At 59.2% G+C, this 111,548-nt stretch carries 115 protein-coding genes and 3 pseudogenes (1 of these 118 cut by a window edge); 89 read left to right on the top strand and 29 right to left on the bottom strand.

Translation table 11 applies throughout. From position 1 onward, the window contains the following. Positions 1 to 344: 344 nt before the first annotated feature. From NQ490_RS03745 to NQ490_RS03735, 3 genes are all read left to right on the top strand, one after another. On the top strand, positions 345 to 1,205 hold the full coding sequence (locus NQ490_RS03745) for a transporter substrate-binding domain-containing protein (RefSeq protein WP_007047511.1): 861 nt from the start codon (positions 345 to 347) through the stop codon (positions 1,203 to 1,205). Between the two features lie 79 nt (positions 1,206 to 1,284). Then, the gene (locus tag NQ490_RS03740; protein WP_007047510.1) at positions 1,285 to 2,052 is read left to right on the top strand and encodes an amino acid ABC transporter permease; all 768 of its coding nucleotides are present in this window, start codon (positions 1,285 to 1,287) and stop codon (positions 2,050 to 2,052) included. Beyond that, positions 2,039 to 2,755, top strand: a complete 717-nt coding sequence (locus NQ490_RS03735; protein WP_007047509.1) for an amino acid ABC transporter ATP-binding protein — start codon at positions 2,039 to 2,041, stop codon at positions 2,753 to 2,755. The genes NQ490_RS03740 and NQ490_RS03735 overlap by 14 nt, the downstream gene beginning before the upstream one ends. Positions 2,756 to 2,791: 36 nt before the next feature. Here NQ490_RS03735 and NQ490_RS03730 read toward each other — a convergent pair whose 3' ends face one another. After that, positions 2,792 to 3,304 (bottom strand): gamma carbonic anhydrase family protein, encoded by a 513-nt coding sequence (locus tag NQ490_RS03730; protein ID WP_007047508.1) that lies wholly within the window; start codon positions 3,302 to 3,304, stop codon positions 2,792 to 2,794. A 136-nt stretch (positions 3,305 to 3,440) separates the two neighbouring features. Between NQ490_RS03730 and NQ490_RS03725 the strand changes: the two genes are divergently transcribed. From NQ490_RS03725 to ptsP, 7 genes are all read left to right on the top strand, one after another. Then, the gene (locus tag NQ490_RS03725; protein ID WP_040917813.1) at positions 3,441 to 4,223 is read left to right on the top strand and encodes an HAD family hydrolase; all 783 of its coding nucleotides are present in this window, start codon (positions 3,441 to 3,443) and stop codon (positions 4,221 to 4,223) included. Between the two features lie 278 nt (positions 4,224 to 4,501). Further along, on the top strand, positions 4,502 to 5,221 hold the full coding sequence (locus NQ490_RS03720; RefSeq protein WP_007047505.1) for a PRD domain-containing protein: 720 nt from the start codon (positions 4,502 to 4,504) through the stop codon (positions 5,219 to 5,221). Positions 5,222 to 5,541: 320 nt separating this feature from the next. Beyond that, entirely contained in the window at positions 5,542 to 7,206 is a 1,665-nt protein-coding gene (locus tag NQ490_RS03715; RefSeq protein WP_242654991.1) for a PTS transporter subunit EIIC, read from the top strand. A gap of 88 nt (positions 7,207 to 7,294) precedes the next feature. After that, on the top strand, positions 7,295 to 8,734 hold the full coding sequence (locus NQ490_RS03710; protein ID WP_007047503.1) for a glycoside hydrolase family 1 protein: 1,440 nt from the start codon (positions 7,295 to 7,297) through the stop codon (positions 8,732 to 8,734). A gap of 83 nt (positions 8,735 to 8,817) precedes the next feature. Then, positions 8,818 to 9,648, top strand: a complete 831-nt coding sequence (locus NQ490_RS03705) for a Cof-type HAD-IIB family hydrolase (protein ID WP_007047502.1) — start codon at positions 8,818 to 8,820, stop codon at positions 9,646 to 9,648. A gap of 205 nt (positions 9,649 to 9,853) precedes the next feature. Beyond that, positions 9,854 to 10,111, top strand: a complete 258-nt coding sequence (locus NQ490_RS03700; protein ID WP_007047500.1) for an HPr family phosphocarrier protein — start codon at positions 9,854 to 9,856, stop codon at positions 10,109 to 10,111. A gap of 81 nt (positions 10,112 to 10,192) precedes the next feature. Then, the gene (ptsP, locus tag NQ490_RS03695) at positions 10,193 to 11,872 is read left to right on the top strand and encodes a phosphoenolpyruvate--protein phosphotransferase (protein WP_007047499.1); all 1,680 of its coding nucleotides are present in this window, start codon (positions 10,193 to 10,195) and stop codon (positions 11,870 to 11,872) included. A gap of 85 nt (positions 11,873 to 11,957) precedes the next feature. Here the strand turns inward: ptsP and NQ490_RS03690 are convergent, their stop codons facing one another. The 5 genes from NQ490_RS03690 to NQ490_RS03670 form a co-directional block, all read right to left on the bottom strand. Beyond that, the gene (locus tag NQ490_RS03690) at positions 11,958 to 14,012 is read right to left on the bottom strand and encodes an AAA family ATPase (RefSeq protein ID WP_147644690.1); all 2,055 of its coding nucleotides are present in this window, start codon (positions 14,010 to 14,012) and stop codon (positions 11,958 to 11,960) included. Next, positions 14,002 to 15,162: a hypothetical protein gene (locus NQ490_RS03685; protein ID WP_007047497.1), complete on the bottom strand. Its 1,161-nt coding sequence runs from the start codon at positions 15,160 to 15,162 to the stop codon at positions 14,002 to 14,004. The genes NQ490_RS03690 and NQ490_RS03685 overlap by 11 nt, the downstream gene beginning before the upstream one ends. Beyond that, entirely contained in the window at positions 15,159 to 16,547 is a 1,389-nt protein-coding gene (locus tag NQ490_RS03680; protein WP_007047496.1) for a radical SAM protein, read from the bottom strand. Before NQ490_RS03680 ends, NQ490_RS03685 begins: the two co-directional genes overlap by 4 nt. Positions 16,548 to 16,691: 144 nt before the next feature. After that, positions 16,692 to 17,576 (bottom strand): YitT family protein, encoded by an 885-nt coding sequence (locus NQ490_RS03675; protein ID WP_007047495.1) that lies wholly within the window; start codon positions 17,574 to 17,576, stop codon positions 16,692 to 16,694. 36 nt (positions 17,577 to 17,612) lie between these two features. After that, positions 17,613 to 19,226: a peptide chain release factor 3 gene (locus NQ490_RS03670; RefSeq protein WP_007047494.1), complete on the bottom strand. Its 1,614-nt coding sequence runs from the start codon at positions 19,224 to 19,226 to the stop codon at positions 17,613 to 17,615. 185 nt (positions 19,227 to 19,411) lie between these two features. Between NQ490_RS03670 and NQ490_RS03665 the strand changes: the two genes are divergently transcribed. Together NQ490_RS03665 and NQ490_RS03660 are read left to right on the top strand one after the other, a co-directional pair. Then, on the top strand, positions 19,412 to 20,404 hold the full coding sequence (locus NQ490_RS03665; RefSeq protein WP_007047493.1) for a Gfo/Idh/MocA family protein: 993 nt from the start codon (positions 19,412 to 19,414) through the stop codon (positions 20,402 to 20,404). A 69-nt stretch (positions 20,405 to 20,473) separates the two neighbouring features. Further along, entirely contained in the window at positions 20,474 to 21,202 is a 729-nt protein-coding gene (locus tag NQ490_RS03660; protein WP_007047492.1) for a M23 family metallopeptidase, read from the top strand. A 36-nt stretch (positions 21,203 to 21,238) separates the two neighbouring features. Here the strand turns inward: NQ490_RS03660 and NQ490_RS03655 are convergent, their stop codons facing one another. The 5 genes from NQ490_RS03655 to NQ490_RS03635 form a co-directional block, all read right to left on the bottom strand. Next, a complete protein-coding gene (locus NQ490_RS03655; protein ID WP_007047491.1) occupies positions 21,239 to 23,104 on the bottom strand; it encodes a heavy metal translocating P-type ATPase in 1,866 nt (621 codons plus the stop codon). Positions 23,105 to 23,131: 27 nt separating this feature from the next. After that, a complete protein-coding gene (locus NQ490_RS03650) occupies positions 23,132 to 23,347 on the bottom strand; it encodes a cation transporter (protein ID WP_007047490.1) in 216 nt (71 codons plus the stop codon). Positions 23,348 to 23,374: 27 nt separating this feature from the next. Continuing rightward, entirely contained in the window at positions 23,375 to 23,746 is a 372-nt protein-coding gene (locus NQ490_RS03645; RefSeq protein WP_007047489.1) for an ArsR/SmtB family transcription factor, read from the bottom strand. Positions 23,747 to 23,843: 97 nt separating this feature from the next. Continuing rightward, positions 23,844 to 24,200, bottom strand: coding sequence for a hypothetical protein (locus NQ490_RS03640; RefSeq protein WP_007047488.1), 357 nt, complete (start codon positions 24,198 to 24,200; stop codon positions 23,844 to 23,846). Between the two features lie 21 nt (positions 24,201 to 24,221). Next, positions 24,222 to 25,553: a uracil-xanthine permease family protein gene (locus NQ490_RS03635; RefSeq protein ID WP_007047487.1), complete on the bottom strand. Its 1,332-nt coding sequence runs from the start codon at positions 25,551 to 25,553 to the stop codon at positions 24,222 to 24,224. A gap of 193 nt (positions 25,554 to 25,746) precedes the next feature. Here NQ490_RS03635 and NQ490_RS03630 point away from each other — a divergent pair, with 193 nt between their 5' ends. Next, positions 25,747 to 26,139, top strand: coding sequence for a thioesterase family protein (locus NQ490_RS03630; RefSeq protein WP_007047485.1), 393 nt, complete (start codon positions 25,747 to 25,749; stop codon positions 26,137 to 26,139). Positions 26,140 to 26,174: 35 nt separating this feature from the next. Here the strand turns inward: NQ490_RS03630 and NQ490_RS03625 are convergent, their stop codons facing one another. After that, positions 26,175 to 26,384, bottom strand: a complete 210-nt coding sequence (locus NQ490_RS03625; protein ID WP_007047484.1) for a hypothetical protein — start codon at positions 26,382 to 26,384, stop codon at positions 26,175 to 26,177. A gap of 112 nt (positions 26,385 to 26,496) precedes the next feature. On the opposite strand from NQ490_RS03625, the gene NQ490_RS03620 reads away from it, so the two are divergent. From NQ490_RS03620 to NQ490_RS03600, 5 genes are all read left to right on the top strand, one after another. After that, positions 26,497 to 27,501: a nucleoid-associated protein gene (locus NQ490_RS03620; RefSeq protein WP_007047483.1), complete on the top strand. Its 1,005-nt coding sequence runs from the start codon at positions 26,497 to 26,499 to the stop codon at positions 27,499 to 27,501. Between the two features lie 60 nt (positions 27,502 to 27,561). Next, entirely contained in the window at positions 27,562 to 28,134 is a 573-nt protein-coding gene (locus NQ490_RS03615) for a DNA-3-methyladenine glycosylase I (RefSeq protein WP_007047482.1), read from the top strand. 120 nt (positions 28,135 to 28,254) lie between these two features. Further along, positions 28,255 to 29,757, top strand: a complete 1,503-nt coding sequence (locus tag NQ490_RS03610; RefSeq protein ID WP_147644689.1) for a glycosyl hydrolase family 28 protein — start codon at positions 28,255 to 28,257, stop codon at positions 29,755 to 29,757. A 36-nt stretch (positions 29,758 to 29,793) separates the two neighbouring features. Then, positions 29,794 to 30,351 (top strand): TIGR01440 family protein, encoded by a 558-nt coding sequence (locus NQ490_RS03605; protein ID WP_007047480.1) that lies wholly within the window; start codon positions 29,794 to 29,796, stop codon positions 30,349 to 30,351. Beyond that, complete coding sequence (locus NQ490_RS03600; RefSeq protein WP_007047479.1) at positions 30,348 to 31,070, top strand: YggS family pyridoxal phosphate-dependent enzyme; 723 nt, start codon at positions 30,348 to 30,350, stop codon at positions 31,068 to 31,070. Before NQ490_RS03605 ends, NQ490_RS03600 begins: the two co-directional genes overlap by 4 nt. A gap of 76 nt (positions 31,071 to 31,146) precedes the next feature. Here NQ490_RS03600 and NQ490_RS03595 read toward each other — a convergent pair whose 3' ends face one another. From NQ490_RS03595 to NQ490_RS03580, 4 genes are read right to left on the bottom strand one after another with little or no spacing between them, the layout of a single operon-like run. Beyond that, positions 31,147 to 31,809: a hypothetical protein gene (locus NQ490_RS03595; RefSeq protein ID WP_007047478.1), complete on the bottom strand. Its 663-nt coding sequence runs from the start codon at positions 31,807 to 31,809 to the stop codon at positions 31,147 to 31,149. 13 nt (positions 31,810 to 31,822) lie between these two features. Further along, a complete protein-coding gene (locus NQ490_RS03590; protein ID WP_040917812.1) occupies positions 31,823 to 32,461 on the bottom strand; it encodes a hypothetical protein in 639 nt (212 codons plus the stop codon). A 1-nt stretch (position 32,462) separates the two neighbouring features. Next, the gene (locus tag NQ490_RS03585; RefSeq protein WP_007047476.1) at positions 32,463 to 33,350 is read right to left on the bottom strand and encodes an ABC transporter ATP-binding protein; all 888 of its coding nucleotides are present in this window, start codon (positions 33,348 to 33,350) and stop codon (positions 32,463 to 32,465) included. 2 nt (positions 33,351 to 33,352) lie between these two features. Further along, positions 33,353 to 33,676 (bottom strand): GntR family transcriptional regulator, encoded by a 324-nt coding sequence (locus NQ490_RS03580; RefSeq protein WP_407084121.1) that lies wholly within the window; start codon positions 33,674 to 33,676, stop codon positions 33,353 to 33,355. A 232-nt stretch (positions 33,677 to 33,908) separates the two neighbouring features. Between NQ490_RS03580 and pulA the strand changes: the two genes are divergently transcribed. Both pulA and NQ490_RS03570 read left to right on the top strand, forming a co-directional pair. Further along, positions 33,909 to 35,837 (top strand): type I pullulanase, encoded by a 1,929-nt coding sequence (gene pulA / locus NQ490_RS03575; protein ID WP_007047473.1) that lies wholly within the window; start codon positions 33,909 to 33,911, stop codon positions 35,835 to 35,837. Between the two features lie 30 nt (positions 35,838 to 35,867). Then, on the top strand, positions 35,868 to 37,073 hold the full coding sequence (locus NQ490_RS03570; RefSeq protein ID WP_007047472.1) for a winged helix DNA-binding domain-containing protein: 1,206 nt from the start codon (positions 35,868 to 35,870) through the stop codon (positions 37,071 to 37,073). A gap of 53 nt (positions 37,074 to 37,126) precedes the next feature. Here NQ490_RS03570 and NQ490_RS03565 read toward each other — a convergent pair whose 3' ends face one another. After that, positions 37,127 to 38,134, bottom strand: coding sequence for an acyltransferase family protein (locus tag NQ490_RS03565; RefSeq protein WP_007047471.1), 1,008 nt, complete (start codon positions 38,132 to 38,134; stop codon positions 37,127 to 37,129). 15 nt (positions 38,135 to 38,149) lie between these two features. Next, entirely contained in the window at positions 38,150 to 38,995 is an 846-nt protein-coding gene (locus NQ490_RS03560) for a YihY/virulence factor BrkB family protein (RefSeq protein ID WP_007047470.1), read from the bottom strand. A 304-nt stretch (positions 38,996 to 39,299) separates the two neighbouring features. Between NQ490_RS03560 and NQ490_RS03555 the strand changes: the two genes are divergently transcribed. From NQ490_RS03555 to NQ490_RS03540, 4 genes are all read left to right on the top strand, one after another. Then, positions 39,300 to 40,508, top strand: a complete 1,209-nt coding sequence (locus NQ490_RS03555) for a phosphoglycerate kinase (protein WP_007047468.1) — start codon at positions 39,300 to 39,302, stop codon at positions 40,506 to 40,508. An 84-nt stretch (positions 40,509 to 40,592) separates the two neighbouring features. After that, a complete protein-coding gene (gene tpiA / locus NQ490_RS03550) occupies positions 40,593 to 41,363 on the top strand; it encodes a triose-phosphate isomerase (protein ID WP_007047467.1) in 771 nt (256 codons plus the stop codon). 102 nt (positions 41,364 to 41,465) lie between these two features. Then, positions 41,466 to 42,992 carry a 2,3-bisphosphoglycerate-independent phosphoglycerate mutase gene (gene gpmI, locus NQ490_RS03545; protein ID WP_007047466.1) on the top strand — a complete coding sequence of 509 codons (1,527 nt, stop codon included), beginning with the start codon at positions 41,466 to 41,468 and terminating at the stop codon, positions 42,990 to 42,992. Between the two features lie 139 nt (positions 42,993 to 43,131). Then, positions 43,132 to 45,435: a hypothetical protein gene (locus NQ490_RS03540; protein ID WP_007047465.1), complete on the top strand. Its 2,304-nt coding sequence runs from the start codon at positions 43,132 to 43,134 to the stop codon at positions 45,433 to 45,435. 46 nt (positions 45,436 to 45,481) lie between these two features. Here the strand turns inward: NQ490_RS03540 and NQ490_RS03535 are convergent, their stop codons facing one another. The 3 genes from NQ490_RS03535 to acpP are packed head-to-tail and all read right to left on the bottom strand — an operon-like array spanning position 45,482 to position 48,325. Then, a complete protein-coding gene (locus NQ490_RS03535; RefSeq protein WP_187118514.1) occupies positions 45,482 to 46,564 on the bottom strand; it encodes a hypothetical protein in 1,083 nt (360 codons plus the stop codon). A gap of 53 nt (positions 46,565 to 46,617) precedes the next feature. Next, the gene (proS, locus tag NQ490_RS03530) at positions 46,618 to 48,057 is read right to left on the bottom strand and encodes a proline--tRNA ligase (protein WP_007047463.1); all 1,440 of its coding nucleotides are present in this window, start codon (positions 48,055 to 48,057) and stop codon (positions 46,618 to 46,620) included. Positions 48,058 to 48,088: 31 nt separating this feature from the next. Then, positions 48,089 to 48,325, bottom strand: a complete 237-nt coding sequence (gene acpP / locus NQ490_RS03525) for an acyl carrier protein (protein WP_007047462.1) — start codon at positions 48,323 to 48,325, stop codon at positions 48,089 to 48,091. Positions 48,326 to 48,473: 148 nt separating this feature from the next. On the opposite strand from acpP, the gene dapF reads away from it, so the two are divergent. From dapF to NQ490_RS03495, 6 genes are all read left to right on the top strand, one after another. Further along, complete coding sequence (dapF, locus tag NQ490_RS03520) at positions 48,474 to 49,322, top strand: diaminopimelate epimerase (RefSeq protein ID WP_040917810.1); 849 nt, start codon at positions 48,474 to 48,476, stop codon at positions 49,320 to 49,322. Positions 49,323 to 49,394: 72 nt separating this feature from the next. Next, positions 49,395 to 51,074 carry a hypothetical protein gene (locus NQ490_RS03515; RefSeq protein WP_007047460.1) on the top strand — a complete coding sequence of 560 codons (1,680 nt, stop codon included), beginning with the start codon at positions 49,395 to 49,397 and terminating at the stop codon, positions 51,072 to 51,074. Between the two features lie 85 nt (positions 51,075 to 51,159). Continuing rightward, positions 51,160 to 52,347: an LL-diaminopimelate aminotransferase gene (locus NQ490_RS03510; protein ID WP_007047459.1), complete on the top strand. Its 1,188-nt coding sequence runs from the start codon at positions 51,160 to 51,162 to the stop codon at positions 52,345 to 52,347. Positions 52,348 to 52,368: 21 nt separating this feature from the next. Next, on the top strand, positions 52,369 to 52,779 hold the full coding sequence (locus NQ490_RS03505) for a pyridoxamine 5'-phosphate oxidase family protein (protein WP_007047458.1): 411 nt from the start codon (positions 52,369 to 52,371) through the stop codon (positions 52,777 to 52,779). A 122-nt stretch (positions 52,780 to 52,901) separates the two neighbouring features. Beyond that, positions 52,902 to 53,390 carry an RNA polymerase sigma factor gene (locus NQ490_RS03500; RefSeq protein WP_007047457.1) on the top strand — a complete coding sequence of 163 codons (489 nt, stop codon included), beginning with the start codon at positions 52,902 to 52,904 and terminating at the stop codon, positions 53,388 to 53,390. Continuing rightward, positions 53,387 to 54,115, top strand: a complete 729-nt coding sequence (locus NQ490_RS03495; protein WP_007047456.1) for a zf-HC2 domain-containing protein — start codon at positions 53,387 to 53,389, stop codon at positions 54,113 to 54,115. The genes NQ490_RS03500 and NQ490_RS03495 overlap by 4 nt, the downstream gene beginning before the upstream one ends. Positions 54,116 to 54,170: 55 nt before the next feature. Here the strand turns inward: NQ490_RS03495 and mgsA are convergent, their stop codons facing one another. From mgsA to NQ490_RS03475, 4 genes are all read right to left on the bottom strand, one after another. Then, on the bottom strand, positions 54,171 to 54,575 hold the full coding sequence (mgsA, locus tag NQ490_RS03490) for a methylglyoxal synthase (RefSeq protein WP_007047455.1): 405 nt from the start codon (positions 54,573 to 54,575) through the stop codon (positions 54,171 to 54,173). 23 nt (positions 54,576 to 54,598) lie between these two features. After that, a complete protein-coding gene (locus tag NQ490_RS03485; RefSeq protein WP_147644687.1) occupies positions 54,599 to 55,339 on the bottom strand; it encodes an AAA family ATPase in 741 nt (246 codons plus the stop codon). Positions 55,340 to 55,527: 188 nt separating this feature from the next. Beyond that, positions 55,528 to 57,318 (bottom strand): peptidoglycan D,D-transpeptidase FtsI family protein, encoded by a 1,791-nt coding sequence (locus NQ490_RS03480; RefSeq protein WP_007047453.1) that lies wholly within the window; start codon positions 57,316 to 57,318, stop codon positions 55,528 to 55,530. A 62-nt stretch (positions 57,319 to 57,380) separates the two neighbouring features. Beyond that, positions 57,381 to 58,097 carry a hypothetical protein gene (locus NQ490_RS03475; protein ID WP_007047452.1) on the bottom strand — a complete coding sequence of 239 codons (717 nt, stop codon included), beginning with the start codon at positions 58,095 to 58,097 and terminating at the stop codon, positions 57,381 to 57,383. A gap of 78 nt (positions 58,098 to 58,175) precedes the next feature. Here NQ490_RS03475 and NQ490_RS03470 point away from each other — a divergent pair, with 78 nt between their 5' ends. The 14 genes from NQ490_RS03470 (at position 58,176) to NQ490_RS03405 (ending at position 72,880) form a co-directional block, all read left to right on the top strand. After that, positions 58,176 to 58,982, top strand: coding sequence for an HAD family hydrolase (locus NQ490_RS03470; protein WP_007047451.1), 807 nt, complete (start codon positions 58,176 to 58,178; stop codon positions 58,980 to 58,982). Between the two features lies 1 nt (position 58,983). Beyond that, a complete protein-coding gene (locus tag NQ490_RS03465) occupies positions 58,984 to 59,514 on the top strand; it encodes a DNA-deoxyinosine glycosylase (protein ID WP_007047450.1) in 531 nt (176 codons plus the stop codon). A 55-nt stretch (positions 59,515 to 59,569) separates the two neighbouring features. After that, entirely contained in the window at positions 59,570 to 60,199 is a 630-nt protein-coding gene (locus NQ490_RS03460; protein WP_007047449.1) for a 5-bromo-4-chloroindolyl phosphate hydrolysis family protein, read from the top strand. 29 nt (positions 60,200 to 60,228) lie between these two features. After that, positions 60,229 to 61,410: a toxic anion resistance protein gene (locus NQ490_RS03455; protein WP_007047448.1), complete on the top strand. Its 1,182-nt coding sequence runs from the start codon at positions 60,229 to 60,231 to the stop codon at positions 61,408 to 61,410. 35 nt (positions 61,411 to 61,445) lie between these two features. Next, complete coding sequence (locus NQ490_RS03450; RefSeq protein ID WP_007047447.1) at positions 61,446 to 62,120, top strand: LemA family protein; 675 nt, start codon at positions 61,446 to 61,448, stop codon at positions 62,118 to 62,120. Between the two features lie 12 nt (positions 62,121 to 62,132). Then, the gene (locus NQ490_RS03445; RefSeq protein WP_259951575.1) at positions 62,133 to 63,071 is read left to right on the top strand and encodes a TPM domain-containing protein; all 939 of its coding nucleotides are present in this window, start codon (positions 62,133 to 62,135) and stop codon (positions 63,069 to 63,071) included. A gap of 69 nt (positions 63,072 to 63,140) precedes the next feature. Beyond that, the gene (locus NQ490_RS03440) at positions 63,141 to 63,905 is read left to right on the top strand and encodes an SDR family NAD(P)-dependent oxidoreductase (RefSeq protein ID WP_084759132.1); all 765 of its coding nucleotides are present in this window, start codon (positions 63,141 to 63,143) and stop codon (positions 63,903 to 63,905) included. A 118-nt stretch (positions 63,906 to 64,023) separates the two neighbouring features. After that, the gene (locus NQ490_RS03435; protein WP_050764702.1) at positions 64,024 to 65,187 is read left to right on the top strand and encodes a GDSL-type esterase/lipase family protein; all 1,164 of its coding nucleotides are present in this window, start codon (positions 64,024 to 64,026) and stop codon (positions 65,185 to 65,187) included. A gap of 17 nt (positions 65,188 to 65,204) precedes the next feature. Then, positions 65,205 to 66,446, top strand: a complete 1,242-nt coding sequence (locus tag NQ490_RS03430; protein WP_007047443.1) for a 5-bromo-4-chloroindolyl phosphate hydrolysis family protein — start codon at positions 65,205 to 65,207, stop codon at positions 66,444 to 66,446. Positions 66,447 to 66,468: 22 nt separating this feature from the next. Further along, positions 66,469 to 67,269, top strand: coding sequence for an ABC transporter permease (locus tag NQ490_RS03425; RefSeq protein ID WP_007047442.1), 801 nt, complete (start codon positions 66,469 to 66,471; stop codon positions 67,267 to 67,269). 13 nt (positions 67,270 to 67,282) lie between these two features. Next, the gene (locus NQ490_RS03420) at positions 67,283 to 68,023 is read left to right on the top strand and encodes an ABC transporter ATP-binding protein (RefSeq protein ID WP_007047441.1); all 741 of its coding nucleotides are present in this window, start codon (positions 67,283 to 67,285) and stop codon (positions 68,021 to 68,023) included. A gap of 8 nt (positions 68,024 to 68,031) precedes the next feature. After that, positions 68,032 to 69,813 carry a hypothetical protein gene (locus NQ490_RS03415; RefSeq protein WP_007047440.1) on the top strand — a complete coding sequence of 594 codons (1,782 nt, stop codon included), beginning with the start codon at positions 68,032 to 68,034 and terminating at the stop codon, positions 69,811 to 69,813. An 18-nt stretch (positions 69,814 to 69,831) separates the two neighbouring features. Continuing rightward, positions 69,832 to 71,628, top strand: coding sequence for a hypothetical protein (locus NQ490_RS03410; RefSeq protein ID WP_007047439.1), 1,797 nt, complete (start codon positions 69,832 to 69,834; stop codon positions 71,626 to 71,628). Between the two features lie 28 nt (positions 71,629 to 71,656). Beyond that, positions 71,657 to 72,880: a hypothetical protein gene (locus tag NQ490_RS03405; RefSeq protein WP_007047438.1), complete on the top strand. Its 1,224-nt coding sequence runs from the start codon at positions 71,657 to 71,659 to the stop codon at positions 72,878 to 72,880. Between the two features lie 42 nt (positions 72,881 to 72,922). Here NQ490_RS03405 and NQ490_RS03400 read toward each other — a convergent pair whose 3' ends face one another. Continuing rightward, complete coding sequence (locus NQ490_RS03400; RefSeq protein ID WP_040917809.1) at positions 72,923 to 74,212, bottom strand: hypothetical protein; 1,290 nt, start codon at positions 74,210 to 74,212, stop codon at positions 72,923 to 72,925. Positions 74,213 to 74,326: 114 nt separating this feature from the next. On the opposite strand from NQ490_RS03400, the gene NQ490_RS03395 reads away from it, so the two are divergent. Beyond that, on the top strand, positions 74,327 to 74,845 hold the full coding sequence (locus tag NQ490_RS03395; protein WP_007047436.1) for a phosphatase PAP2 family protein: 519 nt from the start codon (positions 74,327 to 74,329) through the stop codon (positions 74,843 to 74,845). Between the two features lie 42 nt (positions 74,846 to 74,887). On the opposite strand, the gene NQ490_RS03390 is transcribed toward NQ490_RS03395, so the two are convergent. After that, positions 74,888 to 75,508 carry a flavodoxin family protein gene (locus NQ490_RS03390; protein WP_007047435.1) on the bottom strand — a complete coding sequence of 207 codons (621 nt, stop codon included), beginning with the start codon at positions 75,506 to 75,508 and terminating at the stop codon, positions 74,888 to 74,890. A gap of 115 nt (positions 75,509 to 75,623) precedes the next feature. On the opposite strand from NQ490_RS03390, the gene rlmD reads away from it, so the two are divergent. From rlmD to NQ490_RS03335, 11 genes and pseudogenes are all read left to right on the top strand, one after another. Next, positions 75,624 to 76,769: a 23S rRNA (uracil(1939)-C(5))-methyltransferase RlmD gene (gene rlmD / locus NQ490_RS03385; RefSeq protein ID WP_007047434.1), complete on the top strand. Its 1,146-nt coding sequence runs from the start codon at positions 75,624 to 75,626 to the stop codon at positions 76,767 to 76,769. Between the two features lie 258 nt (positions 76,770 to 77,027). Further along, complete coding sequence (locus tag NQ490_RS03380) at positions 77,028 to 78,179, top strand: DUF6017 domain-containing protein (RefSeq protein ID WP_007047433.1); 1,152 nt, start codon at positions 77,028 to 77,030, stop codon at positions 78,177 to 78,179. A 15-nt stretch (positions 78,180 to 78,194) separates the two neighbouring features. Then, complete coding sequence (locus NQ490_RS03375; RefSeq protein ID WP_007047432.1) at positions 78,195 to 78,407, top strand: DUF5348 domain-containing protein; 213 nt, start codon at positions 78,195 to 78,197, stop codon at positions 78,405 to 78,407. A gap of 105 nt (positions 78,408 to 78,512) precedes the next feature. Then, positions 78,513 to 78,719, top strand: coding sequence for a hypothetical protein (locus tag NQ490_RS03370; protein ID WP_007047431.1), 207 nt, complete (start codon positions 78,513 to 78,515; stop codon positions 78,717 to 78,719). Next, positions 78,658 to 80,190 (top strand): annotated as a pseudogene (locus tag NQ490_RS03365) (VirD4-like conjugal transfer protein, CD1115 family); the annotation flags it as partial. The gene NQ490_RS03370 and the pseudogene NQ490_RS03365, both read left to right, overlap by 62 nt. Before the next feature lie 27 nt (positions 80,191 to 80,217). Beyond that, positions 80,218 to 80,445: a hypothetical protein gene (locus NQ490_RS03360; protein WP_007047429.1), complete on the top strand. Its 228-nt coding sequence runs from the start codon at positions 80,218 to 80,220 to the stop codon at positions 80,443 to 80,445. A gap of 93 nt (positions 80,446 to 80,538) precedes the next feature. Continuing rightward, on the top strand, positions 80,539 to 80,697 hold the full coding sequence (locus tag NQ490_RS03355; protein WP_007047428.1) for a Maff2 family mobile element protein: 159 nt from the start codon (positions 80,539 to 80,541) through the stop codon (positions 80,695 to 80,697). A gap of 67 nt (positions 80,698 to 80,764) precedes the next feature. Then, positions 80,765 to 81,127: a helix-turn-helix domain-containing protein gene (locus NQ490_RS03350; protein ID WP_320415302.1), complete on the top strand. Its 363-nt coding sequence runs from the start codon at positions 80,765 to 80,767 to the stop codon at positions 81,125 to 81,127. Continuing rightward, positions 81,087 to 81,464 (top strand): TnpV protein, encoded by a 378-nt coding sequence (locus NQ490_RS03345; RefSeq protein ID WP_007047426.1) that lies wholly within the window; start codon positions 81,087 to 81,089, stop codon positions 81,462 to 81,464. The genes NQ490_RS03350 and NQ490_RS03345 overlap by 41 nt, the downstream gene beginning before the upstream one ends. A 51-nt stretch (positions 81,465 to 81,515) precedes the next feature. Next, positions 81,516 to 82,118, top strand: coding sequence for a Type 1 glutamine amidotransferase-like domain-containing protein (locus tag NQ490_RS03340; protein WP_007047425.1), 603 nt, complete (start codon positions 81,516 to 81,518; stop codon positions 82,116 to 82,118). Between the two features lie 54 nt (positions 82,119 to 82,172). Further along, complete coding sequence (locus NQ490_RS03335) at positions 82,173 to 82,691, top strand: ClbS/DfsB family four-helix bundle protein (RefSeq protein ID WP_007047424.1); 519 nt, start codon at positions 82,173 to 82,175, stop codon at positions 82,689 to 82,691. A 98-nt stretch (positions 82,692 to 82,789) separates the two neighbouring features. On the opposite strand, the gene NQ490_RS03330 is transcribed toward NQ490_RS03335, so the two are convergent. Next, complete coding sequence (locus NQ490_RS03330) at positions 82,790 to 83,596, bottom strand: helix-turn-helix domain-containing protein (protein ID WP_007047423.1); 807 nt, start codon at positions 83,594 to 83,596, stop codon at positions 82,790 to 82,792. Between the two features lie 483 nt (positions 83,597 to 84,079). Between NQ490_RS03330 and NQ490_RS03325 the strand changes: the two genes are divergently transcribed. The 32 genes and pseudogenes from NQ490_RS03325 (at position 84,080) to NQ490_RS03170 (ending at position 111,074) form a co-directional block, all read left to right on the top strand. After that, a complete protein-coding gene (locus tag NQ490_RS03325; RefSeq protein WP_002304353.1) occupies positions 84,080 to 84,268 on the top strand; it encodes a hypothetical protein in 189 nt (62 codons plus the stop codon). After that, complete coding sequence (locus NQ490_RS03320; protein WP_005924748.1) at positions 84,265 to 84,606, top strand: DeoR family transcriptional regulator; 342 nt, start codon at positions 84,265 to 84,267, stop codon at positions 84,604 to 84,606. The genes NQ490_RS03325 and NQ490_RS03320 overlap by 4 nt, the downstream gene beginning before the upstream one ends. Then, positions 84,599 to 84,895, top strand: a complete 297-nt coding sequence (locus NQ490_RS03315) for a DUF3847 domain-containing protein (RefSeq protein WP_002594808.1) — start codon at positions 84,599 to 84,601, stop codon at positions 84,893 to 84,895. Before NQ490_RS03320 ends, NQ490_RS03315 begins: the two co-directional genes overlap by 8 nt. A 317-nt stretch (positions 84,896 to 85,212) precedes the next feature. After that, the gene (locus NQ490_RS03310) at positions 85,213 to 85,410 is read left to right on the top strand and encodes a helix-turn-helix transcriptional regulator (RefSeq protein WP_002595107.1); all 198 of its coding nucleotides are present in this window, start codon (positions 85,213 to 85,215) and stop codon (positions 85,408 to 85,410) included. Positions 85,411 to 85,412: 2 nt separating this feature from the next. Further along, positions 85,413 to 85,829, top strand: coding sequence for a hypothetical protein (locus NQ490_RS03305; protein WP_002595106.1), 417 nt, complete (start codon positions 85,413 to 85,415; stop codon positions 85,827 to 85,829). Positions 85,830 to 85,932: 103 nt separating this feature from the next. Further along, positions 85,933 to 87,507 carry a MobQ family relaxase gene (gene mobQ, locus NQ490_RS03300; RefSeq protein WP_002595105.1) on the top strand — a complete coding sequence of 525 codons (1,575 nt, stop codon included), beginning with the start codon at positions 85,933 to 85,935 and terminating at the stop codon, positions 87,505 to 87,507. Positions 87,508 to 87,573: 66 nt separating this feature from the next. Next, on the top strand, positions 87,574 to 88,218 hold the full coding sequence (locus tag NQ490_RS03295; protein ID WP_002595104.1) for a CHC2 zinc finger domain-containing protein: 645 nt from the start codon (positions 87,574 to 87,576) through the stop codon (positions 88,216 to 88,218). Then, positions 88,187 to 89,524, top strand: a complete 1,338-nt coding sequence (locus NQ490_RS03290; protein ID WP_007047420.1) for a virulence-associated E family protein — start codon at positions 88,187 to 88,189, stop codon at positions 89,522 to 89,524. Before NQ490_RS03295 ends, NQ490_RS03290 begins: the two co-directional genes overlap by 32 nt. A 241-nt stretch (positions 89,525 to 89,765) precedes the next feature. Beyond that, a complete protein-coding gene (locus NQ490_RS03285) occupies positions 89,766 to 89,963 on the top strand; it encodes a hypothetical protein (protein ID WP_007047419.1) in 198 nt (65 codons plus the stop codon). Continuing rightward, positions 89,964 to 91,634 carry a recombinase family protein gene (locus NQ490_RS03280; RefSeq protein WP_005335872.1) on the top strand — a complete coding sequence of 557 codons (1,671 nt, stop codon included), beginning with the start codon at positions 89,964 to 89,966 and terminating at the stop codon, positions 91,632 to 91,634. Positions 91,635 to 91,725: 91 nt separating this feature from the next. Further along, a pseudogene (locus NQ490_RS03275) lies at positions 91,726 to 91,809 on the top strand (Maff2 family mobile element protein); the annotation flags it as partial. Positions 91,810 to 91,893: 84 nt separating this feature from the next. Beyond that, positions 91,894 to 92,055 (top strand): annotated as a pseudogene (locus tag NQ490_RS15445) (zinc ribbon domain-containing protein); the annotation flags it as partial. A 681-nt stretch (positions 92,056 to 92,736) separates the two neighbouring features. Then, a complete protein-coding gene (locus tag NQ490_RS03265) occupies positions 92,737 to 93,429 on the top strand; it encodes a hypothetical protein (protein WP_187118528.1) in 693 nt (230 codons plus the stop codon). A 108-nt stretch (positions 93,430 to 93,537) separates the two neighbouring features. Beyond that, positions 93,538 to 94,032 (top strand): HD domain-containing protein, encoded by a 495-nt coding sequence (locus tag NQ490_RS03260; RefSeq protein ID WP_007047417.1) that lies wholly within the window; start codon positions 93,538 to 93,540, stop codon positions 94,030 to 94,032. 144 nt (positions 94,033 to 94,176) lie between these two features. After that, positions 94,177 to 94,647: a DUF2975 domain-containing protein gene (locus NQ490_RS03255; protein WP_007047416.1), complete on the top strand. Its 471-nt coding sequence runs from the start codon at positions 94,177 to 94,179 to the stop codon at positions 94,645 to 94,647. A 15-nt stretch (positions 94,648 to 94,662) separates the two neighbouring features. Next, positions 94,663 to 94,875, top strand: coding sequence for a helix-turn-helix domain-containing protein (locus NQ490_RS03250; protein WP_007047415.1), 213 nt, complete (start codon positions 94,663 to 94,665; stop codon positions 94,873 to 94,875). Positions 94,876 to 94,911: 36 nt separating this feature from the next. Beyond that, a complete protein-coding gene (locus NQ490_RS03245) occupies positions 94,912 to 96,534 on the top strand; it encodes a DUF4153 domain-containing protein (protein WP_007047414.1) in 1,623 nt (540 codons plus the stop codon). Between the two features lie 48 nt (positions 96,535 to 96,582). Continuing rightward, positions 96,583 to 97,332, top strand: coding sequence for a tRNA threonylcarbamoyladenosine dehydratase (locus NQ490_RS03240; RefSeq protein ID WP_007047413.1), 750 nt, complete (start codon positions 96,583 to 96,585; stop codon positions 97,330 to 97,332). A gap of 155 nt (positions 97,333 to 97,487) precedes the next feature. Then, the gene (locus tag NQ490_RS03235; RefSeq protein ID WP_050764701.1) at positions 97,488 to 100,292 is read left to right on the top strand and encodes a GH25 family lysozyme; all 2,805 of its coding nucleotides are present in this window, start codon (positions 97,488 to 97,490) and stop codon (positions 100,290 to 100,292) included. Positions 100,293 to 100,320: 28 nt separating this feature from the next. Then, positions 100,321 to 101,943 (top strand): MBL fold metallo-hydrolase RNA specificity domain-containing protein, encoded by a 1,623-nt coding sequence (locus tag NQ490_RS03230; RefSeq protein ID WP_007047411.1) that lies wholly within the window; start codon positions 100,321 to 100,323, stop codon positions 101,941 to 101,943. An 85-nt stretch (positions 101,944 to 102,028) separates the two neighbouring features. Further along, entirely contained in the window at positions 102,029 to 102,523 is a 495-nt protein-coding gene (locus tag NQ490_RS03225) for a DUF5662 family protein (RefSeq protein WP_007047410.1), read from the top strand. Between the two features lie 127 nt (positions 102,524 to 102,650). Continuing rightward, positions 102,651 to 103,205 carry an RNA polymerase sigma factor gene (locus NQ490_RS03220; protein WP_007047409.1) on the top strand — a complete coding sequence of 185 codons (555 nt, stop codon included), beginning with the start codon at positions 102,651 to 102,653 and terminating at the stop codon, positions 103,203 to 103,205. Further along, on the top strand, positions 103,198 to 104,367 hold the full coding sequence (locus NQ490_RS03215) for a DUF4179 domain-containing protein (RefSeq protein ID WP_007047408.1): 1,170 nt from the start codon (positions 103,198 to 103,200) through the stop codon (positions 104,365 to 104,367). The genes NQ490_RS03220 and NQ490_RS03215 overlap by 8 nt, the downstream gene beginning before the upstream one ends. Before the next feature lie 125 nt (positions 104,368 to 104,492). Then, a complete protein-coding gene (gene trpS / locus NQ490_RS03210; RefSeq protein ID WP_007047407.1) occupies positions 104,493 to 105,503 on the top strand; it encodes a tryptophan--tRNA ligase in 1,011 nt (336 codons plus the stop codon). A 120-nt stretch (positions 105,504 to 105,623) separates the two neighbouring features. Further along, positions 105,624 to 106,112, top strand: a complete 489-nt coding sequence (greA, locus tag NQ490_RS03205; RefSeq protein ID WP_007047406.1) for a transcription elongation factor GreA — start codon at positions 105,624 to 105,626, stop codon at positions 106,110 to 106,112. 63 nt (positions 106,113 to 106,175) lie between these two features. Continuing rightward, positions 106,176 to 107,681, top strand: a complete 1,506-nt coding sequence (gene lysS / locus NQ490_RS03200) for a lysine--tRNA ligase (RefSeq protein WP_007047405.1) — start codon at positions 106,176 to 106,178, stop codon at positions 107,679 to 107,681. Between the two features lie 264 nt (positions 107,682 to 107,945). After that, positions 107,946 to 108,209 carry a DUF6462 family protein gene (locus NQ490_RS03195; RefSeq protein WP_007047404.1) on the top strand — a complete coding sequence of 88 codons (264 nt, stop codon included), beginning with the start codon at positions 107,946 to 107,948 and terminating at the stop codon, positions 108,207 to 108,209. After that, positions 108,206 to 108,454, top strand: coding sequence for an excisionase (locus tag NQ490_RS03190; protein ID WP_007047403.1), 249 nt, complete (start codon positions 108,206 to 108,208; stop codon positions 108,452 to 108,454). Before NQ490_RS03195 ends, NQ490_RS03190 begins: the two co-directional genes overlap by 4 nt. A gap of 30 nt (positions 108,455 to 108,484) precedes the next feature. After that, positions 108,485 to 108,847 carry a TnpV protein gene (locus NQ490_RS03185; protein WP_007047402.1) on the top strand — a complete coding sequence of 121 codons (363 nt, stop codon included), beginning with the start codon at positions 108,485 to 108,487 and terminating at the stop codon, positions 108,845 to 108,847. Positions 108,848 to 109,046: 199 nt separating this feature from the next. After that, positions 109,047 to 109,328 carry a plasmid mobilization protein gene (locus NQ490_RS03180; protein WP_242654990.1) on the top strand — a complete coding sequence of 94 codons (282 nt, stop codon included), beginning with the start codon at positions 109,047 to 109,049 and terminating at the stop codon, positions 109,326 to 109,328. Positions 109,329 to 109,333: 5 nt separating this feature from the next. After that, positions 109,334 to 110,719 (top strand): relaxase/mobilization nuclease domain-containing protein, encoded by a 1,386-nt coding sequence (locus NQ490_RS03175; RefSeq protein ID WP_050764700.1) that lies wholly within the window; start codon positions 109,334 to 109,336, stop codon positions 110,717 to 110,719. Between the two features lie 28 nt (positions 110,720 to 110,747). Beyond that, the gene (locus NQ490_RS03170; RefSeq protein WP_007047399.1) at positions 110,748 to 111,074 is read left to right on the top strand and encodes a hypothetical protein; all 327 of its coding nucleotides are present in this window, start codon (positions 110,748 to 110,750) and stop codon (positions 111,072 to 111,074) included. A 75-nt stretch (positions 111,075 to 111,149) separates the two neighbouring features. Here the strand turns inward: NQ490_RS03170 and NQ490_RS03165 are convergent, their stop codons facing one another. Continuing rightward, positions 111,150 to 111,401 (bottom strand): helix-turn-helix domain-containing protein, encoded by a 252-nt coding sequence (locus NQ490_RS03165; RefSeq protein WP_320415301.1) that lies wholly within the window; start codon positions 111,399 to 111,401, stop codon positions 111,150 to 111,152. A gap of 88 nt (positions 111,402 to 111,489) precedes the next feature. On the opposite strand from NQ490_RS03165, the gene NQ490_RS03160 reads away from it, so the two are divergent. Next, a protein-coding gene (locus tag NQ490_RS03160; RefSeq protein ID WP_007047397.1) for a hypothetical protein crosses the window boundary here: on the top strand, positions 111,490 to 111,548 show its 5' portion. The gene runs 379 nt beyond the window's last position; only the first 59 of its 438 coding nucleotides appear in the window; it begins with the start codon at positions 111,490 to 111,492; the stop codon falls past the right edge of the window.

The raw sequence follows: 111,548 nt of genomic DNA, 5'->3' as shown, positions 1-111,548 counted from the left end.
GCGGTGGTAAAGGTGTGGTCTGCGTCCGGGCTGCTTGCACCACGCGGCAATATCCGCGGCAGCTTTCTCTGAAAACGCCTTGCCGCACCCCGTTTGTCCGCCTCACAGCTTTCAACAGGATGAAGTTAATTCTTTTATAGCACAACCCGGCGGGGAAGTCAAGCCCAAAAATTTTCCCGCTGTTTTGCACAAAAAAGGGCGCAGGCCCCGGTGTCCAGTCCGCAAAACGCCAAAATTTGATTTTATACATTGACTTTACATATTTATGCAATTATACTGGGTCACATAGCCGGGTGAGGGTCCGGCTGTTTCTGAAATCATATCAAGATAAGAAGGTATAACACATGAAAAAACTCACTGCTCTGCTGCTGGGCACCGCCATGGTGCTGAGCCTGGCCGCCTGCGGCGGTTCCGCTTCTCCCAGCGAGTCCGCCGCCTCCTCTTCCGAAGCTGCTTCCTCCGAGGCCGCTTCCACCGAGGAAGCTACTTCTGAGGCCGCTGCCGCCGAAGTGACCACCGTCACCCCCGGCAAGCTGACCATGTCCACCAACGCGGCCTTCCCCCCGTACGAGATGACCGCTGATGACGGCAGCTTCGAGGGCATCGACGTGGAGATCGCCCAGGCCATCGCCGACAAGCTGGACCTGGAGCTCCAGATCGACGACATGGATTTTGACGCCGCCCTGCTGGCCGCCCAGAACGGCAAGAGCGATATGGTCATGGCCGGTGTCACCGTCACCGACGAGCGCCAGACCGTCATGGACTTCAGCGATACCTACGCCAACGGCATCCAGGTGGTTATCGTTCCCGAGGATTCCGACATCACCTCCATCGACGACATGACCGGCAAGATGATCGGTGTGCAGCGCGGCACCACCGGTGACCTGTACTGCTCCGACACCGTGGAGAACGGCGGCTTCGGCGAAGAGAACGTCACCCCCTACGACAACGGTCTGACCGCTGTGCAGGCTCTGATGAACGGCCAGGTGGACTGCGTCGTCATCGACAATGCCCCCGCCCAGGAGTTCGTCAAGGCCAACCCCGGTCTGAAAATTCTGGACACCGAGTACGCCAATGAGGAGTACGCCATCGGCGTTGCCAAGGGCAACACCCAGCTGCTGGATGCCATCAACGGTGCCCTGGCTGAGCTGAAGGCCGACGGCACGGTGCAGAGCATCATCGACAAGTACATCACCGCCGAATAAGCGGTTCTCCCGAAAGGAGAAGGCACGCCGGGAACCCGGCGCGCCTTCTCTTTGTCCTACAGGAAAGGTTGTGGAACGGATGGAAGCACAGTTTGAGGCGCTTTCGGAACTGGCAAAAAGCGGCGGAAGCCTGACCTTCGGCCAGGAATTCTTCGTCAAATTCTATCAGGCGTTTTTGTACAATGACCGCTGGCTGCAGTACATCGAAGGCGTGGGCACCACCCTGCTGGTCACCGCCATCGCGCTGGTGCTGGGCGTGGTGCTGGGGTCCGTGGTGGCCCTGGTCCGTGTGGCCCATGATCAGCAGCGCCCCCATCACCGCAACCCGGTGCTGGGCTTCGTCAACGTGATCTGCCAGGTGTATGCCACGGTCATCCGCGGCACCCCTATGATGGTACAGCTGCTCATCATGAGCATGGTCATCTTTGCCAGCAGCCGCAACTTTACCATGGTTGGTGCGCTGGCGCTGGGCATCAACTCGGGGGCCTACGTGTCGGAGATCATCCGCGGCGGTCTGATGGCGGTGGATCCCGGCCAGATGGAGGCGGGCCGCAGTCTGGGCCTGAACTACATCACGACGATGGTGCTGATCATCATTCCCCAGGCCATCCGTTCCATCCTGCCGTCCCTGGGCAATGAGTTCATCATCCTGCTCAAGGATACCTCCCTCATCACGGTTATCGGCGGCAAGGAGCTGCTCTATGCGGCCCAGGGTGTCATGAACCGTACCTACGAGGCCATGTTCCCGCTGCTGGGCGTGGCGGCCATCTACCTGGTGCTGGTGCTGCTCTTCAGCGCCCTGCTGGGAAAACTGGAAAGGAGACTGGCGCAAAGTGATCGACGTTAAAAATCTGCAAAAGCATTTCGGCGGCCTGCAGGTGCTGCGCGGCGTGAACCTGACCATCAACAAGGGCGACTGCGTCGTGCTGGTCGGCCCTTCGGGCTGCGGCAAGTCCACCTTCCTGCGCTGCCTCAACCGGTTGGAGGAACCTGACGGCGGCCAGATCATCTTCAACGGCGAGGAAGTAACCGACAAGGACATCGACCGCGTGCGCCAGAAGATGGGCATGGTGTTCCAGCATTTCAACCTCTTCCCGCACCTGACGGTGAAAAGGAACATCACGCTGGCACCGGTGCGCCTGGGCCTGATGAAGCAGGAGGAAGCCGACGCCAAGGCGATGGAGCTGCTGCAGCGCATCGGCCTGGCCGAGAAAGCCAACGCCTACCCGAACATGCTGTCCGGCGGTCAGAAACAGCGCATTGCCATTGTGCGGGCGCTGGCCATGAACCCCGATGTGCTGCTCTTCGACGAGCCTACCTCCGCCCTGGACCCCGAGATGGTGGGCGAGGTGCTGGAACTGATGAAGGAGCTGGCCCGGGGCGGCATGACGATGGTCTGCGTCACCCACGAGATGGGCTTTGCCCGGGAAGTGGCCAACCGCATCATCTTCATTGATGAGGGTGTGGTCAAGGTGGACAAACCGCCCAAGGAATTCTTCGATAATCCGGAGAACGAGCGTCTCAAGGCGTTCCTCTCCAAAGTCCTGTAAACCAGAAGCGGTCCCGCTGTCAGCGGGACCGCTTCTTTATTGCCCTTCGGCGTGGAGCCGGGCCAGCTGCCGGTATTCCTCCTCGTTGGCGGCGATGAAAGCTGCCTGTTGGGAACTGACCGGGCGCACCACCCGACCCGGCACTCCCATGACCAGGCTGCCGGCGGGCACCTGCATCCGCTCGGGGATCAGTGCCCCGGCGGCGATCAGGCAGCCCGGCCCGACGACGGCCCCGTTGAGCACGGTGGCGTTCATGCCGATCATGCAGCCGTCGCCGATCATGCAGCCATGCACCACGGCGGCATGGCCGATGGAAACACCCCGTCCCAGCACCACATCCAGCCCCGGGCCGGTGTGCAGCACGGCGTTGTCCTGTACGTTGCTGCCGGCCCCCACCACGATGCGCCCGGTGTCGGCCCGCAGGACGGCGCCGTACCAGACGCTGGAACCTTCCTCCAGCCGGACGTCGCCGGCCAGCGTTGCGTTTTCTGCCACAAAGACCGCGCCCCCGTCCACGGGGGCCTTGCCCTTCACGGTATGGAATGCCATGGAAATCACCTCAGATTCTGTGTATGATTCTATGATACATCAACCGGCCCGAAATTGCAAAAGGCAGCCCGGGTATGGTACAATACCATTATGCGGGATGCACCGCGAAGATTGCAAAACAGGCAGGGAAGAAAGTATGTCCATCAAAATGATCTGCAGCGACCTGGACGGTACGCTGCTGCCCTATGGCCGCAAGACGTTGGAGCCGGAGGTTTTTGGGCTGATCGAGGCGCTGGCGGACCGCGGCATTCTCTTTTGTCCGGCGTCGGGGCGGCAGTATACCAGCCAGAAAGCACTGTTTGCTCCGGTGGCGGACCGGTGTGCCTTTCTGTGCGAGAACGGGGCCGTCCTCTATAAAAACGAAGCGTGCATCGGCAAGACGCCCATGCCCCGGGCGCTGGCCGAGGCCATTGCCCGTGATATGTGGGAGCGCAGCGACGGCCAGGGAGAAGTCATGCTCTCAGGCCAGAACTGCGCCTATCTGATGGAGCGCGGCCTGGGCATGCTGGACCGCGTGCGGTTCATCGGCAACCGGTATGAGATCATCCGGGATCCCGCCGATGTACCGGAGGAGATCGTCAAGGTATCGGTCTATCTCCACGAGGGCGTGGAATCCTATGCGGACCGCTTTGTGCCGCGCTGGCAGGAGGCCAACTGCGCGGTGGCGGGACCGTACTGGATCGACACCACTCTGGCCAACAAGGGTACCGGCGTGCGGAAACTCTGCGAAGTGCTGGGCGTGGACCCCGGGGAGGTGCTGGCCTTCGGGGACAATTACAACGATACCGCCATGCTGGACCTGGTGGGGATGCCCTATATCATGGACAGCGCTGCGGAACCGCTGCGCCAGCGATATGCCCGGCATACCCCGCGGCCCGAAGCGGTCATGCGGGTGCTGGCGGCGGGCGGCAGTGTCTGAGACATTTTACACCTGTGCAAATCGCACAGATAAAAAATGCGGACTTGCACAGGTTGCACAAAAAGTATGAATAAACTTTGTAATTTTGCGCATGGACAAATGCATCTTGCCGATGTAAAAAAATTACAACAAGATTGTTACTCCTGCGAGGCATTACTTGTACGCATACATCCCTAAGGTCAGCTTTGTATGTTTGTACGTATCTTTGCCACGGGGAGTTTATTTTTTGCTCAAAATTTCCGTTTGGACCAGAATAAACGCGCCAGGGCGGGCTGTAGATGAAAGTAATCAAAAATGTGGCGCTGGCCCAGGACGCCAAGGGGCGGGAGATGATCGTCTTCGGCAAGGGCATCGGATTTCCGGCTACGCCGTATGAACTGGCGGATCTCTCCGCGGTGCAGCGCACCTTCTATGATGTTGATGAAAAATACTTTGATCTGCTGCGGGATGTGCCCCAGGAGGTTTTTCTGGCGGCGGACGACATCGCCGAAAATGCCCGGGATGAACTGAACTGTCCGCTGAATCCCAATCTGACCTACGTACTGGCCGACCATCTGAATTTTGCCATCCAGCGCTGCCGGGAGGGCGTCGCCCTTCAGACACCGCTTGCCTACGATATCCGGCATCTCTATCCCCAGGAATATGAGCTGGCCCACACAGCCCTGAAGGCGCTGCGGGAACAGCTGCAGGTGGATCTGCCGGAGAACGAAGCCATCAGCATTGCGCTGCACATCATCACGGCGGAAGCCGAGGTGGGGGATATGCATGCGACGATGCTGACCACCAAAGTCATCTCCGAGATCTCGGACCTGGTGGAAGAGCATCTGCAGATCCGTCTGGATAAAGACAGCTTCAGCTATTCCCGTTTTGCCATGCATATGCGGTACCTGGTACAGCGTATGATGGAAGGAAAAGCTTTGAACGGTGACGACGGCATGCAGGCCATGCTGCGGACGATGCACCGGGAATATCCCGATGTGTACGCCTGCGTAGAGTAGATCACCGCCTTTTTGCAGAAAACTACCACTGGAACTGCACCCAGGAAGAACAGCTCTACCTGCTGATGCACATCCACCGCGTGCAGGCCGAACGGGCCGGCACAAACTGAATCATCCTTGGCACAAGTGGAAAGGATCGTTACCCGCACCTGGTTTGCGGGGCGTCACCCAGGACACCATGTGTACGCCCCGGCGGGGTGTATTCTGGTGGAATGGGTGTATTTTTTTGGTATATCCGCCGTCCGGCGCGCGAGGACGGTGCGTTATATAGAACTTATCTCGTCGGGGGCATCATCCCGTTCCGGAAGGAGGCGGCAGCCATGCAGACAGCGTCAGAGCAACAGCCTGACCTGCTGAGTACACTGGTCCCGTTGTTGGGCGGGACAGACAACATGGCCGCCGTCAATCGGCGGGGACACCGCTTTTCGATCACCCTCAAGGACCAGAGCCTGGCAGACACCGATGCCCTGGCCGCACTGCCGGCCGTGGCACAGGTAAGCCTGCACAACGGACACCTGCGCCTTGAACTGACCGAAGAGGCCTACCAGACAAATCAAAAGGAGAATCGACTTATGGCTAGTAAATACGACGGTCTTGCGCGCATTATTATCCAGAATGTGGGCGGCAAGAGCAATATCATCTCGCTGACGCACTGCATCACCCGGCTGCGTTTCAAGCTCAAGGATGAGAGCAAGGCGCAGACGGAAGTGCTGAAAGAAACCGACGGCATCGTGACCGTGATGCAGAGCGGCGGCCAGTATCAGATCGTGATCGGCAACCACGTTAACGATGTCTACGAGGCAGTATGCGAAGTCGGGCATCTGACGGGCGCTGGCTCTGTGGACGAAGGCGGCAATCCCGTACAGGAGGCGCCCGCCGATAACGCCCCCAAAAAGTTTGATCCCTTTGGTGCCTTCGTCGGCATCATCACCGGCGTATTCACTCCGGCCCTGGGCGTGCTGTGTGCCTGCGGTATCCTGAAAGGCCTGCTGTCCCTCTTTGTGGCCCTGGGCGTACTGGATGGCGCCGGTTCCACCTACAACATCCTCTACTCTCTGGGCGATGCTTTCTTCTACTTCATGCCCATCCTGCTGGCTTACAGTGCCGCCAAAAAGTTCGGCCTGCCCGAATTTGAAGGCATGATCATCGGTGCCGGCCTGCTCTATCCCTACATGGTTTCCTCCAGCACGATGGATCACAGCAGTCTGTTCATGATCCCCGTCACCATGCCTTCCTCCGGCGATTACTCCTCCAGCATCATCCCCATCATCTGTGCTGTGGCCTTCGCCGCCTGGTTTGAGAAACTGTACAAGAAATTCATCCCCGAAACCATCAAAATGTTCACCGTGCCGCTGATCACATGCACCGTCACCTTCGCGCTGACCCTGTGGATCATCGGACCCATTGCGTCGGCGGCGGCAGACCTGCTGGCCATGTTCTTCAGCTGGCTGGCCGGCATCAGCGGCGTGGTTTACGGCTTCGTGATCGGTGGTCTGTGGCAGATCCTCGTCATGTTCGGCCTGCACTGGGCACTGGTACCCATGATGCTCAACAACCTGCAGACCGTCGGTCAGGATACCATCCTCTCCGCCATGCTGGGCACCACCTTTGCCCAGACCGGTGCCGTCCTGGCCATCTGGGTCAAGACCAAGAACGCCAAGACCCGTTCTCTCTGCCCGCCGGCCTTCATTTCGGCCATCGCCGGTGTCACCGAGCCTGCTATCTACGGCCTGACCCTTCCCAAGAAAAAGCCCTTCGTGGTCACCTGCATTGTGGCGGCCATCGCCGGTGCGGCCATGGTAGCCACCAACACCATCGCCTACTCCATGGGCGGCCTGGGCGTTTTTGCTTATACCCAGTTCATTAACCTCAGCACCAATGAGGTTGGCGGCATGATCGTGGCCATCGTGATCTCTCTGATCGCCGTGGTGCTGGGCTTTGTGGGTACCTTCTTCACCTATTCCGAGGAACCCGCCAAAAAGTAAGGCGAACGATCGCATTTCCATCCGGTATCCGCGGGGCGCGGCAGCAGCGCCGCACCCCGTTCTTTTTTAACAACAGGAGGATCCCACCATGAGCGTTTTCCGTGACGATTTTCTTTGGGGCGGCGCCTGTGCCGCCAACCAGTTTGAGGGCGCCTGGGATGTGGACGGCAAAGGCCCCAGCATCCCCGATCTGTGCACCAACGGTACCCACACCACCCCCAAACTGCTGACCCCCACCATCGAGCCGGACAAGTTCTATCCCAGCCACGAGGCCATCGACTTCTACCATCACTACGAGGAGGACATCGCCCTCTTTGCCGAGATGGGCTTCAAGACCTTCCGCACCTCCATCAACTGGACGCGCATCTTCCCTACCGGGGAGGAGAGCGAGCCCAACGAGGCAGGCCTGGCCTTCTATGACCGCGTTTTCGACTGCTGCAAGAAGCATGGCATCGAACCGCTGGTGACCATCAGCCACTATGAGCTGCCCTACGCTCTGGTGGAGAAGTACAACGGCTGGGCAGACCGCAAGCTGGTGGACTTCTACATGAACTACTGCAAGGCGATCTTTGCCCGGTACCAGGGCAAGGTCAAGTACTGGCTGACCTTCAACGAGATCAACGCCGGCATGATGCCTTTCGGCGGGGTGCTTTCCCTGGGCACCTGCAAGGGCTACCGCGGTCCCGCCGTGGCCATGCCCGACGATCCCCAGACCCGCCTGCAGGCGCTGCATCACCAGTTCATCGCCAGCGCCCTGGCGGTGAAGTACGCCCACGACCACTATCCGGAGTACAAGATGGGTAACATGGATTGCTTCATCACGTCCTACCCCTACACCTGCGACCCGGCCGACATCCTGGCCAATCAGCAGGCCATGCGCAAGACCAACTGGTATTGCTCCGACGTACAGGTCCGCGGCGAGTACCCGGCCTACGCCAAGCGCCTGTGGGAAGAGATGGGCGTGACCATCCATATGGAACCCGGCGACGCTGAAATTCTGAAGAACGGCACTGTGGACTTCTACACCTTCAGCTACTACATGTCCAACTGCATCACCACCCATGATGATGCCACCAAGACGGAAGGCAACGTGGCCCAGGGCTTCAAGAACCCCTACCTGAAGGCCTCCGACTGGGGCTGGCAGATCGATCCCCAGGGCCTGCGCTACTCCCTGAACGAGATCTACGACCGTTACCGCATCCCGGTCATGGTGGTGGAAAACGGTCTGGGCGCCCGGGATACCCTGGAAGCCGACGGTACCGTGCACGACAGCTACCGCATTGACTATCTGCGTGCCCACATCGAGCAGATGGCCGAAGCCGTCAAGGACGGCGTGGACCTGATGGGGTACACGCCCTGGGGCTGCATCGACCTGGTTTCCGCCTCCACCGGTGAGATGGCCAAGCGCTACGGCTTTATCTACGTCAAGAAATACGACGACGGTACCGGCGATCTGAGCCGCCTGCGCAAGGATTCCTTCTACTGGTACAAGAAGGTCATCGCCTCCAACGGCGCGGACCTGACCTGATTCGCGATTCTCCACTTTCATCATAAAAGCACGGAAATGCGCCGGGCCCATCGGCCCGGCGCATTTCCAGTAAGGAGGACACCATGTCCAAAATCCTGTTTCTGGATGTGGACGGCACTCTGGTGGATTATGAAAACCGTCTGCCGGAGTCTGCAGCGGCGGCCGTCCGCATGGCGAGGGCCAACGGTCACCGGGTCTATCTCTGTACCGGACGCAGCAAAGCGGAGGTCTATCCCAACCTGTGGGAACTGGGGCTGGACGGCATGATCGGCGGCAACGGCAGCTATGTGGAGGACCACGGCCATGTGGTCATGCATCAGCATCTCACGGCAGACCAGTGCCGCCGCGTGGTGGATTGGCTCCACCAGCGCGGGCTGGAATTTTATCTGGAGAGCAACAACGGCCTGTTTGCCAGTGAGCGGTTTGAGACGGCTGCCCAGCCGGCGATCATGGAATACACCCGGCGCAAGGGCGGCTCCGCCGAGGGGGTCACGGTGCGCACCATGATGCCCGACATGATCTACGGGGGGACTCTCTACCGGGACGACGTCAATAAAATCAGTTTTCTGCTTCGCAGCTACCAGGACCATCTGGATTCGGCGGCGGCCTTTCCGGACCTGCAGCCCGGTACCTGGGGCGGAAAAGGGAAGACCGCACTCTTCGGCGACCTGGGCGTCAAGGGGATCACCAAAGCCCATGCCGTGCAGGTATTGCTGGCGTATCTGGGTGCTGATGCCGCCGACACCATCGGATTCGGCGATGCCAAGGTGGATGTGCCGCTGCTGGAAGCCTGCGCCTGCGGGGTGGCCATGGGCAACGGCGGGCCGGAGATCCGGGCTGCCGCCGACTATGTGACCGACGATGTGGAATGCGACGGATTGTACAAGGCGTTCGATCATCTGGGCCTTTTGTGAAAAAGGTACAATTGTACAAAAAACAGGCCGGGATATGGACGGACGATGCGCTTTTCGGGCCAAAATTTGACCGAAATACACAAAAAAGCCGTGCATTTTTGGGCTATTTTCCGTTGACGATGCACGCTGAGTATGTTATTATAATAACGACTTAATTATATGTCACGTGTGCCTGTGGGGCACGCGACTATGGGAGGAAAAAGCAATGAAAGAGTTCACGTATACGATCAAGGAGCCTGTGGGCATCCATGCTCGTCCGGCCGGTTTGCTGGTCAAGGAAGTCAAGGGCTATCAGAGCACTGTGACCATCATCAAGGGTGACAAGTCCGTCAACGCCGTCAAGCTGATGGCGCTCATGGGCATGGGCATCAAGTGCGGCGACACCGTGACCGTTCAGGTCGAGGGTGCCGACGAAGAGACGGCCGCTCCTGCGCTGGAGAAGTTCTTCAACGAGCATCTGTAATCACAAAAAAACTCCGAAGGCCGCGGCCGCTGTACTGGTATGGCGGCGCGGCCTTTGCTAGTATTGTAAGGAGGTTCCCACATGATCACCATCCAGGGCAAGGGTGTTTCTGCTGGTGTCGGCATCGGCCCGCTGTATTTTTATCGTCGTGCCACCGCCGAGATCAAGCGTTATACTGTGGAAGATACCGAGGCCGAGTGGCATCGTTTCAAAGGTGCTCAGACCGGCGCCATCGAGCAGCTGGGCAAGCTGGCCGAGCAGGCCCGCGCCGAGGCCGGCGACGAAGCCGCCATGCTGTTTGAGACCCATCAGATGATGGCGGAAGACCTCGATTATGAGGAGGCCATCGAAAACCTCATCAACGAAGAAAAGCTGAATGCCGAGGCCGCTGTCTCCGACGTGGCCGAGCAGTTCGCCGCCATGTTCGCTTCGATGGATGACGCCTATATGCAGGCCCGTGCGGCCGACGTGAAGGACGTCAGCCAGCGCATCCTGAGCATTCTGTGCGGTGTGGTGCAGGGCGGCATTGCGTCGGAGGTGCCGGTGCTGCTGGCAGCCGACGACCTGGCCCCGTCCGAGACCATCCAGCTGGACAAGACCAAGATCCTGGGCTTTGTCACGGCGGGCGGTTCCGGTTCCAGCCATACCGCCATTCTGGCCCGTACCATGGGCATCCCGGCCATCGTGGGCCTGGGCGACGCCCTGAAGCCGGAGTATGAGGGCCGCCAGGCCATCGCCGACGGCAGCACCGGTGCGCTGGTCATTGACCCCGACGACGATACCCGTGACCGCCTGATGAAGAAGCGGGAAGAGCAGCTGCGTCTGCAGCGGCTGCTGGAGACTCTCAAGGGCCAGGCCAACGTCACCAAGGACGGCAAGACCATCCGCATCTACTGCAACATTGGCTCTCCCGAGGACGTCCACGCCGTGCAGGTCAACGACGGCGGCGGCATCGGCCTGTTCCGCAGCGAGTTCCTCTATCTCAACAGCAAGGATTATCCCACCGAGGACGAGCAGTTTGAGGCCTACAAGACCGTTCTGTCCGACATGGACGGCAAGGAAGTCATCATCCGCACGCTGGACATCGGTGCCGACAAGCAGATCGGGTACTTCAACCTGCCCAAGGAGGACAACCCTGCCATGGGCATGCGCGCCCTGCGCATCTGCCTGACCCGGCCGGAGATCTTCCGCACCCAGCTGCGGGCCTTGTTCCGTGCCTCTGCTTTCGGCAAGCTGGGCATCATGTTCCCCATGGTCACCAGCGTCTGGGAAGTCCGGGAAGCCAAGCGGATGTGCGAGGAGGTCAAGCGTGACCTGAAGAAGGAAGGCATTCCCTACGGCGAGGACGTCCAGATCGGCATCATGATTGAGACGCCGGCGGCTGCGGTCTGCAGTGACCGTCTGGCGAAGGAAGTGGACTTCTTCAGCATCGGCACCAACGATCTGACTCAGTACACCTTGGCCTGCGACCGTCAGAACAACGATCTGGGCCGGTTCTATGATCCTCATCATCTGTCGGTGCTGCGCCTGATCCAGATGGTTACCGAGAATGCCCATAAGAACGGCATCTGGGTGGGCATCTGCGGCGAGCTGGGCGCTGACCTGACGCTGACCGAGACCTTCCTGGCCATCGGCGTGGACGAGCTGTCCGTCACGCCGCGCTCGGTGCTGCCGCTGCGCAACGCCGTCCGCATGACCGATACCCGGGAGACTGCGCCCCGTATCCTGGCCGATCTGGCCGAGGATTACACCGCGCGCTGAGCCGGGCGTCCCGCCACAACCTGAAAGATAAGAAAAAGGAGAGCCTCCCCGCCAAGGGAGGCTCTCCTTTGTGTTTTTGTTCAGGTCAGTCCAGGTCAAAATCCCCGGGCAGCAGCAGTTCCAGACTGGCCGCAGGATCGGCAATAAGCCGCCGGGATTGATTCAGGATAGCCTTTTCCAGCGCGTTGCGTGCCATTCTGCCGTTGCCGTTGGTGGCGGCGTCCTCGGCCTGCTTGCGGTCAAACCAGGTGGTCAGAGGTTCCCGGCAGCCTTCCTCCAGCGTGTAGCCCTTGCTCTTTGCCAGGGAAAGCAGGATGCGGTAGAGTTCTTCGCCGGTATAGTCGGGAAATTCGATCTGGTTGGGGAAACGGCTGGCCAGGCCCGAGTTGGCGCTGAGGAACAACGCCATCTCTTTGGTGTAGCCGGCCAGGATCACCACCAGATCATTCCGGTGATCCTCAATACCCTTGACCAGCGTGTCGATGGCTTCCAGACCGAAGCTGTCCTCTCCGCCGCGGTACAGGCTGTAGGCCTCGTCGATGAAGAGCACGCCGCCCAGGGCACTCTGGATCACGCTGTTGGTCAGCGGTGCCGTATGGCCCACGTAGCGGCCTACCAGGTCGGCCCGGGTGACTTCCACCAGCTGGCCGCCCCGCAGGGCACCGATGGCCTTGAGGTATTTGGCCAGAATGCGGGCAATGGTGGTTTTGCCGGTGCCGGGGTTACCGGTAAAGATCATGTGCATGTTCACATCAGCCACCTGCAGGCCCTGGGCCTTGCGCCGCTGCTGGGCCTGCACGTTTTTGGCAATATCCCGCACATAGTTCTTGACTTCCGTCAGGCCGATAATGGCGGAAAGCTCCGCCTCTACGGCGTCCACGTCGCCGCGGTACTGCTGGGGCAGCAGCGCCAGCAGATCCATGGGGGTGCCGCCGTCTACAGCCAGGAAAAGCCGGTTATCCTGCACGGTGAGCAGGGCCGGGGTACCGTCGGCAGGGATGGTGTCGGCGTCCAGCACATACTCGGCAAGGGCGCGGTAGATCGTATCGCCGAAATCCTGTATGGCCTGCATGCCCCGGGCCTTGCCGTACTGGCCGGCCAGCAGATCCCGCACATCGGCCCCCATGGTCAGGGCCAGGCCGCACTGACGGCGCACCCGCTGGGCCAAATCATTAAGAGCTCGGGCTGCCACTGCGGCCAGGGCTTCGGGGGTGAAAGGCTGGGTACGGCAGATATCCCCGGCCACGGCATCCACAAAGCGGGCGCCGAAGGCATCGGCCAGCGCTTCCTCCCCCTTGGCGGAGAAAAAGACAAAATACTTGCCCCCGGCCTGCAGCTCACCAATGGCACCGGGAGCCAGTGCGGTTCCCACATCCACCAGGATGCCCCGCTGCAGCACATACCGGCTGGAGAGGGCCAGCGTGCCGTCCATGGCAAGGGCGGCGACCATGTTCCGATAGGTGGCGGCGCAGGCTTCGTAGTGGTCGAATGCCAGCACTTCGGCGTCGGACTGCAGGGCTGCGTAGAGGTCCTGCAGAAAGAGTTTTTCCTGTGCGGGGCCGGGGTAGAGGGACAGGTCCAGCGTTTCCACCAAGGCACTGTGCAAAATGCCCCGGGCGGCCAGCTCCTCCACCACGCAGTGCAGCGTGTAGTGTCGGCCGGTGCCGTCGGGACCGCAGAGCAGCATCAGATTCTTCGCCCGGGTGGTGTCAGAGACGGTGCCCAGTACAAAGGGACGGCGGAAGGCTTTCACCACGGCAGAGACAAAAGCGTCCTGCCCCAGCACATGGGTTTTGACCTTGTCCGCCACACCGGAAAAGTCCGCGCGGCCCGTCGCAGCAGGGCGGGGTGTCGGAGCCGCCACCGTGCCGCCCAGCAGACCGTCCTGCTTCAGGGAACGGGTCAGTTCACTGCTCATCTGCCGGACATGTTCGGCGGTCTGGCGGCCGGCTTTCTGCACCGTTTCCGCTGCTGCGGAGGCGGCTTTCTGACGTTTTTGGGCGGCGGTCAGCGCGTCCAGCTCCGACTGCATCTGCTGTACGGCCTCGTTGGCCCGGAAAGTCTCCTCGGGGGTGGCGGCGTATTTGCGGCCGCCCATCAGGCCGCGGACCCAGGCATCGTATTGATCTTCAAGACTCATCGTCATTCTCCCTTTCCGGGCGGGGCAGCTTCACGGTGTAGAAATCCTTCACACTGCATCCAGCACGACCACCGCCGGCGCAGGCACAGGCGCAGGCACAGCTGGAGGCACAGGCACAGGCGCAGGTGAAGTGGTGGTCGTTGCTGCCGCTGTCCCGGCGTCCCACACCGCCGCCGCGGCTGGAACCTCCGCCAGGCTGGAAGTTCTTGGGCGGATCGGTGCGGTGATACCCCGGCGGAGGTGGTGCCGTGCGGGCACGGCGGATGGTGTGCACGCCGTTGGTGTACCAGAACCAGTCATCGGGATAGAGCCCGCCGCCGAAACCACCGCCCCAGGAGGGGGAGCGGGAGGCAATGAGGAAGAAGCAGAACCCGAAGAACACCAGAAGCACCAGGACTGTCATGACGCCGGAGGCCACAGCACCGAAATCATCGGCAGGGCTGCCGTAGTCCTCGGCAGTCATGGCGGCGTCGGCTGCATAGCCTTCGGAGTAGGTGATAGGCACCGTCACGTGGACCTTGGCGGCCTGGCCGTGGGTCAGCGGGCCGAAATCCCAGATCAGGTAGTCCCCGTCCACACCGGTATTATCGGCAACAAATCCATCGGCATTCTTCCAGCGGATCTGCATATTGCCCACACTCAGGTCATCGAACCAGCCGGGGGTGAAGGTGAAATTCGCCGTGCCGTCGTCGTTGCGGGTGAACAGATGACTCTGATGTACCGAGAAGGCAAACCGAACCGCGCTCTCGCCGCCATTCTGGGCCGCTACGGCGGGGGAGTAGTAGCGCCGGGCAAAGACGACCTTGGCATAGCTGCCGCCGTCACTGGAATATTGCAGGTCGGCGATGGTGTCGGTCAGCGGGGTCAGGTCCTCCACATGGGAATTGGCCAGCCCGATCTTAACCCAGGTCAGGTACTGGGTGGCATCCCCGTCAATGACCTGCCAGTCGATGTCGTAGGTGATATCGGCGGAACCGTCCTCCCGCAGGTCTACCGTGACCACATAGTTGCGGATGTAGTCCATGTCCCCCTCTTCGGCGTAGGGCGCCAGATCCTGATCCACGGCAAAGACGGGCAGGGCGGTCAGCAAACAGCAGAGCAGCGCCGCCAGCCAGAGGGCCGCGCGGCGGACAGAAAAAACGGTTTTCATCGGCAGCCCTCCTGCAGGGGTGTATCCCCCAATTGGCAGCGCCGCTCCATGGCGGCGCTGGTGTTGCGGATGGCACTGCAGGCGGCACTGTGCCAGATGCGGTGCCAGGGCGTGCGTAAAAGATTCCCAAGGCCAGGGCCGGACAGCCAGCTCTGACAGGGCAGCACGGTGCCGTCGGGGCCCACCGCCATGTTGGAAAGGCAGGCACCGCAGCTGGGGATCTGGGTGAAGCCCAGTTCCCGCAGCGTCTCCTCGGGCAGCCAGCCGGGGCTGGTGAAGTTGATCTCCATACCGTGGGCGGCGGCGTAGTCCATCGCGGGGCGCAGCACTGCCACCAGCTCGTTGGGGGTCAGACGCTCGGCGCGGCTGGCTTCCGTCTCGGCATTGCCTGCGGGAATCAGCCCGCTGCAGGTCAGATAGCGGATGCCCAGCTCGTGGGCCAGCTGTACCGTGGCCAGGTAATCCCGGTTCAGACTGCACAGCGGTGTGTTCAGGCTGACGCTCAGCCCGGCAGCCAGGGCGTTCTTGATGCCGCCCAGCGTGTCGGTGTAGCCGTCCACGCCCACCAGGGTGTTGTGGATCTCCGGGTCGGCAGAATAGAAGGTGATCTGGACGGCGTCCAGACTGGCGTTTTTCAGATCCTTGCACATGGCGCTGGTCAGCATCCGGCCGTTGGTGTTCAGCCGGGTCACAAACCACTGGGCCGCTTGCACAAGTTTGATCAGATCGTTGCGCAGTGTCGGCTCCCCGCCGGTAAAGGTCAGCTGGGGAATGCCCGCACTGCGGCATTTCTCGATGACGGCCAGCCATTGATCGGTATCCAGCTCGGGAACGGCGCCCAGCGGCTGGTTGGCAGCGTAACAGTGCAGACACTTCTGGTTGCAGTGCCAGGCGCCATCCTTCATCATGGAACTGATCATCAGGTCCATACGATGGGGCGCGTTCATCCGGGGGGCATAGTCCCCCAGATGCAGCGGCTGCACATGGAGCGGCGGGGTCTGGCCCCGGGCCACTGCACACAGACAGTCCAGCATCAGCTGCAGGTCGGATTCGATCTGCAGTTCCGGGGTACGGCGGTAGACTTTGTGGGTGGCGGCCACGGCCTGGGCCGTGACGGCCGACCAGTCAGCGGGAGTCAGTTCCTTGCCGCTGTGAGGGTGCAAAGCGTCGATCAGGTTGGTCAGCAGGATCGCCCAGCTGACGTTCAGGGGCAGAATGTCCTGCCCGTTGAGGATCGCCACAAAGGGGGTATCCCGGTCGGGGCGGCGGCAGGGGATCAGGTGGATGCGTACAACGCCGGGACCGTCGGGGTCCAGCGTCACATGGCGCACACGGGACAGATGCCCGTGCAGAAAGACGCGTTCCGCATAGGTCAGGTATTTCATCGGGGATGATTCCTCCGCAAAGTTACAGAATGGTTAAATTGGTAAAAGTATACCATAGATGGGGCGTAAATACAACCGCAGCCCCGGGGGATCTGCACAACAAAAAATGCCTGCCGCACAGGGCGGCAGGCATGGCGGAAACAGTCAGATGGAGCGGAACCCCTTGCCCACGATCTCGCTGCTGTTGACGATGGTGATGAAGGCGTGGGGATCGTTGCGGCGCACGAAACGGCGCAGGTGCTGGGCCTGGCCGCGGGTGAGCACCGTCATGAGCACCCATTTCTCCTCGTGGGAGTAGGCACCCTCGGCCCGTTCCTCGGTAGCGGAACGGTTGAGCTCCTTGACGATGAAATCCCGCACCGGGCCGGGATTGGTGGTGACCACGGTGCAGACCTTGCGCAGGTTGATGCTCTCGATGGCGCTGTCTACCACGGTAGTCTTGAGCACCATGCCCAGAATGCAGTACAGTCCGGTGGCGGGACCATAGAGATAGGCGCCCACCAGCACGATGGCCAGGTCACTGATGAGCAGGGCGCGGCCGATCTCCAGACTGGTGTACTTGTGCAGGATCATGGCGACGATGTCGGTACCGCCGGTGGAGGCGCCGATGTTGAAGACGATGGCGCTGCCCACGGCGGGCAGGATGACGGCGTAGCACAGTTCCAGAAACACATCGTGGGTCAGGGGGGCGGTCAGCGGCCAGATCCGTTCACACAGGCTGACGAAGAAGGACAGGGCAAAGGAAGAATAGATGGTCCAGCCCATGGACCGGACGCCCAGAAAGGCGAAACCCAGCAGAACGAGGATGGCGTTGACGATCCACATGAAGAAGCCCACGTTCCACTGGGGGAACAGACTGGACAGGATGATGGAAAGGCCCGAGGTGCCGCCGAAGGCGAAATGGTTGGGGGTCTTGAAGAGGGCGATGCCCAGGGCGGTGGCGATGAGGCCCAGGTTGAGCAGTGCGAAAAACTTGGCGTCCTCCACCAGCATTTTTTTGGTGGGGCGCTGGGGCAGAAGATGCAGCATAGATATTTGATTCCTCACAAAACCGGCCGCAAGCCGTTAAAACGTCAGGTTGCCGAACTCCGAGAGTTTCAGGTTCTCGTTGTGCTGTTCGGCCCAGTTGATGCTCCAGGAGCTGCCGAAGAGCAGCAGATGGTTTCCTTTCAGGTCCTCAATGGGGCGGGTATCGCTGGTCAGGTCCAGATGCTTGGGATCCAGCTCATCGGGGTCGTTGGTGATCCAGCGCAGGTACTCATAAGGCAGCTGCTGCATGCGGATCTCCACGTTGTACTCGTTTTTCAGGCGGTACTCCAGCACTTCCAGCTGCAGCACGCCCACCACGCCGACGATGACTTCCTCCATGCCGGAGCCCAGATCGCGGAAGATCTGGATGGCGCCCTCCTGGGCGATCTGCTCCATGCCCTTGACGAACTGTTTGCGCTTCATGGTATCCACCTGGGTCACCCGGGCAAAATGCTCCGGCGCGAAGGTGGGAATGCCGGCAAACTGCACATGGGGCTTGCCGGTGCACAGGGTGTCGCCTATGGAGAAGATGCCCGGATCAAACAGACCGATGATGTCGCCGGCGTAGGCTTCGCTGACGATGGCCCGGTCATCGGCCATCAGGCTGGTGCCGGTGGCCAGCTTGATGTTCTTGCCCTCCTGCACGTGGTAGGCCTCCATGCCGCGCTCGAACTTGCCCGAGCAGATGCGCAGGAAAGCGATGCGGTCCCGGTGGTTTTTGTTCATGTTGGCCTGGATCTTGAAGATGAAGCCGGAGAAATTCTCGCTGCAGGGATCCACCACCTCGCCGGAGATGGCATCCTTGCGGGGCAGCGGGGTGGGGGTCAGGCGAAGGAACTCTTTCAGGAAGGGCTCCACACCGAAGTTGGTCAGCGCCGAACCGAAGAATACCGGCGACAGCGTACCGTTGTGCACGGCCTCCAGGTCGAATTCCTCGGCGGCACCGTCCAGCAGTTCGATATCCTCCGCCAGTTTCTGGTGGTTGTCGGCGCCGATGAGCTCGTCCAGCTTGGCGTCGCCCAGCTCGGCCTCGATCTCGTCCACCATCTTCACGCCGTTGGCACGGCCGTCGCTCTCGAAGGCCAGCACCCGGCGGGCGTTGCGGTCAAAGACGCCCTTGAAGCCCTTGCCGCAGCCGATGGGCCAGTTCATGGGATAGGTCTTGATGCCGAGGATCTCCTCGATGTTGTCCATCAGTTCAAAGGGGTCCCGGGCTTCCCGGTCCATCTTGTTGATGAAGGTGAAGATGGGAATATGGCGCAGCGTGCAGACCTTGAACAGCTTGATGGTCTGCGCTTCCACGCCCTTGGCGGCGTCGATGACCATGACGGCGGAGTCGGCCGCCATCAGGGTACGGTAGGTGTCCTCGCTGAAGTCCTGGTGGCCGGGGGTGTCCAGAATGTTGATGCACTTGCCCTGGTAGTTGAACTGCAGCACCGACGAAGTGACCGAGATACCGCGCTGTTTCTCGATGTCCATCCAGTCGGACACCGCGTGTTTGGCACTCTGCTTGCCCTTGACCGAACCGGCCGTCTGGATGGCGCCCCCGTACAAAAGCAGCTTTTCGGTCAGGGTGGTTTTACCGGCGTCGGGGTGCGAGATGATCGCAAAGGTCCGCCGGCTTTCAATTTGTTCGCGCAATGATGGCATGAAAACTGACTCCTTATTTCTTTACATACATGTGACGGATGTTCCATAGCGTCGATGTCACATCGGGGCACACTCCTCTACAATACTAACGTACCCTATCATACATGGTTTTCGGCGGAATTGCAACGGGAAATTTCCCGTGGTATAATCGAACCATCCTACAAAAACAACCGGGAGGGACCTGTATGCCGCTGCAGCTTGCCGTTCTGTCCACCAGCCGAATCGTAGAAGAGTTCTTGCACCATCTTCCCGAAATGCCGGAAATTTCGGTGCAGGCGCTCTGCTGCCGTCCCCAGAGCGGGGAGAAGGCCCGCGCCTGGGCCGCAGAGTACGGTATCCCCCAGGTGTATACCGATGAGGAAACCTGCTACCGGGCCGGCGGGTTTGACGCCGTCTACATCGGCACCGCCAATCATTTGCACTACGAGGCGGCCCGGCGGGCGCTGGAGGCCGGCTACCATGTGATCCTGGAAAAGCCCTTCACCGGTACGGCCGCCGAAGCCCGGGCACTTTACGCTCTGGCCGACCAAAAGGGTGTGATGCTGCTGGAGGCCATCACGGTGTATTATCTGCCGCAGTTTGCCTTTTTGCGGCGGGAACTGGAAACCATCGGCCCGGTGCGCGGCGCCATGGCCAGTTTCTGCGCCCGCAGCCGCCGGTATGACGATTTCCTGAAAGGCATCTGGAACACCACCTTCGACCCGGCCTGTCAGGGCGGCGCCCTCAACGACATGAATGTCTATAACCTCCATCTGCTGACCGGCCTGCTGGGCGCACCCCGGCAGGCGGAATACCGCGCCACCCGCGCCGCCAACGGCATTGACACGGCGGGACTGGCGCTGCTGGACTACGGGGATTTCACCGCCGCCGCCCTGGCTGCCAAGGACAGTGACGGCGTCAACGGGATGGTCCTGCAGGGGCCAGGCGGCCATCTGGTGGTGGAGGGCGGCACCAACGCCCTGCCGGTGGTCTACTGCGTGCCGGGCGCGGTGCGGGGCAGCACCGCGCGCAGGGAAGGCCCTGCCGCCGCGCGGTTTCGCATGGCCTATGAGTTCGCGGCGTTTGTCCGGATCATCGCCGAAAGGGACACTGCCGCCGAGGCGGAGGCCCGGGCCCGGACGCTGACCGTCATGGATCTGCTGGACAAGCTGCACGCCGAGGATTTGCCGCAGAAATAATGTATAAATCTCATCCCGCCGTCCCACACTAGGGGCATACACAAAATTTGCCGTAAAGGACGGGGGAAGATGAACCATATCAAATCGTTTTTCAAGGAGAAGGGCCTCTACCTGTTCTGTCTGGCGCTGGTGTTTGCCGCTACGGCGGCGGGCATTCTGGCGCTGCGCAGCGTCGTGAACAACATGTCGGAGCTGACACAGCTCCGCAAAGATGCGTTGCAGGAGGACAGCACATGGACGCAGCCCGATACCACCGTAGACAATCCGGCCAGCGACGTGCCGAAACCCACTACAGCGCCCTCAGCCGCGCCCTCTGCTTCGCCCTCCTCGTCTGGGGCGCAGTCGGAGTCTGCCGCTGCCTCTGCCGGACCTGGCGGCACTGCCGCGCCGTCCGCGCAGCCTGCGGCCTCCTCGGCATTCTGGCAGACGAAGCCCATCGCGGAATTCAGCGGTGAGGAACTGGTCTACAACGAGACGCTGGGCGACTGGCGCACCCACAACGGCGCCGACTATGCGGCCAAGGCCGGGGAGGAGGTCAGCCCGGTCTGCGGCGGCACGGTGACAGCGGTGACCGAGGACGCCCTGTGGGGTACCGTGGTGGAGATCACCGACCAGAACGAGGTGCTCTGGCGGTATTGCGGTCTGACGGAGGCGTCGGTCAAACCCGGCGAAGGAGTGACCACCGCCACCACACTGGGCAAGGCAGGCAGCGTCCCGGCGGAGAGCAAGATCGCCGCGCACATTCATCTCGAGTGCCTGAAGGGTGAGGAATACCAGGACCCCGAAAGCATGAAATAAGAAAAATCCCGTTCCGACTGGAACGGGATTTTTGGGTTATCGGTAGGATTTCACGTTGAGCATCCGGGTGGCGTTGAGCACCGCCAGGACCATGACCCCCACGTCGGCAAAGACGGCCCACCACATGTTGGCCACGCCCACGGCGCTCAGCAGCAGGCAGAGGAATTTCACGCCCAGGGCAAAGACGATGTTCTGGTAGACGATGGTCATGCACTTGCGGGCCACCCGCATGGCCAGACCGATCTTGGCCGGGTCGTCGTCCATCAGTACCACGTCGGCAGCTTCGATGGCGGCGTCGCTGCCCAGGGCTCCCATGGCAATGCCGATGTCTGCCCGCATGAGCACCGGGGCGTCGTTGATGCCGTCCCCGGCAAAGACCAGCATCTTGTCGGCGGGTTTGGCAGTCAGCAGCGCTTCCACCTGCTGCACCTTGTCGGCGGGCAGCAGCCCGGCGTGGACCTCGTCGATGCCCAGTTCGGCGGCGACCTTGTCGGCTACGGCGGGGCTGTCACCGGTGAGCATGACGGTGCGCACGCCCTGCCCGCGCAGATCCCGCATGGCCGCGGCGGCGGTGGGCTTCTCCTCATCGGAGATCAGGATGGAGCCAAGGAACGCTCCGTCCCGGGCCACATAGACGATGCTGCCCGCGCCGTCGTCGGCCGTATAGGCGATGCCGTTGGCCTCCATCAACCGGGCATTGCCGGCCAGGACCACCTTGCCGTCCACCAGGGTGCGCACACCCTGGCCGGCAATCTCCTGGGCGTCGGCTGCCCGGCGGGCATCCACATCGGGGCAGGCATCCCGCAGGCTCTTGCTGATGGGATGGCTGGAAAAACGCTCCGCGAGGGCGGCGTTTTCCAGCAGCTCTGTCTCGGTCACCCCGTGGGCCGGGTTGACCCGGGTCACAGCAAAGACACCTTTGGTCAGCGTGCCGGTTTTGTCAAAGGCCGCCACGCCGGTATGGGCCAGCGCCTCCAGATAGTTGCCGCCCTTGACCAGAATACCGCACCGGGAGGCACCGCCGATGCCGCCGAAGAAGGTCAGCGGAATGGAGATGACCAGCGCGCAGGGACAGCTGATGACCAGGAAGGTCAGGGCGCGCAGTACCCAGGTGGTCCAGCCGCCGCCCAGCACCAGCGGGGGCAGCACGGCCAGCACCAGTGCCGCCAGACAGACGGCCGGGGTGTACCAGTGAGCAAATTTCGTAATGAAGTTTTCCACCTTGGCCTTTTTCAGACTGGAGTTTTCCACCAGGTCCAGGATCTTCGCCACGGTGGATTCGTCGTAGGCCTTGGTGGTGGTGATGCGCAGCAGGCCGTCCTCGTTGACGCAGCCGCTGATCACGTCATCCCCGGGGCGAACACTGCGCGGGCGGCTCTCGCCGGTCAGGGCTGCGGTGTTCAGCGTGCTTTCCCCGCTGAGCACCCTGCCGTCGATGGGGATCTTCTCACCGGGCCGTACCACAATGACCGAACCCACCGCCACTTCGTCGGGGTCCACCACCGTCACGGTTCCATCGGCCTGCTCCAGATTGGCGCTGTCGGGGCGGATGTCCATCAGCTCGCTGATGCTGCGGCGGCTTTTGCCCACCGCATAGCTCTGGAACAGCTCACCGATCTGGTAGAACAGCATGACGGCCACGCCCTCGGCGTATTCGCCGCAGCCCATGGCGCCCACGGTGGCCACCGCCATCAGGAAGTTCTCATCAAAGACCTCGCCGCCCTTGATGCCCAGCACCGCCTTGCGCAGCACATCGTAGCCGATCACCAGATAGGGGATCAGCCAGACGATCAGCTGGCCGTACCACGGCAGGGCAACAAACTGCAGCGCTACTGCGGCGCACACCGTCAGCACTGCGGCCAGGATGATGCGCCGCAGCGTCTTTTTCTGCTTCTTGGTCATGGAAAGATGCCTCCGTCCGCGCCTTCGTTACAGTTCGATCTCGAAATCCGGCTCGATCTTTTTCGCCGCACGTACAGCCTGCTGCAGGACCTCATCAAAGCGGTCATCGTCGGCTGCCAGCAGCATCTTCTGGGTCATGAAGCTGACACTGGCGTTCTCCACGCCGGGCAGTGCCTTGACGGCGGTCTCGATTTTGGCGGCGCAGTTGGCGCAGTCCACTTCGATCTTGAATTTCTTCTGCATAACAAAAACTCCTTTTTTATATCATGCTTACTCTTCTACATGCTCCATGCCCAGGGCAATCATGCTGCGCACGTGGTCGTCGTCCAGGGAATAGTAGATGGCCTTGCCTTCCCGCCGGAACTTCACCAGCTTGCTGGTCTTGAGAAGACGCAGCTGGTGACTTACGGCGCTCTGGGAAAGACCCACCACCTGGGCAATGTCGTTGACGCAGAGCTCGCTTTCAAAGAGGGCATACAGAATCTTGATGCGGGTGGTGTCGCCGAACACCCGGAACAGCTCCGCCAGATCGTAGAGGATCTCGTCCCCCGGCAGATCATCCTGCAGCTTCTGCAGGGCCTGCTCATCCAGCGGCTGGCCGTCGGCAGGCAGGGCGGCATCGTGCAGTGCCATGGCAAACATCCTTTCATATGTTTATTTGTTCATATGATACACCGGAGAACGCCGCCTGTCAATAGGAAAAAGAAAAAATCCCCGCATCACTGCGGGGATTCGTGAGTCAGGATTGTTGCGGCGGCACAAAGCCGGGTTCACCGGGCAGGATGACGCCGTTGTCGGTGAGCATCTGGCGGAATTCCGCGTCAGGCATCTCAAAGATCACTTCCTTGATCATGCCCGGCTCATGGACCAGGATCTTCCAGGGGGCGCCCTCCGGCTGCTGTAAAAACAGAATGCCCGAAACAGTGCCCAGGCCCTGGATGCCCTCGTCGGCCCAGAAGGCAGGGGAGGGGGTCACATAATAGTGGTCCACCATCCGCCCGTCGGCGAAGTCGTGCTCAATGGCAGCGGGGACTTCTCCTTCAGCCTGTTCCGATTTGTATTGCAGATGCAGGTTGGTAAAATCTGCGGCGGTCATGGTTGCCCCTCCTTGTTTCGATCAGACGCGCAGGCTGGCACCCTCGCCGTCGTTGGTGCCCTCGTCGAACTCGTAGTCGTTGCCGGGCAGGATGGCGTTGAGCAGGATGCCTGCGATGGCGGCGATGGCCAGACCCGAGAGGTTGACGGCCATGCCGGCGATGTTGAAGGTGATGCCGCCCACCGAGTCAAAGCCCAGGGCACAGACCAGGATGACGGCGGCGATGATGAGGTTGCGGGAGTTGGTGAAGTCCACCTTGTTTTCCACGACGTTGCGCACGCCGATAGCGGAGATCATGCCGTAGAGCACGAAGCTGATGCCGCCCACGATGCCGGTGGGGATGGTGTTGATGATGGCTTCAAACTTGGGGCAGAAGCTCAGCACCAGGGCGAAGACGGCGGCGATGCGGATGACCAGCGGGTCGTAGATCTTGGTCAGGGCCAGCACGCCGGTGTTCTCACCGTAGGTGGTGTTGGCGGGGCCTCCCAGCAGGCCGGCCATGGTGGTGGCCAGGCCATCGCCCAGCAGGGTACGGTTGAGGCCCGGGTCGCGGATGTAGTTCTTGCCGGTGGTGGCGCTGATGGCGGCGATGTCGCCGATGTGTTCCATCATGGTGGCCAGGGCGATGGGCACGATGGTGAAGAGGGCGCTGATGAAGGTCTCGCTGCCGTCGATGGCAAACAGGCCCATGGATTCCTTATGCACAGGCAGACCGAACCAGGACGCTTCGGCGATGGCGGCAAAATCCACGGCGCCGGTGAGCAGAGCAACCGCGTAGGCCACCAGAACGCCGATAAGGATGGGCAGGATCTTGACCATGCCTTTGCCCCAGATGTTGCAGATGATGACGGTGGCCAGAGCCACGAAGGCCAGCAGCCAGTTGCTCTGGCAGTTGGTGATGGCGCTGGGGGCCAGGATCAGGCCGATGGCGATGATGATGGGACCGGTGACCACCGGCGGGAAGAACTTCATCATGCGGCGGATGCCGAACGCCGAGATGAGGAAGCTGAACAGTACGTACACCAGGCCGGAAAACGCCACCGCCGCGCAGGCATAGGGCAGATTTTCGGGGTTGGCGCCATCATTGCTCACGATGGTAAAGCCGCCCAGGTAGGCAAAGCTGGAACCCAGGAAAGCGGGTACCTTGCCCTTGCACAGAAAGTGGAACAGCAGCGTGCCCAGGCCGGCACACAGCAGGGTGGTGCTGACGCTCAGCCCGGTCAGCAGCGGCACCAGCACGGTGGCGCCGAACATGGCGAACATGTGCTGCGCGCCCAGGATCAGCATCTTGGGGGTGCCCAGTTGGCGGGCATCGTAGATACCCTTGGAATAATCGATCGTCTTTTCGCTCATGAAATCCTCCTGATTTTCAAATGTCCTGCCGCAAAAAAGGAAGCCGCAAACCGCCGCTTCCCGTTTACAGTTTCAGTATAGCGGGTTTGACGGCAAAACGCAAGGCAAAGCGGCAAAAAGACGGCGTCTTGCATTCGGCTGCAGCGGCCGCTATAATAATACAAAAGAAATGTAGCAAAAGGGGAAATGGAAGATGTTGGAACCGGGGATCCAGGGACATGCGGCGCTGCGCGTCACCACAGAGAACACCGCCCGGGCGCTGGGCAGCGGGGAACTGGATGTACTGGCCACGCCGGCGGTGGCGGCCCTGATCGAAAAGGCCTGCTGGAAATCGGTGGCAGGGGAGCTGGATATGGGCACCGGAACGGTGGGAACCAGCCTTTCGCTGGTCCATACGGCGCCTACGCCCATCGGGATGGTGGTGCGCTGTGACTGTGAACTCACCGCGGTGGCCGACCGGCGTCTGACCTTCACGGCGCGGGTCTACGACGATGTGAGCGAGGTGGCCCACGCCACCCACGAGCGCTACATCGTGGACAACGACCGCTTTACCCACAAGGCTTCCGCCAAACTCAATGCCGACTGAACAGAAATAGCCCCACCGGTGTGGGGCTGTTCCCTTTAATAGATTGCTTCCTCCCGCCAGTGAGCCAGGCGGTGCACGGTCTCGTCGCTCTCCACCCATCCCTCGTCGGGATCGGGGACGGCGTCGGGGGCATAGTGGGCCATCACGCCGGGCACCTGGCCTTTCAGGTATTCCTTCGCCTGTTTCTGGCGGCTGGGAGCGGTGCGGCGCAGCATGGCGCCCTTTTCAGAGTCTTTGTCCTTCATGGATGTTCCCTCCCTTCCCGGATAGCTTGCCCGGTCCGGCATCTACCCAAACCCGCCAAATTGTGGTATACTACCCTTTCCGAAACTATATCCCAAAGGAGTCCTGTCTAGTATGGAAGTCAAGATCAATCAGGTGATTCTGCATCTGCTGGATCCCGGCGCGTCGGAACCGCTGCTCTCCGACCGGCCGATGGACCTCGACACCGATCTGTTTGAATATTTTTCCGCTGTGATCGAGAAAGCCTTCGTCAGCGACGAGGTCAAAAACTGCCGTTTCCTGCCCGATTCCGCGTTTGCCCAGGAGATGGCCCAGAACCAGGACTTCGTGGACCTGTCCCGCCGTATTGCGGGGGTCATCTTCGAGCAGATGCTGCAGTACCCGGCCATCCCGGCGGGGGACCTGGCGGTGGTGGATTTCGCGGGGGACGGCGTGCCCTACTACGGTGTTCTCAAACTCAATTACCGCCCCGGCTACACCCACCATACCGAGACAATGGGCAACGGACGGTTCAGCAGCATGGTGCCCCAGCGCACGCTGCTGCCCGGCACCCCCAAGGCCGACGAGGCAGCCCTCATCGACCGGGCCAACGGTACGGTGCGCCTCATCGAAAAGAAGTTCAACCTGGACGAAAAAAAGGATTTTTATCTTTCCACCCGGGTTTTCGGCTGCACCGAAGCCATGCAGGAGAAGGCCAAGCTGAAAGCCGTCTGCGAGACCGCCGTGGCAGCAGTGAAGGAGGCCTACCCCGAACCGGAGGAACTGGACGACGTGCCGCCTTTTGACGGCGGCACCGAGACGGCCGTGGAGCTGATGGTGCGCAACCAGGCGGTGGACAACACCATCTCGGTGGAGGATGTGCGCACCCGTATGCGGGAAAACTATCCCCTGGCGGCCCCCAAGTTCGAGGCGGCCCTGGCCGAGACCGGCGTACAGGAAAACGACCGGGTGACGGTGAGCCCGGCCCGGATGAAAAAGCTGGAAAGCCGCAGCTTCAAGACGGAATCCGGCATTGAGATCAAGATCCCGGCGGAGCTCTGCAATTCCGACGATGCGGTGGAGTTCATCCACTCGGCCACCGGCGGTCTGAGCCTGCTGATCAAGGACGTACTGGTGTGACGTTGTGCCGCCTGCCGATGCCCGGCGGGCGGTTTCGTGTACACAGAAAGGACTTGCCTGATGGAATGGAAAGATGGACGCCCCCGCTGCCGCTGGGCCAATCCCGAAAATCCCCGTTACCTTTACTACCATGATAAGGAATGGGGCGTACCGGTACACGACGACCGGCTGCTCTTTGAAATGCTGATCCTGGAAGGGTTCCAGGCAGGTCTTTCCTGGGAGTGCGTGCTCAACAAGCGGGAAGCCTTCCGCCGCGCCTTCGACGGCTTTGCCTGGGAGAAGGTGGCCGCCTACGACGCTGAAAAATGTGAGGCCCTGGCCCGGGATCCCGGCATCATCCGCAACAAACGCAAGATCGCGGCGGCGGTGCAAAATGCCCGGGTCTTCGAGGACATCCGGCGGGAATGGGGCAGCTTTGACCGCTATCTCTGGCACTGGACGGAGGGCAAGACCCTCTGTGAGCGGGACAAGACCACTTCGCCGCTCTCCGACGCCCTGTCGGCCGATCTGCGCCGGCGCGGGATGAAATTTGTGGGGTCCACCATCGTCTATGCCTATCTGCAGGCGGTGGGGGTGCTCTGGAGCCACGAGGAGGACTGTTTCCTGCGGGAGCCGCCCTGCCAAAACCCGTGAAACGGATCCGGCAAATGTTGGCGATTTTTGCGTCTTTCCGTCAAAGACATTGTGTGGTACAATAAGATTGTATCGTATGAAGAAAAACAACGGACCGCGATCAAAAAGAGGACTGACAAAATGTTTGAAAGCCATCTGTTTGCCCGCTGTACGGCGCATCACGCCGTGCTCTACTGGGACAAACCCGCTGCGGCGGGCACCAGGGCGGAATATATCGTCTATCTGAACAACGAGCCGGTGGGGACCACCGAGCGCACCCACTACACCCTGGGCAATTTGGAACCCCAGACGGAATACCGGGTGGATGTGATCTTTGAAAACCAGCCTGTAGGGGCCTGCATGCTGCGCACCGGGGCGGAAAAGCACCGCATCAACGTCACCGAAGCTCCCTACTGGGCCAAGGGGGACGGCATCACCAAGAATACCGCCGCCCTGCAGCGGGCCATTGATGCCTGCGGCCCCGGCGATGCGGTCTACCTGCCCGCTGGCACCTACTTGACCGGGGCATTGCAGCTGCACAGCGATATGGAGCTTTACCTGGAGGAGGGGGCCGTGCTGCAGGGCACAGCGCAGCTGGTGGATTACCAGCCCCGCATCCCCAGCCGGTTCGAGGGCATCGAGCGGCGCTGCTATTCCAGCCTGCTGAATCTGGGTAAGATGGACCATGACGACGGCTACAACTGCGTGAATGTGGTCATCCGAGGCAAAGGCACCATCGCCGGCGGCGGCAAGGCGCTGGCGGATGCCATCATTGCCGACGAGCGGGAGCATCTCAAGGACTATCTGGCCGAGCATCTGGACCTGGTGGAAAGCTGCGATGAGGAGGACACCATCCCCGGCCGGGTACGTCCGCGGCTGGTGAATCTGAGCAACTGCCAGAACGTCTGGATCAGCGGTCTGACGCTGAAGGACAGCCCTTCCTGGATCCTGCAGATGATCTACAGCGACAACATTGTCACCGACCACTGCGCGTTCCATTCGGAAGGCATCTGGAACGGGGACGGCTGGGATCCTGATTCCAGCACCAACTGCACCCTGTTTGCCAGTGAGCTGTATACCGGCGACGATTCGGTGGCCATCAAGAGCGGCAAGAACCCCGAGGGAAATGCCATCGGCCGCCCCAGCGCGCATATCTATATTTTTGACTGTCGGGTGGGCTCCGGGCAGGGGCTCTGCATCGGCAGCGAGATGTCCGGCGGCGTGGAGGATGTCCAGATCTGGGACTGCGATCTGGAAAATTCTTTTTCCGGTCTGGAGATCAAGGCCACGGCCAAGCGCGGCGGCTATGTGCGCGGTGTGACGGTGCGGGACTGCAAGGCACCGCGGGTGATGATCCATGCGGTGCCCTACAACGATGACGGCGAGGCTGCCGACACCGTGCCGGTGCTGGAGCACTTCACCTTTGCGGGGCTGACCCTGACCGGCCGGGCCCTGAACAGCAAGCAGGAATGGAAGGATGTTTCCCCGGTGGAGCTGGCGGGCTTTGAAGGACCCAATGGCACGCTGCGGGATGTGAACTTTGACGGGCTGACGATCACGGCCAAGGCACCGCGCCTGCCGCTGCAGTATTGCAGCGACGTGACGCTGCGTGGCGTGACCTGCCTGCCGCCGCAGGAGAACTGACCCTGCGGCAGAAACGCAGACAAGGGGGTAGAAACCATGGAACTTTCCGAACTGACCGCCCAGGCACGCCGTGCCACCGAGGAACTGCTGGAGGCAGCGCACCTGGAAACGGGGGATATCTTTGTGGTGGGATGCTCCAGCAGCGAGATCACCGGCGGGCGCATCGGTCATCATTCCAGCATGGAGGCGGCTGCCGCCGTGCTGGCGGGGGTACTGCCGCCGCTGCAGGAACAGGGCGTCTATCTGGCGGCCCAGTGCTGCGAGCATCTGAACCGTGCCATCGTGCTGGAGCGGGAGGTGGCCAAGACCTATGGCTATCAGATTGTGGCGGCGATCCCGCAGCCCCACGCGGGCGGCAGCTGGGCCACCAACTGCTGGCATACCTTCCAGGACCCGGTCCTCGTGGAGGAGGTTCAGGCGGCTGCCGGTATGGATATCGGCGGTACGCTCATCGGCATGCACCTGCGCCGGGTGGCGGTGCCGGTGCGGCTGAGCATCGACCATATCGGGCAGGCGATCCTGCTCTGCGCGCGCACCCGGCCGCCTTTCATCGGCGGAGCCCGCGCCGTCTACAGTGAGGAGGAACCGCGATGATCCCCGAAACACAGAAACAGCAGATGACCGAGGCTGTCGCCCGGATCCGGGAGCGGATGGCTGAGGCCGCCCGCCGTGCCGGGCGGGATCCGGCAGAGGTCAGCCTCTGCGCCGCCTGCAAGACCCGCACGGTGGAGGAGGTGCGCTACAGCGCCGACCTGCCCATCGACCTGTTCGGGGAAAACCACGTGCAGGAACTGGTGGAAAAGACTGATGCCGGGGCCTACAACGGCAAACCGGGGCATTTCATCGGGCATCTGCAGACCAACAAGGTCAACAAGGTGGTGGGGCGTGCGGCGCTGATCCAGAGCGTGGACAGCACCCGCCTGCTGGACAAAATCGAGGCGGCCGCCGCCCGGCTGGGACTGACCCAGGAAATCCTCATCGAGATCAACATCGGTGCCGAGGAGAGCAAGAGCGGGGTGGGACCTGACGACCTGTGGCCGCTGCTGGAGGCGGCCGCTGCCAAGGAACATCTGCGGCTCCGCGGCCTGATGGCTATTCCGCCCGCCGATGCCGACGACGACCAGACCCGCCGTTTCTTTGCCGAGATGCGGGAACTGCTGGCCGCTGCATCGGACCGCCACTATGACAATGCCCAAATGGACATCCTCTCCATGGGGATGAGCCACGACTATGCCATGGCCATCGAGGAGGGCGCCACCATTGTCCGGGTGGGCACTGCCATCTACGGCGCCCGGGACTACAGCAAAAAGTAACAGCAAAACCAAACGCCTGTGCGGAAACGTTTCCGCACAGGCGTTTTTTGTTTGGCATAGGATGGTGTGTGGGGCTTTACTGGACCGTGGCCCGCCGCATCCAGCGCAGTCCCAGTGCGGTCAGTGCAGCCAGGAGTACCAGCAGGGCGGCCACCGGCATCTGCCAGCCAAGGGGCCGGAACAGCTCTGCTGCCGGATGCACCCACTGACTCATGGTGGTGGTGCCCAGCATGAAGACGAGATAGGCGCCCCAGAATCCCTTGACGCCGAACCGCTGAACCAGTCCGCCCAGGAAAAGGCCGACCCAGAGCGGCAGCAGCAGGACGGCGGGCCAGATCAGCCAGGGAATCCACTCCCAGGGAAAGGGGCCGTACCCGGTCAGGAAACGGCGCACCAGGGCGTCCACCGTGCCCACCGCCAGAGCAACGACCAGCTGTACCAAGTTCAGCCGCAGGCAGTGCAGCAGGATGCCTGCCACAAGGCCCTGCCGCGTGGAGGAAAAGCTGAGAAACAGCGAAAACTGCACGCTCAGATAGACGATGGCCAGAATGGCGTCGACGAGGAAGAGCATGCCCAGCAGAATCCCCACCACCAGCAGAGGGGCATCCCCGGGGTCACCGGTCCGGAAGGCAATCAGGCCCAGCCCCTCGCAGAGGAGCACCAAGGCCGCCAGCACGGGCAGCAGCCACTTGAAATCGTCCCGGGTATAGCCCAGTACAGCGCGAATTGTCCGATGCATAGAACTTCCTCCTTTACACCTGGGTGATGGTAAAATGCTTCAGCCGGTGCAGCGTCAGCGCCGCAAAGGGCAGGCTCAGCAACCCCAGAACCAGCCCATAAAAATTCACGGTGTGGGGCAGAAAACTGCTCAGCAGCATAAAGACCATCATCTGCATGTAGACCACCACAATCAGCAGAATGGCCCCCACCCGCTTTGCCATCGGCAGGGCGGAAAAGTCCAGGGTGCCCAGCCAGAGCATGGCGCTGCACAAAAGCAGTTTGTAGCCGAACCCTGGCAGGGGATATTCCGTCAGGGCGGCAATGAGCTGGTTCATCTCGGCATAGAAGAGCCGGGTGGTCACCAAACTGCAGAGCAAATCCAGCCCCAGACAGAGCAGGGGGATGATCAGACAGAACCCGAAGGCGGCGCCGCGCAGGGAACGCCGGGTCGTGCCGAAACTCAGGGCCAGTGGGGCATAGCCGCTGATGGCCTGAGCCGCACAGATGCCGATCATCACGTCATAGAGGACGAAAAAGCCCTGCAGATAGCCAAAGAAGAGACTGCTCCCGCCGGTGGCGAAGCAGAGCAGAAGCAAAACCGGGTAGAGCAGCGTCACAATGCCCACCATGACCAGGGCGGGCTTGAGCAGAAACCAGAGGGTTTTTGCCATCTTACATCCCCTCCCGTTCATGACCGCAGAGGGCCACAAAGACCTTCTGCAGCGTCAGGACGTCACAGTCCACATCCAGCCCGCGGGCGGCGATCTCCTCTGCCGGGGCCCGCACCGTACACATGGTCTGGCGGCCCAGCGTCTCGGTGTGCAGTACTTCGTACCCTTCGCAGGCAGCAGCTACCGCGTCGTCCCGGCCGGACACTGCACAGAACTGCGCCAGCAGGGTGTCGGTGTCGCAGTCCTCGATAAGGCGGCCCTCTTTCAGGATCAGCACCCGCTCAAATACCGTGGCGGCCTCCTCCAGAATGTGGGTGGAGATCACAAAGGTCCGCCCGGTGGCAGCGTAATCTTCCAGCAGCAGCCGGTAAAAGTCCTCCCGAGCAACAATGTCCAGACCGGCCACCGGTTCATCCATCATCGTGATAGGCGCCCGGCTGGCCAGCGCCAGCACGATGGTCAAGGCGCTCATCATACCTTTGGACATGGCGCTGATCCGCTTTTTGGGGTCCAGCCCGAACTGCGCCACCAGCTTTTCGGCGTAGGCCGCGTCCCAGTGGGGATAGAACAACCGCCCCGCTTTCAGATACTCCCGTACCCGCAGGCTGTTTACACTGGACCCCAGCTTGCCGGAAAGCTCCCGGCTGAAACAAAGGTCGGCCAGCGCTTTTTCGTTTTCCCACACCGGTTCGCCGCCGTAGGTCACCGTGCCGCTTTCCACCGGCAGCTGGGCCGTCAGGGCGGCCAGCAGGGTAGTCTTGCCGGCTCCGTTGCGGCCAATCAGCCCATAGATGTGTCCCGGCTCCAGCGTCAGATCCACCTGATCCAGCGCTTTTACCTTGCCGTAGGTCTTGCACAGGCCCCGGGCCTGCAATTTCTTGCCATCCATCCTTAGTCCTCCTGTTGGCAGGCAGCCGAAAGCATCGCCTGCAGTTCTTCGGCCGTCAGCCCCAGCTTGCGGGCTTCGGCGGCCAGGGGTTTGACGTACTGCTCCATGAATTCCTCCCGCCGCTTGGCACGGATGCGCTCCACCGCGCCTTCCGCCACAAACATGCCGATGCCGCGGCGCTTGTAGAGGATCCCTTCCTCCACCAGCAGATTCAACCCCTTGGCACCGGTGGCCGGGTTGATGCGCAGCGTTCGTGCCAGCTCGTTGGTGCTGGGAACCTGGGTCTCCTCGGGGTAGATGCCGCGCAGGATGCCGTCCTCCAGCATCTTGGCGATCTGCAGGTAGATCAGGGTGTGGTCATTCAATACCGGAGGCAAACGCTCACCGCCTTTCTTGGTTTATTGGTTCATTACTTGTGTAACTAACTATAGCACTAAAAAACGGCGCTGTCAATCCTTTTGGCCAAAACGACGACAGCTTCCGTCCCTACTTGCAAACTTTTTGGCAGACTGGTACAATAAAACCATGCTTTTGTGTTTTTAAAAGGGGAGATCAACCATGAATTGGCAGCAAGCCTGCGAACTGCCGTATTATGGCGGTGCGGATCTGGGGGCCTCCTGGGCACCCGAACAGACGATCTTCAAGCTGTGGGCACCCACTGCGTCGGCGGTGACGCTCCAGCTCTTTGCCACCGGGACCGACGCGGAGCCCGATGCGGCCCGACTGGCGGACTATGGTATGGAACCGGCCGGGGACGGTGTCTGGTCGGTCACGGTGCCGGGAAACCTGAACGGCACCTATTATCTGTATCAGCTGCAATTCCCCGACGGCCACGCTGCGTCGGTGGTGGACCCTTATGCCCGTGCGGCGGGAGCCAACGGACAGCGGGGGATGGTGCTGGACCTGGCGGAAGCGTCACCGGAAGGCTGGGCGCAGGATGTCCGTCCGGCCATCCCGGCCTATGCCCGGGCGGTGTGGGAGGTCCATGTAGCGGACTTCTCCGCCGACGAGCACAGCGGCGTGCCGGAGGAATGGCGAGGCAAGTTCATGGGGTTTGTGCCCGACAATACCACGCTGGACGGCGACGGGCAGCATCCCACCTGCCTGAACTATCTCAAGCAGCTGGGAATCAGCCATGTGCAGCTGCAGCCGATCTTCGACTATGCCACGGTGGATGAGACAAAACCCGGCGGGTACAACTGGGGATACGATCCGCTGAACTACAATGTGCCGGAGGGATCTTTTGCCACCGATGCCTTCCACGGGGAGGTGCGGGTGCGGGAATGCCGTGCCATGATCCAGGCGCTGCACAAGGCGGGAATCGGTGTGGTGATGGATGTGGTCTACAACCACACCTATTACACCGACAGCTGGCTGGAGCGCACGGTGCCGGGCTACTGGAACCGGCGGTGGGCCAACGGCAACATGACCAACGGCTCCGGCTGCGGGGACGATCTGGCCAGTGAGCGGCCGATGGTACGCAAATATCTGGTGGATTCGGTGCTCTACTGGGCCAGGGAATACCATGTGGATGGGTTCCGCTTCGACCTGATGGCACTGGAAGATGTGGAGACGATGAACGCCATTCGGGCGGCGCTGGATGAGCTGCCCGGCGGGCGGGATATCCTGATGTACGGGGAACCCTGGACCGGTGGCGGGACCAATGTGGAAGGCGGCGCCCAACCCAGCGACAAGCGGGCGCTGGATCGGCTCAGTGACCGCATCGGCTTTTTCTGCGATGATACACGGGACGCCGTCAAGGGCAACGTTTTTGATGCCTGCAATGCGGGATATGTGAACGGTGCGCCCCAGTGCGGCTATGATGTGCTCCACGCGGTGGGGGCCTGGCGCAACGGGGCACGGGGCTTCCGGCCCAGACAGGCCATGCAGGTCGTTCAGTATGTGTCCGCTCACGATAATTTTACCCTGTGGGATAAACTGGCGGCGGTGGGACGCCGCACCGACTACGATGCGGCGGACGCCGAACTGCTGGCCCAGAACCGGATGGCGGCGGGTATCTGCCTGACCTGCCAGGGCATGCCGTTTTTCCAGGCCGGGGAGGAGTTCGGTCGCACCAAGTACGGGGACCCCAACAGCTATAAAGGGCCTTTGTCCACCAACCGGTTGGACTGGCGGCGTGCCCACCGGCCGGAATTTGCGGCGTTGACCTCCTTTTATCGGGGGCTCCTGGCCATTCGGCGGATGTATCTGCGGCTGGCCGGCGCCTGCGGGGAACCGGAGCCCTTCCTGTTGGCATTGCCGGGGTGGATGATCGGCTTCGTGCCGGAGACCGAGGGCAACGACCCGGTAGGCCAGCTGGCAGTCTTTTATAACCCGGAGCGCACCCGCCAGTGGGTGCCTCTGCCCATGGGCACCTGGCGGCGCCTGTGCGACGGAACCCATGCGGGCACCACGCCCTTCGGGCCACTGTGCCGGGATGCCCTGGAACTGGAACCCCGCAGCGTGACGATCCTTGTGGCGGAATGATGCCCATTGCCCGTCTGTAAAGGAGAAAGTATGCTTTCCACAGTGTCTGTTTCCTCCGACCAGGTGAGGTGGTACCGCCTGGCGGCGCATCATCTGGACCACAGGTATCCGTTGGACAGCCTGATGGAGGCTGCAGGTGTGTGCGGCGTGCAGAATTCACCGCCCGGCACCTGGGAAACCGCGCTCTTTGTTCGGATCCGGGACGTTACGGCGGCGCAGCTGCGCTGGAAACTGGAGACGGAGAAAACACTGCTGCAAGCCTGGAGCTTCCGCGGCGTGCCGATGGTTTTCCCCACGGCGGAAAGTCCGGCTTTTCTGGAGTCTCTGGCGGCGCTTCCCGGGGAAGAACCCTGGATTTATACAAGGGGCGCTGCGCTGGCTTTGAATGATCTCGGTATGGAATGGGAGACTGCGCTGACGCTGGTGCGTCAGACGGCAGTCCGGCTTGAAACCTGCACCATACAAAGCAAGCAGGAGCTGGACCGTTTTCTGGCCGGGGAGGTCGATGAACTGCTGCCCGTCGGCCTGCGGGAAAGATGGAACGCTCCTTCCCCCTATGGTCACCCGGACCGGCAGACGGTGGGTGGGGCGGTGGTATCCTTTGCCCTGCGCCCTTGCGCGTTTTTGGGGCAGGTTGTGTTCGGCGCCCGCAACGGCACCCATCCAACCTTTACCTCCCCGGTGCATTGGCTGGGACATCCGCTTCCATCGGACCCGCAGGCCGGGGCCAAACTGGTGCGCAAATTTCTGCATGCGTACGGGCCAGCCACGCCGCGGACGTTGGCCGACTGGCTGGGGAGCAGCCCACGCCAGGCAAAAAGATTGTGGCAAACTGTACAGCAGGAGCTTATTCCGGTGAACAAGGAGGGAGCAAAGGCCTGGATGCTGGAGCAGGATCTGCCGGCTCTGCTCCATGCCCGGCCGCCGCAGGAACCATGGCGTCTTGTGGGCGCCTATGATCCCTATCTGGATGCCCGGGACCGTGCGCTGCTGCTGGAAGATACAGCCTTGCAGCGCCGGGTGTGGCGTACCGTTGCCAATCCCCACGTCATCCTGCAGGAGGGAAGGGCAGCGGGCATCTGGAAAACACGGACCATTCGCGGTCACCTGGATGTGACGGTGGAACCCTTTGTACCAATCCCTGAGGAAGAGCGGCAGGAATTGGCCCGGCAACTGGAAGAGTATACGGTGTTCCGCGGTTTGGAATTGCGCAATCTACAATGGAAAGAAACATGAACAGCCCCCCGGATGCGTATGCATCGGGGGGCTGTTTTTCTATACTTATGGGATTATCCCAGCCGTTTGAGCCAACGGCTGAAGGGGGTGGTCATGGCTGTCAGCAGGGCAGCCAGTACAAAACTCAGCACCAGAAAAACCGGGAACCACACCGGCAGCGGCCAGCCGAAACGCTGTGCCGCCGGCAGCAGCACCAGCGTCAGAAGCACATGGTGCACAAGGTAGACTCCGTAGGACCAGGCAGCCGGACGGCGCAGAATAGGCCACAAACGCTGCGGAATCCTTTGTCCCCATGCGTAGACGATCCAGAACAGGGATGCCGAAACTGCCAGAAGCACGGCCAGACGGGGGACGGCAGGCACCCACAGCAGCGGCAGGGCCGCCAGTGCCCACAGACAGCGGGGCAGGGGTGTACGATCCTCTTTCAGCAGCGTGCCGAACCAGACGCCGAGGGCAAAGGCCGGCAGCCGTCCCAGTACGGTGTGCCCGGCCTCCAGCGGGGCGGGGCAGAGGAAGGGCCAGACCAGCTGCAACAGCAGCATCACGACGGCCAGCACCCGGCGCCGCCGGGCGCTGCCCAGGCACCACAGCACCAGCGGAAACACAAGATACAACAGCAGGATGACGCCCAGGAACCATTCTCCGATCTTATAAAAAGTGAGGGTCACCGGCGCCAGATAGCCGTCCAGCCCCAGGATGGAAAACACCACGCGCCAGCGGGGGATCTCGGCATTGTTGCCGTGCAGCACCTCACCATAGAGGAACAGTGCCGCAAATCCCAGCCAGAATGCCGGGTACATGGCGGCGGCTCGTCCGACGAGGTAGGGGCGCCAGCGAAACCGGCCCTGCCATTGCAGACAGAGCGCCGCGCCGGACAGCAGAAAAAACCAGGCCAGACCCACTTCCACCCAGTCGGCCATACCGCGGCCGATCAGGAGAGCGGGCACCGCAAAGCCAAGGCGGGCAGCCTCGATGCAGAAGTGATAACACAGCACCGGCAGCAGTGCCGCCAGCCGGATGACATCCAGCCCGGGGCGGTAGTGAGCAGGAGTTTTTACCATGAGGGTCCTTCCTTTTCATGTGACTCTGCGGTGCAGTGCCGCGTTGAGGGCGGCTCCCAGAAACAGCAGATTGATGATGATGTCCAGCCACAGAATCATCAGGATAATAGCGGTCAGCGAACCGTAGATATAGGACAACTTCCAGAAATGCACGATATAGAATGAGAAAATCCGGGAAAAAACCAGCCAGCCCACGGTGGTGAATATGGTGCCCGGCAGCTGGCCGCGCAGGGAACGTTTGCCGCCCGGCACGAAGGTGTAGATCAGCAGGATCAGGACAAAGAGCACCGGGATCGCGATCAGATCGCTGAAATTGATCCAGTGGCGGAACCATTCGATGAGCCACCGCCAGCGGGCATTGGTGGCCAGCAGTGCACTCAGCGGCCGGAAGATGGAACTCAGGCCCTGGAGCAGCAGGACCGCCAGCAGCAAGCCTTCAAAGACGATGGTATAGACGATGGCCAGCAGCCGGTCATAAAGGGTGAAGCGGGCACCGGGCGTCAGGCGCTGCAGGCCTTTCTGCACGGCAAACATCCCGCTGGAAGCCGAGTACAGGGTGGTGATGGCGGCGAAGGACGCCACAAAGGTGGTGGACTGGGCGCTGAGGTTGTTCAGCACATCCAGTACGGTGTCCTGAATCTCGGGTACCTGGGGCAGGAACTGGTACATCAGTTCCGCCAGATCGGTCACCGAATAGTCCGGCATATGGTTGACCAGAACCAGCACCCAGATCAGCAGCGGAAAGGAAGCCGTCAGCAAAAACAGGGTGGCGCACCCCGCAAAGATCGGTAGATTCTGACCCAGAAACGGGCCCAGAATCGCGAAAATCATCTCCTTGGCGCGCTCCATCGATTGTTTCATGCGGGGAAACTCCTCCCTTTCCGGTGACGTGTGCCCTGAGGCTTTTCCTAATTATAATATGCTGCCGCCATGAAATCAACGCCGGGGCACAAAACGGCCTGTGGCAAGAACTGGAAAGGGAAAAGAATCGGCCTTTTTCACCAAAAAGCCTGGCGGCAAAGCCGCTTTTTTGGAGAAGGGCGGTTAAAAATATATCAAAAACATCTTGCGCAAAAGATGGTTTGTGCGTATAATAGAGTCAGGCCATTGGGGCATCGTGCCCTGACAAAAACAATTGTAAAACATACCGAGAGGAGCTTTTACTATGGGTTTGGGTAAAAAGACCATTGATGATGAAAACTACGCCGGCAAGCGCGTGCTTGTCCGCTGTGACTTCAACGTCCCCATGAAGGACGGTGTCATCACCAACGACAACCGCATCAACGCGGCACTGCCGACCATTCAGAAACTGATCAAGGACGGCGCCAAGGTCATCCTGTGCAGCCATCTGGGTAAGCCGAAGAACGGCCCCGAGGCCAAGTTCAGCCTGGCTCCCGTTGCCGTGCGCCTGAGCGAGAAGCTGGGCCAGCCCGTCCAGTTTGCGGATGACGACGAGGTCGTCGGTGCGCAGGCCAAGGCCGCTGTCGCCACCATGAGCGACGGCGATGTGGTGCTGCTGCAGAACACCCGTTTCCGCAAGGAAGAAACCAAGAACATGCCTGAGTTCAGCAAGGAACTGGCCAGCCTGGCCGATGCCTATGTGGACGATGCGTTCGGCTCCTGCCATCGCGCTCACTGCTCCACCGCCGGTGTGACCGAGTTCATCCAGGACACCGCTGTGGGCTACCTGATGGAAAAGGAAATCAAGTACCTCGGCAATGCCGTCAACGATCCCGTCCGTCCCTTCACCGCCATCCTGGGCGGCGCCAAGGTTGCGGACAAGCTCAATGTCATCTCCAACCTGCTGGAAAAGGTCGACACCCTGATCATCGGCGGCGGCATGGCCTACACCTTCCTGAAGGCCGAAGGCTACGAGATCGGCAAGAGCCTGTGCGATGACAGCAAGATCGATTACTGCAAGGACATGATGGCCAAGGCCAAGGAGAAGGGCGTCAAGCTGCTGCTGCCTGTGGACACCGCCTGTGTCACCGATTTCCCCGATCCCATCGATGCCGAAGTGGAAACCAAGATCGTGCCCGTCACGGCCATTCCTGCCGACATGGAAGGCTGCGACATCGGCCCCGAGACCATGAAGCTCTTTGCTGATGCCGTCAAGGCCAGCAAGACTGTGGTCTGGAACGGACCCATGGGCGTCTTCGAGAACCCGACCCTGGCGGCCGGCACCCTGGCGGTTGCCAAGGCCATGGCTGAGAGCGATGCCACCACCGTCATCGGCGGCGGCGACAGCGCGGCTGCTGTCCAGCAGATGGGTCTGGGCGACAAGATGACCCACATCTCCACCGGCGGCGGTGCTTCTCTCGAGTACCTCGAGGGCAAGGAACTGCCCGGCATTGCCGTTATCCAGAACGCGTAACAACCGCAGGGCGCGGCGGCACGGCCGCCGCGCCCTTTTTTGGAATGTACCCTCTATGCACAACAAAGCAAAGGAGTTTTCATCATGGATAAGCAGAATCGTAAAGCCATCATTGCCGGCAACTGGAAAATGAACATGACCCCCACCGAGGCGGGTCACCTGATCGACGCGCTGGTCCCCGCTGTGCAGGGCGCCAACTGCGAAGTCGTCATCTGCGTTCCCTTCACTGATCTGTGCGTGGCCGTGGCCAAGTGCAGCGGCACCAACATCCATGTGGGCGCCGAGAACGTCCACTTCGAGAAGTCCGGTGCCTTCACCGGTGAGATCTCTGCCGACATGCTCACCGACCTGGGCGTGGAGTATGTGGTCATCGGCCACAGCGAGCGCCGTCAGTACTTCGCCGAGACCGACGAGACCGTCAACAAGCGTGCCCGTGCGGCCCTGGCCGGCGGTCTGAAGCCCATCATCTGCGTGGGCGAGAGCCTGGCCCAGCGTGAGCAGGGCGTCACCGAGGAGCTCGTCCGCATGCAGGTCAAGATCGCTCTGAATGGTGTCACCGCCGAAGAGCTGAAGAATGTGGTCATCGCCTACGAGCCCATCTGGGCCATCGGCACCGGCAAGACCGCTACCGCGGATCAGGCGCAGGAAGTCTGCGCGGCCATCCGCAAGGTGGTGGGTGAGCTGTACGGCGAGGATGCCGCCAAGGCGCTGACCGTCCAGTACGGCGGCAGCATGAACGCCAAGAACGCCGAGGAACTGCTCAGCAAGCCCGACGTGGACGGCGGCCTGATCGGTGGTGCATCCCTGAAGGCGGACCAGTTTGCCATCATCGTGGATGCGGCCAGCAAGGGCTGATTTTTTCCAAGCGTAAGGAGAGTTCCGGCGGCCCCGGCGGGCTGCCGGGCCCTCTTTTGTCATTTTCAGAATATCAAGATTTTCTAAGGAGATCCTACTCTTATGAGCAAAAAGCCTGTACTTCTCTGCATCATGGACGGTTTCGGCTGGACGCCCGACCAGACTTTCGGCAACGCTGTGACCGCCGCCAAGAAACCCAACCTGGACAAGATCTTTGCCACCTGCCCCATGACCACCATCGCGGCTTCCGGTATGGCCGTCGGTCTGCCTGACGGCCAGATGGGCAACTCCGAGGTGGGCCACACCAACATGGGTGCCGGCCGCATCGTATACCAGCAGCTGACCCTCATCACCAAGTCCATCAAGGATGGTGAGATGGTCAAGAACCCCGTGCTCTACAACAACATGAAGAAGGCCATCGATGCCGGCAAGGCCATCCATCTGATGGGCCTGGTGGGCACCGGCGGTGTGCACAGCCATGCCGACCACTGGTTCGGCGTGCTGGATATGGCCAAGCATATGGGCGCTACCAAGGTCTACCTGCACTGCATCATGGATGGCCGTGACACCGACCCGCACAGCGGCAAGGGCTTCCTGGCCGATCTGCAGGCCAAGCTGGACGAGCTGGGCATCGGCCAGATCGCCACGGTGAGCGGCCGTTACTACGCCATGGACCGTGACAACAACTGGGACCGCGAGGAAAAGGCCTACGCTGCCTTCGTGTACGGCGAGGGCAACCACGCCGCCAATGCCCAGGAGGCCATCGACGCCAGCTATGCTGCCGATGTGACCGATGAATTCGTCGTGCCGGTGGTCACCTGTGAGGGCGGCCGCGTGGAGACCGGCGATACCGTCATCTTCATGAACTTCCGCCCCGACCGCGCCCGTCAGATGACCCGCATCTTCTGCGACGACGATTTCAAGGGCTTCGAGCGCCGCGGCGGCCGTCTGCATGTGAACTACGTCTGCATGGCCGAGTACGATGCCACCATGCCCAACTGCGAAGTGGCCTACCCGCCGGTGGAGCTGAAGAACGTGCTGGGCGAGTACCTGTCCAAGAACGGCAAGACCCAGCTGCGCATCGCCGAGACCGAGAAGTATGCCCATGTGACCTTCTTCTTCAACGGCGGCGTGGAGGCCCCCTACGAGGGCGAGGACCGCAAGGTCATTCCCAGCCCGAAGGTGGCCACTTACGACCTCAAGCCCGAGATGAGCGCCTACGAGGTTGCCGATGAGTGCAAGGCCCGTATCGAGAGCGGCAAGTACGACGTCATCATCCTGAACTTCGCCAACTGTGACATGGTCGGCCATACCGGTGTCTTTGATGCCGCTGTCAAGGCCGTGGAGGCTGTGGACAAGGCTGTGGGTGAAGTGGTGGATGCCGTGCTGGCCCAGGGCGGCGTGGTCTTCCTGACCGCCGACCACGGCAATGCCGAAAAGATGGAGAACCCCGACGGCAGTGCCTTTACCGCCCACACCACCAACGTGGTGCCCTTCGCGGTGATCGGTGCCGGGGACGTCAAGCTCCGCGAAGGCGGCTGCCTGGCGGACATCGCCCCCACCATGCTGCCCTATATTGGCCTGCCCGTGCCCGAGGAAATGACCGGCAAGAGCATCATCGTCGAGTAAAAAGTCCCATTGCAAGGCCGCTGCGCAAAAGGCGCAGCGGCCTTTTCTGTAAAATCCGCCGGCAAAGCTTGCGTTGGGAGGCAAAAGGGAGTATAGTAAAAAACGATTATGTTTCATTATCTTACAGGAGTTACTGCCCATGAAAAAAATATTGCAACTGCTGCGGCGGCCGCCGGTACTGGTGCTGGGAATCGTACAGCTGCTTATTCTTCTGGGGGCTGTCTGGTCGGCGGTGCAGCCGGCCGCAGTCTACCAGTTCACACCGGATCAGTGGGAGGTCATCGCGGAGCATTCCGAGATCGGCTATGACGAGGAAGGCCGCCGCGGTGTGACCGAGATGAAAGACTGGGATAATATCCTGCAGACACCGGCCATGTCGTTGCCGGCAGGTCATTACCGAGTCGCGCTGTCGTATTACTATGAGCCCAACCGTACCGAAGGGGGCGTTGAACATCGGTCCGGGGTGTACTTTACGGCTGCAGAGGACATGTCGGTCAGCGGGGAAATGGCCTGGGTCGATGTGCTGACCCAGCAGGATACCGTGGTTCTCAACGTGAATTACGCCAGTGACAGCATCCGTCTAGTGGCCAGAAACGACGGCGGTATTTTCACCATCGGCGATGTGGAAATCCGGCAGGACATGGTCTATGCCTGGGCCTGTGTGCTGGGATGGGCGGTATTGTTTGCGCTGGTCGACCTGTGCCTGCTGCTTTTAGTGCCGGCCAGTCCCCGCGCGCTGAAAAACGCCGACCTGCGGGGCTGTCTGTGGCTATTGGCGGGGGTCACGCTGCTGAGCTGCGTACCCATGCTGATGAATAGCGGCGGCTGCCAGGGGGCGGACTGGCGGTTCCATCTGGCCCGCATCGAGGGCATTGCCCAGGGCCTGCGGGAAGGACAGTTCCCGGTGCGCATCTATTCCCAGGCCAAGGACGGCTACGGCTATGCGCCATCCCTGTTTTACGGGGAACTGTTTCTCTATTTCCCGGCGGTGCTGCGGCTGCTGGGTATGAGCGTCCAGGGGGCTTACCGCACCTACGTTATGGCCGTTCAGGCAGCTACGGCAGGCATCTCCTTCTTCAGTTTCCGGCAGATGTTCCGCCACAACAAAACTGCCCTGCTGGGCAGTATTCTCTATATGCTGGCCCCCTATCACATCTATAACATCTACTGGCGCAGTGCAGCGGGGGAGTACACCGCGCTGGCTTTCCTGCCGCTGATTCCCGCGGCACTCAGCCTCCTCTATGCCCCTGAACTGCCCTCCGCTCACCAGCGGCGGGTGGCCTGCGCCGAACTGCTCATCGCCTTCGGCGCTCTGGTGCAGACGCATATCATCTCGTTGGAACTGGCAACGCTGGCCACGGCGGTTTTCTGTCTGTGGCATTTTCGCCGCACCTTCACACGACCGATCTTGACTGTGTGGGCGGCCGCGGCAGGCCTGACGGTGCTGCTCAATCTCTGGTTCCTGATGCCTTTTGTCACCGTCATGACGGGGGACTACAGCAATATGTACGGAGGAAAGAGCTTCGCCGGCGGTCTGGCAGTACAGAAGAATGGTCTGTGGCTTTCCCAGCTGCTCAACTGGCGGGATGACCACAACAGCATCGGTGTGGTGCTGGTGGCCGGAGCGGTTGCCTTTGTCTGGTGCTGGCTGACACAGGGAGAATCCATGCCCTCCCGAGAGAAAAAAATCGGACTGTGGGCGTTGCTGCTGGGAACGCTGGCCTGCTGGATGAGCACCAACACCTTCCCCTGGGGATGGCTGGGGGCGATACCGGTGGCGGGACGTCTTCTGCTGGCGATCCAATTCCCGTGGCGGTATTTTTCCCTGGCCACCATCTTGCTGGTACTGGTCAGCATTTGTGCGGTGTCTGCCCTGCGGCGGGGCCGGTATGCCCGGCCGGTGGCGGTGCTGCTGCTCTCAGCCTCGCTGTTGGGGGTAGGACTTTTCTACCATAGCTATCTGCCTACAGTGGACACTGCCTACCTGGGCGACAGTGCCCAGATGATCTATGCCGATAATAAAATCAGCAACCAGTCCTGGTATTACGACAGTCTGTATCTTCCCGATGGTGCTGTGGAAAACCGGGACGGGCTTGTCTATGATTCGGCCGTCACCACGGTGGAGGTCGCCTCGGTGACCCGCCAGAACGGGGTTACGGTGATCTACTGCAATGAGAGCACGGGGCAGCCCGGCTATGCGGAGCTGCCGCTGCTCTACTACCCCGGCTATACCATTCTGAACACAGAGGGGAAAGTCTTCCGCACCGACAACGGCATGGTGGGCGTTACCGTACCGGCCGGCTATTCCGGCGAGATCCGGGTGGCGTTCCGGGAACCCAAGCGGTGGCTGGCAGCAGATCTGGTCAGTCTCTGCACGGTGCTGGCGTTGTTGGCAAAGTTTGTAGTCTGGCCGCGCTGGCAAAAACGTAAAAATCACCGATAAAAAACAAGCTGTGCATTTTTGCACAGCTTGTTTTTTGTTTCGCGTATCAGGCGCCGGACAACGGCAGGAACCAGGCAGCTGCCAGGTAGAGAAGATACAGCACAAGGCAGAGGGACCCCTGCCAGCGGTAGAGCCGGCGGCGCAGCAGCGGCGGGAGCAGTAGGATCAGCGTCATAGCGGCACAGATGGGCAGATCGTAGTGCCGGAACTGGGAACCGAAGGGCAGCCGTTCGCGGTACATCAGACTGGAGATGGGCAGCGCCAGGGTCAGGTTGAGGATGGCGCTGTTGATGAGCTGCATGGGCAGGGTGCGCGGCGGAAAATAGCGGCAGCGCACTGAAAAACGTTTCCAGGCCGAACCGAAAGGATGATCCAGGGCGTCCGCCAGCAGCGGCAGACAGAATCCGAAACTGATGAGGGTGGCCGCCCAAAGTGCCTGGATGGTGCCGGTCAGGTTGGCCAGGCTGGCAGCACTGTAAACCAGGGCCTGGGCCCCGCCGGCCAGCAGTACCAGCCCGGCGATGACCCCGCCCAGATTTTTGAGGGCATTGGGCACGCTCATGACGGGAAAAGCCATGGTATGGGCGGTGTAGCCGTAGGTGGCAGCTGCGCTCTCCGGCGGCGGCGCGGCAGCGTTGCGCTTGGTGGAAACCATCTCGCAGCCTTCTCCATAGATGTAGTGATGCTGATACACAATGCTGATGAGCACAAACAGGACAAAGAGAAACATCAGAAGGCCGGTGCCGGTATAGCTCAGGGTGCCGTCCCGCACAAAGAGAACCAAAACACCGCAGGCGGCCAACAGCAGCAGACACTTGCGCAGAAATTCGCTGCGGTCCACCGTGACGGTGTGGCGCGGATTCAGCAGGCAGACCGCCAGCGCCAGGCCAAGGCTGGCCACCGCTCCGGCCAGCGCGGTGCCGACGGCCAGTCCCGTGATGGAGAGCCCTGCCGCCAGGAAGGCCAGCATGAGCTGCGGCAATGCCAGGCAAAAGGGCGCAACGGTACCGCCGACCACCCACATGGGCAGCCCGCACAGGGCGCAGCACCAGGTGGTGCAGCGCCCGGCCAGACGACTGCCCACCGCGGTCAGCACATAGATCAGCAATGTCAGAAGCAATACCGGCATAGTTCCCTTACCTAAAAAGGGCAGCGCATTGCGCTGCCCTGCATACATTCAACTTAATAAGCGATGCCCCAGACGACCATCTTGGTGGCAGGTTTGCCGCAGACCGGGCAGACGTCGCTCAGATGCTCCTGCTGGAACGGCATGCAGCGGCTGGACAGTCCCGCCTGTTCCTTCATGGCTTCCTCACAGGCCAGATCGCCGCACCACATGGTCTTGATAAAACCGGTGGACTTGGCGGTCTTCTCCTTGATCTCGTCCATGGTGGTGGCGCTCATGGTACGGGCCTCGCGGTTCTTCAGCGCGCGGTCGTACAGGTCTTTCGCCAGTGCCTCCAGCGCGGCGGGAATGGCAGAAGCCAGATCTTCGAACTTGACGAACTGCTTCTCGCGGGTGTCGCGGCGCACCAGTACGCACTGTCCCTGCTCGATATCCCGGGGTCCCACTTCCAGTCGGATGGGCACACCCTTCATCTCCCACTGGGCAAACTTCCAGCCGGGCTGCTTGTCGCTGTCGTCCAGCTTGACCCGGGCGTACTTGCCGATCTCGGCAGCCAGCTCACGGCTCTTCTCAAGAACACCGGGTTTGTGGGCGGCCACCGGAACGATGACCACCTGCACGGGGGCGATGGCCGGGGGCAGGATCAGACCATCATCGTCGCCGTGGGTCATGATGATGGCGCCGATCAGGCGGCTGGATGCACCCCAGCTGGTCTGGAACGGGTACTGCAGGGTGTTGTCGCGGCCGGTGAAAGTCACGTCATAGGCACGGCTGAACTTGTCCCCGAAGTAGTGGCTGGTACCGCTCTGCAGCGCCTTGCCGTCCTTCATCATCGCTTCGATAGTGTAGGTGGCTTCGGCGCCGGCAAACTTCTCCTTGTCGGTTTTACGGCCCTTGATGACGGGAATGCACAGATCGTTCTCGCAGAAATCCGCATAGCAATTCAGCTGCTGTTCGGTTTCGGCCTTGGCTTCCTCCGCCGTCTCATGGATGGTATGGCCTTCCTGCCACCAGAACTCGCGGGTACGCAGGAAGGGACGGGTGGATTTCTCCCACCGGACCACGCTGCACCACTGGTTGTACAGCATGGGCAGATCGCGGTAGCTGTGCAGCACATGGCTGAAGTGGTCACAGAACAGCGTCTCGCTGGTGGGACGCACTGCAAGGCGCTCCTCCAGCGGTTCGCTGCCGCCCATCGTGACCCAGGCAACCTCGGGGGCAAAGCCGTTGACCAGTTCGCCTTCCTTTTTCAGCAGGCTTTCCGGCATCAGCATCGGCATCGCCACGTTCTCATGGCCGGTAGCCTTGAAACGGGCATCCAGGTTCTTCTGGATGTTCTCCCAGATTGCATAGCCGTAGGGGCGCAGCACCACAAAACCTTTCACGCTGGAATATTCCACCAGCTCGGCCTTGGTGCAGATATCGGTGTACCACTGGGCAAAGTCGACCTCCTGCGCGGTGATCGCTTCGACCATTTTTTTCTTATCGCTTGCCATGTCTACTCCTTCACATCATACGGCGCAAAAATTACAGCCGCTCCTCCAGATAATTGACCACATCGCCTACGGTGTGGAACGTCTCGATGTCCTCATCGGGAATTTCCACGCCGAACTCATCGGACAGGGTGGTGATCATGTCGATGACATCCAGGCTGTCGGCGCCGAAATCATTGACGATGTCGCTCTCGGGGGTGATTTTTTCAGGATCGACTTCCAGCTGGTCAGCCAGATAATCGCGGATACGCGCAAAAACTTCGGAATCCATAATTTAACTCCTTCTGCAAACAAATATTCATTAAATATATAGCGTATCTGCCGAAGGATGTCAAGGGGTTCGGGGAAAAATGAGCGCCCTGCCGTCCAGTGTTGAAATGCAGTTTCATCGCATAGTCTGGTCAGAGGAGTGTGATGCTATGAAACTGGAATTTACCAAGATGCAGGGGGCCGGCAACGACTATATTTATCTGGACTGCCGGCACAGTGGTGTGCCGGCCGATGCGGCACAGTGGGCGGCGCTGCTGTCCCGGCGGCGGTTCTCGGTGGGGGCGGACGGCCTGATCTGCATTGCGCCGCCGCAGCTGTCGGATGGAGATGCCACCATGGTGATGTTCAACGCCGACGGCAGTGAGGGGGCGATGTGCGGCAACGGGATCCGCTGTGTGGCGGAGTACCTCTATACCCACGGGGTACAGAAGGAGCTGATCGAACTGGATACCCGGCAGGCCGGACGGAAAACGCTCTACCGAGTGGGAGAACATCGGTGGCGGGCCGGCATGGGGCGGTTTTCCACCCGGGCTGCGGATCTGCCGGCCGTAGGTCTGGGCGCGGGCCCCTTGCTGGAGGTGCCCCTGGTGGCCGCGGGGCAGTCCTGGCAGGTCAGCTGCGTCAGCATGGGCAATCCTCACTGTGTGGTATTCTGCAATGAGGCGCCGCCTGCCGGTGTGCAGCTGGCTGACTGGGGAGCGGCTGTGGAAAATCATCCGGCTTTTCCGCAGGGAATCAATGTGGAATTTGTACAGGCAGAGAGTCCCACCTCGCTAACAACCACGGTCTGGGAGCGGGGAAGCGGGGCAACGCTGGCCTGCGGTACAGGGGCCTGCGCCGCGGCGGTGGTTGGCGTATTGCGCGGCATTTGCCCACGGGAAACGCCCATAGACGTGCGCCTGCCGGGCGGTACGCTTACGGTCCGGGTCCTGCAGGATGATACGGTGCTGCTCACCGGCCCGGCGGAAACGGTGTTTGACGGTTATGTTGAGGTATAGGCGTCTTCTTTACAGAGGCAAAACAGACTGTTATAATGAAGGTGTTTCTTTATCAAAAGGAGGCTCCCTTCGATGCAGCATCAAAAATTACGGACGTTTCTGTTCATCCCGGGAGAACGGAAAAGGGACCGTTTCTTCCGCTGGTTTCCCTGGGTCTGGCTGGCGGCAGCGTATGGCATCACCATGCTGGTGCTCTGCCTGCATGGACGGGCATATATTGACAGTGACATTGCCGGGGACGTCATGCTGGCAAATCTGCTCAACCGGGACGGCGGCATGCTCTCGGCCGGGTGGTGGTATTCCAGCGAACTGCGCGTTGTGTACCTGCAGGTCCTGTATCGGCTGGCACTGCTGGTCTTCCCACGGGATTGGTACGCGGCCCAGATGCTGGGCCAGGCAGGGTGGCTGCTTCTGCTGATTGTCTCCTACCTGTATGTGGCGCATGGGCTGGCGCTCAAAAACTGCGGGGTATGGGGTGCTGCAGCGTTGGCTTGTCCCTTTGGCACCTGGTATCTGTGGTACGGGCCTTTTGGCGGCGCGTACCTGCCTCATATCATTCTGATCCTGCTCAGCTTCGGCGCCATGCTGCATCTGCTGCGCCCGGCATCCGTCCTGCGCCGCGTACTGCAATGGCTGCTTCTGGTGGGAACGGCAGTGGCTTCAGGGCTTAATGGCGTCAAAGGGCTGATGGGCTTTTATCTGCCCATGGCAGCGGCCATGGTAGTGGCGGTGGTGCTGCGCTGGCATGAAGAACCCCGGCAGCCGCCCCGCAAGACGCTGCACCTGTTGGCACTGTCCTGTGCGGCGACCGCGGTGGCCGGGAGCGGTTATGTTCTGTACAGCAAGGTGCTGGCCAACCTGTACTCCTTTGAAGATTACAACAGCCGCAGCTGGTCGGGGTTGGATCTGAGTGGACTGCTTTCCCAGTGGGGCGAATTCCTGAGCCTGTTCGGCTATCCCACCAAATCGGCACTCAAGGCGGCGCCCCGCCTGTTTTCGGTGGAGGGCATTCTGGGGGCTTTCGGTGTGCTGACGGCCGGTGCCATTGTATTTTCTCTGGTGCGTCTGTTGCTGCGCTGGCAAAAACTGCGCCCGGAGCAGCGAATCATTCCGCTGCTGTTCGCTTCCATCGGTCTTATTGATGGCATGATCTTCGCCTGCACCGAGGATGTGGCACCCATTGATGCACGGTACTGGCTGACCGTGGTTCCCTTTGCCTTTCTGCTGCTGCAGCTGGAAGGGGAGACAGAATCGTTCCGTCCGGCCTTTATGCGGCGGGCGGCAGCCATAGCCTTCTGCGTCTGCATCACGGCGACCAGCATCTCTTCGGTGCGGCTGTTTTTCCAGAACGGCATGCGCATCAATCCGCATCTGGAAACGGTCTGCGACTGGCTGGTGGAAGAAGGCTATACCCAGGGATATGCCACCTTCTGGAACGGCAATGTACTCACCGAATGGTCCAGCGGGGCATTGGAAATGTGGGTGGTAAGCGACCTGAATACCCTGGACCTGAGTCAGGGCCTGCAGGAGATGGCCCACCGGGAAGCGCCGCAGGGAGAAGTCTTTTTGCTGACGACCCGGGAAGAACTGGAAATCTATGGCCTTTCTGCGCTGGAAAATACATCGAAAGTGGTGTATGTGGATGAGCAGGAAAAAGCGCCTTCCCCCTACGGCCATTATCTGGTCATGACCTTCCCCGATGCCCAGGCGATGGAAACGGCCATCGCAGCGGCGCACCCGGGCGCAGGCTGATGGCGGAATCTTCTCTCTTGCACCGGGGCGGAAATTGTGGTACATTACTTTTAATTGGATAAGTATACATAAGAGGGGGATTCTCATGCAACTCAATCCACATTATGCAGAATTGAACGAAAGCTATCTGTTCAGCACCATCGCCCATAAAGTGACCGAATACCAGAACGCCCACCCGGAGGCGGACGTCATCCGCCTGGGCATCGGCGACGTGACGCTGCCGTTGGCCAAACCGGTTATCGAGGCACTGCACAAGGCGGTGGATGAGATGGGCCGCAAGGAAACCTTCCGCGGCTATGGCCCTGAGCAGGGCTATGATTTCCTGCGGGAAGCCATCCAGGGCTACTATGCAGATCGGGGCGTGGCACTGGAACTGGGCGAGATCTTCATCTCGGACGGAGCCAAGAGCGATCTGGGCAATCTGCTGGATCTGTTCTCGGTCCAGAACACGGTGCTGGTGCCCGATCCGGTCTACCCGGTCTATGTGGACGACAACGTGATGGCGGGCCGCACCATCCGCTACATGGCGGCCAATGCGGAAAACAACTTCCTGCCTATGCCGGATGAAAGCACCGAGGCAGATATTGTCTACCTGTGCAGCCCCAACAACCCCACCGGTGCGGCTTATACCAAGGCACAGCTGGCGGAGTGGGTCAAATGGGCCAAGGCGCACCACGCCGTGATCCTGTATGACGCTGCGTACGAGTGCTTTGTCAGCGAAGAAGGCTGTGCCCGCAGCATCTACGAGGTGGAGGGTGCCAAGGAAGTAGCGGTGGAAGTGTGCAGCTTCTCCAAGATCGCCGGCTTCACCGGTACCCGCTGCGGCTACACCGTGGTGCCCTTTGCCATCCAGTCGGAGGGCCAGAGCCTGAACAAGATGTGGCTGCGCCGGCAGACCACCAAGTTCAACGGGGTGCCTTACATCGTGCAGCGTGGTGCCGAAGCGGTGTTCACCGAGCAAGGCATGCGGGAAATCCAGCAGAATCTGGATTACTACCGCCGGAATGCGGCGGTCATCGCAGCAGCCCTGGACGAAGCCGGCGTGTGGTACTGCGGCGGCAAGAACAGCCCCTATGTCTGGATGCGCTGCCCCGGCAATATGGGCAGCTGGGAATTCTTTGACTGGCTGCTGGACACCGCCCATATCGTAGGTACCCCCGGCGAGGGCTTCGGCCCCTGCGGAAAAGGATACTTCCGCCTGACGGCCTTCGGCGATGCCCAGCGCACCCAGGAAGCGGCCGAGCGCCTGAAGGACGCCCTGGCAACACTGTAAATCCAAAGAGGAGGGATTGTCATGAAACCGAATGAAGAGATCATGAATTTTCTGAAGGAGAATCCCACGTTCTATCTGGCCACCGTGGACGGATATCTGCCCCGTGTGCGTCCGTTGGGATTTGCCATGTGGTACAAAGACCACCTGTGCCTGGCCATCGGCAAGCACAAGGCGGCCTACAAGCAGCTGCTGGACAACACCAACCTGGAACTCTGCGCGGCCAACGACCGCGGCGAGTGGCTGCGGGTACAGGGCACTGCCAACTTTGACAATACCCCCGAAGCCCAGGAAGCGGCCTTCAAGGTGGCGCCCCAGCTGGAGGACCTCTACAATGAGGAAACCGGCAACAAACTGGGGATCGTGTATCTGGACCATCTGTCCGCCAAGCTGTTCTCCATGTCGGGAGCAGTCAAGGATATCATGAGCTACTGAACAAGATACATCGGGCGGGACCCTGCGGGGCCCCGCTTTTTTTGTGGGAAAGTCTGTAACGTTTGGACAATTTCTGCGTCTAATGGGTACAACCGGTTGAAAACAGGAAAGGAGGGCCAAAGGTGGACAAAGACCGCTTTGAACAGGTGTATATTCAATACCACAAGGTCGTCTATGCCTATCTGCTGTCGCTGTGCCGCAGCGAGGAACTGGCCGCCGATCTTGCCCAGGAGACCTTTTACAAGGCGCTGCGCGGGATAGACCGGTTCCAGGGCGAATGTGCACTGAACGTATGGCTGTGCAGCATCGCCAAACATGCCTTGATGGATTATTACCGCCGTCACCGCAGGGAAACACCGCTGCCGGAGCAGGCGGCCGATTCCACGGACGTCGACCCGCTGCCCGGAGAAAAGCTGGAGCAGCGGCAGGCGGCGCTGGCGGTATACCGGGCGCTTCATGCCCTGCCGGAACCCTACCGGGAAGTGTTCTGGCTTCGGGTTTACGGGGAACTGAGCTTTGCGGAGATCGGGGCCCTGCACGGAAAAACAGAAAACTGGGCACGGGTGACCTACTACCGCGCCCGTGCCAAACTGAAGGAGGCTTTGCCATGAAACTGCCCTGTTATCTGGTGCGCGACCTGTTGCCGTTGTATAAAGACGAAGTCTGCGAATCCGAGACTGCTGCTGACCTGCGGGAACATCTGGAACATTGTCCGGACTGCCGACGTCTGTGGGAAAGGATGCAGGAAACCGTTCTGCTGGAGGAGGAGGCAGCCCGGGCGCGGAGAGAAGAGCAGGCCGATGCGCTGCGCCGGGTTCGCAAAAACCAGAGGAAAAAACGGATGCTGACCGCGCTGGCGGCAGTGCTGGCCACCCTGTGTGTGGTGTATCTTGGATTGCGATTGCTGCATGACTATGCCAATCATACCTATCTGGATTATGATGTGGATGATATCCTGAAAGCAGAATATGAGGAGCACCCGGAAGAGGGAGAAAATCCTCTGGAAGGAGATGGATTGTATATCACGTTGAACCCGACGAAATATAGTTCATTGTCGAAGACTGCTTTCCTGGATACTGAGGAAGGTAAGGTACTGGTCTTTACCCTGGGCAATTCACTGTGGAATAAATGGATGGGCACCCAATGGTACGGACTGAAAGAAGGGGAACTTTTCAAGGAAGGGATCTGCACCGTGGGGAACTTTGGCCGTTCCATAGTGGATGAATTGGTGGCCGCTTACTATTTGCCCAACAGTGAATTTGAAGATTGGGAATCCCACTGGGTAAGCTCGGTGCCCGATAATGCTGTCCTGGTCTGGCAGCGCGACGCAGGATAAAACAGAAAAAACTGCCCCGCACCCAGTGGTGCGGGGCAGTTTTTGTGCTGTGAAATCAATGCTGCGGGTTGAGGATGGTACGCCAGTCGAGGTCGCCGTGCTCCAGGCCGTGAATCAGCACTTCGGCGGTGGCGATGTTGGTCGCCACCGGAATGTTGTGCACATCGCAGATGCGCAGCAGGTTCATCTCGTTGGGCTCACTGGGCTTGGCGCTGATGGGGTCACGGAAGAACAGCAGCATGTCCACCTCATCGCAGGCGATGCGTGCCATGATCTGCTGGTCACCGCCGTGGCCGCCCGGCAGAAATTTCTGTACGGTCAGGCCAGTGTTTTCCTCTACCAGCCGGCCGGTGGTACCGGTGGCGATCAGTTGGTGCTGCGACAGTATATGCCGATAGGCGGTGCAGAACTGCACCATCAACTCCTTTTTGGAGTCGTGTGCCACCAAGGCGATTATCATAACGCTACACCATCCTTCGCAAATTAAAAGGTAAGCGGGACACGCTGCCCGCATAGACGTTTTGCCATTGCCTGCCCGGCGGTTACGGCAGGATCCCCGGGGGAGGGAATAGAGCCGTGGACGCCCGCTTGCTGCAGTTCCCGGCTTTCGGGGATGACCGCCAGCAGCTGGGCTCCTACGGTATCGATGCATTCATCCAGATCGAAGACCGCCGCCCGTTTGCCGAAACTGTCCCGGGTGACCCGGTTCATGACCAGCCGCACGGTACTCTGGGGACGGCCGCCGCTTAGGATCCGGTCAGCCACAATCTTGCCGTCCCGCAGGGCCACGGGGTCGGGGGTCAGCACCAGCAGGGCCTTGTCCGCTACCGTGACCGCCGCGGTGAAAGGGGCTCCCATGCCGGCGGCGGTATCCAACAGGACAAAATCAAAATACGGACGTACGGCCATCAGCAGCCGCCCCAACGGTGCCGCTTCGACGTCGCCGCCTTCATATGGGGCGCTGATGACCGAAAGTCCGGGATACAGCGGACTGGGTACGATGGCCTTGCCAGCCTCGCACCGACCGCAGAGAACATCTTCAATATCATAAACGGTACGGCCATATACACCGGCGATAATATCGACGCTGCGCAGACCGGAATCCAGTTCCACCAGCAGGACCTTGCGGCCCAGCCGGGCCAGTGCGGCGCCCAGCAGCACCGAAACGGTGCTTTTGCCGGTGCCGCCTTTGCCGGAACAGAGCATGATACATTGTGCGTTCAAGGGCGTGCCTCCTGTAGTTGAGGCCGCACACTACCGCGACACTCTCTCATTCATATTCTAACACACTTTGCAAGCGGCGACAACTGACTTTTTGATTAAAAAAGAATCCGCTTTTTTGAACGTTTTAACAACATACTGTCTAGAGTGGTGTGCAAAAATCCCCGGACATCTGCCTATGAGTCCCTTATTCAGTCAAACCAGGCATCCAGTACGGCCCGCAGGATGGGCGTGGCGTTGGAACCGCCGCCGCCGTATTCCAACACAACGGCCACCGCGATCTGCGGATCATCGGCGGGCGCATAGCCGATGAGCACCGAGTTGACGTAGTGGGTGCCGTTGGGCAGGGTGTCGGCCAGCTGGGGACTGCCGGTCTTGGCGGCGCAGACCACCGATGCTTCCCGCAGATACCGGTTGGTCTGGGCCATCCGCTTCATGCCGTCCCGGATGGGGCCGAATACGGTTTCGCCGCTGGGCACCGTTGTGAACTGCGGCTCGTATTGCCAGACGGTCTCTCCGGTGGCGGTGTTGAGGGCCCGGTCGGCAAAATGCAGGGTGGGCCGCTGCCCGTTGGTGGCCAGCGTGGCGGCGTAGACCGCCAGCTGGGCGGGGGTGACGGCGGTGTTGCCTTGGCCGATGGCAGCCATCAGGGTGAGTCCAGCCTGATAGTTGTCGTCGGTGGACCAAGTCAGGCGGCCTTCCGCTTCCCGGACTTCCACCCCGGTGGGCTGGGAAAGCCCCAGCTGCCGGGCCATGGAGCTGAAGGTGTCCACCCCCAGCCGCCGTCCCACGTCGTAGAAAAAGATATTGCAGCTCTGTTCCAGGGCGGTGCGCATATCCACCGGCCCGGAGTGTCCATACTGCAGACACCCGGGCTGATAGCCGCTGTAATAGAGGTACCGCCCTGTACAGTTGACGGTGGCGTTGGGGTCGATCCCGGCGGTGAGGGCCGCAGCGGCGACCGCGGGCTTGAAGGCAGATCCCGGTGCGTACAGCCCCTGGAAGGCTCGGTCCAGCAGCGGAGCCCCCGGGTCGGCGGACAGCGCTGCGTAGTCGGTGCGGTAGGTGTTCAGATCATAGCCCGGCCAGTTGGCGGCCGCCAGAATACCGCCGGTCTTCACATCCACGACCACCGCCGCCCCGGCACGGCATTCCCGCCCGCCGCCGGCAAAGGCGGTGGTCTGCAGCGTTTCGATGCGCTCCCGCAGGGCCTGCTGCAGCGTTGCCTGCAGGGAAGCGTCCAGCGTCAGCACCAGTGTGGCGCCCGGTGTGGCGGTGCGCTGCTGGATCGTGGCCCGCACGGCACCATCCAGTCCGGTGTTGATGAGCAGCTGCCCGTCCTGCCCGCGGAGCAGATCGTCGTAGGCTTCCTCCAGTCCGCTCTGGCCTACGATGCTGTCCATGGCAAGGCCTTTTTCCTGGGCGGAGGGCCATTCTTCCGCCGTGATCGGTCCTGTAAAGCCCAGGGCGTGGGGCAGCAGCGTGCCGTCCGGCCAGCTTCGCTCTCCCCGGGCGGCCAGCCGGATGGCCCCGCTCTGGACCAGCCCGGAGCGGTACAGGGCGGCCATGGTCTCGTCGTCCACCGACTCCAGCACCAGCAGCTCTCCCGCCGAAACGGCAGAACAAAAGGCGGCAAGTTGTGTTTCCACATCCTTGCCGCCTGTAAGGGCCTGCAGCGTTTGTACGGTTTCCGTTAAATCGGTGCCCGGTGGTGCCGGGACCCGCAGATAGACATCATAGACGGTGGTGTCCCGGGCCAGAACCGTGCCGTTGCGGTCGGTGATGGCGCCCCGGGCAGCGTGCTGCTCCACCGTGTAGCTGGCCGAACTGGCTTCGGCTGCTTTTTCGGCGTAATGGTCAGCCATGGCAAACTGCATCCAGGCCAGCCGCGCAAAAAAGAGCACAAAGACCGCACAGCAAACTACCAGCAGTACGGCGACCCGCCCGCGTCCATTCGGACGGTCTGCCCCTCGTCTGGCCATGGCACAACACCTCCCACTTTCCTGCTCTTAGTATAGGCGATTTCTGTCGAAATAGCAATTGCTCACTCAATTTTTACAAAAAATACGGTGCTGTTCAGATCGGCGGTGTCGGTCAGTGCCGCCCGAGCCGTCAGCCCATCAGCCTCCGGTCGGGGTGCTTCGGCCAGCGTGCCCAGCCAGCAGCCGCCCGGCGTCGTCACCACGCTGCCTGCCGCCAGGCCGCAGTCCGCCGGAAGCCCCGTCAGCACCCACTGACTCTGCCGTTCCAGCAGTCCGGCTGCCGTGCCGCACAATCCCGCACAGGCTGCCCCGTCACTGCCGGCATAGGCAAAAACGCAGGTGCCGTCGCCGGATCCTTCCACCACCTGCCCGGCATAGCGCCCCTGGGCGTCCAGCACATCGGCTCCCTCGCGGGCTGTGCAGGCCAGGGTGGCGCGGTCGCTGCGCCGTGCCGCCACCCGGGCGGGCTGCCAGTTCCCTTCCGGCAGGGAACAGCCCAGCAGTTCTCGCATGGCTTCGTTTTCCGCGATGGCCTCTTCAGCCCGGGCCAGCTGACGGTGCAGCGCGGCGTTCTGCTGCTCCAGCGCGGTCAGTTCCTCGGTATAATGGGGCAGTACCCAGTCGCCGATTGTCTCCCGGCAGCGGGTAAGCCCGGCGGGCAGCACGGCAAGGAGATAGGGCATAGCTGCCCACAGACCAACCAACGCCAGAACGATCGCGGCCACCCCCAGCCAGCGGCTGCGCCGCTGCGGACGTCCCAGCTCCAGACCACCGTGCATGCAGATCACCCCCGTTTACAATATGCCTTGCGGGAAAGCGGTATACTTTGCTATAATACCCCACAGGAGGGAATTTTCATGAAATACAAGCTGCTGCTTTTGGATATAGACGGAACGCTGCGTCCCGACAGCTGTGAGCGCATCCCGCGGGAAAACGCCGAGGCGGTCAACGCCGTACAGCGTCTGGGCGTAAAAATTGCCATTGCCACAGGGCGGGGACGTGCCGGTGTGGGCAAGGGACTGCTGCGGTCGGTGCGGCCGGATTACTGGGTTTGCTCGGGAGGCGGCCAGCTGCTGGACGGAAAAGGCAACGAACTGGCGCTGCACCGGCTGACCAATGAGGAAATGTACGCCCTGGTGGATTTTTTTGAGGACTACGAACTGCCGCTGCGGTTCACCTTCCACGATGCCAACTATGCCTATATCGGCTATGAGGAGTTTGTCCGCCGGGAAAAAGCCAAGAATCTGCACAATCATATTGTGGACGGAGAGGACCAGGATCATCACCTGGTGGAAATGCCCTTTGGAGCCTTCGGCTTTGTACCGCGGGAGCGCGCGGCGCAGTTTCAGGAAAAATACGGATACCTGGGGCTGCAGTTCCTCTACTCCTACCCGGGCAGCGACGGCTGTGATATCACCCAGGCCGATGTGGACAAGGGCCGCGGACTTTGCGAGATGGCAGGCGTGGCAGGACTGACGCCTGAGGAATGTGTGGCGGTGGGGGACGGCGACAACGATGTGCCGATGCTTGCCGCTGCAGGGCTGGGCATTGCCATGGCCAACGGCAGTGAGGCTGCTAAAGCCGCCGCGGACCGCATCGGTCCCGATGCCGGACCCCACGGGGTGGCGGATCTTTGCCGCGAACTCTGGCCGGAGGCGTTCTGAGATGGCTGTCACCAAAGCGGCCTACACCCATGTGGGACCGGGCCTGCCGCCCCTGCACGGAGAACGGGCGGGGGCGCTGATCCTGGGCAGTTTCCCCAGTCCCAAAAGCAGGGAACAGGGCTTTTTTTACGGGCATCCCCAGAATCGGTTCTGGCCGCTGCTGGCCTCCCTCACCGGGGAGCCGGTGCCCGACTGGGCGGACATCGAGGCGAAAAAGCAGATCATTCTGCGCCACGGACTGGCGGTGTGGGACACCATCGGCGCCTGTGACATCCGTGGTGCGTCGGACGCTTCCATCCGCAATGTGCAGCCCAACGATGTAGCGGCACTGATCCGGCGACTGGGGGTGCAGGCCGTATTCTGCAACGGGGCGGCTTCGGGGCGGGTCTATGCCCGGTATGCCCAGCCGCTGACCGGTCTGTCTGCCACGGTGCTGCCCAGCACCAGTCCCGCCAACGCGGCCTGGTCGATGGAAAAACTGCGGGCGGTGTGGGGCACGGCGCTCACACCTTTTTTACAGGGGGACGGTTGAAACGCCCCTGTTTTTGGTCTATAATAAGTCTAATATTCCATCGGGAGGATATGCCATGAGCAAGTGGGAAGAAAAGCAGGTCCGGCCGGTTCTGCCGCTGTATCTGGCGGCATTGACCTGGCCGGTGGCGTCGCTGGTATTCCCGCCCTACACGCTGGGCAATCTGGTGATCGTAGCGGTCTGCAGTGCCGTGGTGTATGGGGTGGCCCGTCGGTTCTGCCCCATGCGGGTGGTGCGCAGGCTGGTACCCTATGCCACCGGTAGCGAGGATGTGGATGCCATGCTCAACGGCATTGCCGCCAATCTGGATGCGCTCCATGCGCTGAATGAGGCCATCCCCGATACCCAGCTTTCCCATGCCATGGACCGGATGGAAAAGGCCGGCCGCAGCATTGCGGCGGTGGTGGAAGGTGCCCCCGACAAGGCGCGGCAGATCGACCGGTTTGCGCGGTATTATCTGCCGGAAGTGGTCAAACTGATGAGCGCTTACGCCAATCTGGAAAAGAATGGCGTAAAGGGAGAAAACGCTGCCCAGATCCTGCGGGAGCTGCGGCAAAATGCCGAGACGACAGCCACCGCGTTTGAAAACCAGCTGGACGCCCTGTACAGTGCGGAAGCGCTGGATATCTCCACAGACATTGAGGTCCTGGACAGCATTCTGAAGAGCCAGAACCTGACGAAATAACGAAAAGACGAGAAAGGAAGGACCCTCACATGGCTGACCTGAACAAGGAATTGGACCTGAACGTGCCTGCCGCCCCCTCGCTGACGCTGGACGCGGCGCCCGCGCCGAGCCTGACACTGGACCCGCTGGCGGAGGAAAAAGCGGTGGAGGAAGCCAAGAAGGCGGAACCTGTTCAGGTGGAGGATACCCCCCTGAGCCCTGAAGAACAGAAGATGGTGGATGATTTCGCCGAGAAAATTGACATCACCAACTCCCAGATGGTTCTGCAGTATGGTGCCGCCAGCCAGAAGAAACTCAGTGATTTCTCCGAGACGGCGCTCTCCCGGGTGAAGACCAAGGACATGGGGGAGACCGGCGACCTGATCACCAGCCTGATTGCCGAACTGCAGGGATTTGACGCCAAGGCGGAGCAGCCCAAGGGCATTTTCGGGCTGTTCAAGAAAGCCAGCAACAACATTGAGCAGCTGAAAACCCGGTACGAAAGCGCCGACAAGAATGTGGAGCGTATCCGTGCCCAGCTGGAGGACCACCAGGTCACTTTGATGAAGGACATCACCATGCTGGACAAGATGTACCAGCTGAACCTTGTCTACTTCAAGGAACTGACCATGTATATCCTGGCCGGCAAGAAGAAGCTGGCGGCCGTCCGCGCCGGGGAACTGAAGGAAGCGCAGGAGAAAGCCCAGCGCACCCAGCTGCCGGAGGACGCCCAGGCGGCCCGGGATCTGGCGGATCTCTGCGACCGGTTTGAGAAAAAGCTCTATGACCTGGAGCTGACCCGGAATGTGTCCATCCAGATGGGCCCGCAGATCCGGCTGATCCAGTCCAACGACACAATGATGGCGGAAAAGATCCAGACCACCATTGTGAATACCATCCCGCTTTGGAAGAACCAGATGGTGCTGGCCTTGGGCATTGCCCACAGCCAGGAGGCCATGAAGGCGGAGCGGGCCGTCACCGATGCCACCAACGAACTGCTCAAGCGCAATGCGGCGACCCTCAAGCAGGGCACCATCGACATTGCCAAGGAGTCCGAGCGCGGCATTGTGGACATCGAGACGCTGCAGCAGACCAACAAGCAGCTCATCGAGACGCTGGACGAACTGAACAAGATCCGCGCCGACGGCAAGGCCAAGCGTGCGACCGCTGAACAGGAACTGGGCCGCATCGAGGGCGAGCTGCGCGCCAAACTGCTGGAGATCAACAACTGATTTCCGGCCGGTAAAGGGACAACAGAGGAACTGTCATGCAGCTGGAACAACAGGAAACTTTTGTAATTCACGGCCCGCAGCTGGAAGTTTTCGGCGAGGTGGAGTCCAGACTGCCGCCGCCCGCCCGCAAACGTCCGGTGGCTGCGCTGGCGCTGGTGGCGCTGGCGCTGGTGTCGGTGTTCGGCATTGGCGGGGCACGGCTCAAAGGCGTGCGCAGCAGCACGGCACGGATCTATTCGGCACAGCAGGATGAATACGGCCACAGCATCCAGGGCGATTTCGCCGCCCAGGCCGATGCGGCGGCCAGTCTGATCCGGGTGGCCGGCAATGTGCTGGGGGAGCAGGACGCGGATGTCCAGGCGGCCCAGGCGGCGCTGGATAGCTGGAACGCCGAGGCAGATGCCGCCCGACCCGCCGTTCAGTACCAACTGAATACGGCACTTTCGGGGGCGGTGGATCTTGTGTACACTGCAGCTTCGGATGTGGCCGACAGCAAGGCGAAGGGCCAGCTGGATGACCTGCACGACAGCTTTACCTCGGCCCAGGCCACGATTGAGCGCGCTGCGGCCGACTATAATACAAAAGCGGAAGACTACAACGCGACGGTTTCGGCTTTCCCGGCCAATGTGCTGGCCGGCTTGTGGAACGCCGGACCGCTGCAGACCTTTGCCCCGGCGGATGTTGCCGTCGGCATGACCGGAAACGGATAAAGGAAACGGAAAATGAACAAACGGATTCGCCGCACCGCGGCAGCCGCGGCGGTGTTCTGCCTGCTGGGGGCAGGCGCCATCACCGTACAGGCGGCCCCTGAGCTGGACCCGAATCAGGCGGTCAATGACTACGCCGGCATCCTCTCCACCGAGACGGAAGCCTACGTGGGGGACCTTTCGGTAGCTCTGCAGAATACCTGCGGGGCCCAGATCGGGGTATATACAACGGAATATATCGGCAACTCCACCATGGAGGGCTATGCCTACGATGTCCTCAACACCTGGGGGCTGGGTTCGGCTGACAAGGACAACGGCGTTTTGCTGCTGCTGGTGCCGGGGGAGGATGACTACTATGTTACCCGCGGTGCCGGTCTGGAAGCTCAGCTGACCATCAGCAAGCTGGGGACCATTCTGGACGAGGATCTGGAACCCAGCTGGGTGGAACAGGATTACGATGCCGGTACCCAGAAGACGGTACGGGCCATTGCCGAGGAACTCTGCACAATCTACGGCATCCCCGTGTCCACGCTGGACAATGCTGCCCAGGCCCCGGCGGCTCCCTCTGACCGGGGTGGCATCAGCCCCATGGCGGTGGTGCTGATCATCGTGGCGGTGCTGCTGATGATCGCGCTGCTGGGCAGCTTTACCCGGCCCCGTGGCCCCGGCCCGCGGCCTCCGCGCGGCGGCGGGTTCGGCAACGGGCTGTTCTGGTACGGCCTGGGCCTTGCCTCCCGGCCACGGCGTCCCCGCCGTCCGCCGCCTCCACCGCCCGGCTTCGGTCCGGGCCCCGGCGGCTATGGCGGTCCTCGCCCGGGCGGCCCTCGTCCCGGCGGATTCGGCGGTGCGCCCCGTCCTCCCCGCGGTGGGTTTGGCGGCGCAGGCCGTCCCGGCGGTGGTTTCCGCCCTGGCGGTGGCTCCAGCCGCGGCGGCGGTGTGGGACGCCGCCATTGAGCAATCTTTGCGTGACCAGGCGGCCCGCCTTTGGCGGGCCGCTTTTTGTATGAAAAGGAGAACTCCCTTATGTCTTTGTTTGCTGTCATTACCGGGGCCAGTTCCGGTCTGGGCGCGGAATTTGCCCGTCAGCTGGCGGCTCAGGGGTACGAACTGCTGTTGGTGGCCCGACGGGCCGACCGGATGCAGGCGCTGGCCGACACGATGCCCACCCGGTGTGAAATTTTTCCCGCCGACTTGTCCCGGACGGAGGAGTGTGACCGTCTTGTGCAGGCCCTCGAATGGCGCCGGGTGGATCTGTTTGTCAACAACGCCGGATTCGGTGCCTGCGGACCGTTTTCTTCCATCGATCTGGATCGGGAACTGAATATGCTGGAGGTCAATGTCCGTGCGGTGCACATTCTGACCAAACGCATGGTCCAGAAGATGCAACGCCAAGGGAGCGGCGCGCTGCTCAATGTGGGCTCCAGCGCCGGGCTGCTGCCGGCAGGTCCTTATATGGCCACCTACTATGCCACCAAATCCTATGTAGTCAGCCTGAGCCGGGCGGTGGCGGCAGAACTGCGCGCCGCTGGCAGCCCGGTGTATGTGGGCTGCCTCTGCCCGGGCCCGGTGGATACCGAGTTCAATGCTGTGGCCCAGGTACAGTTTGCCCTGCCGGGTATTTCGGCCGCTGACTGTGTGCGGTGCGCGCTGGCGGGCATCCGCCACCGCAAAACGATCATCGTGCCGGGGCGGTGGATGGCCGCTGCCATGGCGCTGAGCCGGCTGGTCCCGGTGGGAGCGCTCATCCGTCTGACGGCCCGCCAGCAAAAGAGAAAGCTGAACGGCTGAGCCGCCTGCAGCGGCGTACGGGGAAAATCTTGCGATTGCCCCTGTTTTTATCGGCAGAAATGTGCTATAATACCACTGATTCCATGCATTTTTTCCTGCGGAGAAGGGAGGGGCGTCTATGCCGACCCCGCAACGACCCGGTTCCGACCGTCCACGTCGGTCCCGGATGCAGAATGAATATACCTGGCAGGAAGGCTGGGCCCATCCTGAGCCGCCGCGTCCTGCGGGCGGGCAGCCGGGCGGACGTGTGCCGCTGACGCCGGAACAGCAGCGCGCCCTGGCACGCCGCCGCCGGGAACGCCGCCGTCGTCGTCGCCGTACTTTTCTGGTGGGAACGGTGGGGGGCATTCTTGTGCTGTCCGGCATCATCACACTGCTGCTGCCCAAGAGCGTAACCGGAGAAACGGACATCGTGGAGTCCGCCCCCACCGGCAGCGCCCAGCTGGTGGCACCGCTTCCCTATGGCGGCAGCGGCGGGACGTCGGATCCCTCGACGGCCCAGACGCTGAACTGGGGCACGGTGGGGCCTGTCCAGCAGAGCGAAGAAAACGGCTACACCTATACTGCCGTGCCGGCGGCCCCCACAGCACTGCCGGAATTCGGCCGGGTGGATACCTCCTGGTTTGCCGATGCGGCGTTCCTGGGAGATTCGCTGACCGCGGGCTTCTGTGTGAATGAATACAACATCGATGTAGGTGGCGCCCTGATCTGCGGTTATGAGGGCATCAGCCCCAACAGCATCGTCAACCGCACCACGGTGGACAACCCTGACCGGGGCGAGGAAATCGCCATGGATGTGCTGAGCAATGCCCAGCCTGCCAAGCTGTATATCCTCATCGGTACCAATGCACTGGTGAGCACCGGCAACGACGAGAGCTTTCTGAACTATTACGCCAAGATGCTGGACGATCTGCGCACGGCCTTGCCGAACACGGCGTTCTATGTGCAGTCCATCCTGGCGGCCACCAAGGAAAAGGTGGAAAAAGATGCGCCGGGTCTGGCACCCGACCGGCTGGCCACGATCAACGCATCGCTGGAGAGTATGTGTGTTGAAAAGGGCTGCTATTTCCTGGACCTCAACGCGGAATTCCGGGACGAGGAAGGCTACCTGCTCAGTGACTATGCCCAGCCCGACGGCGTGCACCTGACGGTCTCGGGTTACAACAAGTGGGTCAGCTATCTGTGCACCCATGTGCCGTACAACAAGAACAATCCCTACCAGGCCGGCAGCACCTACTACCTCAGTGACGACATCAAACAGCTGCTGGCCGATATTCCTTAACAGAGAGAGGAAAAACCATGCCCAAGCAGGAGGAACAACCCCGGTATACCGATCCCAGTCACCCGTACAGTGGCAGCGGCAACCGGTACCAGAATCGCTACAACCGTGAAGAATACCATCCCGGCGATGGCCCGTTCCAGTTTCCCTGGTGGGTCATCGTCATCGGGTTTGTGGTGTGGTGGCCGCTGGGGTTCATCTTTATCGGCCTCAATGCGGCCATGCGCAACGGCAAGCTGGGCGGCTTTGAGCAGGCGGCCCGCAAACAAAGCCGGGAAGGGTCCTGGAACGTGAATCCGGTGTATGCCCAGCCCCAGGCGGAGCGTGCTCCCCAGCGCAAGACAGCAAAACGGCGCAGCAAGTCCAAGAAAAAGAACACCGAGGGCAAAGGTCTGCCCACGGGTCTGCTCATCGCGGGCATCGCGCTGACGGCGGTGAGTCTGCTGGCTTTGCCCGACGCGCTGTTCTGGCTGCCCGACGCACTGGCGGAAGGCGGCAGCTACTGGGGATGGCTGCTGGAGGAATCCATACCGGTGCTCATGATGCTGACCGGTGGCATCGGCTGCCTGGCGGGGGCGCATATCGTGCGCACCAATCGCCGTATGCGCAAAAAGATCGACAACATTGTCGGCGATGCCAAGTACATGGCCATTGCGGATATTGCGGCCTCCATTCCCTGCAGCTATGAAAAGTGCTGCAAACATCTGGAAAACTGCATTGATGACGGCGTTTTCGGCCCCGAGGCCTATCTGGATATGCGCCGCCGCTGCCTGGTGGTGGAGGGCAAAGCGCCCGATCCCGCCCCCGCGCCGGAGCCGGCCCCGGACGAACCTGCCCCGCAGAAGGACCGGTACCAGGAGATTCTGGACGAACTACGCAGTGTCAACGACGCCATCCCCGATGAGGAGATGAGCGACAAGATCAGCCGCCTGGAGGCGGTTTCGGCCAAAATCTTTGAGCAGGCCAAGTCCGATCCCGACAAGCTGCCGAGAATGCGCAAGTTTCTGGATTATTACCTGCCCACCTCCCTCAAGCTGCTTCAGACCTATGCGGAGCTGGAGGCCCAGGGCGTGGAAGGGGAAAACATCACCGAGTCCAAGCGCCGCATCGAGCAGACGATGGACACGCTGGTCCATGCCTTTGAAGCGCAGCTGGACAACCTGTTCCAGGAGGATGCGCTGGATGTGAGCGCCGACATCGACGTGATGGAAAATATGCTGCGTGCCGACGGATTGACCGGGGACACGCCGTTCAAACTGTAAAACAGGGGAGAGAACCAAACCCATGCAACACCAACCCGAAGGCCAGCTGCGCACCAGCTGGGGCCACTTCAAAAAATACCGCCCGCTGATCCGGGAACTGGTCACCCGTGACCTCAAGGTCAAATATCGCCGCAGTTTCCTGGGGTATGTGTGGAGCATCCTCAACCCGCTGCTTATGATGCTGCTCCAGACGCTGGTCTTTTCGTACATGTTCCGCTTTGACATTCCCAACTATCCGCTGTATCTGATCTGCGGCAATACCCTGTTCAACTTCTTCAACGAGAGCACCAACATGGGCATGGGCAGTGTGCTGGGCAACTCCTCCCTCATCAAAAAGGTCTACGTGCCCAAGTTTATTTTCCCCATCAGCCGGGTGGTGTCCAGCTTCGTGAACCTGCTGTTCAGTCTGGCGGCCATTGTGCTGGTCATGCTCATCACCCGTTCGCCGATTTATCCCACGCTGCTGCTGGTCTGGGCGCCGCTGGTGCTGCTCTTCCTATTCTGCTGCGGCATGGCGCTGCTGCTGTCGGCCCTTGCGGTGTATTTCCGGGATCTGCAGTATCTCTACGGCATTCTGACCATGGCCTGGATGTACGCAACGCCGCTGTTCTATCCGCTGTCCCAGCTGCCGGGCTTTATGCAGCAGATCGTCAAACTGAACCCGCTGTATCATTACATCAACTGTCTGCGCTGCCTGGTCATGTACGGCTTTGTGCCGGGGCCCAATACCTGGTTTGCCTGCATCGCCTGCGCAGTGGTCATGATGGTGCTGGGGCTCGCGGCCTTCCGCAAGCTGCAGCGCAACTTTATTCTGTATCTGTAAGGAGCCGCCCGTTATGCCCATCATTCAGGTGCAAGATGTCTCGATGCGTTTCAACCTCGCGCAGGAAAAAACCGAGACGCTGAAGGAGTACGCCGTCAAGCTGCTCAAACACCAACTCTTTTTCAACGAATTTTACGCCCTGCAGAATGTTTCCTTTTCCATCGAGCAGGGGGAATCGGTGGCCCTCATCGGCCGCAACGGCAGCGGCAAAAGCACGATGCTCAAGCTCATTGCCGGGGTCATGTATCCCACCCGGGGCACGGTGCGGGTCAACGGTGAAATCGCGCCCCTCATCGAACTGGGTGCCGGCTTTGACCTGGAACTCACCGCGCGGGAAAACGTTTTCCTCAACGGTGCGGTGCTGGGCCACGACCGGGACTACATGGAGGAACATTTCAAAAACATCATTGATTTTGCTGAACTGTGGGACTTTGTGGATGTGCCGGTGAAAAACTACTCCAGCGGTATGATCGCCCGCCTGGGCTTTTCCATCGCCACCGAGGTAGAGGCAGAAATTCTGGCCTGTGACGAGATCCTCTCGGTGGGGGACTTCATGTTCCAGCAAAAATGCCACCAGCGTATGGAAAAGATGCTCTCCGGCGGCACGACGCTGCTCTTCGTCAGTCACGACATCAACCAGGTCAAGCAGCTGTGCAAGCGTGCCATCTGGATCGACCACGGCCATCTGCGGGGGGACGGCCCGGCGGAGGAAGTCTGCGACGCCTATGTGGCGGCCATGCAGCGGGGCGAATAAGGAGTTCTATGACACTGAACAAAAAGCAAAATTTGTGGCGGGAAGTTCTGACCGTCCTGTTGTTGGTGGCCGCAGTGGCGGCCACCGAATATTTCTGCTTCCAGCTATGGCGGCTGGACTGGCGGGTGCCCATGCTCTACGGCGGCGACGGCATCTATTGGGTCGGGCAGGTCCAGCGCAGCTACGGGGAACTGACCGGCTCTCTGGGCTGGCCGTTCTACCAGCCGCCCAGCCCCTATGAACCCAATTATGATCTGATCTACGATGCCTTCGTGGCCTTTGTGGGTCTGTTTACCAGGGATACCGGCATCGTTTTCAACCTCTATGTACTGGTCATCCCCTTTGCCAACGCCCTGGCCGGGTATGCGGTTTTCCGTATGACCGGCATGCGCCGCTGGCTTTCCTTTGCGTTCGGGCTGACCTTCGGGCTCTGCCCCTATGTGCAGCAGCGCTTGGCTGGCCATATGATGCTGGCGGCTGTGGAATTTGTGCCTTTCTCGGTGCTGCTCTGCCTCTGGTGCGCCGAAGATCCCACCTTCGGGCGCCCCGGCAAGGGATTTTTCCGCCGTCCCCGCAACTGGCTGGCCATCGCCTTTGCCTGGGGTATCGCCAACAATGGCGCGGCCTATTACCCGTATTTCACCTGCTTCTTCCTCTGTATCACGGCACTCTGCCTGATCCTGCGGGACCGCAAACTGTCGGCCGGTGTGCCCTGTCTGCTCACCATCGGGGAGATCGTCGCCTGGATGATCCCCGACTTCTTCCCCATGGTGCTGGGAATGATCGCAGGGGTGGGCAGTACGCTGACCAACGGTGTCTACCGCAGCCCCATCGGCGCCGATATCTACAGCCTGCGCATCAGCAGCCTGCTCCTTTCTCCCAACGGGTACGGCTGGGACAAGCTGGCCAAGTGGCTCAAGCAGTACTTCCATCTGCTGGCCACCGATGAAGGCCCCATGTACAACGAAAATGCCTACGGCTATCTGGGCATTGTGGGCATCGTGGGGTTCCTGGTGCTGCTGGTGCTTCTGTTCCATACCCGCCCCTGGCAGGCCGGGAAAACCGACAAGCCGCAGCTGGGGGACCGCCTGTGGCTGCTGGGACGGCTGAATGTGGCGGCGCTGCTGCTGGCATCCATTGCCAGCTTCGGCGGTCTGATCGGCATTCTGGTGCGGTATATCCGCGGGTATAACCGCATCAGCCCCTACATTGCTTTCTTCGCGCTGCTGGCGGCAGGCCTGTGGGCCGAGCGCTATCTGCGGAATCATGCAGGTCGCCGCAAACAGGTGTTTGCGGTGGTGCTGGCGCTGGTGCTGGCTTACGGATACTGGGAACAGCAGGGACTTTTTGTGCCCAAGTATGAGGAAGTCCAGACCATGTGGTATCAGGACCAGGCGTTTATGGACGAAGTGGAGGCTGTCACCCAGGAAAACGACGTGATCTTCCAGCTGCCCTATATGAAGAATTTTGAAAACGGTTCTCTCAACAATATGTGGGACTACACCCAGCTGCGCGCCCCGCTGCACAGCGACAAGCTGCATTTCAGCTACGGTGCAGGCTATGGAACCGAGAATGATGTGTGGTATCAGCAAACCAGCGAGCTGCCGCCTGAGGAGATGGTGAAGGAACTGCGCGCCCAGGGGGTGGCGGGCATCTATCTGAATCTGGACGGCTACGCCGTGGAGGACCAGCAGCAGACGCTGAATGACCTGATTACAGCGGCGGGCTGCAGCCGGGATGATGTGATCGAACACGCCAGCGGTATGATCTACTACATCCCGCTGGAATAAAGGCAACAGGAGAGTGCAATGGAACGGAAAACCTGGACCCGAAGCCGCTGGTTCTGGCCGGTGGTGTGCCTGCTTTCCCTGGCAGCGGGCTGGTGGTATCTGAGCATCATCACCTGTGCGCCGTTGGGCGGTGATGATGAGATCATCAACCTGCAAAATTACTACTATGCGACCCATCATACCTTCTGGGAGGTGCTGGCTGCCAACTGGAAAGCCACCCTGCCGCAATTCCTTTTGGAGGGAGGGCGGTTCCGGCCGTTTTCTTCTCCGCCGGAAATCGGCTGGACCAGTTATTTTCTGGGGGATCTGGTGGGGTACCGGCTCTACATCCTGGCCTGGACCTATGCCGATATCGGGCTGGCAGCCTGGCTGGTGGGCAAGGCAACCCGCAATGCCAAGGTGGGGGCGCTGTGCTTCTGCACTCTGCCCATGATGTTTTCCCTCTGGCAGGATTCCACCGGCAACAGCCTGTATTCCTACGGTGCATTGGTGCAGAGCACGCTGCTGCCGGTGCTGCTGGCGGGCCTCTGCGTGCTGCGCTGGCAGGATACCGGCCATACGCGCTGGGCGGTGGCGGGGGCCTACTGCATGTTCCACGCCTGCGCCACATTTGAGATCGGCTTTGTGTATTTTGTGCCGCTGTTCGGCCTTTTCTGGATGTACACCGGCAAACTGCGCCCGGCACTTCGCCTGAGCATTCCCGTGCTGGCAGGGGAGGCAGTGACGCTGGCTTTCAATTTCGGAGCCCGTGCCGTCAATGCACTGCGCGCAGCCGGAATTCTGGCCGGCGATGTGGCGGATTTGGGCGGTATCTCCCCCAACTTTGATCTGGCGGCCATCCTGCGGACCTGGGTCATGCAGATGTCGGCAGGATTCCCCCTCAATGCGATGATTGCGGGCAAGATGCGTCCGGGACAGATCCAGTGGTCCGATGTGATATGCGGAGTGCTGCTGGCGGCCGCAGTCCTTGCGGTGCTGGCGGTGCTGCACGATCTGCCTGACCGCAGGAATACCTGGCTGCTGTTCCTCACGGGACTTGCCATGCTGTCGGCACCGGCGTTGATGATCGCCATCTCGCCCAAATACCAGAAGGCCGGCAACGTGGACTGGCGTCACGGCTATATTCCGCAGACGGTGGAGTCCTTCGGTGTGGGGCTGATGGCGGTGGCGTTGCTCCTCGCACTGCTGCGTTGGGCCCGCGGAAAACGCTGGTGGCCTCGCTGGCGTGCGGTGGTCAGTGTAGTGCTGGCGGTGGGAATGGCCGGGTCGGTAATCTGGCAGCGGGCAGCGACCCGCTCGGCCTATGAAGGCGGCGGCCGGGCCTATACGATTTTCGCCGAGGCAGTGGAAGCCGGCATTGCCGATGTTGCCGGAACCAAGGACCCGGTGGTCTGTGATTACATGGTCTGGGGCGGCAATCTGACAGCGCAGAAGGCGTTCTTCCAGCGCTATGCCGATACCGACACCAACGCTCATGCGCTGCAGGTCTGGCGCAGTGAAACCCATGAGGAGGAGACCGTCTACCGGCTGGGATTCAGCCGCGGTGCGGATAACCGCTACGATATCGCCTGGCTCGGACTGGGGGCGGATACGGCGCTGGAGACCGTTACGGATGTGGCGATCTACCTGCCGGAACGGGCTGACACCAGCGCAGTCATTTCCTATGCAACCCGTGCAGCGGATGGCACGGAGACAGAGTATACAGCCTCGGTGCAGGAACTGTATGCCGGACAGACCGAGGATGGCGGACAGTGGCTCCGGATTACGGCGGAGGAACCGGTGGTAGGGGACAGCATCCGCCTGGCCGTCCTGTAAAGGCCCCGCTTCAGGAGGACAAAGAATTTTGAAAAGGAATTTCGAAAAAAAAGCCCTGCCGGCAGTCACCTTGCTGGTATATGCGGTGTATTTTTTGGCAATGTGCTGGCTGCATCACCAGCAGCTCTGCGTTACCGACGGCTTTGCGTCGGATCTGCCCCAGCACCTGGAGGAAGCGCTGCGGGGAGAAGTATATACCGCGGCCTATCTGCTGATCCCGCCGGCCTATGCGCTGGCCGGTAAGTGGGGCATGGCTGTGCTGCTGGCCATTTTCCAGATCGCGGCGCTGGCGGTGTTCGCCTGGGGGCTGCGTGCCGCGGCACCCCGGCTCCCGGCACCGGTGCGGCTGCTGCTGAGCCTTGTGGTCAACCTTGCCCAGGCGGCCTGGATCCCGCGGGGGGGTTACTGGTATATCGGCACCATCAACGGTACGATCTACCATAATACTACCTACATCATGCTGGCACCCTTTGCGCTGCTGGCCATGCTCTGCTTTTACCGCGCCTGGCAGGGAATGCATACCGGGCTGGATGTCCGCACCTGGCTGGTATACACCGTCCTGCTCACCCTCTCCACGGCGTTCAAAGCCAATTTCGTCTTTGCCTTTGCGCCGGCTCTGCTGTTGCTGCTTATCGCCGATCTGATCCGGACCCGGGGGAAAAACCTGAAGCGCGAGATTCTCATAGGTTGCAGTGTGCTGCCCAGCATTGCCCTCTGCCTGCTGGAGTCGGTGGTACTGTTCAGCGGCGAGAGCGGCGGTGGGGGGCTGGAACTGATTTTCTCGGTGGACCCAGCCTACTTTGAGAACGGCGTGATCTCCTGGGGTCTTTTCAGTGAGTCTGCCCGCCGTGGCATGATCCGCTCGCTGGTATTTGTGGGTGCGGTGGCGGTGCTGCTGGGCCGGGCTGCCTGGGGGCATTTCCGCTACCGGTTCAGCCTGCTGACCTTTGCGGTGGCGATGGCCGAGGCACTGCTTATCGTGGAAGGCGGCGAGCGCATCGGCCACGGCAACCTCTGGTGGGGGCCTTTCATCTGCTACTGGGTATTTCTGTTTGAATCTTTCTGCGCCTTCCTGCGTGCCGGCACCGCCTGGAAAAGCGGACAGCGTCAGGCACTTCTGGGCGGCCGGCTGCTGCTCTGCGGAGCGATGCTGGTCTGGCAGATCATCAGTGGTATCTGTTTCCTGGTCCTGCTGATGCAGGGCAATTCCTATAACATCCCCATTGCCACCTGGCAATTCTGGCCGTTCTGATGGAAAAAGGCACACCGCATTTGCGGTGTGCATTTTTGGTATTCAGGACGGGTCCCAGCGGCTTGGAGGCAGCGCAAAGATTGCACCGCACAGCAGCAGGGCGGCAGGATTGCTGGTGATGTGCAGCACCTGGGTCTCCATGTATCCGTAGAACAGGACCGTCACAAGGCAGGCCACTTCCTGCCAGCGCCCCAGGCGGGCGTGGCCGTAGAGCGCTGCAGCCAGGAGGATCACGGCAAGACCAAGCAAAACCGGACCGAACTGGTAAAGCAGATAGACAAAGATGTTGTCGAGCACCGGCCATTCCGTCAGCATCTGCCCGGCGATCTTGATGTCAAAGACGCGGTAGGCCGCCCAGGAAAGGGAGATGCGGCAGGTCAACAGATCATCCAGCCTTTTGAGCCAGGCAGGACCGACATCGCTGGCCCAGGGGCCGACCTTGACAACGAAGAGGGGGAGAATCAGGCTGACGGCCAGCACCAGCGGTACCAGAGCCGCGGTCAGGGAGGCAGCTGGCTTGCCTGCCGGACGAGGCCCCAGCAACTTGGCCCCTGCCAGCAGGAGGGCCAGCAGCAATGCGCAGAGGGCGGCAGAGCGCGATGCCGGGCCCAGCAGCAAAAACACCCCCACACCGGCCACACCTGCAATTTCCAGCCAGCACAGCCGGACGCGGCGCAGCAGCACCCAGGCCAGCAGCAGCCCGAAGACAATGCCGCCGAAGGTGTTGGGATGTCCGTAGCCGAACATCAGGCGGAAACTGCCGTCCCGCTCGCTGGTGGCACCCGGTGCCAGGATCCCCGCAAAATGCAGGACCTCCACAAGCGCCAGGACGGGCAGTCCGCAGGCCAGGAACGCTTTCATCGCCCGGCGCAGAGGCACATCCTTGGCCGCCAGCAGCACCACTGCGAGGCCCAGAAACCAGATGTTCTGGCCGTTGAAGTAGACCCAACGGGCAATGAAATACAAAGCCCCGGCTACGCCAAGATTGCGCCAGGTGTAGCGGGTGCCCAGCAGAATCTTCGCGAAGAAGGCCAGATACATCAATGTGTCCAGTACCGGAGAAAGCCGTTCCTGCAGCCAGGGCCACTGTTCCCGGGCCATGCTGTTGCAGAAGACGACGGTGAACTCATACAGCATGAGTCCCAGGCAAAAGGCACCCTGTCCGGCCCGCAGCCGCCAGGCTTGTCCCCAACCGCCGAACAGCAGATGTTCCTGCCGCCATAGAGTACGCAGGCCGTTGGCGGGGCCGGCGCATCGGCGCCACGCAAGTACAAAATCCACGGCTGCCGCAGCGAAAAGTGCCAGAAGCAGACCGTTTGCAAAACCAAACAAAAGCAGGTCCTCCGTATCATCAGAACTGCCTTTATTATAAACACAAGCGCCGTTGTTTGACAAGCCTTTTGCGGGGTGCTATCCTTATACCATCAACTGTGGGAGGAACCGTCCATGAACGAACAACGCTACCGTGCCGTCATCGGCTGGTTTCAGGCGCATCCGGCAGCCAAGGGTGTTTTGTACCTGGTCAGCCGGGGGGCGGTGGCTGCCGTCTATCTCCTCTATGGATTGCTGCTGTTCTGGCTGGCTGCCTGGCATCGGGAAAGTCTGCTGCCGGCCATTGTGATCCCGGCGGCGGCTTTCTGGGCAGGCAGCGCCCTGCGGGCACGCATTGACCGGCCCCGCCCCTATACGGCGCTGGGATACCGCCCGCTCTTCCCGAAGGAGGAATCCGGACGCAGTATGCCCAGCCGGCATTGCTTCTCCGCGGCAGCCATTGCCGTGGCAGCCTGGCATTGCAGTGTGCCGCTGGGAGCTGCCTTGGCCGTTCTGGCGGGATTGATCGCGGTGTCCCGGGTGGTCACCGGCGTACATTATATCAGCGATGTGCTGGCCGGTCTTGCCTTCGGCGCCGGGTTTGCCCTGGTAGGCTGGCAGTTCTATGCGTGGGTGCTGCAAGCACTGCTGTAACAAAAAAGAGCCGGACGTGGAACCGTCCGGCTCTCCTCCCACTCAGCGGATGAAGTTGGTGCGCTTGTCGTTTTCGGCCTGGGGCGGCTCAATGCCTGCCGCCTTGCCGGCTTCGATGCAGCGCAGCATCCAGGCCATATTCCGGCCGAGGTTGCGCATGATCTGGCAGCCCTCCTCGTCCAGTTTGGCCTGGTCCGCGTTGCCGCCGTGGACCATCGGCCAGTAGGTGGAGCTTACCAGCGGCATCTCAAAGAACTGGGGTACCTTTTCCATGGCCTCCAATGCGGTGGTGGTGCCGGCCCGGCGGGCACTGGTCACCACGGCTGCCGGCTTGTGGCGCAGATATTGGCCGCCGCTCATGGCCAGCCGGTGCATGAAACCCAGCATGCTGCCGGCGGCGGTGGCATAGTGGACCGGCGCACCGAAGACGACGCCGTCGGCCTTTTCCACCAGCGGCAGCACATCGGCCACCGTGCCGCCGAAAACACATTTTCCGGCTTTGGCACAGCCGCCGCAGCCTACACAACCGCCCACCGGTGCCGGGCCGATGTGGAAAATCGTGGTTTCGATGCCGGCTTCGTTGAGAGCGCTGGCCACTTCGCTCAGGGCGGTATAGGTACAGCCGTTTTTGTGCGGGCTGCCGTTGATCAAAAGTACATTCATAAGAGTGCCTCCGTTTCGTTTGCTGTCCTTTCACAATGTATGGCCCCGATGGGGTCTGCATGCTCTGTTTTTATTGTATCACACCGCGCAAGTCCCGCGCAAAGGGAGAACCGATATGAGCAACACCTGTCCCAATTTTACCCGGAAATGCGGCGGATGCCCGCTGCTGGCGACCCCCTACCCGGAACAGCTGGCCCAAAAACAGACCCGTCTGCAGACGCTGCTGGGCAAATTTGCCCCGGTGGAACCGGTGCAGGGGATGGAAAAGCCCTGGCACTATCGCAACAAGGCCATTGCCAGTTTTGCCATGCGCCAGGGAAAACTGGTCTGCGGTCTCTATGCCGAGGGAACCCATACGGTCCTGCCGGGCAGCGATTGTCTGCTGCAGCAGGAAGCACTGAACCGGACGCTGGAGGCGGTGCTGCAGGCAGCGCGCAGCTGCCGTTGGACAGCCTACGATGAGGACCGGGGCACCGGTAGTCTGCGTCATGTGGTACTGCGCGGCACCCGTAAAGGCGAAGTGCTGGTAACGCTGGTCACGCCCGGCCCGGCGCTGCCGGGCAGCCGCAATTTCTGTGCGGCGCTGCGCAAAGAGGCGCCCTGGGTGGCGGGAATCGTCCACAACATCAACCCCACGGCCACCAGCGCCGTGCTGGGCAACCGGGAGAAGGTCCTTTACGGTCCCGGCCAGGTGCTGGATACCCTGTGTGGGTTGCGCTTCGCCATCTCGTCCCGCAGCTTTTATCAGGTCAATCCGCTCCAGACCGAGGTGCTCTACCGCACGGCCATGAAACTGGCCGATCTCTCCGGAAAGGAAACGGTGGTGGATGCCTACTGTGGTATCGGTACCATCGGGCTCTGTGCTGCCTCGTCGTCGGGGCAGGTCCTGGGCATTGAGCGCAATCCTGCGGCGGTGCGGGATGCCATTGCCAATGCCCGGCGCAACGGGGTGCGCAATGCCCGCTTTACCTGCGCCGACGCCACCGAGTGGATGGAGCAGGCAGCCCGGCAAGCCCTGCATCCCGATGTGGTCTTCCTGGATCCGCCCCGGGCGGGCAGCACCCCGGCCTGTATCGGAGCGGTCGCCCGGATGGCACCGCAGCGGGTGGTCTATGTCAGCTGTGACCCCGAAACACTGGCCCGGGATGTGGCCTTGTTTTCCCAAAAGGGATATCGGGCACAGCGGTTTGTGCCGGTGGACCTGTTCCCCCATACACGGCACGTCGAGACAATAGTGTTGCTACAAAGAGAAACCTTGTAGAAATCCTTAGATTTAGGCACTTTTCCCGCCATGTGGTGTTTGACGCCGAGGGTGATAAATTCCGTAATAAGCGTATTGAGGACTATATCACGGTTTCGGTAGTTATTGATATGGAGTGTGGGAACACAAAAAACTAAATAATTGACTGAAAGGGACATCGTGCAAACGGTGTCCCTTTCTCATGGGCGGAAGCCGCAGATTTTGAAAAAAGTCTGCGGCTTTTCTTTTTGCCCAAAAGCAGAAAGGAGGCGACGGCCTATGTACTTCACTTCCGGCAGCGACCGGGCCTTTGAACAGCTCATGCAGGGCAAGCCCGGTTTCGACCACTACGACAGCGGCGAGGCGGTCACGCCGGAGGACTGCGGCACCTGCCGCTTTTATCGCCCGCACTGGAAATATCAATTCTGCGTCTATGCGGAATGTCCCTACCAGCCGGGCAAGCTGACCGCCTACGACGCGGTGACATTTCGAGTGAAAGGAGTTGAGAACATGGCAGTATTCCGTGTGGAGCGCAACAAGGGCTACACGGTGATGTCCAACCACCACCTGCGGAACAAGGACTTATCCCTGAAAGCCAAGGGCCTGTTATCGCAAATGCTCTCCCTGCCGGAAAATTGGGACTACACCCTGAAAGGCTTATCCCTTATCAACCGGGAAAGCATCGACGCCATCCGCACAGCGGTATGGGAACTTGAAAAAGCCGGATATATCACCCGACAGCAGAACCGGGACGGCAAGGGCAAAATGGCCGACATGATCTACACCATCTACGAGCAGCCCCAGCCCCGGCCAGAGCAGCCGGACAAGGCCGCACCGGGATTGGAAAACCCGGTGTTGGAAAATCCAACATCGGATAACCCGACACCGGGAAAACCGACATTGGGAAATCCAACGCAATTAAATAAAGATATATCAAGTAAAGAAAAAACAACTACGGATGTATCAATTACCGATTCCATTCCTATCCTTTCCCGACCCTTCCCCTCGGAGGACGAAGCGGCACAGCCGCCGGAACGGAAAGGAACGGGAGCGAAATCACAGAGCGCCATAGAGATTTATCGTGAGATCATCATGGACAACATCGAGTACGAACACCTTTGCCAGCACGCCAAGGGCATTGACCGGGAAACGCTGGACGAGATCGTGGACTTGCTGGTGGAAACCGTGTGCAGCGCCCGCAAGACCATCCGTATTGCTGGGGACGATTACCCGGCAGAGCTGGTGAAATCCAAGTTTATGAAGCTGGACAGCAGCCACATTGAATTTGTGTTCCAGTGTTTGAGCAAGAACACTTCGGAAATCCGCAACATCAAGAAATACCTGTTGGCTATGCTGTTCAACGCCCCCAGCACCATGAACGGTTACTATACCGCGCTGGTGGCCCATGACATGAACACCGGCAAAATCTGAAAGGAGGACGGCCCTATGAAACAGGGTGCATTGATCTTCGACGAGCGCAGCGACCGTTACGACATTCGCTTTGATCTGGCGGACTATTACGGCGGCCTGCACTGTGGGGAAACCTTTGACGTGATGGTGGGCGGCAGGTGGAAGCCCACCCGCATTGAGTACGGGGACGACTGGTATCTGGTTGGCATCCGTGCCGACGACCTTTCCGGCCTGCGGGTGAGGATTTAATCGGGGACAACCGGCGCAAGCGGCTGTCCCTTTTCTGTTTCCTGCGGCGGCTGACGGTGCCACCTTAACCGTGCCGCCGCACTTCTGCGAAAGGAGGGATAGCGATTGCAGGAGGAAGTAACCCAAAAGACAATGGCCTTTTCCATCAAATCGGCCAAGCTGACGGCCCAAGTGCTACAAGCGGCGGCCCGCAAGTTTCTGGAAGCCAGAAACAAGGGCAAGACCAAGCTGCACCACGGCCAGCAGAGCCTACGGCAGCGCCCGATGGGGCGGCCCCAAGGATATAGCCCCCTATATCGACCCCAATTTTGACAACAACATTCTGCTGACACAGACGGAACGGCTGACGATGAACAACAGGCCGAAAGACCCCAAGACCGCCCGGAATAAAAATGTTCTGGTGATCGGAGGCAGCGGCAGCGGCAAGACCCGGTTCTTCGTGAAGCCGAACCTTATGCAATGCGTGTCCAAGGACTATCCGACCTCATTTGTGATAACCGATCCCAAGGGCAGCTTGATCGGTGAAGTGGGCCAGCTCCTTATCCGCAGCGGCTACCGCGTGAAAGTGCTGAACACCATCAACTTTTCCAAGAGCATGAAATACAACCCGTTTCGGTATCTGCACTCGGAAAAAGACGTGTTGAAGCTGGTAAACACCCTGATCTGCAACACCAAGGGCGAGGGCGAAAAAAGCGCGGAAGATTTTTGGGTGAAATCGGAACGGCTGTTCTACACGGCCCTGATCGGCTATATCTGGCAGGAAGCGCCGGAGGAAGAAATGAACTTCACGACGCTGCTTGAAATGATAAATGCCAGCGAAGCCCGCGAGGACGACCCGGAATTTCAATCGCCAGTGGATATGATGTTTGAGCGATTGGAGGAACGCGACCCCGACCATTTTGCCGTCCGCCAGTATAAAAAATTCCTGCTTTCGGCGGGCAAGACACGTTCCTCTATCCTTATCAGCGCGGGCGCGAGAATGGCCCCTTTTGACATTCGGGAAGTCCGGGAGCTGATGGAGGACGACGAACTGGAACTTGACACCATCGGGGACGAGAAAACGGCGCTGTTCCTGATTATGTCGGACACGGACACCACCTTTAATTTCATTCTGGCAATGGTGCAGAGCCAGCTTATCAACCTGCTTTGCGACCGGGCCGATGATAAATACGGCGGGCGGCTGCCGGTTCACGTCCGCATGATACTGGACGAGTTTGCGAACATCGGCCAGATACCCAACTTTGACAAGCTGATCGCCACCATCCGAAGCCGGGAAATCTCGGCTTCTATTATTTTGCAAAGCCAGTCACAGTTAAAGGCCATCTACAAGGACGCTGCGGAAATCATTTCCGACAACTGCGACTGTACGCTTTTCCTTAGTGGGCGGGGCAAAAACGCCAAGGAAATCTCTGACGTGCTGGGCAAAGAAACCATCGACAGCTACAACCAGAGTGAAAACCGGGGCGCACAGACCTCTCACGGATTGAATTATCAGAAGTTAGGAAAGGAGTTGATGTCACAGGACGAGATCGCCACGATGGACGGAGGCAAGTGTATTTTGCAGGTGCGCGGCGTAAGACCGTTTTTCAGTGAGAAATACGACATTACCCGCCATCCCCGCTACAAATACCTTTCCGACACCGACAAGAAGAACTATTTTGACGTGGACAGGTACTTGACCGCCCTGCGCCGGAAACGGCAGCGAGTGGTTTCGCAGGAGGAAACCTTTGACCTCTACGACATAGACCTGTCGGATGAAGATATGGCCGCCGTGGACGAATGACCGGCGGACTGAAAGGAGTATCGGCCTATGGAATACTCGGATGAATTGACATTTGCGGATTATTTCAGAGCAGAGCAAGAAATCTACCGGGCTATCATTTCCGCTGCGGTTATGTGCCGGTGGATCGCAGAACACGACACCCCGCCAACGAAACAGGAGGCGGAACAGATGGTGTTGGAAGTAAACCGCCAGATGTGTGAAGCATGGGGCGAAATGTATTCGCTGGCCGTGCTGAAATGGCTGGACGACCGTTAATCTCCGGGCCGTCTGCGGATTGTGACGCCGGTATCTGACCGGCGATTTTTCCATCAAAACAACATCACAATCTGAAATTATGGAGGTAAATTTATGGCATTTTTCAATAGCGCAGTTACTACTTTGCAGACCATCGTTGTGGGCCTCGGCGGTGCCCTGTGTGTTTGGGGCGGCATCAACCTTCTGGAAGGTTACGGGCAGGATAACCCGGCCAGCAAGTCGCAGGGCATCAAGCAGCTCATGGCTAATTAGTTGGAACAAAAAACGAAAGGAAAAGCACAATCCAGACGGTATCAGCGGCAGTCTACAAGAATAAATTGTGATTTCACAAGATTGGTGTTATAATAAGAGAAAAGTTCCTGCCGGGGCAGCCGCCCCGGTGGTATGGATAGAAAGGCAGGAAAACAATATGCACATCAGCTATAAACCACTCTGGCACACACTGTTAGAGCGTGATATGAGAAAAGAGGATTTAAGGCTTGCTGCTGGTATGACAACAAATATGATTGCCAACATGAGCAAAGAGGGAAAGCACATCAGCATGGATACATTAGCCCGTATCTGCGAAACGCTGAATTGTGAGATTACCGATGTGATTGAGTTAGTACCAGACGAGCCTACTTCCACAGGAGGTAAGGAACATGAGCGAATTGAAACCAAGAATAACGGAAAACGGAATTGATTATATTCTTGTCGGAGATTACTACATCCCAGACTTGAAACTGCCGGAGGAACACCGCCCCATCGGAAAATATGGACGGATGCACCGGGAATATTTAAGAGAAGTCCATCCAGCCAGATTGAACACATTGATACTGACCGGAGAATTGTGGACATATCTTGCAGACCTGAACGAACAGGCACAGAAGCGGTTCGATACCATCATGGAGCAGATGAAAGCTGCCGAGGGTGTGACTGAGGAATTAAAGCGTACCTGTCAAATGGAATGGGTGCAGCGTTGCAATAACATTCGCAACCGGGCAGAAGAAATTATTTTGCATGAGATGATTTATTCATAACGATATGGTAGAATAATTATGATAAATCGAAATCTATAAAGGAGAATATTGATGAAACTATTTTTATGTTCGCACTTTTCAAGTGTAGGAAGTCTGATAAAGGAAGAAATTGAAAATAAGAAAGTCGCATTTATTCCAACAGCTTCGCTGCGTGAAGGCTACATCGGTTATGTCGGCTCGGCTCGAAAATTATTCAAAAAGTTGGGAGCAATCGTAACTGAAATTGATATTTCAACGGAGGCTTATTCAACGATACAGTCTGTTTTTGAAAATGCAGATGTGATATATTTTACCGGCGGAAATTCTTTTTTTCTTATGGACCAGCTCCGTAAGACGGGAGCTGATGGGCTGCTGAAAAAGGAATTGGCAAATGGAAAATTGATGATTGGCGAGTCGGCAGGCGCAATTATATGCGCTCCAAGCATCCAATATATCGAGCAAATGGATGAAAAGCCAGAGGACTACTCACAAGAAGATGATGCAGGGCTTGATTTGATTGATTTCTATGTTCTTCCGCATTATCTTACAGCACCATTTAAGAAAGTTACCGAGAAAATAATGACTGAGTTTTCGGATTTGAATCTATGCCCAATTAACAACCGTCAGGGAATTGTAATTGATGGTGAAGGTTCAAAGGTTATTTGCAAAGACTAATTTGAAAATTCCTGTTTTTGAAACCGGAAAATCGGAAGCTGAGGGGATAGACTATTGAGAACATATGAGAATAAAGACGAGCTTAAAAACGAGATAAATAAAAGCTTTGCAAAGTATATTTCAGAATTTAATGATATTCCTGAGCATTTAAAAGATAAGAGAGTTGATGAGATCGATCGAACTCCAGCTGAAAATCTTGCTTATCAGGTCGGCTGGACAACTCTTGTTATTAAATGGGAATCAGACGAAAGAAAGGGTATTCCTGTCAAAACTCCTTCGGATAATTTTAAGTGGAATCAGCTTGGCGAATTATATCAATGGTTCACAGATACATATGCCCAGCTGTCACTGCAAGAATTGAAAGACAGATTGAATGAGAATATCAACTCTATTTATGCAATGATTGATTCTCTGAGTGAGGAAGAATTATTTAAACCACATATGAGAAAATGGGCTGACGAAGCAACTAAAACAGCTGTCTGGGAAGTATACAAATTCATACATGTTAATACAGTTGCTCCGTTCGGAACCTTTAGAACCAAGATTAGAAAATGGAAAAAGATTGCACTATAACTTCCAGCTTGTCTTTCAGAAATTCTAACTGAATAATCACAGCACGAACCGCTGCTACATGGAATGAAGCCAACAAACCATGCAACAGCGGTTTTTCTTTACCATTTTTTCCTCTGGCTGATAGGCGTTCCCATTTTCTTTGATTTTTGGAGAATCCGAATCAGCCAGCGAAATTCTTCTTCCGATAAATTTTTGTAGTTGATACCGAGTTGCTTGCAGTAAAGCATTGCCAGTTTTTCCAAACGGCTGCCCTTGAAATTTTCGACGGCTTCCAGATTTTCTTTCAGTTCATCGGCAACGGTGGTCTGGGGCGCACTTTCACTGTCCTTTTTGTGGGATTCCCGAATATCCCGGATAATCAGGTTGAGGTCATCCAGAACCATGTGGCTGAAATATTCATCATCACTGATATGGGCAGCTTGCAGCACTTTCAAATGCGGGTCATCTTCGCCGGGGCGATACCGTTCAATGATTTCATGCCGGACGGTATCAACAAGTGCATTGAGGTTTTGAATCTGCATGGTGGCAATCCCGTCCACATAAATCTCAATGTCTGCAAGAAACTTGATAAAATCTTTATGTGTGGCAAGCTCACAGAGCAGACGGTTGTTAATCCGACCGCTTTTCAGAAGTGCAACCATCTCATCGTTCAAATGCAGCTCCGTCAATGGCGTGTTGATCTGCTCCTTGTTCTCTGTCCGGCACAGCAGATAATCAACGGAAACCCCATAGAAGTCTGCCAGCGTGATGAGGTTTCCATGATTGATTTCCTTAAAATCTTCTTTTTCATAACTGCCAAGGGCTGATTTAGAAATACCCGTCAGCTTTGAAAGTTCTTCCAGATTTAAGCCTTTGTCCTTGCGGAGTTCCCAAAGGCGTTCCTGTATGCTTGTTGCTCCTTTCATGGGTGCACGCTCCTTTCCGGCGGTTTCATTGTTGCCGTTTAACTGGATTATATCACACTTTCCGCAATCGTGGAAATTTCTGATTTTTACCCCTAATTCCTACTTTGTGGACATACGGCACAGGGCACAAAAATGTTCTATGATACAGGTAGTTCATCGATGGATTATTCCAATCGAATGACCAGCCTGTGTGGGATATGCTTCCCCGGCGATGTAGCGCCATGACTTTTGGAAGGGATATGGAGGAACCCTGACCGAAACGAGCGTACCAAAGGGAGCGATACGCCGCTGTGAGATTCAGGGGAGGAACGACACCGGGGAGAACTGGCGAACTGACACCGAAATGATACCGAAACACGACAATCTGATAGGGGGATAGTCTACCCTATCGCTGATACTTCGGGAGATTTTAAGCGGCTCTATGGCTGTAATTTTGCCGAAAATCGCCCCGAAACCATACACGAAAACGGGAGGAAACACAATATGCCGAGAATGAGCAAAAAGAGGAAGCATGAGCTTTCCTTTTACCTCAATGACCGGGGGCGTGTCACTTACAACGAATTATGCCGGAAATGCCAGCATGGGTGCAAGCAGAGCTTCCGGGCGGTTGTGATTGACTGCCCCCGTTATTTATCCAAACGAGCAAAGAAAAAGGAGGAACACACCGAATGAATTTTGAATTTATGACGATAGACACACCATTACCGCCCTGTATGCCATTTCCCAGAGCGTTGACAGGATTTCCAGTCAGCAGCACCGCAAAGGTCATGTACTGCCGGATGCTGGACGCTATGCTATCCAAAGGGAAGGAGGACGAGAACGGAATCCTGTTTGTCTGCTTCCCCATCACAGCCATTGCCGCAGTCCTGTCCCGCAGCCCCATGACGGTCAAGCGTTCTCTGAATGAACTGGAAACCGCCGGACTTATCATGCGGGTGCGTCAGGGCATTGGAGAACCAAACAGGATTTATGTGCTGATACCGGGAAAGGAGGACGCTGCCCTTGCCTGATACCTCAAAACTGGAAAAGCTCAACCGGGAGTTGGAAAAAAGCGAAAAGAAACTGCGGAAAGCCATCAATGATGAAAAGGCATTGCAGCACCAGTTGAAGCAGCTTACCCGAAAGGAACGGACGCACCGGCTCTGTACTCGTGGCGGTATGCTGGAAAGTTTTCTGCAAGAGCCGGAACGCCTGACAGATGATGATGTCATGCTGCTGTTGAAACTCATTTTTCACAGGCAGGACACGCAGGAACTATTGAAAAAACTGCTGGAACGGGAGAAGCCGGAAACCCCTTAGTTTACTAAGGGCGCAATTATACACCACCCAGAGGTTGGTGCATTGCGTTCTCCGAAGGCTCCTTGCCGGAGGGCTGTGATTTTCCGCAGTCAAGGTCTGCTCCAAATCATACAGGGGACGCTACGCTTCCCCTGCGCTGGCTGCCGCCAGCTACCCTTTTGTGGACTTGCCATCTGGGGACACCTTGCGTTGCAAGCTGTTCCCAGCCGATAAGTTTCATAAAATATAATGCAAATGGAAAGCTAACTTGACATAAAAGAACTATGTGATATAATGGAAGCATGGAAAGTTAACTTTCCATAAGAGAGGAGGATGACATGAAAAATCGCCTGGAAGAATTACGAAAGCAACGAGGCATAAAGCAAGAAGATTTAGCAAATGCATTGGAAGTATCACGCCAGACCATCGGCTCTTTGGAAAACGGACGCTATAACCCATCTATTCAGTTGGCATTTAAGATTGCCAGATATTTCAACATGAGTATTGAAGAAATTTTTATTTACGAGGAGGATTGATTATGAAAAAAAGGTTGTTGATTTTAATGACAGTTACAGGAATGATTATTCTACTGGGAGGATTGCTAACATACGGTTTGGGAGTACATGAAATAATACCTGTGCCACGTCCCGACTTAATAGTAGTAGGTACATCTCTCATTGGAATTTTGCTGATTGTATCTGGTGTGTGCGACTTGTTCGTTAAGAAAACCAAAGAAATGGAAATAGAGGAAAATGACGAGAGAAATATTTCGCTTAGTAATGCTGCTATGGCAAGTGGCTTCAAGGTAATGAATGTTACGATTGCTGTTTCTATTTTTGCTTTGATTTTCACCGGATATATGACAGTAGTCCCATGTTTCACTATTATTGGGGCTTATGCTATTGGACAAATTGTATTTATTGTGCGACTTTGGTACTTGCACAAAACTATGTAAATGTATTACTAAATACCCGCCGCCCCCAGCGGCACAACAAGCAGGAAATCTGAAAAGGTATCCTGCTTTTTCTATGTCCAAAAACGGAAAGGAGGAACACAAAATGCCCTGTCCACACAACGAAATCTCTATTGTGCAGCGCAGCCACCGCCAGTCTGCGGTTGCCGCCGCTGCTTACCAGAGCGGCGAAAAGCTGTTCTGTGAATATGACCAGGAAGTAAAACACTACCCGGAAAAGCGTGGTATCGTCCACAATGAAATCCTGCTCCCGGCAAACGCTCCCCTGGAGTACACAGACCGCAACACCCTCTGGAACGCTGCCGAAGCTGTTGAGAAGCAATGGAACTCCCAGCTTGCAAGGCGGTGGGTGCTTTCCATTCCCAGAGAGATACCGCCCGACCAGTACGCCGCCCTTGTACGGGATTTCTGCCGCCAGCAGTTTGTTTCCAAAGGAATGTGCGTGGATTTTGCCATCCATGACAAAGGGGACGGAAACCCACACGCCCATGTCATGCTGACCATGCGGGCAATGGATGAGCGTGGGAAATGGCTTCCCAAGAGCCGCAAGGTCTATGAACTTGATAAGAACGGGGAACGAATCAAGCTCCCGTCCGGCAGGTGGAAAAGCCACAAGGAAGATACGGTTGACTGGAACGACCGCAAATATGGCGAAATCTGGCGGCATGAATGGGAGGTCATCCAAAACCGCTATCTGGAAGCCAACAACCGCCCGGAACGAGTAGATCTCCGTTCTTACGAAAGACAGGGGCTTGATATTATCCCTACCGTCCATGAAGGGGCTGCTGTCCGGCAGATGGAAAAGCGTGGGATTCAGACGAACATCGGCAACCTGAACCGAGAAATCAAAGCCGCCAATAGTTTGATGAAGTCCATCCGGCAGCTTATTAAAAATCTCAAAGGCTGGATTGCGGAGCTTAGCGAAAAGCGGAATGAACTGCTTGCCCAAAAAGCTGCGGAGGAAGCGGTCTTTCTTCCCAATCTGCTGATGAAGTATATGGAGATACGAAAGGCAGAACGGAGCAGCTGGACACGGGCGGGACAAAGCCGGGGGACTTCCAAAGACTTAAAGGCAGTCAGCGAAGCCCTGTCCTATCTCCAGAGAAAGGGACTTTCCACCGTGGAGGATTTGGAAAACTTTATAGAAACGTCCGGGAAATCTGCCGCCGACTACCGAAAGCAGATGAAGCCAAAGGAAACCCGCAGCAACGTGATTGACGCTATCCTTGCCGCCCGGACGGACTGTAAGGAATGTAAGCCCGTTTATGAGAAATACCAGAAGATATTTTTCAAGAAAACTAAGGAAAAATTCAAGCTGGAACACCCGGAGGTTGCCCGGTTTGAGAAAGCCAGTGCCTACCTTGCCAAGCACCCGGACGATAAGGACAGCACGAAAAAGGAGCTTTTGCAGGAACAGGCGAAGCTTGTGGACGAAATCGCAGACTTGAAAGTACCGTTGACCGAGGTGCAGGAAGATTTGAAGAAGCTGTGGGACATCCGCTACTGGGTACGGAAAGCCACACCCGGCACAGAGGAAAGCAAAGAGCCGCCCAAGAAGCAGCCCCTCAAAGAAGTCTTGCAGGATAAGGCTGACGAGAAGAGAGCACAGAAAAACGCCCCGGCACAGACGAAACACAAACAACAGGATATGGAACTTTAACAGGCACTTGCCATTTTCAGATTGAGAATGATAAGTGCCTTTTCTTTTTTACAAGGAGGAATTGATTTGAATGTATTTGAAGCTGTGAAGCAGTCCGTTACGACAAGACAGGCTGCGGAGCATTACGGAATCCGGGTAAACAGAAACGGGATGGCTTGCTGCCCGTTCCACAACGATAAGACCCCCAGCATGAAGCTGGACAAGCGTTTCCACTGCTTCGGATGTGGTGCAGATGGGGATGTGATTGATTTTGTAGCTGCCCTGTACGGGCTGGGGAAAAAGGAAGCCGCCGCACAGTTGGCGAGTGACTTCGGGCTTGCCTATGAGGACTGGAAGCCACCGGGCAGGGCAAGGAAGCCCAAGCCCCGGCAGAAATCCCCGGAAGAACAGTTCCGGGAAGCAAAGGCACATTGCTTCCGTGTCCTTGCCGATTATCTACACCTCTTACGGGTATGGAAAACCGACTATGCCCCGCACTCCCCGGAGGAAGCGTTTCATCCCCGGTTCGTGGAAGCCTTGCAGAAGCAAGCCCATGTGGAATATCTGCTGGATGTGCTGCTGTTTGGGGATACGGAGGAAATCGCTTCACTGATTACGGAACATGGAAAGGATGTGATACAGCTTGAACAGCGAATGGCAGAGCTTGCCGCCGCAGACGCAGCAAGAACTAAAAAACACCATGAACGCCATGCAGCCGCCCCAGAGCGTTGAGGAAGTAAAGGCAACTCTGGAAACCACCGAGAAAGGCGGTGTCCGCCAGAGCATACGGAACTGCCTGACCGTATTCCAGCGTGACCCGGTGCTTGCCGGGGCAATCGCCTATAACATCCTGACCGACCGAAAGGACATCATAAAGCCCATCGGTTTTCACAGAGAAAGCACAGCCCTGACCGATACAGACATGAAGTATCTGCTTCTCTATCTGGAGGAAACCTACGGGCTGACCAGTGAGAAAAAGATTGAAACCGCCATCGGGATTGTGGCGAATGAGAATAAGTACCACCCCATCCGGGATTTTCTGAACAGCCTTGCATGGGACGGGACGGAGCGCATCCGCTTCTGTCTGCGGCACTTTCTGGGGGCGGATGTGGACGATTACACCTATGAAGCCCTAAAGCTGTTTCTTTTGGGGGCGATTACAAGGGCATTTAAGCCCGGAAGCAAGTTTGAAATCATGCTGTGTCTGGTAGGCGGTCAGGGGGCTGGCAAGTCCACCTTCTTCCGTCTGCTGGCAGTCCGGGACGAGTGGTTTTCCGATGATTTGCGGAAGCTGGACGATGATAACGTGTACCGCAAGCTGCAAGGTCACTGGATAATTGAAATGTCGGAAATGATGGCAACCGCCAATGCCAAGAGCATTGAGGAAATCAAGTCTTTTCTAAGCCGACAGAAAGAGGTTTATAAGATACCCTATGAAACCCACCCGGCAGACCGTCCCCGTCAGTGCGTGTTCGGCGGTACTTCCAACGCCCTTGACTTTCTCCCCCTTGACCGTTCCGGCAACCGCCGATTTATCCCGGTCATGGTGTACCCGGAGCAAGCCGAGGTTCACATTTTGGAGGACGAAGCCGCTTCCAGAGCCTATATCAGCCAGATGTGGGCGGAAGCAATGGAGATTTACCGAAGCGGCAGGTACAAGCTGTCATTCAGCCCAGCCATGCAGCGGTATCTCAAAGAACACCAGCGGGATTTTATGCCGGAGGACACCAAAGCCGGGATGATACAGGCTTACCTTGATAAGTACACCGGGGAAACGGTCTGTTCCAAGCAGCTCTACAAGGAAGCCTTAAATCACACCTTTGACGAGCCGAAGCAATGGGAAATCCGGGAAATCAACGAGATAATGAACCAGTGCATTACCGGGTGGAACTACTTTTCCAATCCAAGAATGTTTGCGGAATATGGCAGACAAAAGGGCTGGGAGCGTGAAATCCCGGCAACGGACACCGACAACCCGCCCGAAAAATCTATGGACGGTTTTGTGGAGGTCACGGAGCAGATGGAGCTTCCATTCTGAAAATGACAGCCCGTTGCCGACTTCGTTGCTATCCCGTTGCCGAGCCGGTTGCCGGGGAAAAACCCATAACTGCGGGCTTTTCTCCCCTATGACAACCAAAACAACAGAAAAATAAAAGAAAAGTATAAATAGTAACCACCGCCAGATTGAGATTGTTTGCAAGGTCTTTTGAAGCCCGTTGCCGGACTTCGTTGCCGACACCCTCTGTCTGGCTATTTTCATGTATGGAGGATAACTGCCTATGGCAAAAAACAAAACAGAGATTCATGTGACCACTGTATTTGACGGGGAGCTGGACGCCACCGATGTGTTCGTCAGCCTGATTTCCCAGAAATACGGCAAGTCAAATACAAAAGAATATCTTGCTAAAAAGAAAGAATTGAAGTATAATGAAGATGAGGTTCAAAAGAGCCGGATACCGTCTGGATTGTGTGGGTAAATGGCTATGATGAACGAAATGGAATACAGAACAATCGGTTCGGCACTTGCCGGGGGCTATCGTGCAGCGGTCTATTGCAGACTGTCAAAGGACGATGACCTGCAAGGCGAAAGTGCCAGTATCGCAAACCAGCGTGATATGCTGGAAAAATACTGCGAAAAGCAGGGATGGGAGGTTGTGGCAGTCTATCAGGACGATGGCTTCACAGGTCTTAATATGGAGCGCCCTGATTTACAGAGAATGTTGAGATCCATTGAGCGCAGGCAAATCAACCTTGTTATCACGAAAGACCTCAGCCGACTGGGGCGTAACTATCTGCAAACCGGGCATTTGATTGAGGACTTTTTCCCAAGAAACGGGGTGCGCTATATCGCCATGAATGACGGTATCGACACCTTACGGGATAACAACGACATTGCCCCGTTCAAGAATATCCTGAACGAGATGTACAGCAAGGATATTTCCAAGAAAGTCCATTCCTCTTATCTTCTGAAAGCGCAGAAAGGACAGTTTACCGGGTGTCTTGCCCCGTTTGGGTATCGGAAAGACCCGGAGGACAAAAACCATCTGCTCATTGACGAGGAAACCGCCCCGATTGTGCGGCTGATTTTCGGATATGCCCTAAACGGTCATGGTCCGAACTATATCCGCAGACGGCTGGAGGAAGAAAAAATCCCCTGCCCCACATGGTGGAACCGGGAACGGGGGCTTCGCAATACCCGCACCAAATGGGAAAAGAAAGACCCGGAAAACGGGCGGTATATGTGGGACTTCTCCGTTATCAAAGACCTTTTGATGAATCCCGTCTACACCGGGGCGATTGCTTCCCAGAAAAAAGACTACCGCTTCAAAATCGGCACGATTGGGGAAAAGAAACCGGAGGACTGGGTTGTGGTTGAGGGACAGCACGAACCGCTGATTGACCGCATGAGCTTTGATATTGTGCAGAACAAGCTGAAATCCCGCCAGCGTCCGGGGCAGACCAATGAAATCAGCCTGTTTGCCGGACTGATAAAATGCGGCGAGTGTGGGAAGTCGCTGACGATACGCTACACAAACGCAAAACATCCCCAGCGGATTTACTCCTGCAAGACCTACAATGCCTTTGGAAAGAACCACTGCACCCAGCACCGGATTGACTATGACACCCTTTACAGCCATGTGCTGCGGAAAATCCGGGAATGTGCCAGAGCTGCCCTGATGGACGGGGAAGCGGTTGCTGACCGCCTGACCAATACCTGTGAAGCCGAGCAGCGGGAACAGCGGGAAGCAATGGAACGCTCCCTTACAAGGGACGAGGAACGGATTGAGGTTCTGGACAAAATGGTCATGCGGCTTTATGAGGATATGATTGCAGGGCGTATCAGTGAGCAGAATTTCAACACCATGCTGGAAAAGACACAGACCGAGCAGACGGAGCTTAAAACAAAAGTGTCCGAGGGCAGAAAGCGGCTGTCCGATGAAGTCCAGCTTGCCAATGACGCAAAACAATGGGTGGAAGCCATTCAGGAATACGCCAACATCACAGAGCTGGACGCAGCCACCCTCAACCGCTTAATCAAAGAAATCGTCGTGCATGAGCGCATTGACGAAGATAAAACAAGACACATTTCTATCGAAATTCATTTTAATCTCAAACCCATCCCGGAGGTGGAACAGGTCACTGCCTGACCTGTCCCGCCGGGACGGTTCTCTTAAAAAATACCATATAGATTTTTTGTACGCCGCCGCCCGCCATCGAGCAGAGTTTTACACCTAATTGGGGATAAAACAGCTTGTCGCGGGCGGCGGTGTCGCCCTGATCGGCGTCACTCTGGTTCCCATGCTGTCCGGTCTGCTGGGCTGATCCCCCGGCTGTCCGCCATCCACCACCTACTACCGCAAACTGTAATCGTTAAATCCTAACACACCACCGCGCCCTCTCGGTTCCATGCGGGAGGGCGCGGGAAAGGAGGTGTACCCGCATGATAGCTGTATGCTGGAATGTGGCTTCTGCGGTGGCACACTTACAAGGCGAAGCTGGCACAGCGGTTCACAGTATAACAAGGTTATCTGGCAATGTGTGACTGCTACCAAAAAGGGCAAGAAGTTTTGTCCTGACAGTAAAGGAATTGCCGAGGAAACCATTGAACAGGCATTTATTGAATCCTACCGGCTTCTGTGCCAAAATAATAAAGACGTGTTAGATGAATTTATTGCCCGAACAGAAGAAACCCTTTCGGACAGTAATGCAAGCAAACAGTTAGCGAAAGTCGAGAAAGATATTGCTGCATTGGACGCAAAGCGGGCCAAGCTGGTTGATATGCGGCTGGAAGAAATCATTGACAAAGATACATACGAGCAAAAGTATTTTGATTTAAGCAGCCAGATCGAACAGCTCCAAAAACAGCGCCAGAGCTTGCAAGAATCCGCTGAAACAGAAAGCACTATGAAAAAGCGGATTGCAGAGTTTCGTAGGACGCTGGAAGAAAACGAAGTGCTGGACACTTTTGACCGTTACGTTTTTGAAAGCATAGTTGCAAAAGTGATCGTCGGCGGGTATGATGAAGATGGTAACAAAGACCCGGCTATGCTGACATTCATCTATAAGACTGGATTCAAAAACAGTTTGGACGGCACCAATTTTAAGCCGCCGAGAAAGAACAGCAAGGTAGCAAAACAGAACGCCGGTTTGTGTTCCCATACAACCGACGAGGCAAAGTCAATGTGTTCCTATCATAGTGACGACACATATCGAGACGGTGGCACTGCTCACCCGGCGGGAGGGACGAAGATGATCTTTCATACCAATCCCCGCAGGCAGCGGCAGTATGATCGCAGCGATTATAAATTGGAGCCCTTTTGGATCCAGCGGCGCCCGGTCCGGATCCGGCGCACGGTGCTGGCGGTAGTGGTGCCGCTGCTGTGCGGCCTGCTGGCCTATCTTGCCATGGCAGGCAGGGATGTTTTTCTGCGCCTGGAGGCTGCCGTGGCCGCGGGGACGCTGCCCTACCTGGTTCTGTTTCCCGTTGCCGTCCTCACCTGGAAGAACGACCTTGCCACCTGCCGGGGCGTGGCCATCCGCCGCTATGATGACAAACTGGATTTGCAGCCCAAGCGCCTGATCTACAGTTACCGGGACCGCCGCGACGGTCGGTTCGGGCCGCGGTATGAATCGTCGGTGCCCTATTCGCTGTTGGACCGGATCATCTACTTCCCGGACCGGAACTTTCTGGTTCTGTGGTGCGGCGGGGTCGATACCGTCTATGAGGCTTCGGGCGCAGCAGTGAAGCACACCAATTACTGGACGGGGTTCGGCAAGATCATTCGCAGCAACCATCGGGTCTTTCTGCCCATGGTGTACGATGACAATGAGGCAGTTCTGCAGGCACTGGAAAGCCTGTCGGCCACCGAGGTGGAGCGCTACCCCGGCACGGATAGGATCATTCCGGCGGACAAACGGTTGGAAAATCCGCCGGTTACGTAAAAAACACGGCACAAGGTGTAAAATTTTTGAAAACGACTTGCCGGGGACAAGTGGAATCGGTTATAATGAAGCCGTTGGAGCAACGGAACAGAAAAAAGGAGCGTGCCTATGTTCTGCAAACTGACCCCGGCGGAAGAAACCCGGATGCGGCAGCTGCTGCAAGGGGTAGCGGACGATCCCAATTCGCTGCTGATGCGTCAGTTCATTCAGCACGGAACGGTTACGACCTACGAACATTGCCTGCGGGTGGCGCGCATCGCCTACTGGTTGAATCTGCGTTTCGGCTGCCGGGCACGGGAGGCCAGCCTGCTGCGAGGGGCCTTCCTGCACGACTTCTATCTCTACGACTGGCACGCCTGCCGCAGCATCACCCACTGGCACGGGTTCAAGCATCCGCTGATCGCCCGCTACAATGCCGAGACGGTCTTTCAGCTCAACGAAACCGAAAAAAACATCATCCAGAGCCACATGTGGCCGTTGACCATTACCTGGCTGCCGCGCTGCCGGGAGGCGGTGCTGGTCTGCCTGGCGGACAAGATGTCCTCTGCATGGGAAACGGTGATGGAACGCCGCGCGCCCCGGCTGGCCTGGCAGCAGGAATAATAAATTCTTATCCCTTTCAGAGAAATCTGAAAGGGATTTTTTGTATAACAAGATAAAATTATCGAAAAACGATAAAAAATACTTGCAAAACGATAATGCACGTGCTATACTGCTGGTAACCTGAACAAGAGGGGGCGTAGACAAATGAAATGTTGGCAATGGGACGATCACAAAAGCATCACGCTGACCCGCTACGTGGTGGCGCTGGCTATTTTGGGCAGTGCCGTGATGACGGTGTGCGGTCCCTGGCTGGTACGCTGGCTGATGCAGACCCACCATCTGAACCATGACGGCCCGGCGGTGGAAATCGCCTTGCTGGTACTGGGGTATCTCTGTGCAGCACTGGCTTTCTGGATGCTGTATAACCTTTATCGCTTTTTGAAGCGGCTGGAGCAGGGGCAGGTCTTTGTGTCCCAGACGGTGCTGGCGCTGCGCCGGATCAGCTGGTGCTGCACCTGGGCGGCGGTGCTCTGCCTGCCGGCGGGCATCTGGATCTATCTGCCCTTTGCCTTTCTGGCGGTGGCGGCAGGATTCATGGCACTGCTGGTGCGGGTGCTCAAAAATGCCTTTGAGCAGGCCGTGCGGATGAAGGACGAACTGGACTATACCATTTAAAGGAGGTGCGCCGCTGTGCCCATCGTGGTCAATCTGGATGTGATGATGGCGCGCCGCCACAAAGGCGCAGGGGAACTGGCCGAGGAGATCGGCATCACCCCGGCCAATCTGTCCGTCCTCAAAAACAATAAAGCCAAGGCGGTGCGGTTCTCCACGCTGGAGGCGCTGTGCAAGGCGCTGGACTGCCAGCCCGCCGATCTTTTGGAATACGTTCCCGACGAGCCGTAACGCCCGCCGGATCCACAACTGAACAGGAGGTTCTCCATGAACGAACTCCCCAAAGAGGGCGCCGGGCGTCCCCTTTACGAAAGTGTGCCCAAAATGCAGCCCGAAGTGCCGTCGGCTCCTTATTTATGGAGCGCGGCGGCCAGTTATCCGCTGGCCTATCTCTATGTCAAAGAAATCCTGTTTGTCAGTAAGTTTACGAGCTGGGGCCTGCCGGTCTTCACCATCCTGTTCATCGCGGGGGTGGAAGTGATGGCCCGTGCCCTGCACCGCAAGGCTGCTGCAGAAACGCCTCTCTGGGCGGGATGCTGGCTGGTGCTGACCGGTGCCATGGTCCTGTGGGGAGAACAGCCCGCGCTGAGCGGATGGCAGCCGCTGGTCTGGCATCTCTTTGCCGTCTGGTTTGTGCTGGCCCGCTGCGGGATGCTGGCCCAAGGATACACCGGCAGCCTCTGCTTTCTGGACGGGGTGACCGGCTTGATCCTTCTGCCCTTCGGCAATTTTTTCCGGCGCATCGGGGCGGTCTGGGCCGGCCTGCGCAGCCTTGCCCGGCAGCGGTTGAAACTGCGTCAGACCGCCGTGGGGGCAGTGACCGTGGTGATCACCCTGCTGCTCTGTGCCGTGGCCTGGAGTCTGCTGGCTGCGGCCGACCCGCATTTTGCGGCCATCGGCCGGAACTGGACTGCCTGGCTGAACAGCTTCCTGGACAGCTACAAGCTGTTCTCCTATGTCATGTACTTCCTGCTTTCTCTGCCGGTGGGGGCTTGGCTGTACGGCCTGGTGGCGGGCGCTCTGCGCCGGGAAACACCGCCCTGTCCGGCAGACCGCTTCTGTGCCCGGACGGAACCGCTGCGCTGCCTGCCCTGGATCACCTCCAACGTGGCGGTAGGGGCCCTTTGCGCCATCTACACGCTGTTTTTTGCTCTGCAGGCGGCGGAGTGGCTGGCTGCCGCTCCGCTGGGACTGACGGCGCCGGCTGCCTCCGACTTTGCGGTGGATGGGTTCTGGGAGCTGCTGCGCATTTTGCTGTTGGACTTCTGTGTGCTGGCAGCGGTCCGGTTCCTGGGCCGCCGGCCGCTGCCCAAAGCCCTGGCCGCCCTTTTCTGTCTGTACGGTGTGGCCTTTGCGGCGCTGGCCGCCGCCAAACTGGCAACCTACATCCGCCTGTTCGGCTACACGCCCCGCCGCGTGGTGGCCGGGTGGTTCCTCTGTGTGCTGGGGATCTGGGCCATTCTGCTGCTGGTGCGGGTCTTCCGGGCAGTGCCGGCGGCACGGATCGGCCTGGCGGTGCTGGCGGTCAGCTTTGTGCTGCTCTCCTGCGCGGATATAAAAAGCCGGATCGTACGTGCCAACGTGGAGCGGTACGCTGCAGGCGTGGATGCCGACCTGGACCTGGATGTGCTGCAGGACTGCGGTCTCAGCTACTGGACGCGGGGCAGGGAACAGTCCGACATGGTGACCTATACCCGCTGGCTGCTGGATGCCGGCTGGTTTGAAAACCGATCCATCGAGGATCTGCAGCAGCTCTACGATATGGATGGCCCCGGCCTCGGAGAAACACGGCGGGTCAGACTGGACGGAGACTGGCTGCTGACCATGACATTTGACGACCGCTGGTGCTGTACGGCGGCTTCCTTGACGCAGACGGAAAACCGGGTATAATAAAAGCGGGCAGCCGCCCCACAGAAATTTCCCGGAGGTACTCCTGATATGCCTGATATCTATACCCGGACACGCGCCCTGCTGGGCACCCCCGCGCTGGAAACGCTGCGCGCCGCCCATGTGGCGGTGTTCGGCATCGGCGGGGTAGGCGGCCAGGCCGTCGAGGTGCTGGCCCGCAGCGGCGTGGGGGAGCTGAGTCTCTTCGACAGCGATACGGTGGCGGAATCCAACCTCAACCGGCAGCTCGTTGCGCTGCGCTCCACCCTGGGTCACTATAAAGTGGACGCCATGGCAGCCCGTATTGCGGACATCGATCCCACCACGGTGGTACACGCCAACCGGCTGTTCTATAATACCGACACCGCCGCCGGCATCGACATGGCGCAGTTCGACTATGTGCTGGACTGCATCGATACCGTCTCGGCCAAACTGCTGCTCATTGAGCGGTGCAAGGCGGCGGGAACGCCGATCCTGTGCAGCATGGGGGCGGCCAACAAGCTGGACCCCACGGCGTTCCGGGTGGCGGATATCGAAAAGACCAGTGTGGATCCGCTGGCAAAAGTCATCCGCATCCAGTGCCGCAAGCGGCGGCTGGGCAAGGTGAAGGTGGTCTTTTCCACCGAGGAGCCGTTGGCGCCTCTCACCGAGGAACTGGATGAGTCCCCGGCCAACGGGCGCCGCACGGTGCCTGCCAGCAACGCTTTTGTGCCTGCGGCCTGCGGATTGGTCTGCGGCGGCGAAGTGGTCAAGGATCTGGTGCGCAGAGCCGGCACCGGACGCCCCGAAATGAACAGATGAGCCAGACGCTCCCCGTTGGGAGCGTCTTTTTTTGTGGAATTTTACAGAAGTTGTCGTCTGTTTTGCATTGTAATTTATTCGGCAAAATGTTACACTATTCTTACTTATATTGTTTGAATTTTGCTGCATACCTTGGCAAGGAGAGGTTTACTACCGTGTCTGAAGATCGCAAAGTATATCGCAGCTCCGGGCGGGCTGCTCCGAATACGCAACCACCGGCGGCCCCGCAGAATCAGGCGGGCCGGCCGCAGCCGCCGCGCAGCGGCAAACCACGCCGCCGCAAAAGTGCCCGCCGCCGGCGCAGCCGGCTGGTGCTGGCACTGTGTTTGCTCTGCCTGTTTGTGGTGGCAGGGGTTTGCCTTGCGCTGACCCGATGCACTTCCGGCCCCAGCGGTCCGGCACAGGCGGATTTCGGCACAGCGGCGGCAGCCTGGCAGAAAAATGAACTGGGGTACTATTTCAACGCCAGCGGCGAGGCCATCCCGGCGGCGGTGCTCAAGGGCATCGACGTCTCCAAATTCCAAGGCGAGGTGGACTGGGAAAAGGCCAAGGCTGCGGGCATTGATTTCGCCATCATCCGCTGCGGCTACGGCGGTGAATGGGACGGCCAGGAAGCCGACTGGGCCCAGGACGACGACCAGTGGCGCCGCAACGCCGATGAATGCACCCGTCTGGGGATTCCTTTCGGGGTGTATCTCTACTCCTATGCCACCACGGTGGAGGAGGCCCGCTCCGAGGCCGACCATGTGGCACGGCTGCTGGGACTGGTGGCCCCGCCCCAGGAAGGCCTGGCCGATTACACGGCTTCACCCTACCAGCTGTCCTATCCGGTGTATTACGACCTGGAGGACAAGAGCATCAGCGGGATCTTCTCCGATGAGATGGCCGCCATTACCCAGGCCTTCTTTGACCGGCTGGTGGAGCTGGGCTACACCGGGGAACAGGGCATCTATGCCTCGCTGAACTGGGTGCGCGCCCGCTTCAGCGACCCGGCCTTCGACCCCTGGCGGGACAATCTGTGGATCGCCCGCTTCTCGGATTCTCTGGGCTACACCGGCACCTACGACATGTGGCAGTGCACCTACCAGGCGCCCGGCGCCGACTACGGCGTCCAGAGCGAGACGGTGGACGTGGACTTCGTCATGCGTCCCTTTACCGTCACGGGCATCACCGACGGTATGGGCAAGGCCGCCGATCCGGTCTTTGTCAACGATACTTACCAGATGGAGCTGCATCTGGACGCCAAGGATGCCCGCGCCACCCTGACTACCAACCAGTCCTCCGAGGAGGAGGGAGGCCAGAAGATTTTCTGGCAGAGCAGCAATGAGGATGTGGCCACCGTGGATAAGCACGGTGTGGTCCGGGCCCAGGCGGACAGCGGCGAGTGCACCATCACCGCCACGCTGGCCGACGGCACCGAGAGCGTTTCCTGTCTGGTACGCATCGGCGACATTACGGTGCCGGTCTTTGCCACTGCCCAGCTGAACGGCATGCGGGACAATATGGCCTATGTGGCGGGGCTCAAGGCCTCGGCGCCGGACGCTATCCTGCTGGATGCCGGCGGCGGCCTGCAGGGAACCCGGAGCTCCAGCCTCACCGGCGGCATGGATATGTTCAGCACCTTCTCGGCAGTGGGATATGACCTGCAGGCCATCGGCGCGGAGGATCTTGCTTTCGGCATCGAGCGGCTGCGCAGCGATGCCAACATGGCTTCGGGACCGTCCCTGGCGGCCAACCTGCGGGACGCCGAGGGTTCCGCCATCTTCTACCGTTCCACCAGCTGGAATCGCAACCGCATCACCAACGGTATGAACTACGTGCTGGAACGGGCGGGCTATAAGATCGGCTTCTTCTCTCTGGCGGATACCGCCACGGTGACCGGCCAAGTCGGCCTTGTCAACGAGGAAACGCCCATCGCCAATGACCTGGCCCAGACCGCCAGTGAGCAGGTCGCGGCCCTGCAGGCCGAGGGCGTGGACGTTATCCTCTGCATTGCCACCCCCGGGGTGGATGTCCGGGAACTGGACAATACGCTGGCAGACCTGGGCGTTACAGCGGTCATCAACGGCAATGGCGAGGAATTGCAGGGGACCGCATTGCCGGTGCTGGTTGCAGGCCAGGGCACCGGAGAGGTAGCCCGGCTGAATCTCGTCTTTACCCAGGGCGGCAGCTGCCGGGTGGACCTGGAAAGCAAGGTGACCACCGGCGATCTGGAGACGGCTCTCAACGACCAGTGGAGTCAGTACCTGACCACCGGGGAGGACGGCAGCCTGACGGTAACCGATACCGCCGACCCCGAAAAGGATGTGGCGGCGGACGGGGCCGATCCCACGGCGCCCACCGAGCGCGCCGAGGATGCCGTCCGTCAGGCGGCCTCTGCCTACCTGAACGCCTCGCTGGCGCTGCAGGAGTTGGACGCCGACGATCTGAGCATCCTGAATACACCGCTCTTCACCTACGCCCAGAATCCCGATGCCAGCAAGACGATCAGCTACGCCAACTATCTGGCCACCCTCTACGAGGAAATTGCCGAGAATGACCGCGACCACTGGCCGGAAGGTTGGGCGGATGCCGAGGTGACCGGTGTGGCTGGCGGCGTCACCGAGCTGGAATATGGTGACATCACCCGCCAGCAGCTGCTGGAATCGATGCCCATTGCCCAGCGGCTGGTGCTGGTCTCCACCACGGCGGAGGCGGCCCAGACCCTCATCGACAGCGGCAATGTCACCCGCACCTACCAAGCCAGCCTGACGGCTTACGAGCCGGAAGGGGATACCGTCCTGCTGGTGGGCGACACCCAGACGCTGGAGGCACTGGGCGAAGACAACTATACCATCCTGCGTGATTACGGCGACCTGTTCTGGGATGTCCGTATGAATATCAACGACAACACCAACAATTTCACCGAAGATTTTGTCCTGCCCGAAGCGCCCACCTACGGCGTGGGCCGCAACCAGTAAGGCGGACGATTGCAGGGAGGCGTACTGTATGAAACTTACCTTTTTGGGTGCTGCCCGGGAAGTGACCGGCAGCTGCACGCAGCTGGAAGCGGCGGGGCACCGTCTGCTGGTGGACTGCGGTATGGAGCAGGGACGGGATGTCTATGAAAACGCCGACCTGCCCTATGCCCCCGGCACCTACGAGGCCTTGCTGCTGACCCACGCCCACATCGACCACTCGGGTCAGATCCCCTACCTCTATAAAAACGGCTACCGCGGGCCCATCTATTCCACCGATGCGACGATGGATCTGTGCGGTATCATGCTGCGGGACTCGGCGCACATCCAGGAACAGGAGGCCGAGTGGAAAAACCGAAAAGCCCAGCGCAGCGGCGCCGCCATGGTAGAACCGGATTACACGGTGGAGGATGCCGAAAAGGTCATGCAGCAGTTCGTGCCCTGCCCCTACGGCGCCTGGCAGACGCTGTTTGACGAAGAGGGCGGCAAGATCGAGGTGCTCTTCACCGACGTGGGCCACCTGCTGGGCAGTGCGTCCATCTCCATCCGGATCACCGAACCGGAACGCCAGCCCGAGATCATCGTCTTTTCCGGCGACATCGGCAACACCCATCAGCCGCTGATCAAGGATCCGGCCATCCCGCCCCACGCTGACTATCTGGTCATGGAATCCACCTACGGTGATCGCAGCCACGGCCCGCGGCCGGATTATCTCGGGGAGCTCACCGAGGTGCTGCAGACCACCTTTGACCGGGGCGGCAACGTGGTCATCCCCAGCTTTGCGGTGGGCCGTACCCAGGAACTGCTCTATTTCATCCGCCAGATCAAGGAGGAAGGCCGCATCCACGGGCACGATGATTTCCCAGTCTTTGTGGACAGCCCCCTGGCCAGCAAGTCCACCACCATCTTCCGGGAAAACTTCATGGAATGCTACGATGAGGAGGCCATGGCCATCGTCCAGCGCGGAGAAAATCCGCTGTGGTTCCCGGGACTTTGTGTCAGCGAGACCAAGGAAGAGTCCATGGCCATCAACGGAGATCCCACGCCCAAGGTCATCATCTCGGCCTCCGGCATGTGTGACGCGGGCCGCATCCGCCACCATCTGAAGTACAATCTCTGGCGGCCGGAGTGCACCATCCTCTTCGTGGGATTCCAGAGCCCCGGGACCCTGGGCAATGTGCTGCTGGGCGGCGCCACCGAAGTCAAGCTCTTCGGAGACGAGATCCAGGTCAAGGCCCACATCCATCGTCTCAGCGGGCTGTCGGGGCACGCCGACCAGGACGGGCTGGCCAACTGGCTGCATGCCTTTGACGAAAAGCCCAAGTTCGTCTTTGTCAACCACGGCGAGGATGCGGTAGCCGACCACTGGGCCCACCGTCTGCAGGAGGAAGGCTACGAGGCCGAAGCACCCTACAACGGGTCCATCTGGATCGTGGGGGATGGACGGGTGGCCTGTGCCGAGGTCGGCAACACCAAAAAGATCGTCAAGACGCCGGGCGTGGCTACGGTGCGCAGCAGTGCGGCCTACGACCGGCTGGTCAACATGGGCAAGCGCCTGATGGCGGTCATTCAGCACAACCAGGGCGGCGCCAATAAGGACCTGGCCAAGTTTGCCAGCCAGATCGCCAGCCTGTGCGACAAATGGGACCGCTGACCATCCGCCAATCTTTTATCCCGAAGGGGGAACGCCGATTTTGTGGCATCCGATCAAACATTATAAAACCATCCATCACCACAAGATGCTGGTGATGAAACACTGCTTCCGCTGCGGACTGTACTGGCAGGGACTCACCCACGACCTGAGCAAACTGTCCCCGGTGGAATTCCTGGCCGGGGCGAAGTACTGGCAGGGGACCTGCAGCCCCAACAACGCCCAGCGCAAAGCCGAGGGCTACAGTGCCGCCTGGCTGCACCACAAGGGGCGCAACAAGCACCATCTGGAATACTGGATCGACTACGCCCCGGCCGGGGATCACGCCCTGGCCGGTATGCGGATGCCGGCCCGCTATGTGGCCGAGATGGTCTGCGACCGTATTGCCGCCAGCAAGAACTACAAGGGGGCCGCCTATACCGACGCCACTGCCTGGGAGTATTACGAGCACAGCAAGGACCACTACATCCTGCATCCTGAGACCCGCCGGGAACTGGAGACCTGTCTGCAGGTTCTGCGCGACGAAGGGGAGGATGCCTGCTTCGCCTACATCCGCACCCGGCTGCTGGGCAAGAAACGATAAAGACTTGACGCGGAGGACGCATTCACGTGCGTCCTCTTTTTTTGTCTGTCCTGTAAGGTTTCGGGCGGCCGTGCCGTCTGGAATAGCAGAAAGCGCTTTTGAGAACAAATAACAGGGAGGAATCCAAGTGAATGACCGGGACCTGACCCGTCTGCTGCAGACCGACCCCGACGCGGGGCTGCAGGCTGCCATGCAGGCGTACGCCTCGCTGGTCAAAGCCGTGCTGATACGGATTTTGCCGCGGGATCCGCGGGATGTGGAGGAATGTATGGCCGATACCTTTGTCTCGCTGTGGCGCCACGCCGCCGAACTGGAGGAACAACGCACACCGTTGCGGCCCTGGCTGCTGGTGACGGCACGCAACAAAGGCATTGATCGGTATCACAGGCTGCGCCGGCATGCGGCGCTCTCGCTGGACGAGGAACTGAGCCGGACCATCGGCGAGGTGGCGGAATTTGACCGTGCCACTTCGGATGCCGCCGACTGGGTTGGCGCCATGGTGGCGGCCATGGACCCGCCCGACCGGGAGATTTTTCTGCGCAAGTATTACCTGCTGCAATCCAGCAAAGAGATTGCCGCAGCCCTGGGGATGGCCGAGGGTACCGTCAACACCCGCCTGAGCCGCGGCCGGGAACGGCTGCGCCGCCAATTGCAGCAGAAAGGAGTGCACTGCCATGCGTAAAGAAAACCTTGACCGTTCTTTGCTGGACGAACTGAACCGTCTTGACCCGCCCGCCGTTCCGCTGGAAGAAGGAGAGTGGAACCGGGTGTTGGCGTCGGCCCGCGGGCAGGTGCGCGGGGGAACCCGCCAACGGCCGCGGCGCGGCCGCTGGCTGCGGCTGGTGCGCAGTGCGGCGGTGGCGGCAGCTGCCTGTGTGGTGCTGCTGGGCAGCGTGAACCTGGCCAACCCCGCCCTCGCCGAAAGTCTTCCCCTGGTGGGCACCCTGTTCAGCCGCATCAATCGCAGCGAGGACACCCGCCTGCGCAGTGAGCAGCTCAACCAGTATGCCCAGACGGTGGAACAGACCGCCGAGAGCGCCCACAGTCCTTATACAGTGACCCTGGGGCAGATCTACCGGGACGAGGACTGGATGCGGCTGAGTCTGGTGCTCACCGCTGCGGATGACAGCCTGGCCGGGTTCGATACCATCCGGGCAGATGCCGGCGGTTCCATGCCGCTGGATACCGCCGAGGCCTCGGGGGTACTGATTCTGGAGAACGGCGGAACCATCCTGGAGGAAGGAACGGGCTGGTTCACCCGGCAGGACGATCACACCTTCGTGATGGGGCTCAACTATCCCATGTTCCTCTATGAGACGGAAGGCTCGCTGAGCGGTCAGTCGGTGACGATGCATCTTCATGACCTGGTAGCCTGCAATGTGGAACTGCTGGAGGAGCGCACCAGAGAATGGGGCAGCGAATACTGCCATTGGGAATACCACAATGAAACGCCGCTGGAAGGGGACTACACGCTGTCTTTCACCATCCCCGAACCGGGCACCGAAGGCATCCGTACCTTCACCGGCCCGCTGACCCAGAATGGGGTGACGCTGCACAGCCTGACCGCCACGCCGGCCGCTGCCAAGCTGGACCTGCAGGTGCCCGCGGAAGATAGTATCCAGCCCAAGCTGACCACCGAGGACGGTACCCTGCTCAAGCTGGAACGGGGAGAAGGCGTGCATGTGGACGAAAATGACAGTAACAGCGATTATCGCTGGACCTACTATTTCGACACGGTACCGGAGGACTGTCGGAATGTCACGTTGACAGTGTACAACATTGTGGATTACGACAAGCCGGACGGTTATGAAGTGCTGACCGAATTTACGGTGCCGCTCTCCTGAAAAAATCCCTGCCCGCAGCCTGGATGCTGCGGGCAATTTCTGTTGACAAAGCGCCCGGCGTGTGATTGAATAGTAGATACTACAGCGGACCGCCGTGGTCCGCGTATTTATAGAAGGTGGAAATTATGGCAGAAGAAAAACGTAAACGGATTCTTTCGGGTATTCAGCCTACCGGTACGCCGACGCTGGGCAACTACATCGGCGCGGTGCGCAACTGGGCCCTGCTGCAGCCCGACTATGACTGCCTGTATATGGTTGCCGACCTGCACGCGCTGACGGTGCGTCAGGTCCCGGCGGATCTGCGCCGCCGTACCCGCGAGCTGGCCGCATTGCTGCTGGCGGTGGGCATCGACCCGGAAAACCATGTCCTCTTTGTGCAGAGCCACGTGCCTGCGCACTGTGAACTGTCCTGGATCCTCGCCTGCAACACCCAGTTCGGTGAGCTCTCCCGCATGACCCAGTTCAAGGACAAGAGCGCCAAGCATCCCGACAATGTCAACGGCGGCCTCTTCACCTACCCGGTGCTGATGGCGGCGGACATCCTGATCTACAATGCCGACCTGGTGCCGGTGGGGCAGGACCAGACCCAGCATCTGGAGATCGCCCGCAACATCGCCAACCGCTTCAACGGCGTCTACGGTGATACCTTCATCCTGCCGGAAGGCTATGTCCCGGCATCCGGTGCCAAGATCATGTCGCTGGCGGAACCCACCAAGAAGATGAGCAAGTCCGACACCAACGTCAACTCCTTCATCCTCATGACCGATGACAAGGACACCATTGTGCGCAAGTTCAAGCGTGCCGTCACCGACTCCGACGGGGTGGTCCGCTTTGACCGGGAGAACAAGCCGGGCGTGTCCAATTTGATGGCCATCTACGGCACCTTCACCGGCAAGACGATGGAGGAGATCGAGGCGGAGTTCGCCGGCAAGGGCTATGGCGACTTCAAGATGGCGGTGGCCGAAGTCACAGCCGACGCGCTGACTCCGGTGCAGGCGGAGTACAACCGCATCCTGGCTGACAAGGCCTATGTGGACGGTGTGCTGAAGAACGGTGCCGAGCGGGCCTCTCGCATTGCCAACCGGACGGTAAGCAAAGTCTACCGCAAGGTGGGCCTGCTGCAGCTGGACAAATAACGCGCCCCAGCGCAAAACCCTTGACAAATCGGCCGGGAGCCGATATAATATTTGAATTGGTGCGGCTCTTTTGCGGGCCGCACAACTTTTACTATCGCGTATCAGTTAGGAGAATCGAGCATGGCTAAAGAAGTCGTCGTTACCCGCGAGGGTTACAAGAAGCTGGAACAGGATCTGAACGAACTGCGCACCGTCAAACGTAAAGAGGTGGCGGACAAGATCAAGGTCGCGCGCGGCTACGGCGACCTGAGCGAGAATGCCGAATATGACGCCGCCAAGGAGGAGCAGGCCATCGTGGAGGCCCGCATCGCCGACCTGGAGGCGACCCTGAAAGTGGCCCGCATCATCGATGACAGCGAGCTGTCCAACGACACCGTTTCCATCGGCATGCGCGTCAAGATCCTCGCCGAGGGCGATGATCCGGACGAGGCCGAAGAATACGACATCACCGGTTCCACCGAGGCGGATATGAACCTCAACCGCATCAGCGACGAGAGCCCTGTGGGCGCCGCGCTGATCGGCCACAAAGCCGGTGACGAGGTGGACGTTACCCTGCCCAACGGCAGCATCATCGTGTACAAGGTGCTGGCCGTTTCGCGCTCGAAGTAAAACAAGGCAGGGGCGGGGAATACCTGCCCCTGTTTGTATTTGGAACAGAAAGGAAGATCTCTCATGGAGCAGAACAAGCCCCAGACCGAGCAGGATCTGACCCAGCAGGCGGCGGTCCGCCGCCAGAAGCTGGCCGACCTGCGTGCCGCTGGTCATGACCCCTTCGTCATCACCAAGTACCCCCAGGATGCATACTCGGCCGACCTCAAAGCCGAGTTCGCCGACCTGCCAGCCGAAGCCGAGACCGGTAAGATCGTCACGCTGGCGGGCCGTATGATGTCCAAACGCGTCATGGGCAAGGCGAGCTTTGCCCATCTGCGTGACCAGAAGGGGGACATCCAGATTTTCGTCAAACGCGACCTGCTGGGTGATGAAGCCTATGCGGCGTTCAAAAAGCTGGACATCGGCGACATCATCGGCTGCAGGGGCGAGGTGTTCCGCACCAAGATGGGCGAGATCTCGGTGCGCGTCAATGAGCTGACGCTGCTGTCCAAGAGCCTGCTGCCCCTGCCGGAGAAGTTCCACGGCCTGACCGACCGCGAGGCCCGTTACCGCCAGCGCTATGTGGACCTGATCGTCAACCCCGACGTGAAGCAGACCTTCATCAAACGCAGCGCGATCCTGCGGGAACTGCGCAGCTTCCTGGACGGCAAGGGCTTCCTGGAGGTGGAGACTCCCATCCTGACGCCCTTCGAAATCGGTGCTTCGGCCCGTCCTTTCCTGACCCATCACAATACGCTGGACATGGATATGGTCCTGCGCATCGAAACCGAGCTCTACCTCAAGCGTCTGATCGTGGGCGGCATGGACCGGGTCTACGAGGTGGGCCGTATCTTCCGCAACGAGGGTATGGACCCCAAGCATAACCCCGAGTTCACCACCATTGAGCTCTACCAGGCATACACCGACTACCACGGCATGATGGACCTGGTGGAAGAGATGATGAAGACGGTGGCCCAGAAGGTCTGCGGCAGCCTGCAGATCACCTATCAGGGCAAGGATATTGACCTCTCCCACTGGGAGCGGATGACGATGACCGAGGCCGTCAAGAAGTATTCCGGCGTGGACTTTGACGCCGTCCAGTCTGACGAGGAGGCCATCGCCCTGGCCAAGGAGCATCATGTGGAACTGCCGGAGATCCCCACCAAGGGAGCCATCCTGGCGGAGTTCTTCGATGCTTTCGTGGAGGAGAACCTCATCCAGCCCACCTTCATCTACGACTATCCGGTGGAGGTAAGCCCGCTGGCCAAGCGCAAGCCTGGCAATCCGGCCATCACCGAGCGCTTCGAGTACTTCATCAACGCTACCGAGTTCGGCAACGCTTTCAGTGAGCTGAACGATCCCATCGACCAGAAAGGACGCTTCGAGCGTCAGGTGGCCGAGCGCAAGCAGATCGACCCGGCCAGCAAGGCTCAGGTGGACTACGACTATGTTACCGCGCTGGAGTATGGTCTGCCCCCGACGGGCGGCCTGGGCTTCGGTGTGGACCGTCTGGTTATGCTGCTCACCGATTCGGCGTCCATCCGTGACGTCTTGCTCTTCCCCACCATGAAGCCCATCGATCAGTAAAAACACGCTATATAGATATTCTAAAAAGGAAAAACACTATATATTGTGCCTGCTGCGTGATGTACAGCTCGTTGTGACAGCAATTTGACAGCAAAATTTCAAGGAATCACACATTCACACGAACGGTTGTGAATTTCAGACAATTCAAATCTCAGGTTTGGATTAAACCCAAAAGCACTTCTCAGAAGATTTCTAAGAAGTGCTTTTTTGTTTGCAGTCAACTTTTGCCACACATTCCCACCATCAAAACAGGAGGCACCTTATATGAAAGAGCAATACAAACCGATTAAAAGCATGAAAGAAGTTCCCGATCAACTGCGGAAACTGCGCAGAGAGTGTATTCGCTATCAGCAGGCCGAACTGATTTACAGTCTGTCCCACAAGAAGCTGCTGGAACTGGCAAGCGATGCAGGCGCTATTTTTCGGATTGACAGCACCGTCCTGATCAATCGTGAGATATTCGATGCCTATCTGGAACGCTTCCATGAACCGGCTACCGGCAAATACCGGGAAGGTGATGCGGAATGAGCGGAAATGTGTGGATGTTTTCAGATCAGATTGATGATGAAGATTTGGAGTTCATGGCTCATGAATTTGTTACTTATACCATGGCTTGTGCGTATTACGGTCTGGGGCTGAAGCCTCTAACCCGTATGGCACATGAGGCTGGTGCGATTTATAAAATCGGGACGAAGGTACTGATTCGCAGGAGCATTTTTGAATCGTATTTGAGAGAGCAACGCAAAGAAAGCACCTGCGATGATTGCAATTAAGGAACTCAAGAGTGCTGAAGGAGGCACACCATGAAACTGACTTACACCGAGATCAACGGCTATCTCATTCCCGATCTGATCCTCCCCGAAACCGACACCCGCCCCATCGGCAAATACGGAGAACTGTGGCGGCAGTTCCTCCGGGAGCAGCGTCCCGACCTGTTCGATCTCATGCTTCTGGAAGGTACGCTGCACAGCCACCTGGCTGATGTGGATGCTGAGGCCCGGCAGATGGTGGAAGATGCCATCGCGCAAATGGCCCGACAGCAGGGCGTGGATGAAGCCCTCAAACGGGCCGATCCATTGACTTGGGCAGGACGCATGAATGCAATCAAGAATGCAGCCGAGGAAGCGGTCCTGCCGGACCTTCTGTACGGGGACGCGCTGGAGTGATTCCTTTTCAGTCCGTACAAAAACGCCTGTCCGCAGGGGTAACGAGCACTGGCTTTGTATAGCTTTTGCAAGCCATACGCCGCCCCAGCGTAGGACGCTGGCAAGGGGCGCAGCCCCTATGACCCCCGAAAATCCAACAACGCAACAATGCAAAGACCGAGCAGTAATGCCCGGTCTTTTGCTATATGGAGGTGAAATTATGTTGACTCGAAACGTGCAAATGAACATCCGGGTGACGCCGGAAGAAAAGCGGCTGTTTGAACAGGCCGCCACCCGATGCGGGTTGACCCTCTCCCAATACATCCGTATGCGGCTGCGCAACCAGATGCCCCGCCAACTGCCCACCGCCGACTATCGGCAGGTGCTGGATGCTCTCACTGCCCTCTACCACAAGGACAACACACCGGAGGTGCAGCGGGAGATTCTGGACACGCTGCTGGCCATACAGAGGGCTGTTACAGTGCCGCAGAAGGAGGAATGAGTAAGATGGCTGTCACCAAGATCTGGCCCGTGAAAGGGCGTCTGGATGCGGTCATACGCTATGCCGGAAATGAAGAAAAGACCCGCCTGCCGGACCTGACCGGTCTGTCTGCAGGCAAGGACGATCTGAGCGACGTGCTAAAGTATGCCGCCAATGACGCCAAGACCACCCGGGAAAGTCAGCTGTTTGTCAGCGGTGTCAACTGTGTCCCGGAGATCGCCCGCCAACAGATGGAGCTGACCAAACAGCAGTTCGGCAAGACCGGCGGCACGGTTGCCTTCCATGCCTACCAAAGTTTCCGTCCCGGCGAAGTCACGCCGAAGCAGTGCCACGCCATCGGGGTGGAACTAGCCAAGCGGGTGTGGGGTGACCGGTTTCAGGTGCTGGTGGCCACCCACCTGAACACCGACTGCTGCCACAATCACTTCGTCATCGACTCGGTGTCCTTCGTGGACGGAAAGCGGTACAACGACTGCAAAAAGACCTACCGCGCTCTGCAGGACGCTTCGGATGAACTGTGCCGGGAGCAGGGGCTTTCGGTGGTAGACAAAAAGGGCGCCCACCGGGTGCCCCGTAACCTCTATCTGGCCGAGAAAGCCGGAGAACCTACCCGGTATAACGTCATGCGCCAGGACATTGATCTGGCCATCCTGCGCAGCGAGACGCCCCGCGATCTGCCTCGTATCCTGCGCAAGATGGGCTATGAGGTGGATTTCAATCCCAACCACAAATACCCGACTATCAAGCTGCCCCATGAGCGCCGCGCCGTGCGCTTCAAAACACTGGGCGAGGAATACACCCCGCAGGCAATGGCCCAGCGCATCCAGCAGAATCATGCGATGGGGATATTCAAACGCATGGAGATCTACAACAAGCGGTATCCGCCGGTGCATCCCCATTACCAAAAGCTGCGTCAGGACTTCCGCAAGGCCATTATGGAGGCGTTCGGGATCTACCGCACCTACCTGTATTACTGCTATCTGCTGGGCAAGCTGCCTACCACAACACCCAACTACCGCCCGCCCCATCCGGCTATGCGGGAGGATTACCGCCGCTGGGCGGAAATTGAAAAGCAGCTGCATCTTCTGGAACGGTATTCTCTGAATACCGCGGAGGACGTAGCCGCTTTTACATCGGAGCAGGAGCAGAAACTGAGCGATCTGGAGGCCCGACGCGCCAAGTGCCGTAACCGACTGCGCCGCTGCCGTAACCCGACCGAGTGCGAGGCTCTCCACACGGAAAAGGATGAACTGACCAAACAGATCACCGAAACAAGAAAGGAGCTGAAAACTGCCCAGCAAATTCCCGCCCGTGTCAAACGTATGCGGGAGAACATCCAACTGTTGAATGATCGGGAGCAGCAGCGCACCGCCCACCAGAAAGAACGATAATCACCCAATCACAGAAAGGACAACGACTATGAATCCCTACGGCATTTTGACCTCTTATGAAGAACGCATGAAAGCCAACCTGCAGCGGTATCAGCGCCCGGAAAAGGCCGGAACTTTCCGCTTGCGCCTTGATCATCGCACCTGGGGCAAGCGCATGTGCCTGTTCTGCTACTTCACCGACCTGGACACCGGCGAGAAGATCCGTCTGGCCTGCTGGCGCGGCGCTGGGGAACGCTATGCGCCCCGCAAATGCACCATCGACTTTGCCAAGGTCCGTGACCGCACCTGCTGGCGCTGCACTCTGGCAGTAAACGTGTACGGTATTATTGACTGGATCGACGCGGAGCAGTTGTAAGAAAACTTCCACCTTGTAACGTGACATAAACGACAGCCCCTACCTGTGTATGGATGCACAGGTAGGGGCTGTTTGCTATTTCAGTTCTTGTTCCAGATCCTTGAATAAGTCGGAATGGAAAAACTCCTCGATAGTGATACCCAAGCCGTCACACAGCTTTTTGATGGTGGAAACTGTGGCGCTGCGGTTTCGTCCGCTGATGATGTTATTGACGGTAGACTGGGTGACACCGCTCATGTTGCACAGCTTATTGATGGAGATGTTTTGCTCTTGGCATAGTTCCAGAATGCGCTCTTTGACCGCCTCACCGATGTTCAAGGGTATCACCTCACTTCCAAGAAAATGATACCCGTTTGCTATTGAAAAGATTAACTCTTTTGAGTTAATATAACTCAAAAGGGTTGGTGATTTTCGGGTGGATAATAAGCGCTGTTTCTTGATCGGCCATCATGACGCTCCAGAGAGTATTTATCC

Origin of the sequence: Subdoligranulum variabile (assembly GCF_025152575.1) — a bacterium.
Classification (GTDB): Bacteria; Bacillota; Clostridia; order Oscillospirales; family Ruminococcaceae; genus Gemmiger; species Gemmiger variabilis.
This window is presented reverse-complemented; position numbering and strand designations above follow the sequence as displayed.

What these genes read in the sequence shown, in the direction of transcription:
- NQ490_RS03240 (WP_007047413.1), top strand. Translation starts at nt 96,583, where the DNA reads ATGCCTGATATCTATACCCGGACACGCGCCCTGCTGGGCACCCCCGCG.
- gpmI (WP_007047466.1), top strand. Translation starts at nt 41,466, where the DNA reads ATGAGCAAAAAGCCTGTACTTCTCTGCATCATGGACGGTTTCGGCTGG.
- NQ490_RS03190 (WP_007047403.1), top strand. Translation starts at nt 108,206, where the DNA reads ATGAGCGGAAATGTGTGGATGTTTTCAGATCAGATTGATGATGAAGAT.
- NQ490_RS03480 (WP_007047453.1), bottom strand. Translation starts at nt 57,318, where the DNA reads ATGGCCAGACGAGGGGCAGACCGTCCGAATGGACGCGGGCGGGTCGCC.
- NQ490_RS03660 (WP_007047492.1), top strand. Translation starts at nt 20,474, where the DNA reads ATGAACCATATCAAATCGTTTTTCAAGGAGAAGGGCCTCTACCTGTTC.
- NQ490_RS03630 (WP_007047485.1), top strand. Translation starts at nt 25,747, where the DNA reads ATGTTGGAACCGGGGATCCAGGGACATGCGGCGCTGCGCGTCACCACA.
- NQ490_RS03330 (WP_007047423.1), bottom strand. Translation starts at nt 83,596, where the DNA reads ATGAAAGGAGCAACAAGCATACAGGAACGCCTTTGGGAACTCCGCAAG.
- NQ490_RS03560 (WP_007047470.1), bottom strand. Translation starts at nt 38,995, where the DNA reads ATGAAACAATCGATGGAGCGCGCCAAGGAGATGATTTTCGCGATTCTG.
- NQ490_RS03425 (WP_007047442.1), top strand. Translation starts at nt 66,469, where the DNA reads ATGCAACACCAACCCGAAGGCCAGCTGCGCACCAGCTGGGGCCACTTC.
- NQ490_RS03745 (WP_007047511.1), top strand. Translation starts at nt 345, where the DNA reads ATGAAAAAACTCACTGCTCTGCTGCTGGGCACCGCCATGGTGCTGAGC.
- mobQ (WP_002595105.1), top strand. Translation starts at nt 85,933, where the DNA reads ATGCCCTGTCCACACAACGAAATCTCTATTGTGCAGCGCAGCCACCGC.
- NQ490_RS03710 (WP_007047503.1), top strand. Translation starts at nt 7,295, where the DNA reads ATGAGCGTTTTCCGTGACGATTTTCTTTGGGGCGGCGCCTGTGCCGCC.
- NQ490_RS03595 (WP_007047478.1), bottom strand. Translation starts at nt 31,809, where the DNA reads ATGCATCGGACAATTCGCGCTGTACTGGGCTATACCCGGGACGATTTC.
- NQ490_RS03625 (WP_007047484.1), bottom strand. Translation starts at nt 26,384, where the DNA reads ATGAAGGACAAAGACTCTGAAAAGGGCGCCATGCTGCGCCGCACCGCT.
- NQ490_RS03690 (WP_147644690.1), bottom strand. Translation starts at nt 14,012, where the DNA reads ATGAGTCTTGAAGATCAATACGATGCCTGGGTCCGCGGCCTGATGGGC.
- mgsA (WP_007047455.1), bottom strand. Translation starts at nt 54,575, where the DNA reads ATGATAATCGCCTTGGTGGCACACGACTCCAAAAAGGAGTTGATGGTG.
- NQ490_RS03320 (WP_005924748.1), top strand. Translation starts at nt 84,265, where the DNA reads ATGAATTTTGAATTTATGACGATAGACACACCATTACCGCCCTGTATG.
- acpP (WP_007047462.1), bottom strand. Translation starts at nt 48,325, where the DNA reads ATGGATTCCGAAGTTTTTGCGCGTATCCGCGATTATCTGGCTGACCAG.
- NQ490_RS03620 (WP_007047483.1), top strand. Translation starts at nt 26,497, where the DNA reads ATGGAAGTCAAGATCAATCAGGTGATTCTGCATCTGCTGGATCCCGGC.
- NQ490_RS03495 (WP_007047456.1), top strand. Translation starts at nt 53,387, where the DNA reads ATGAAACTGCCCTGTTATCTGGTGCGCGACCTGTTGCCGTTGTATAAA.
- NQ490_RS03230 (WP_007047411.1), top strand. Translation starts at nt 100,321, where the DNA reads ATGAAACTTACCTTTTTGGGTGCTGCCCGGGAAGTGACCGGCAGCTGC.
- NQ490_RS03570 (WP_007047472.1), top strand. Translation starts at nt 35,868, where the DNA reads ATGCTTTCCACAGTGTCTGTTTCCTCCGACCAGGTGAGGTGGTACCGC.
- dapF (WP_040917810.1), top strand. Translation starts at nt 48,474, where the DNA reads ATGAAACTGGAATTTACCAAGATGCAGGGGGCCGGCAACGACTATATT.
- NQ490_RS03650 (WP_007047490.1), bottom strand. Translation starts at nt 23,347, where the DNA reads ATGCAGAAGAAATTCAAGATCGAAGTGGACTGCGCCAACTGCGCCGCC.
- NQ490_RS03290 (WP_007047420.1), top strand. Translation starts at nt 88,187, where the DNA reads ATGAACGCCATGCAGCCGCCCCAGAGCGTTGAGGAAGTAAAGGCAACT.
- NQ490_RS03645 (WP_007047489.1), bottom strand. Translation starts at nt 23,746, where the DNA reads ATGTTTGCCATGGCACTGCACGATGCCGCCCTGCCTGCCGACGGCCAG.
- tpiA (WP_007047467.1), top strand. Translation starts at nt 40,593, where the DNA reads ATGGATAAGCAGAATCGTAAAGCCATCATTGCCGGCAACTGGAAAATG.
- NQ490_RS03585 (WP_007047476.1), bottom strand. Translation starts at nt 33,350, where the DNA reads ATGGATGGCAAGAAATTGCAGGCCCGGGGCCTGTGCAAGACCTACGGC.
- pulA (WP_007047473.1), top strand. Translation starts at nt 33,909, where the DNA reads ATGAATTGGCAGCAAGCCTGCGAACTGCCGTATTATGGCGGTGCGGAT.
- NQ490_RS03380 (WP_007047433.1), top strand. Translation starts at nt 77,028, where the DNA reads ATGTACTTCACTTCCGGCAGCGACCGGGCCTTTGAACAGCTCATGCAG.
- NQ490_RS03185 (WP_007047402.1), top strand. Translation starts at nt 108,485, where the DNA reads ATGAAACTGACTTACACCGAGATCAACGGCTATCTCATTCCCGATCTG.
- NQ490_RS03725 (WP_040917813.1), top strand. Translation starts at nt 3,441, where the DNA reads ATGTCCATCAAAATGATCTGCAGCGACCTGGACGGTACGCTGCTGCCC.
- NQ490_RS03665 (WP_007047493.1), top strand. Translation starts at nt 19,412, where the DNA reads ATGCCGCTGCAGCTTGCCGTTCTGTCCACCAGCCGAATCGTAGAAGAG.
- NQ490_RS03655 (WP_007047491.1), bottom strand. Translation starts at nt 23,104, where the DNA reads ATGACCAAGAAGCAGAAAAAGACGCTGCGGCGCATCATCCTGGCCGCA.
- NQ490_RS03255 (WP_007047416.1), top strand. Translation starts at nt 94,177, where the DNA reads ATGAAATGTTGGCAATGGGACGATCACAAAAGCATCACGCTGACCCGC.
- NQ490_RS03685 (WP_007047497.1), bottom strand. Translation starts at nt 15,162, where the DNA reads ATGAAAACCGTTTTTTCTGTCCGCCGCGCGGCCCTCTGGCTGGCGGCG.
- rlmD (WP_007047434.1), top strand. Translation starts at nt 75,624, where the DNA reads ATGAGCAACACCTGTCCCAATTTTACCCGGAAATGCGGCGGATGCCCG.
- NQ490_RS03430 (WP_007047443.1), top strand. Translation starts at nt 65,205, where the DNA reads ATGCCCAAGCAGGAGGAACAACCCCGGTATACCGATCCCAGTCACCCG.
- proS (WP_007047463.1), bottom strand. Translation starts at nt 48,057, where the DNA reads ATGGCAAGCGATAAGAAAAAAATGGTCGAAGCGATCACCGCGCAGGAG.
- NQ490_RS03195 (WP_007047404.1), top strand. Translation starts at nt 107,946, where the DNA reads ATGAAAGAGCAATACAAACCGATTAAAAGCATGAAAGAAGTTCCCGAT.
- NQ490_RS03345 (WP_007047426.1), top strand. Translation starts at nt 81,087, where the DNA reads ATGAGCGAATTGAAACCAAGAATAACGGAAAACGGAATTGATTATATT.
- NQ490_RS03395 (WP_007047436.1), top strand. Translation starts at nt 74,327, where the DNA reads ATGAACGAACAACGCTACCGTGCCGTCATCGGCTGGTTTCAGGCGCAT.
- NQ490_RS03615 (WP_007047482.1), top strand. Translation starts at nt 27,562, where the DNA reads ATGGAATGGAAAGATGGACGCCCCCGCTGCCGCTGGGCCAATCCCGAA.
- NQ490_RS03340 (WP_007047425.1), top strand. Translation starts at nt 81,516, where the DNA reads ATGAAACTATTTTTATGTTCGCACTTTTCAAGTGTAGGAAGTCTGATA.
- NQ490_RS03450 (WP_007047447.1), top strand. Translation starts at nt 61,446, where the DNA reads ATGCAGCTGGAACAACAGGAAACTTTTGTAATTCACGGCCCGCAGCTG.
- NQ490_RS03740 (WP_007047510.1), top strand. Translation starts at nt 1,285, where the DNA reads ATGGAAGCACAGTTTGAGGCGCTTTCGGAACTGGCAAAAAGCGGCGGA.
- NQ490_RS03555 (WP_007047468.1), top strand. Translation starts at nt 39,300, where the DNA reads ATGGGTTTGGGTAAAAAGACCATTGATGATGAAAACTACGCCGGCAAG.
- NQ490_RS03475 (WP_007047452.1), bottom strand. Translation starts at nt 58,097, where the DNA reads ATGCACGGTGGTCTGGAGCTGGGACGTCCGCAGCGGCGCAGCCGCTGG.
- NQ490_RS03670 (WP_007047494.1), bottom strand. Translation starts at nt 19,226, where the DNA reads ATGCCATCATTGCGCGAACAAATTGAAAGCCGGCGGACCTTTGCGATC.
- NQ490_RS03600 (WP_007047479.1), top strand. Translation starts at nt 30,348, where the DNA reads ATGATCCCCGAAACACAGAAACAGCAGATGACCGAGGCTGTCGCCCGG.
- NQ490_RS03540 (WP_007047465.1), top strand. Translation starts at nt 43,132, where the DNA reads ATGAAAAAAATATTGCAACTGCTGCGGCGGCCGCCGGTACTGGTGCTG.
- NQ490_RS03170 (WP_007047399.1), top strand. Translation starts at nt 110,748, where the DNA reads ATGAATCCCTACGGCATTTTGACCTCTTATGAAGAACGCATGAAAGCC.
- NQ490_RS03215 (WP_007047408.1), top strand. Translation starts at nt 103,198, where the DNA reads ATGCGTAAAGAAAACCTTGACCGTTCTTTGCTGGACGAACTGAACCGT.
- NQ490_RS03635 (WP_007047487.1), bottom strand. Translation starts at nt 25,553, where the DNA reads ATGAGCGAAAAGACGATCGATTATTCCAAGGGTATCTACGATGCCCGC.
- NQ490_RS03460 (WP_007047449.1), top strand. Translation starts at nt 59,570, where the DNA reads ATGAGCAAGTGGGAAGAAAAGCAGGTCCGGCCGGTTCTGCCGCTGTAT.
- NQ490_RS03260 (WP_007047417.1), top strand. Translation starts at nt 93,538, where the DNA reads ATGTTCTGCAAACTGACCCCGGCGGAAGAAACCCGGATGCGGCAGCTG.
- NQ490_RS03610 (WP_147644689.1), top strand. Translation starts at nt 28,255, where the DNA reads ATGTTTGAAAGCCATCTGTTTGCCCGCTGTACGGCGCATCACGCCGTG.
- NQ490_RS03285 (WP_007047419.1), top strand. Translation starts at nt 89,766, where the DNA reads ATGGCAAAAAACAAAACAGAGATTCATGTGACCACTGTATTTGACGGG.
- trpS (WP_007047407.1), top strand. Translation starts at nt 104,493, where the DNA reads ATGGCAGAAGAAAAACGTAAACGGATTCTTTCGGGTATTCAGCCTACC.
- NQ490_RS03280 (WP_005335872.1), top strand. Translation starts at nt 89,964, where the DNA reads ATGGCTATGATGAACGAAATGGAATACAGAACAATCGGTTCGGCACTT.
- NQ490_RS03580 (WP_407084121.1), bottom strand. Translation starts at nt 33,676, where the DNA reads ATGCTGGAGGACGGCATCCTGCGCGGCATCTACCCCGAGGAGACCCAG.
- lysS (WP_007047405.1), top strand. Translation starts at nt 106,176, where the DNA reads ATGGAGCAGAACAAGCCCCAGACCGAGCAGGATCTGACCCAGCAGGCG.
- NQ490_RS03505 (WP_007047458.1), top strand. Translation starts at nt 52,369, where the DNA reads ATGAAACCGAATGAAGAGATCATGAATTTTCTGAAGGAGAATCCCACG.
- NQ490_RS03675 (WP_007047495.1), bottom strand. Translation starts at nt 17,576, where the DNA reads ATGCTGCATCTTCTGCCCCAGCGCCCCACCAAAAAAATGCTGGTGGAG.
- NQ490_RS03515 (WP_007047460.1), top strand. Translation starts at nt 49,395, where the DNA reads ATGCAGCATCAAAAATTACGGACGTTTCTGTTCATCCCGGGAGAACGG.
- NQ490_RS03510 (WP_007047459.1), top strand. Translation starts at nt 51,160, where the DNA reads ATGCAACTCAATCCACATTATGCAGAATTGAACGAAAGCTATCTGTTC.
- NQ490_RS03410 (WP_007047439.1), top strand. Translation starts at nt 69,832, where the DNA reads ATGGAACGGAAAACCTGGACCCGAAGCCGCTGGTTCTGGCCGGTGGTG.
- NQ490_RS03265 (WP_187118528.1), top strand. Translation starts at nt 92,737, where the DNA reads ATGATCTTTCATACCAATCCCCGCAGGCAGCGGCAGTATGATCGCAGC.
- NQ490_RS03445 (WP_259951575.1), top strand. Translation starts at nt 62,133, where the DNA reads ATGAACAAACGGATTCGCCGCACCGCGGCAGCCGCGGCGGTGTTCTGC.
- NQ490_RS03470 (WP_007047451.1), top strand. Translation starts at nt 58,176, where the DNA reads ATGAAATACAAGCTGCTGCTTTTGGATATAGACGGAACGCTGCGTCCC.
- NQ490_RS03640 (WP_007047488.1), bottom strand. Translation starts at nt 24,200, where the DNA reads ATGACCGCCGCAGATTTTACCAACCTGCATCTGCAATACAAATCGGAA.
- NQ490_RS03310 (WP_002595107.1), top strand. Translation starts at nt 85,213, where the DNA reads ATGAAAAATCGCCTGGAAGAATTACGAAAGCAACGAGGCATAAAGCAA.
- NQ490_RS03325 (WP_002304353.1), top strand. Translation starts at nt 84,080, where the DNA reads ATGCCGAGAATGAGCAAAAAGAGGAAGCATGAGCTTTCCTTTTACCTC.
- NQ490_RS03360 (WP_007047429.1), top strand. Translation starts at nt 80,218, where the DNA reads ATGGAATACTCGGATGAATTGACATTTGCGGATTATTTCAGAGCAGAG.
- NQ490_RS03420 (WP_007047441.1), top strand. Translation starts at nt 67,283, where the DNA reads ATGCCCATCATTCAGGTGCAAGATGTCTCGATGCGTTTCAACCTCGCG.
- NQ490_RS03720 (WP_007047505.1), top strand. Translation starts at nt 4,502, where the DNA reads ATGAAAGTAATCAAAAATGTGGCGCTGGCCCAGGACGCCAAGGGGCGG.
- NQ490_RS03730 (WP_007047508.1), bottom strand. Translation starts at nt 3,304, where the DNA reads ATGGCATTCCATACCGTGAAGGGCAAGGCCCCCGTGGACGGGGGCGCG.
- NQ490_RS03355 (WP_007047428.1), top strand. Translation starts at nt 80,539, where the DNA reads ATGGCATTTTTCAATAGCGCAGTTACTACTTTGCAGACCATCGTTGTG.
- NQ490_RS03705 (WP_007047502.1), top strand. Translation starts at nt 8,818, where the DNA reads ATGTCCAAAATCCTGTTTCTGGATGTGGACGGCACTCTGGTGGATTAT.
- NQ490_RS03535 (WP_187118514.1), bottom strand. Translation starts at nt 46,564, where the DNA reads ATGCCGGTATTGCTTCTGACATTGCTGATCTATGTGCTGACCGCGGTG.
- NQ490_RS03225 (WP_007047410.1), top strand. Translation starts at nt 102,029, where the DNA reads ATGCTGGTGATGAAACACTGCTTCCGCTGCGGACTGTACTGGCAGGGA.
- NQ490_RS03565 (WP_007047471.1), bottom strand. Translation starts at nt 38,134, where the DNA reads ATGGTAAAAACTCCTGCTCACTACCGCCCCGGGCTGGATGTCATCCGG.
- NQ490_RS03390 (WP_007047435.1), bottom strand. Translation starts at nt 75,508, where the DNA reads ATGAATGTACTTTTGATCAACGGCAGCCCGCACAAAAACGGCTGTACC.
- NQ490_RS03305 (WP_002595106.1), top strand. Translation starts at nt 85,413, where the DNA reads ATGAAAAAAAGGTTGTTGATTTTAATGACAGTTACAGGAATGATTATT.
- NQ490_RS03375 (WP_007047432.1), top strand. Translation starts at nt 78,195, where the DNA reads ATGAAACAGGGTGCATTGATCTTCGACGAGCGCAGCGACCGTTACGAC.
- NQ490_RS03590 (WP_040917812.1), bottom strand. Translation starts at nt 32,461, where the DNA reads ATGGCAAAAACCCTCTGGTTTCTGCTCAAGCCCGCCCTGGTCATGGTG.
- NQ490_RS03175 (WP_050764700.1), top strand. Translation starts at nt 109,334, where the DNA reads ATGGCTGTCACCAAGATCTGGCCCGTGAAAGGGCGTCTGGATGCGGTC.
- NQ490_RS03435 (WP_050764702.1), top strand. Translation starts at nt 64,024, where the DNA reads ATGCCGACCCCGCAACGACCCGGTTCCGACCGTCCACGTCGGTCCCGG.
- ptsP (WP_007047499.1), top strand. Translation starts at nt 10,193, where the DNA reads ATGATCACCATCCAGGGCAAGGGTGTTTCTGCTGGTGTCGGCATCGGC.
- NQ490_RS03180 (WP_242654990.1), top strand. Translation starts at nt 109,047, where the DNA reads ATGTTGACTCGAAACGTGCAAATGAACATCCGGGTGACGCCGGAAGAA.
- NQ490_RS03605 (WP_007047480.1), top strand. Translation starts at nt 29,794, where the DNA reads ATGGAACTTTCCGAACTGACCGCCCAGGCACGCCGTGCCACCGAGGAA.
- NQ490_RS03715 (WP_242654991.1), top strand. Translation starts at nt 5,542, where the DNA reads ATGCAGACAGCGTCAGAGCAACAGCCTGACCTGCTGAGTACACTGGTC.
- NQ490_RS03245 (WP_007047414.1), top strand. Translation starts at nt 94,912, where the DNA reads ATGAACGAACTCCCCAAAGAGGGCGCCGGGCGTCCCCTTTACGAAAGT.
- greA (WP_007047406.1), top strand. Translation starts at nt 105,624, where the DNA reads ATGGCTAAAGAAGTCGTCGTTACCCGCGAGGGTTACAAGAAGCTGGAA.
- NQ490_RS03455 (WP_007047448.1), top strand. Translation starts at nt 60,229, where the DNA reads ATGGCTGACCTGAACAAGGAATTGGACCTGAACGTGCCTGCCGCCCCC.
- NQ490_RS03415 (WP_007047440.1), top strand. Translation starts at nt 68,032, where the DNA reads ATGACACTGAACAAAAAGCAAAATTTGTGGCGGGAAGTTCTGACCGTC.
- NQ490_RS03680 (WP_007047496.1), bottom strand. Translation starts at nt 16,547, where the DNA reads ATGAAATACCTGACCTATGCGGAACGCGTCTTTCTGCACGGGCATCTG.
- NQ490_RS03700 (WP_007047500.1), top strand. Translation starts at nt 9,854, where the DNA reads ATGAAAGAGTTCACGTATACGATCAAGGAGCCTGTGGGCATCCATGCT.
- NQ490_RS03440 (WP_084759132.1), top strand. Translation starts at nt 63,141, where the DNA reads ATGTCTTTGTTTGCTGTCATTACCGGGGCCAGTTCCGGTCTGGGCGCG.
- NQ490_RS03465 (WP_007047450.1), top strand. Translation starts at nt 58,984, where the DNA reads ATGGCTGTCACCAAAGCGGCCTACACCCATGTGGGACCGGGCCTGCCG.